The sequence below is a fragment of the Clostridium sp. AF32-7AC genome (assembly GCF_003477925.1).
Lineage (GTDB): Bacteria > Bacillota > Clostridia > Lachnospirales > Lachnospiraceae > Otoolea > Otoolea fessa.
On the sequence record NZ_QUEG01000001.1, the window covers coordinates 201,219 to 316,561 of the forward strand.

96 protein-coding genes, 2 tRNA genes, 3 pseudogenes, 1 CRISPR repeat array and 2 riboswitches (2 of these 104 cut by a window edge) are annotated in these 115,343 nt (G+C 46.4%); of the genes and pseudogenes, 68 read left to right on the forward strand and 33 right to left on the reverse strand.

The genetic code is table 11. The features are described 5' to 3' along the window. The 6 genes from DWZ45_RS01085 to DWZ45_RS01110 all read left to right on the forward strand — a co-directional run. A protein-coding gene (locus DWZ45_RS01085) for a helix-turn-helix transcriptional regulator (RefSeq protein WP_055166464.1) crosses the window boundary here: on the forward strand, window positions 1–105 show its 3' end. 111 nt of this gene lie to the left of the window's left edge; only the last 105 of its 216 coding nucleotides appear in the window; the start codon falls outside the window, past its left edge; it ends in the stop codon at window positions 103–105. A gap of 3 nt (window positions 106–108) precedes the next feature. Beyond that, window positions 109–282: a DUF262 domain-containing protein gene (locus tag DWZ45_RS01090; RefSeq protein ID WP_227589609.1), complete on the forward strand. Its 174-nt coding sequence runs from the start codon at window positions 109–111 to the stop codon at window positions 280–282. 240 nt (window positions 283–522) lie between these two features. Further along, entirely contained in the window at window positions 523–1,212 is a 690-nt protein-coding gene (locus tag DWZ45_RS01095; protein ID WP_008120506.1) for a response regulator transcription factor, read from the forward strand. Continuing rightward, complete coding sequence (locus tag DWZ45_RS01100; protein WP_118467151.1) at window positions 1,188–2,453, forward strand: HAMP domain-containing sensor histidine kinase; 1,266 nt, start codon at window positions 1,188–1,190, stop codon at window positions 2,451–2,453. Before DWZ45_RS01095 ends, DWZ45_RS01100 begins: the two co-directional genes overlap by 25 nt. Before the next feature lie 113 nt (window positions 2,454–2,566). Next, complete coding sequence (locus DWZ45_RS01105) at window positions 2,567–3,241, forward strand: ABC transporter ATP-binding protein (RefSeq protein ID WP_107001136.1); 675 nt, start codon at window positions 2,567–2,569, stop codon at window positions 3,239–3,241. After that, window positions 3,238–5,682: an FtsX-like permease family protein gene (locus DWZ45_RS01110; RefSeq protein WP_118467153.1), complete on the forward strand. Its 2,445-nt coding sequence runs from the start codon at window positions 3,238–3,240 to the stop codon at window positions 5,680–5,682. The genes DWZ45_RS01105 and DWZ45_RS01110 overlap by 4 nt, the downstream gene beginning before the upstream one ends. Before the next feature lie 301 nt (window positions 5,683–5,983). Here the strand turns inward: DWZ45_RS01110 and DWZ45_RS01115 are convergent, their stop codons facing one another. From DWZ45_RS01115 to DWZ45_RS14420, 5 genes and pseudogenes are all read right to left on the reverse strand, one after another. Next, entirely contained in the window at window positions 5,984–6,427 is a 444-nt protein-coding gene (locus DWZ45_RS01115; RefSeq protein ID WP_118467155.1) for a GNAT family N-acetyltransferase, read from the reverse strand. Window positions 6,428–6,506: 79 nt separating this feature from the next. Next, a complete protein-coding gene (locus tag DWZ45_RS01120; protein WP_107001131.1) occupies window positions 6,507–7,043 on the reverse strand; it encodes a TIGR00730 family Rossman fold protein in 537 nt (178 codons plus the stop codon). A gap of 34 nt (window positions 7,044–7,077) precedes the next feature. Next, window positions 7,078–7,359, reverse strand: a pseudogene (locus tag DWZ45_RS01125) (type II toxin-antitoxin system YafQ family toxin). Beyond that, complete coding sequence (locus DWZ45_RS01130) at window positions 7,356–7,628, reverse strand: type II toxin-antitoxin system RelB/DinJ family antitoxin (protein WP_118467157.1); 273 nt, start codon at window positions 7,626–7,628, stop codon at window positions 7,356–7,358. The pseudogene DWZ45_RS01125 and the gene DWZ45_RS01130 overlap by 4 nt, the downstream one beginning before the upstream one ends. A gap of 85 nt (window positions 7,629–7,713) precedes the next feature. Next, on the reverse strand, window positions 7,714–7,932 hold the full coding sequence (locus DWZ45_RS14420; RefSeq protein ID WP_147353087.1) for a hypothetical protein: 219 nt from the start codon (window positions 7,930–7,932) through the stop codon (window positions 7,714–7,716). 4 nt (window positions 7,933–7,936) lie between these two features. Here DWZ45_RS14420 and rhuM point away from each other — a divergent pair. After that, window positions 7,937–8,140, forward strand: a pseudogene (gene rhuM / locus DWZ45_RS01135) (RhuM family protein); the annotation flags it as partial. A 46-nt stretch (window positions 8,141–8,186) separates the two neighbouring features. On the opposite strand, the gene DWZ45_RS01140 reads toward rhuM, so the two are convergent. Together DWZ45_RS01140 and DWZ45_RS01145 are read right to left on the reverse strand one after the other, a co-directional pair. Next, the gene (locus tag DWZ45_RS01140; protein WP_118467158.1) at window positions 8,187–9,158 is read right to left on the reverse strand and encodes an alpha/beta hydrolase; all 972 of its coding nucleotides are present in this window, start codon (window positions 9,156–9,158) and stop codon (window positions 8,187–8,189) included. A gap of 15 nt (window positions 9,159–9,173) precedes the next feature. Beyond that, window positions 9,174–9,884, reverse strand: a complete 711-nt coding sequence (locus DWZ45_RS01145; RefSeq protein ID WP_118467160.1) for a flavodoxin — start codon at window positions 9,882–9,884, stop codon at window positions 9,174–9,176. A gap of 119 nt (window positions 9,885–10,003) precedes the next feature. Here DWZ45_RS01145 and DWZ45_RS01150 point away from each other — a divergent pair, with 119 nt between their 5' ends. Further along, a complete protein-coding gene (locus tag DWZ45_RS01150) occupies window positions 10,004–10,444 on the forward strand; it encodes a MerR family transcriptional regulator (protein ID WP_118467162.1) in 441 nt (146 codons plus the stop codon). Window positions 10,445–10,595: 151 nt separating this feature from the next. Here DWZ45_RS01150 and DWZ45_RS14605 read toward each other — a convergent pair whose 3' ends face one another. Both DWZ45_RS14605 and DWZ45_RS01155 read right to left on the reverse strand, forming a co-directional pair. After that, window positions 10,596–10,823 carry a response regulator gene (locus DWZ45_RS14605; protein WP_227589577.1) on the reverse strand — a complete coding sequence of 76 codons (228 nt, stop codon included), beginning with the start codon at window positions 10,821–10,823 and terminating at the stop codon, window positions 10,596–10,598. Between the two features lie 12 nt (window positions 10,824–10,835). Continuing rightward, on the reverse strand, window positions 10,836–12,530 hold the full coding sequence (locus tag DWZ45_RS01155) for an ATP-binding protein (RefSeq protein WP_243015292.1): 1,695 nt from the start codon (window positions 12,528–12,530) through the stop codon (window positions 10,836–10,838). A 585-nt stretch (window positions 12,531–13,115) separates the two neighbouring features. Between DWZ45_RS01155 and DWZ45_RS01160 the strand changes: the two genes are divergently transcribed. The 5 genes from DWZ45_RS01160 (at window position 13,116) to DWZ45_RS01180 (ending at window position 21,198) form a co-directional block, all read left to right on the forward strand. Next, window positions 13,116–13,448, forward strand: a complete 333-nt coding sequence (locus DWZ45_RS01160; protein WP_181986209.1) for a helix-turn-helix transcriptional regulator — start codon at window positions 13,116–13,118, stop codon at window positions 13,446–13,448. 134 nt (window positions 13,449–13,582) lie between these two features. Further along, window positions 13,583–13,658: riboswitch (cyclic di-GMP riboswitch) on the forward strand. A 100-nt stretch (window positions 13,659–13,758) separates the two neighbouring features. Then, on the forward strand, window positions 13,759–15,603 hold the full coding sequence (locus DWZ45_RS01165; protein WP_118467164.1) for an ABC transporter substrate-binding protein: 1,845 nt from the start codon (window positions 13,759–13,761) through the stop codon (window positions 15,601–15,603). 146 nt (window positions 15,604–15,749) lie between these two features. Beyond that, a complete protein-coding gene (locus DWZ45_RS01170) occupies window positions 15,750–17,915 on the forward strand; it encodes an ATP-binding protein (protein WP_243015293.1) in 2,166 nt (721 codons plus the stop codon). 49 nt (window positions 17,916–17,964) lie between these two features. After that, window positions 17,965–20,793 carry a transporter substrate-binding domain-containing protein gene (locus tag DWZ45_RS01175; protein ID WP_118467166.1) on the forward strand — a complete coding sequence of 943 codons (2,829 nt, stop codon included), beginning with the start codon at window positions 17,965–17,967 and terminating at the stop codon, window positions 20,791–20,793. 51 nt (window positions 20,794–20,844) lie between these two features. Continuing rightward, a complete protein-coding gene (locus DWZ45_RS01180) occupies window positions 20,845–21,198 on the forward strand; it encodes an Hpt domain-containing protein (RefSeq protein ID WP_118467168.1) in 354 nt (117 codons plus the stop codon). A gap of 50 nt (window positions 21,199–21,248) precedes the next feature. On the opposite strand, the gene DWZ45_RS01185 is transcribed toward DWZ45_RS01180, so the two are convergent. The 17 genes and pseudogenes from DWZ45_RS01185 to DWZ45_RS01280 form a co-directional block, all read right to left on the reverse strand. Then, window positions 21,249–21,533 (reverse strand): ABC transporter ATP-binding protein, encoded by a 285-nt coding sequence (locus DWZ45_RS01185; protein ID WP_147352785.1) that lies wholly within the window; start codon window positions 21,531–21,533, stop codon window positions 21,249–21,251. 182 nt (window positions 21,534–21,715) lie between these two features. Then, entirely contained in the window at window positions 21,716–22,090 is a 375-nt protein-coding gene (locus DWZ45_RS01190) for a desulfoferrodoxin family protein (protein WP_117795958.1), read from the reverse strand. 21 nt (window positions 22,091–22,111) lie between these two features. Then, entirely contained in the window at window positions 22,112–22,630 is a 519-nt protein-coding gene (locus tag DWZ45_RS01195; protein ID WP_276530431.1) for a rubredoxin-like domain-containing protein, read from the reverse strand. A gap of 86 nt (window positions 22,631–22,716) precedes the next feature. Further along, on the reverse strand, window positions 22,717–22,962 hold the full coding sequence (locus tag DWZ45_RS14770) for a NifB/NifX family molybdenum-iron cluster-binding protein (RefSeq protein ID WP_347475375.1): 246 nt from the start codon (window positions 22,960–22,962) through the stop codon (window positions 22,717–22,719). Next, window positions 22,962–24,819, reverse strand: a pseudogene (locus tag DWZ45_RS01200) (recombinase family protein). The gene DWZ45_RS14770 and the pseudogene DWZ45_RS01200 overlap by 1 nt, the downstream one beginning before the upstream one ends. 54 nt (window positions 24,820–24,873) lie before the next feature. After that, the gene (locus DWZ45_RS01205; RefSeq protein WP_002596259.1) at window positions 24,874–25,065 is read right to left on the reverse strand and encodes a hypothetical protein; all 192 of its coding nucleotides are present in this window, start codon (window positions 25,063–25,065) and stop codon (window positions 24,874–24,876) included. 70 nt (window positions 25,066–25,135) lie between these two features. After that, complete coding sequence (locus DWZ45_RS01210; RefSeq protein WP_002596258.1) at window positions 25,136–25,366, reverse strand: PC4/YdbC family ssDNA-binding protein; 231 nt, start codon at window positions 25,364–25,366, stop codon at window positions 25,136–25,138. Window positions 25,367–25,411: 45 nt separating this feature from the next. Continuing rightward, the gene (locus DWZ45_RS01215; RefSeq protein WP_002596257.1) at window positions 25,412–26,266 is read right to left on the reverse strand and encodes a ParB/RepB/Spo0J family partition protein; all 855 of its coding nucleotides are present in this window, start codon (window positions 26,264–26,266) and stop codon (window positions 25,412–25,414) included. Window positions 26,267–26,274: 8 nt separating this feature from the next. Next, a complete protein-coding gene (gene mobV / locus DWZ45_RS01220; RefSeq protein WP_002596256.1) occupies window positions 26,275–27,240 on the reverse strand; it encodes a MobV family relaxase in 966 nt (321 codons plus the stop codon). Window positions 27,241–27,756: 516 nt separating this feature from the next. Continuing rightward, complete coding sequence (locus DWZ45_RS01235; protein ID WP_002596255.1) at window positions 27,757–28,788, reverse strand: AAA family ATPase; 1,032 nt, start codon at window positions 28,786–28,788, stop codon at window positions 27,757–27,759. 155 nt (window positions 28,789–28,943) lie between these two features. Further along, window positions 28,944–29,417, reverse strand: a complete 474-nt coding sequence (locus DWZ45_RS01240) for a sigma-70 family RNA polymerase sigma factor (RefSeq protein WP_002596254.1) — start codon at window positions 29,415–29,417, stop codon at window positions 28,944–28,946. A gap of 76 nt (window positions 29,418–29,493) precedes the next feature. Then, window positions 29,494–29,925, reverse strand: coding sequence for a sigma-70 family RNA polymerase sigma factor (locus DWZ45_RS01245; RefSeq protein WP_002596253.1), 432 nt, complete (start codon window positions 29,923–29,925; stop codon window positions 29,494–29,496). A 95-nt stretch (window positions 29,926–30,020) separates the two neighbouring features. After that, window positions 30,021–30,530, reverse strand: coding sequence for a sigma-70 family RNA polymerase sigma factor (locus DWZ45_RS01250; RefSeq protein ID WP_002596252.1), 510 nt, complete (start codon window positions 30,528–30,530; stop codon window positions 30,021–30,023). A gap of 490 nt (window positions 30,531–31,020) precedes the next feature. Continuing rightward, complete coding sequence (locus tag DWZ45_RS01265; protein ID WP_008724758.1) at window positions 31,021–31,194, reverse strand: cysteine-rich KTR domain-containing protein; 174 nt, start codon at window positions 31,192–31,194, stop codon at window positions 31,021–31,023. 51 nt (window positions 31,195–31,245) lie between these two features. Beyond that, entirely contained in the window at window positions 31,246–33,165 is a 1,920-nt protein-coding gene (gene tet(O), locus DWZ45_RS01270; protein ID WP_002596250.1) for a tetracycline resistance ribosomal protection protein Tet(O), read from the reverse strand. Window positions 33,166–33,531: 366 nt separating this feature from the next. Next, a complete protein-coding gene (locus tag DWZ45_RS01275; RefSeq protein ID WP_001129922.1) occupies window positions 33,532–33,906 on the reverse strand; it encodes a TnpV protein in 375 nt (124 codons plus the stop codon). A 51-nt stretch (window positions 33,907–33,957) separates the two neighbouring features. Next, entirely contained in the window at window positions 33,958–34,497 is a 540-nt protein-coding gene (locus DWZ45_RS01280) for a DUF134 domain-containing protein (RefSeq protein WP_182426605.1), read from the reverse strand. On the opposite strand from DWZ45_RS01280, the gene DWZ45_RS14775 reads away from it, so the two are divergent. Next, window positions 34,496–34,729, forward strand: a complete 234-nt coding sequence (locus DWZ45_RS14775) for a hypothetical protein (protein ID WP_347475371.1) — start codon at window positions 34,496–34,498, stop codon at window positions 34,727–34,729. The genes DWZ45_RS01280 and DWZ45_RS14775 overlap by 2 nt on opposite strands. A gap of 44 nt (window positions 34,730–34,773) precedes the next feature. Here DWZ45_RS14775 and DWZ45_RS01290 read toward each other — a convergent pair whose 3' ends face one another. Then, complete coding sequence (locus tag DWZ45_RS01290) at window positions 34,774–35,673, reverse strand: AraC family transcriptional regulator (RefSeq protein ID WP_118467174.1); 900 nt, start codon at window positions 35,671–35,673, stop codon at window positions 34,774–34,776. Between the two features lie 111 nt (window positions 35,674–35,784). On the opposite strand from DWZ45_RS01290, the gene DWZ45_RS01295 reads away from it, so the two are divergent. The 13 genes from DWZ45_RS01295 (at window position 35,785) to proC (ending at window position 54,019) form a co-directional block, all read left to right on the forward strand. Beyond that, a complete protein-coding gene (locus DWZ45_RS01295; RefSeq protein WP_347475372.1) occupies window positions 35,785–36,969 on the forward strand; it encodes an MFS transporter in 1,185 nt (394 codons plus the stop codon). A 248-nt stretch (window positions 36,970–37,217) separates the two neighbouring features. Next, complete coding sequence (locus tag DWZ45_RS01300) at window positions 37,218–39,170, forward strand: oleate hydratase (protein ID WP_118467757.1); 1,953 nt, start codon at window positions 37,218–37,220, stop codon at window positions 39,168–39,170. 288 nt (window positions 39,171–39,458) lie between these two features. Next, window positions 39,459–40,421, forward strand: a complete 963-nt coding sequence (locus DWZ45_RS14610; protein ID WP_243015294.1) for a hypothetical protein — start codon at window positions 39,459–39,461, stop codon at window positions 40,419–40,421. Window positions 40,422–40,638: 217 nt separating this feature from the next. Further along, on the forward strand, window positions 40,639–43,254 hold the full coding sequence (locus DWZ45_RS01310) for a cation-translocating P-type ATPase (RefSeq protein ID WP_118467177.1): 2,616 nt from the start codon (window positions 40,639–40,641) through the stop codon (window positions 43,252–43,254). A 283-nt stretch (window positions 43,255–43,537) separates the two neighbouring features. Further along, complete coding sequence (locus DWZ45_RS01315) at window positions 43,538–46,114, forward strand: transglycosylase domain-containing protein (RefSeq protein ID WP_242995738.1); 2,577 nt, start codon at window positions 43,538–43,540, stop codon at window positions 46,112–46,114. Window positions 46,115–46,495: 381 nt separating this feature from the next. Next, a complete protein-coding gene (locus DWZ45_RS01320; protein ID WP_118467179.1) occupies window positions 46,496–47,575 on the forward strand; it encodes a Gfo/Idh/MocA family oxidoreductase in 1,080 nt (359 codons plus the stop codon). 16 nt (window positions 47,576–47,591) lie between these two features. Next, on the forward strand, window positions 47,592–48,308 hold the full coding sequence (locus tag DWZ45_RS01325) for a hypothetical protein (protein ID WP_107001111.1): 717 nt from the start codon (window positions 47,592–47,594) through the stop codon (window positions 48,306–48,308). 68 nt (window positions 48,309–48,376) lie between these two features. Continuing rightward, window positions 48,377–48,886, forward strand: a complete 510-nt coding sequence (locus DWZ45_RS01330) for a TRAP transporter small permease (RefSeq protein ID WP_118467181.1) — start codon at window positions 48,377–48,379, stop codon at window positions 48,884–48,886. A gap of 16 nt (window positions 48,887–48,902) precedes the next feature. Next, window positions 48,903–50,183 (forward strand): TRAP transporter large permease, encoded by a 1,281-nt coding sequence (locus tag DWZ45_RS01335; RefSeq protein WP_118467183.1) that lies wholly within the window; start codon window positions 48,903–48,905, stop codon window positions 50,181–50,183. Window positions 50,184–50,213: 30 nt separating this feature from the next. Beyond that, window positions 50,214–51,272, forward strand: coding sequence for a TRAP transporter substrate-binding protein (locus DWZ45_RS01340; protein ID WP_182426606.1), 1,059 nt, complete (start codon window positions 50,214–50,216; stop codon window positions 51,270–51,272). Between the two features lie 35 nt (window positions 51,273–51,307). After that, the gene (locus DWZ45_RS01345) at window positions 51,308–52,279 is read left to right on the forward strand and encodes a hypothetical protein (protein WP_107001107.1); all 972 of its coding nucleotides are present in this window, start codon (window positions 51,308–51,310) and stop codon (window positions 52,277–52,279) included. A 189-nt stretch (window positions 52,280–52,468) separates the two neighbouring features. Beyond that, window positions 52,469–53,083, forward strand: coding sequence for a GntR family transcriptional regulator (locus DWZ45_RS01350; protein WP_181357223.1), 615 nt, complete (start codon window positions 52,469–52,471; stop codon window positions 53,081–53,083). 105 nt (window positions 53,084–53,188) lie between these two features. Continuing rightward, entirely contained in the window at window positions 53,189–54,019 is an 831-nt protein-coding gene (gene proC, locus DWZ45_RS01355; protein ID WP_107001105.1) for a pyrroline-5-carboxylate reductase, read from the forward strand. Window positions 54,020–54,115: 96 nt separating this feature from the next. On the opposite strand, the gene DWZ45_RS01360 is transcribed toward proC, so the two are convergent. Beyond that, a complete protein-coding gene (locus tag DWZ45_RS01360) occupies window positions 54,116–55,024 on the reverse strand; it encodes an AraC family transcriptional regulator (protein WP_118467187.1) in 909 nt (302 codons plus the stop codon). Window positions 55,025–55,202: 178 nt separating this feature from the next. Between DWZ45_RS01360 and DWZ45_RS01365 the strand changes: the two genes are divergently transcribed. The 4 genes from DWZ45_RS01365 to DWZ45_RS01380 all read left to right on the forward strand — a co-directional run bounded on the left by DWZ45_RS01365 (window position 55,203) and on the right by DWZ45_RS01380 (window position 59,845). Then, window positions 55,203–57,590, forward strand: a complete 2,388-nt coding sequence (locus tag DWZ45_RS01365; RefSeq protein WP_118467189.1) for a formate C-acetyltransferase/glycerol dehydratase family glycyl radical enzyme — start codon at window positions 55,203–55,205, stop codon at window positions 57,588–57,590. Window positions 57,591–57,707: 117 nt separating this feature from the next. Next, window positions 57,708–58,694: a glycyl-radical enzyme activating protein gene (locus tag DWZ45_RS01370; RefSeq protein ID WP_118467190.1), complete on the forward strand. Its 987-nt coding sequence runs from the start codon at window positions 57,708–57,710 to the stop codon at window positions 58,692–58,694. 211 nt (window positions 58,695–58,905) lie between these two features. Further along, window positions 58,906–59,193, forward strand: a complete 288-nt coding sequence (locus DWZ45_RS01375; RefSeq protein WP_022358490.1) for a DUF2325 domain-containing protein — start codon at window positions 58,906–58,908, stop codon at window positions 59,191–59,193. A gap of 241 nt (window positions 59,194–59,434) precedes the next feature. Next, window positions 59,435–59,845 (forward strand): metal-dependent transcriptional regulator, encoded by a 411-nt coding sequence (locus DWZ45_RS01380; RefSeq protein ID WP_107001101.1) that lies wholly within the window; start codon window positions 59,435–59,437, stop codon window positions 59,843–59,845. 185 nt (window positions 59,846–60,030) lie between these two features. Here the strand turns inward: DWZ45_RS01380 and DWZ45_RS01385 are convergent, their stop codons facing one another. The 3 genes from DWZ45_RS01385 to DWZ45_RS01395 form a co-directional block, all read right to left on the reverse strand. Further along, a complete protein-coding gene (locus DWZ45_RS01385; protein ID WP_107001100.1) occupies window positions 60,031–60,660 on the reverse strand; it encodes a DUF4397 domain-containing protein in 630 nt (209 codons plus the stop codon). Between the two features lie 240 nt (window positions 60,661–60,900). Further along, a tRNA-Glu gene (locus DWZ45_RS01390) sits at window positions 60,901–60,972 on the reverse strand. A gap of 18 nt (window positions 60,973–60,990) precedes the next feature. Beyond that, window positions 60,991–61,064: transfer RNA gene (locus DWZ45_RS01395), tRNA-Pro, on the reverse strand. A 318-nt stretch (window positions 61,065–61,382) separates the two neighbouring features. Between DWZ45_RS01395 and DWZ45_RS14470 the strand changes: the two genes are divergently transcribed. Further along, window positions 61,383–61,526 (forward strand): hypothetical protein, encoded by a 144-nt coding sequence (locus tag DWZ45_RS14470; RefSeq protein ID WP_022358601.1) that lies wholly within the window; start codon window positions 61,383–61,385, stop codon window positions 61,524–61,526. A gap of 225 nt (window positions 61,527–61,751) precedes the next feature. Here DWZ45_RS14470 and DWZ45_RS01400 read toward each other — a convergent pair whose 3' ends face one another. Beyond that, the gene (locus DWZ45_RS01400; RefSeq protein ID WP_182426607.1) at window positions 61,752–62,435 is read right to left on the reverse strand and encodes a 3D domain-containing protein; all 684 of its coding nucleotides are present in this window, start codon (window positions 62,433–62,435) and stop codon (window positions 61,752–61,754) included. 470 nt (window positions 62,436–62,905) lie between these two features. Here DWZ45_RS01400 and hrcA point away from each other — a divergent pair, with 470 nt between their 5' ends. The 25 genes from hrcA (at window position 62,906) to DWZ45_RS01525 (ending at window position 99,833) form a co-directional block, all read left to right on the forward strand. Further along, window positions 62,906–63,949 (forward strand): heat-inducible transcriptional repressor HrcA, encoded by a 1,044-nt coding sequence (hrcA, locus tag DWZ45_RS01405; RefSeq protein ID WP_107001098.1) that lies wholly within the window; start codon window positions 62,906–62,908, stop codon window positions 63,947–63,949. Window positions 63,950–63,980: 31 nt separating this feature from the next. Beyond that, window positions 63,981–64,592, forward strand: coding sequence for a nucleotide exchange factor GrpE (gene grpE / locus DWZ45_RS01410; RefSeq protein WP_118467194.1), 612 nt, complete (start codon window positions 63,981–63,983; stop codon window positions 64,590–64,592). 144 nt (window positions 64,593–64,736) lie between these two features. Then, window positions 64,737–66,605, forward strand: coding sequence for a molecular chaperone DnaK (gene dnaK / locus DWZ45_RS01415; RefSeq protein ID WP_022359496.1), 1,869 nt, complete (start codon window positions 64,737–64,739; stop codon window positions 66,603–66,605). Window positions 66,606–66,990: 385 nt separating this feature from the next. Beyond that, on the forward strand, window positions 66,991–68,145 hold the full coding sequence (dnaJ, locus tag DWZ45_RS01420) for a molecular chaperone DnaJ (RefSeq protein WP_118467196.1): 1,155 nt from the start codon (window positions 66,991–66,993) through the stop codon (window positions 68,143–68,145). Window positions 68,146–68,604: 459 nt separating this feature from the next. Continuing rightward, window positions 68,605–70,713: a L,D-transpeptidase family protein gene (locus tag DWZ45_RS01425; protein ID WP_118467198.1), complete on the forward strand. Its 2,109-nt coding sequence runs from the start codon at window positions 68,605–68,607 to the stop codon at window positions 70,711–70,713. A gap of 166 nt (window positions 70,714–70,879) precedes the next feature. After that, window positions 70,880–71,146: a 30S ribosomal protein S15 gene (gene rpsO, locus DWZ45_RS01430; RefSeq protein ID WP_022358577.1), complete on the forward strand. Its 267-nt coding sequence runs from the start codon at window positions 70,880–70,882 to the stop codon at window positions 71,144–71,146. Between the two features lie 216 nt (window positions 71,147–71,362). Continuing rightward, a complete protein-coding gene (locus DWZ45_RS01435; protein ID WP_107001095.1) occupies window positions 71,363–73,462 on the forward strand; it encodes a polyribonucleotide nucleotidyltransferase in 2,100 nt (699 codons plus the stop codon). A 165-nt stretch (window positions 73,463–73,627) separates the two neighbouring features. Beyond that, a complete protein-coding gene (locus DWZ45_RS01440) occupies window positions 73,628–74,299 on the forward strand; it encodes an ABC transporter ATP-binding protein (protein ID WP_118467200.1) in 672 nt (223 codons plus the stop codon). 65 nt (window positions 74,300–74,364) lie between these two features. Beyond that, entirely contained in the window at window positions 74,365–76,170 is a 1,806-nt protein-coding gene (locus DWZ45_RS01445) for a zinc ribbon domain-containing protein (protein WP_118467202.1), read from the forward strand. A 10-nt stretch (window positions 76,171–76,180) separates the two neighbouring features. After that, a complete protein-coding gene (locus DWZ45_RS01450; RefSeq protein WP_118467204.1) occupies window positions 76,181–77,374 on the forward strand; it encodes an ABC transporter permease in 1,194 nt (397 codons plus the stop codon). A 3-nt stretch (window positions 77,375–77,377) separates the two neighbouring features. Next, window positions 77,378–78,487 (forward strand): hypothetical protein, encoded by a 1,110-nt coding sequence (locus tag DWZ45_RS01455; RefSeq protein ID WP_118467206.1) that lies wholly within the window; start codon window positions 77,378–77,380, stop codon window positions 78,485–78,487. Between the two features lie 371 nt (window positions 78,488–78,858). Continuing rightward, window positions 78,859–80,214, forward strand: coding sequence for a magnesium transporter (gene mgtE / locus DWZ45_RS01460; RefSeq protein WP_118467208.1), 1,356 nt, complete (start codon window positions 78,859–78,861; stop codon window positions 80,212–80,214). 162 nt (window positions 80,215–80,376) lie between these two features. Beyond that, window positions 80,377–81,834: a glutamate--tRNA ligase gene (gene gltX, locus DWZ45_RS01465; protein WP_118467759.1), complete on the forward strand. Its 1,458-nt coding sequence runs from the start codon at window positions 80,377–80,379 to the stop codon at window positions 81,832–81,834. A gap of 281 nt (window positions 81,835–82,115) precedes the next feature. Beyond that, window positions 82,116–83,948 (forward strand): ATP-dependent helicase, encoded by a 1,833-nt coding sequence (locus tag DWZ45_RS01470; protein ID WP_118467210.1) that lies wholly within the window; start codon window positions 82,116–82,118, stop codon window positions 83,946–83,948. A gap of 155 nt (window positions 83,949–84,103) precedes the next feature. Further along, complete coding sequence (locus DWZ45_RS01475) at window positions 84,104–84,313, forward strand: hypothetical protein (protein WP_118467212.1); 210 nt, start codon at window positions 84,104–84,106, stop codon at window positions 84,311–84,313. A 455-nt stretch (window positions 84,314–84,768) separates the two neighbouring features. Then, a complete protein-coding gene (gene cas3 / locus DWZ45_RS01480; protein WP_182426608.1) occupies window positions 84,769–87,438 on the forward strand; it encodes a CRISPR-associated helicase Cas3' in 2,670 nt (889 codons plus the stop codon). Beyond that, window positions 87,431–89,044, forward strand: a complete 1,614-nt coding sequence (casA, locus tag DWZ45_RS01485; protein ID WP_118467216.1) for a type I-E CRISPR-associated protein Cse1/CasA — start codon at window positions 87,431–87,433, stop codon at window positions 89,042–89,044. The genes cas3 and casA overlap by 8 nt, the downstream gene beginning before the upstream one ends. 32 nt (window positions 89,045–89,076) lie before the next feature. Further along, window positions 89,077–89,658, forward strand: a complete 582-nt coding sequence (casB, locus tag DWZ45_RS01490; RefSeq protein WP_182426609.1) for a type I-E CRISPR-associated protein Cse2/CasB — start codon at window positions 89,077–89,079, stop codon at window positions 89,656–89,658. After that, window positions 89,651–90,736 (forward strand): type I-E CRISPR-associated protein Cas7/Cse4/CasC, encoded by a 1,086-nt coding sequence (cas7e, locus tag DWZ45_RS01495; protein WP_118467220.1) that lies wholly within the window; start codon window positions 89,651–89,653, stop codon window positions 90,734–90,736. The genes casB and cas7e overlap by 8 nt, the downstream gene beginning before the upstream one ends. Continuing rightward, window positions 90,736–91,392 carry a type I-E CRISPR-associated protein Cas5/CasD gene (gene cas5e, locus DWZ45_RS01500; protein ID WP_118467222.1) on the forward strand — a complete coding sequence of 219 codons (657 nt, stop codon included), beginning with the start codon at window positions 90,736–90,738 and terminating at the stop codon, window positions 91,390–91,392. The genes cas7e and cas5e overlap by 1 nt, the downstream gene beginning before the upstream one ends. Continuing rightward, complete coding sequence (cas6e, locus tag DWZ45_RS01505) at window positions 91,389–92,048, forward strand: type I-E CRISPR-associated protein Cas6/Cse3/CasE (RefSeq protein WP_118467224.1); 660 nt, start codon at window positions 91,389–91,391, stop codon at window positions 92,046–92,048. The genes cas5e and cas6e overlap by 4 nt, the downstream gene beginning before the upstream one ends. After that, on the forward strand, window positions 92,045–92,992 hold the full coding sequence (gene cas1e / locus DWZ45_RS01510; protein WP_118467226.1) for a type I-E CRISPR-associated endonuclease Cas1e: 948 nt from the start codon (window positions 92,045–92,047) through the stop codon (window positions 92,990–92,992). The genes cas6e and cas1e overlap by 4 nt, the downstream gene beginning before the upstream one ends. After that, window positions 92,992–93,858, forward strand: a complete 867-nt coding sequence (gene cas2e, locus DWZ45_RS01515) for a type I-E CRISPR-associated endoribonuclease Cas2e (protein WP_118467228.1) — start codon at window positions 92,992–92,994, stop codon at window positions 93,856–93,858. The genes cas1e and cas2e overlap by 1 nt, the downstream gene beginning before the upstream one ends. 44 nt (window positions 93,859–93,902) lie before the next feature. Beyond that, window positions 93,903–96,492: direct repeats of the CRISPR family, unit length 28 nt; unit sequence GTATTCCCCGCGCAAGCGGGGGTGATCC. Window positions 96,493–96,831: 339 nt separating this feature from the next. After that, window positions 96,832–98,127 (forward strand): 2-hydroxyacyl-CoA dehydratase family protein, encoded by a 1,296-nt coding sequence (locus tag DWZ45_RS01520; protein ID WP_227589603.1) that lies wholly within the window; start codon window positions 96,832–96,834, stop codon window positions 98,125–98,127. Then, entirely contained in the window at window positions 98,124–99,833 is a 1,710-nt protein-coding gene (locus DWZ45_RS01525; RefSeq protein ID WP_118467232.1) for an acyl-CoA dehydratase activase, read from the forward strand. Before DWZ45_RS01520 ends, DWZ45_RS01525 begins: the two co-directional genes overlap by 4 nt. A gap of 10 nt (window positions 99,834–99,843) precedes the next feature. On the opposite strand, the gene DWZ45_RS01530 is transcribed toward DWZ45_RS01525, so the two are convergent. Next, complete coding sequence (locus DWZ45_RS01530; RefSeq protein WP_118467234.1) at window positions 99,844–100,719, reverse strand: MerR family transcriptional regulator; 876 nt, start codon at window positions 100,717–100,719, stop codon at window positions 99,844–99,846. Window positions 100,720–100,832: 113 nt separating this feature from the next. Here DWZ45_RS01530 and DWZ45_RS01535 point away from each other — a divergent pair, with 113 nt between their 5' ends. From DWZ45_RS01535 to ribD, 11 genes are all read left to right on the forward strand, one after another. After that, complete coding sequence (locus tag DWZ45_RS01535) at window positions 100,833–102,008, forward strand: aminotransferase class I/II-fold pyridoxal phosphate-dependent enzyme (protein WP_118467236.1); 1,176 nt, start codon at window positions 100,833–100,835, stop codon at window positions 102,006–102,008. A gap of 1 nt (window position 102,009) precedes the next feature. Then, window positions 102,010–103,086 carry an iron-containing alcohol dehydrogenase family protein gene (locus DWZ45_RS01540; RefSeq protein ID WP_118467238.1) on the forward strand — a complete coding sequence of 359 codons (1,077 nt, stop codon included), beginning with the start codon at window positions 102,010–102,012 and terminating at the stop codon, window positions 103,084–103,086. A 103-nt stretch (window positions 103,087–103,189) separates the two neighbouring features. Next, the gene (locus tag DWZ45_RS01545; protein ID WP_147353088.1) at window positions 103,190–104,536 is read left to right on the forward strand and encodes a YjiH family protein; all 1,347 of its coding nucleotides are present in this window, start codon (window positions 103,190–103,192) and stop codon (window positions 104,534–104,536) included. Window positions 104,537–105,047: 511 nt separating this feature from the next. Beyond that, window positions 105,048–106,361 carry an ATP-binding protein gene (locus tag DWZ45_RS01550; RefSeq protein ID WP_118467242.1) on the forward strand — a complete coding sequence of 438 codons (1,314 nt, stop codon included), beginning with the start codon at window positions 105,048–105,050 and terminating at the stop codon, window positions 106,359–106,361. A gap of 82 nt (window positions 106,362–106,443) precedes the next feature. Beyond that, on the forward strand, window positions 106,444–106,767 hold the full coding sequence (locus tag DWZ45_RS01555; RefSeq protein ID WP_118467244.1) for a pyridoxamine 5'-phosphate oxidase family protein: 324 nt from the start codon (window positions 106,444–106,446) through the stop codon (window positions 106,765–106,767). A gap of 294 nt (window positions 106,768–107,061) precedes the next feature. Further along, window positions 107,062–108,930, forward strand: a complete 1,869-nt coding sequence (locus DWZ45_RS01560) for a TIGR03960 family B12-binding radical SAM protein (protein WP_118467761.1) — start codon at window positions 107,062–107,064, stop codon at window positions 108,928–108,930. A 13-nt stretch (window positions 108,931–108,943) separates the two neighbouring features. Then, window positions 108,944–109,750: a TIGR03936 family radical SAM-associated protein gene (locus tag DWZ45_RS01565; RefSeq protein WP_118467246.1), complete on the forward strand. Its 807-nt coding sequence runs from the start codon at window positions 108,944–108,946 to the stop codon at window positions 109,748–109,750. Window positions 109,751–109,854: 104 nt separating this feature from the next. Beyond that, complete coding sequence (locus tag DWZ45_RS01570) at window positions 109,855–111,132, forward strand: ribonuclease E/G (protein ID WP_118467248.1); 1,278 nt, start codon at window positions 109,855–109,857, stop codon at window positions 111,130–111,132. A 40-nt stretch (window positions 111,133–111,172) separates the two neighbouring features. Next, window positions 111,173–112,534 carry an NCS2 family permease gene (locus tag DWZ45_RS01575; protein ID WP_118467250.1) on the forward strand — a complete coding sequence of 454 codons (1,362 nt, stop codon included), beginning with the start codon at window positions 111,173–111,175 and terminating at the stop codon, window positions 112,532–112,534. Between the two features lie 662 nt (window positions 112,535–113,196). After that, window positions 113,197–114,588 (forward strand): MATE family efflux transporter, encoded by a 1,392-nt coding sequence (locus tag DWZ45_RS01580; protein ID WP_118467252.1) that lies wholly within the window; start codon window positions 113,197–113,199, stop codon window positions 114,586–114,588. Between the two features lie 134 nt (window positions 114,589–114,722). Further along, window positions 114,723–114,838, forward strand: a riboswitch (FMN riboswitch). A gap of 365 nt (window positions 114,839–115,203) precedes the next feature. Beyond that, window positions 115,204–115,343, forward strand: partial view of a bifunctional diaminohydroxyphosphoribosylaminopyrimidine deaminase/5-amino-6-(5-phosphoribosylamino)uracil reductase RibD gene (ribD, locus tag DWZ45_RS01585; RefSeq protein WP_118467254.1) — the 5' portion only. 1,003 nt of this gene lie beyond the right edge of the window; 140 of the gene's 1,143 nt are visible here — the first part of the coding sequence; its start codon is at window positions 115,204–115,206; its stop codon lies beyond the right edge, outside the window.

A 115,343-nucleotide genomic window follows, 5' to 3' on the forward strand; every position in this document is an offset into this window, starting at 1 on the left:
ATCATCAAAAAGGGCGATGGCGTTATTAATAAAACTTTTGTAGAGATGCTGGATGCTCTCGGTTATGATATTCAGCTCACATATGTAAAAAAGGAGGAGGCATAATCAATGGCATATGAGTCACCATTAACGATAGCAGAAGTCGTGAAGGATATTTGTGCTAATAAATATGTTCTCCCGTCAATTCAAAGAGAATTTGTATGGAGTACCGCACAAATTGAGAGACTTTTTGACAGTGTAATGCAAGACTATTGTTTTATCTTTTGGAGATACAAACGATGAGAGAATTGAAGAAGCAGTACTCTGATATTAATTCAAGAATGCCTCGGCATTCTTGCTGCGAGGTGCGCGTCATGCAATTGCATGACATACTTCTACTGCGCACCTCTGCAATCCTGCCGGAGGCTATATCAGCTGGGGGATTGACTCCCCCACTGATACAAGCTTGTTTCTCACCACCTATAGAGGTGGGAGTCATCTCCCAGCTGATATATATAGTTAATAAAGAGAGGTGCATATGCTATGCCAGGTATACTCGTGGTTGAAGATGATGAAAATTTAAATCGTGGAATTACATTTTCACTGAAAAAATCCGGATATGAGGTTTTTTCAGCAGAATCAGTGAAAAAAGCGAAAAGAATTGCAAGTGATAATAATGTGGATGTTACCATTTGTGATGTGAATCTTCCGGATGGGAATGGACTGGAATTTGTAAGGTGGATGAGATGCAATTATAATACATACATTATTTGTCTTACAGCACTAGATCAGGAGATGGATCAGGTCATGGGATATGAAGCAGGGGCAGATGATTATATTACAAAGCCGTTTAGTCTTTCGGTACTTCTTTTGAAAATAGAAGCACATTTCCGCCGAAGACAGGAGAAAACGGAAGCCGGAAAGATGATTTCGGGAGATATCGTATTTATCGCAGGAGAAATGAAAGTCCTGATAAAGAGTCGTGAAATCAGTCTGACAAAAACGGAGTTGAAAATGCTGACTTTTTTTCTTCAGAATCCGAAACAGATTCTTTCAAAAACACAAATATTGGAAAATGTGTTTGATCTGGAAGGGGATTTTGTGGATGAAAATACAATCGCTGTCAATATCAGAAGACTCCGTGAGAAAATCGAAGACAATCCGGCTGCACCGGTCTATATAAAGAATATCAGAGGTCTTGGGTATATATGGAATCAGGAGGTAAGGCAGTGACAAAGAGATATCGCAAGAAAATTACAGTAGTGCTCTCCTTGGTATTACCTGTCATAGTATTGTTTGCAATATTAAATTGCTTTACCACGTATGTGTTTTATGAAGATTATAAATATAAAATGAATCTTATGACAGAGATTGCTGCAAAGGAAAAATTTTCCGGGCTGGATGCTGTTTCGGAATTGCTTAAGGATAAGGATATTGAAACCAACGAACAGGGAAGGCGATTATTGGAGCAATATGGATACTGGGGGAATAAAGGGAATGCATTTTATTCGCAATTCCGGCATCAGGTTATGGTGACCGGTGCTGTAAGCACTGTGATATGCGTGCTTCTTTTGATTATTTTATTTTATTGGAAGAAGACAGAAGATGCGTGTCATCAGAAAATATTAGACCAGTTGGAAGAAATTCTGATCAGATTCCGTGAAAATAAATTTGATGATTTACTGAAAACGGAAAATCATGCAGAACTGGAAAAATTGAATGACCAGCTTGAAGCAATCGGACATCATATTCAGTTGATAAAGGAAGAAGCAAGGGCAGAAAAGGAGAACACGAAAGAAATGGTTTCTGATATTTCTCACCAGTTAAAAACACCGGTTGCAGCTTTGGATACATGTTTTAGTGTGCTGATGCAGAATGACTTAAGTGCCACAGAACAGGAGGAGTTTCGTATCCGTTGTCGGAGTGCTCTGGATGGACTGGAGACATTATTGCAGTCGCTTCTTGAAATATCCAAGATGGAAACTGGACTGATTCAGATTAATAAGAAAAAACTTCCGCTTATGGATACTGTCATATCTGCTGTGAACCGCACTTATCCTAAAGCGGATGAGAAAGAAATTGAATTCGTTTTTGACTATGAAAAAGAGCTGGAAACATGCACGATTATGCAGGATAAAAGGTGGCTTGGTGAAGCTGTGATCAACGTTCTGGATAATGCGGTCAAGTACAGTCCGTGTGGTTCAAAAATATTTATCCGGTTACAAAAAAGAAACGATCTTGTAAGAATGGAAATTGAGGATCAGGGAATTGGTATTCCGCAGAATGAGTATCACAAAATTTTTCAACGATTTTACAGAGGAAGTTCCAAGGAGGTCATGGAAAAGAGTGGTACAGGAATCGGACTTTTTCTATCGAGAGAAATTATCGAAAAACACGCAGGTACGATTACGGTAACCTCCGGCAAAAAGAAAAAAGGAAGCATGTTTGTGATTCAATTACCATATGTTGGTTAAATTTTAAGTGAGCAGAAATCTTACAATTCTGTAAGACTTCTGCTCGTTTTTTGAAAGTGAAATGAAAGATTGCCCTGATACAATTTGGATGTAAGATGAAAAGGAGGCAACACATGAGTGTGATATTAGAAACCAAGCAGCTTTGTAAGTTTTATGGCGCAGGTGAGAATCAGGTCAAAGCGGTCAATCAGGTGGACATTCAGATTGAGCGGGGAGAATTTGTCGCAATTGTTGGAAAGTCAGGTTCCGGTAAAAGTACATTACTTCATATGCTTGGAGGGCTTGATACCCCGACAAAAGGCAGTGTTACTTTAGCAGGGAAAGATTTATACAGGATGAAAGAAGATGCTCTTGCTGTTTTCCGCAGAAGAAAAATCGGATTTGTTTTTCAGGCATTTAATCTGGTTTCATCTGTTAATGTATGGGAAAATATTGTACTGCCACTGGGGCTGGATGGAAGAAAAGTGGATGAAGCGTATGTAAATGATATTATTGCAACTCTGGGGATTGAAAAGAGGATTTACAATCTGCCAAATCAGTTATCCGGAGGACAGCAGCAGAGAGTAGCGATTGCAAGAGCACTGGTGAATCGTCCGGAAATTATATTTGCAGATGAGCCGACAGGCAATCTTGATTCTAAGACCAGTGATGAGGTGATTGCACTGCTTAAAATGACAGCAAAAAAATATGGTCAGACGATTGTAATGATTACCCATGATGACGAAATCGCACAGGTCGCTGATCGCATTCTGGTGATTGAGGATGGACAGGTGGTGGATTTCAGATGAAGACAATAAGCAGGATTGCACATAGCAATGACAAAAAGAACAAGACAAGAAGTATACTGATCATGATGTCCATATGTCTGACCACGATGCTGCTTGTTATCATCAGTACTGTGGGAAATGGGGTAATTCATTTACAGAAAAGTCAGGCGGCAGGCTCATATGGAAGCAATTATGGTCTGTTTGTTTCCGCAGACGGATCGCAGTTAAAAGAAGTAAACCGCCGTGCGGAAATAGATGCTACAGGCACTATGTGCACCGAAGGTGTCATAAAAGGCAATGAAAAAGGCGGGTTTGTCTGCATGGATGAGACTGTAAAAAAAATGCTTCCCTATAATAAAGAATATGAGTTAAAGGAAGGAAAGTATCCGGAAAAAATGCAGGAAATTGCCGCAGGAAGAGCATTTTTCCGTGCAATGGGGTATGGTGATGTAAAAGTCGGGGATACGGTGACATTGGATTACCGCGCAGGGATGCAGTCAGAATATAAGCCGGAAGAATTTGTTGTCAGTGGAATCCTATATGATCGGGATGAGTATACCATCGAGGCATCTTATGTTGCTTTCGGGTCACAGGAGTTTTATGATGAGCACGTCGCAGAGAATGACAGACAGTATAATATTTATTTTACTTTAAATGATTCTGCAAATGTATCTATGAATAATATTGATTCGGTTATAAAGCAGTTTGCAGCAGCCTGTGGGATCGAAGAAAAAAACGTTATAGTCAATGATCTCTATTTGCAATGGGTCTTGCAGCCGAGTTATGAAATGATTGTGGTTTGTGGAACCCTGATCCTCGGAATCGTGCTGTTTTCCGTTGGGGTCATTTATAATATCTTCCAGGTCGGGATCGCCCAGAAGGTTCAGGAGTACGGAAAAATCAAGGCGCTGGGTGCAACCAGAAAGCAGATGAAGCAGTTGATCTTTCGTGAGGGCATTCTTCTGGCGGTTCCTTCGATACCGCTGGGGCTGCTGTTTGGCTTTCTGATTGCAAAATGCGGTTTTAACTGGCTGGTAGAACAGGGGAACCTTGTATCAACCGGAACTGGCTCTATGGGAGTTCAAAATCAGCAGGTGCCTCTGTTTTCCCTGCCTGTTATGTTTCTCTGTATTTTCGTATCATTTCTTACCGTTGCTTTGGCACTGCGTAAACCAATGAAAATTGTTTCATGGATTTCACCTATCGAAGCAACACGGTATTTAGAAAATGCAGAAACACAAAAAAAAGGAAAACGAAATGGCAGAAAAAATGTCACCGTGTTTTCTATGGCAATGGCAAATGTAACGGGTAATCCCAAAAGAACTATTGGTACTATCCTCACAATGGGTTTTTCTTGCGTATTGTTTGTGATTATCTCTAATTATGTGGGAAATATTGACACGGAGCATGAAGCACGTCTTTCCGTTAATCATGGACAATTTGAACTGCAGCTTGACTATTCTGCTGAGTATGATGAAAGATATCCGGAGAATAATCTGGATACGATTCTGACGGATGATCCATTGAATGATTCGCTGATTGAAGAAATCAAAAGCATTCCGGGAGTGACAGATGTCATGACGAGAGAGATAGTCTCTGTAAATCTGAACGGAACAAGATTTCCGGCTGATATTGTGAGTAAAAATGATTTTGATTTTATGCGCCAGGACGGGGATATTGGCTCTATGGACTATGATCAGGCGGTAAAGAATGGTGATATTTTCTTTGGCTGGTCAACGTGGATGGAACAAGATGGATATGCTCCGGGTGAATCCATTGTATTTGACTTTGAGAATGGAAGTGAAACCTATACCTATCAGGGAAAGATTGCAGGATCCTTTGTAAGCGCGGACACTTATCTTGTCATTCCAGAAGGTGTATACCGTTCCATGAATCCGAGAGGAACAGCCTATGGCTATCTGTGGGTGGACTGTGACAAAAAAGATGTGGCATCTGTGGAGCAAAATCTGAATACATTGATTTCTAATACTTCGCATATAAAAATGGGTACTTATCATGCGCAGTTACAATCTGCAGAATTCTCAGCTCGCACGATGAAGCTTGGCTGTTATCTGTTTATGGCGGTTGTAGGATTCATCGGTTTTATGAATATGGCAAACACCATGATCATGAATATTACGACAAAAAAGCAGGAATATGGTGTATTACAGGCTGTGGGTATGACAAATAAACAATTAAATTTATGTCTGCAGTTACAGGGACTGATTTTTACGGTTGGCACCATATGTGTAGCACTTGTCGTTGGTCTGCCACTTGGCTACGTGCTCTTTGCCTATGCAAAGCATAATGGAATATTTGGAATGAATATCTATCATGTTCCAATCGTACCAATTTTTATTATGATTTTTTTGGTCGGTCTGTTGCAGATTGTGCTTTCCCTCGTTTTAAGCAGTAATCTGAAAAAGGAAACGTTGGTTGAAAGAATAAGGTATCAGGGATAGCAAGTAACCAGGCTGTCACTCGGACAATGAGTGACAGCTTTGTTTGCGAGTATACGTCAAAAGATTCTGTGCCCTTGTATTTTCCCTTATCAGAGTTCGTAAACTTATATGGGAATATATAACACAAGGGAAAAAATAAGGGAAAGCTCACCTGCGACAAATCCAGTGTTTTCAAGGGTTTGCGGAGAATTTAATAAGAAAATATAACAGTTATTAAATCTCTTAAAACAGGTGAAATCTCAATCGGAATTTGATGAGGTGATAATATGAGCAAAAGTAAGAAGTTGACAAATACTGGAAGTTATAAACATCTTTGCAAATATATCATATCTATCAACTGTACACCGCCCTCATAAATTGGGTGGTCATAATTGTCAGTAAAGAAATGGGGAATCTTGTGAGAACGAACAAACCCACATTTTTCATAAAATGGTATCGTCAATGGACTGTCACCTGTTCCAACTTGCAAAACAGAATATTCATCTGCATATTTACTGGCAAGAAAATCAATTAGTGCTTTGCCATAGCCCTTTCCCTGATTTTCCGGATCGACTGCGATATTCTTGATTTCAAGTATTCCATTACCTTCATCGGTAACAACACATTCTGCTTTTTCATCATTGTCTTCAAGCACATACATAGTACCTTTTTCAAGATAGCGCTCAACCATGCTCTCCTGTTCATCAGCTAATAACAATAATGATATAAATTGCTTTTTATTTTCGTTCACTTCTCGGATTTTCATATCCATTACTCCGTCAAATTGGAATTGATCGTGCTCTGTCTTTCGCTAATGCAACTCCATTTTACTGTGCAAACATAAGTTATGCCCGTCTCAAGATTCGCTTTATATCATCCAGATTTTCAACAAAAAAGATTCCCTCCTGTCGCTCGTTAGAAGATAATCCTTTTTCAATCATATGATTTAGAAGTGCTTTCAAATCATCGTAGTAACCGTTCAGGTTGTAGAGAATGCAGGGTGCCTCCAGATGTTTCAAAGACACCTTCGACATTACCTCTGCAATTTCCTCCAATGTTCCCGTGCCGCCCGGGAAGGCAATAAAGGCTTCTCCTAACTCAATCATTTTGTTTTTTCTCTCAGACATATCCTTAGTCACAATCAGTTTTGTCAGTCCATCATGTTGAAACTCATTTTCAATAAAAAAATTCGGCTCAACACCCGTAACATCACCGCCTGCCTTCAATACACTGTCTGCCAATGCTCCCATTAAACCACCTTTAGAACCGCCGTAAACAAGTGCATTTCCACTGTTTCCAATCCATGCCCCCAATTCCTCAACTGCTTTTCGTAAGCATGGGTCATTTCCTTCATTTGCCCCAAGATAAACCGTTATATTCATTAAAAATTTCCTCCTACAACTTCCGATTTTGGGATTATTTCTTAAACAGCTCAGAATGTGAACCAAGGCGATAAAGCATCAAAAGAAGAACTTCTCCACGAATCTCATAAATAAGCAGCCGGTCTGGTTCGATGTGACATTCACGCGTGCCTTTATAGTTGCCTGTAAGATCATGATCTCTGTATTTTGCTTCCAGCATACCGCCATTCGCCAGAATATCGATTACCTCAAACAGCTTATCAAGATTTTTATTTTGCTTTTTGGCAAGCTTCAAATCCTTTTTAAACTGATTGGTAAACTAAATGTCGTATTTCATACATCGAGAGCTGCCTTAAGCGCATCCATACTGGAATAATGCGGAGTAGAAGGATCCTTCATCATTTTTCTGCCTTCCTCAATGGCAGCGGCTGTGGTATCATTCGGTACTTCCAGTTTTAATTCAAAAGGAATACCATGCTCACGGATAGCGGTTCTCAGGAATATATTTACAGCAGTTGTCATATTCAGACCAAGCTCATTGAAGATTTCCTCCGCCTGATCCTTGATTGCCTTGTCTGTACGAATATTTAAATTAGTTGTTGCCATACAGAACACCTCCATTCAAGTATAGTATATGCAGAAATTCGGGTGATATCAACACAATGTCATTATACAAGCTGCGAATTTTCTGTTAAAATGCATCAAAGTCCTTCTGCGTAGCAATCTGCGAATAGACTTTGTACTCATCATTGCTGCTTTCCGCGTACATGTCGTTCACCATTCCGATTGTGAGTAAGTCAAGATCCCGGATGGAGATGCCGAGCTGTACGCAGCGAAGCAGAAACAATGGTGTGGTCATCGGGCGGTCAGTTGCGTGAAGTTTTTTTAGACTCCATATCCGTCTGGACATTCAGGTCACACGCGATACCAAACACTATAACCTTCAAATGATCATTGCCGTAGGCTTCAAGGTCAATTCCGAGCGTGCCGTACAGTTTTGTAAATGGGTAAACCAGATCGCCAAGGACTACACCATCAAAGGCTGGGTGATGGATGATGAACGGCTGAAACGAGGAACCTATCTGACAGAGAAGTATTTCGACGAGCAGTTAGAGCGTATTCCATGTTCCATTCCTCCTATCCTATACACTGATTTTTCTATCCTTATTTAAGATACATATTAAAAAAGCTGTTCAGCTTTTCAAAAGGAATGACATCTAAATTGTCATAAAGATCAACATGGTTCGCTCCCGGAATGATAAGCAGCTCTTTATTATCTCCGGTCATTTTTTCATAAGCTCCCTCACTGAAGTAACGGGAATGCGCTTTTTCTCCATGTACCAGTAGAACCGCAGACCGAATTTCAGCGGCATACTGCAAAATTGGCATATTCATAAAGGACAGAGGAGAGGTCACATTCCATCCGTTGTTGGAATTAAGAGAACGAGGATGATAACCACGCTCGGTTTTATAGTAAGCATAATAATCTTTTACAAACTGTGGGGCATTGTCCGGCAAAGGATCGATGACACCGCCTGCAAGGGCATAACTGCCATTTTTATAATCCTCAGTACGCTGGGTATTCATTGCCAGTTTTTTGGCGAAACGAGCCTCGGGTGTGTTTTCATTGTCAAAATAACTGTTGGCATTTACACGGGTCATATCGTACATGGTCATTGCCGCAGTTGCTTTGATACGGGTGTCCTGTGCAGCAGCGTTGATTGCCATACCGCCCCAGCCGCAGATACCGATGATACCAATTCTGTCTGTGTCAACATTCTCCTGTACGGACAAAAAATCCACAGCCGCACAGAAATCTTCCGTATTGATGTCCGGAGAAGCCACATAACGAGGACTACCACCGCTTTCGCCTGTAAAGGACGGGTCAAAAGCAACGGTCAAAAATCCGTACTCTGCCATTTTTTGAGCATATAGACCGGAGGATTGCTCCTTGACCGCACCGAACGGACCGCTGACGGCAATAGCGGGAAGCTTGCCCACCACACTTTTTGGCGTGTACATATCCGCCGCCAGTGTGATGCCGTAGCGGTTATGGAAAGTCACTTTTTTGTGATCCACCTTGTCGCTTTTCGGGAACACCTTGTCCCATTCTTGTGTTAAATTTAATTTTTCCATGATGGTAATATCTCCTTAGTTCTCGTCTAAAATTTCAATTTTATCAAGCCAGTCTGTAACTGCTGTTAATGCTTCATCCTGCGAATTTTGTGCCACAGAACCTCTTATTTCTAATCCATCCAAAACATCTGCACCTGTGCAGATTTCAGCAATGCTGCTGTCGGTGGAAGAAAGACCACTGCCTTCGTGGGTACAGAACGGAATGATTGTCTTTCCCGAAAAATCATAACTCTCAAGAAATGTGTAGACTGCCATCGGCATGTCGCTCCACCAAATCGGGTAACCGAGAAAGATAACATCATAATCTTCCATGCTTTCCACGGTAGCTGACAGTTCGGGACGAGCATCTTCTTCCTGCTCCTGCCTTGCGGTTTCTGTACAAGCTTCGTATTCATCGGGATATGGCACAACGGTGCTGATTTCGAATAGGTCAGCATCGACCTGTTCTGCAATCATATCTGCTATTATGTGAGTGTTTCCTTTTTCAATATGCCCGACACCATAATTTTCACCAGTGCGGGAAAAGTATGCTACTAGAACTTTCATAGTCTCTGTATCTCCATTCTCATCTTGTTGTGTGCTGCTACTTTCTTCTTTTGCGGCATTACTTTCTTCTGAAACGGTATACCCGGTAGTTTCTGTTGTTTCGGCATTTTGACTGCTATTGCAGGCAGATAAGGCAAAACACATGAAAAGTATGAGTAACAACGATATAACTTTTTTCATAATCCATGTTAGCCATTGCAATCTTTCTGTATAACTGCTATACTAATGATAAAACCTAAACCTAACTTTAGGTCAAGAGGTTTGCAAAATAAATTTGTTAACTTTTTGTGGAGGCATACATGTATACGATTGGACAGGTTTCGGAAATGTTTGGACTTCCGATTTCAACTTTGCGCTATTATGACAAGCAGGGGCTTTTTCCGGGAATGGAAAGAATTTCCGGCATCCGTAAATTCAGTGAGAAAGAGATTGAAACATTACGTGTAATTGAGTGCCTGAAACGCTCCGGTCTGGAAATCAAGGATATTAAACAGTTTATGGACTGGTGTGTGGAGGGAGCAGCTACTTATCCTCAACGAAAAGAACTGTTTGAGAAGCAAAAGAAAACAGTGGAAGCTGAAATTGAACATTTAAGTCGTGTGTTGGATATGATTAAATTCAAGCGCTGGTATTATGAACAAGCCATGCAGGATGGCAACGAAGATCGGGTACATAGTATGATACCGGATAAGTTGCCGGAGGATATTCAAAAGATGTACGATCACGCACATAAAGAATAAAGAAATGCTGCATATTTGCCCTTTAGAGACAAATATACGGCATTAGTAGTATTCAAATGGAATGAAGGTTTAGTTTGTGGGTATAGAAAAAGCACCGTCCAAATAAACCTTGAACGATGCTCTGATAGTTAGCGGATTGTTGCTCAATCTTCTATCTCTTTATATTTTGTTTTATTGCAGTGGTCACTGCATCTATATTGAATGGCTTTGAAATGTGTCCGTTCATTCCAGAATCCAAGGATGCCTGTACATCTTCCTTGAAAGCATTTGCAGATTGTGCGATGATTGGAATTTTCGCAGCGTCTGGGCGCTCCTTGCTCATTGCACGAATTGCCCTTGCTGCCTGATGCCCATTCATTTTAGGCATCAGGACATCCATTAGAATCACATCCTATGTGTCTGCTGGATTGTTGGCAAAACAAGCAACTGCGTCCTGTCCGTCTACTGCACGAGTTACATGCATACCTGCTTCTTCGAGCAGCGTGATTGCCAATTCCGCATTCAGCTCATTATCTTCTGCGAGAAGAACCTTTACTCCATTAAGGCTGACATCCTGTATCAGATTCAGCTCAGGTATTTGTTTTGGGTCTGCAAGTTCCATAGGAATTTCTACTGTAAAAGACGAACCACACCCTTTCTTGCTGTGAACCGTAATTGTACCGTCCATCAGTTCTACATATTGCTTGGAAATTGCCATTCCAAGCCCCGTTCCGGCATAATGTGTTCGTGCGCCGTTATCCTCCTGTGAAAAGGGTTCAAACAGCCTTTTCTGAAATCCTTCACTCATACCAATGCCATTGTCTTTTACCGCATAACTGCTTACAATATGCCGTTCGTCTATGCCCGGTTTGATACTAATTTCAAAAGTAATCGTTCCGCCATCTTTTGTGAACTTGACCGAATTACTCAGAAGATTCGTCAATATCTCACGAATTTTTGTTGCATCCGTCAGAACATAAAGTTCTTTGGGGATGCTGCGATGTATCTCAAATGTTAAATCCCGATTCAGTAGGAGTCCATCCACGATAGCAATCACATTATCTATTAGGACAGGCAAATTCTCCGGCTCAGGTGAGAAGCTTACCTTTCCGTTCTCGATACGGCTAAGATCCAGTACATTATTCAATAACAACAGCAGATGCTCTGAACTTATTTTTACCTTTTGCAGACTATCGTGAATTTCAGATACATTTGTCTGGTTCAGTGCAATGTCCGTAAATCCGATAATAGCATTCATAGGTGATCGAATATCATGTGACATGTTAAGTAAGAAGGATGATTTTGCTCTGTTTGCGGTCTCTGCTTTTTCCGCAGCCTCGCGCAACAAAAGCGTCTGTTCAATTTCATTTTCTCTTTTTCTTTTGTAGCCGATAAAGCAGACAGCACAAAGCAAAAACAGCACACATCCTGCCATAGCTCCAACATAAACGGATGCTCTTCTTGTTCGCTTTACCAGCCCATTCACAGACTGCATATCCATTTCAATGCATAAAGCACCAACTATTTCATCCGAATCACCCGTTAAATCGCCCGTTATAGGATAACAGGCTGTGAAAATAGGACCCCATGTCGTATCAACAATGTTCTGCGAATACACCGTTTCTCCTGAAAGAGCCTTGTTAATATACGGAATCATTTCATCCTCAATATAGTCTCCCGGATGTCTGACATCTCCTGCGTTGGGATCCAGACCGTCCACCACATAGATCAGCCTGTTTTCTTCATTTCGGGTGGCGGTGTATAAATATCTGGTTGAATTCAGCGTTCGAATTTCATTTAGAAACGAGGAAATCTCGTGATACATTTCTGTATTTTCATCAGATTGATGGCGGAGCGTGGCAAATTCTTCTCTTCCGATTTTTTTATTTACCAATTTATGAATTGCATCTGCATTTTCCATATCACGTTTGAGTTCCGTTTCAAGGGCGATATCTGTATACGATTTTTGCAGAATATATGTATATGCTGATGCCAACAATGTGATTGAAAGCGTCAAAATTGCAAATAAACCTATGGAAAACTTGGTAAATCTCTGCTTTAACTCTTGGATGTCTTTGACTGACTTCTTGTCTGCTTGTGTTTTCATTCAATTTGACTCCACTTTTTATTTCATAGAAATATGTGGAAGGGGCTGATGTAAATACCGCATCTGCAGAGCGTGCATTTTTCCATCAGCTGATTCGCTTTTCAGATTTATCCTTTAATTGTTTCCTTATCCGTTCGGATGTTCAGATTTGTTGCTGACATACGCACAACCTCCACATGGCTTACAGTATACTCACATACTCGTGTCACGTCAATATAGTGTCATTATATGAGCTGTGAACTTTCTGTGAAAAGGCATCCATGTCAGATTGCGTAGCCATCTGCGAATAGCCTTTATATTCATCAGAAGGGTGATCCCTCTGGGATGGGGATTTATCCGTGGATATGCGGCTTTGCGGTATGAGAAGGTTTATTTTTTTGTTTGGGGTTTCAAACTTTTATGTGACAAACATAACTGTCTGTGTTATTATAAAAATGATATAAGCGAAAATGACTTTTGCGGAAACGAAAGTATCTTTATATTTTTTTATCCGTATACTTCCCATGATGGGGATAAATACTTGCAAAGTTGATTACTAATATTTTTTCATTATTACAGGTACAATAAGAACATGTAATAGCGGAAATGAGGTATAGTTACTTGCAGGTAGAGAAGTATATTGCGGATAAAATAACATCTTTATGTGAAAAGCGTGATATCAGTAAATACAGATTATCGCAGCTGTCGGGAATTTCCCAGTCGTCACTGGGAAGGATCATGGCGCAGGAAAACCTGCCGTCGCTGATCACACTTGAAAAAATATGTGCAGCTTTGGGCGTGACATTATCGCAGTTTTTTCAGGAAGGTAATTCAGAGAATCTGACAGAAAAACAGAAAGAAGTTCTAGGGATATGGAACGATCTGAATGCAAATGAGCAGGAAACAGTAATGTCAATGCTTCGTGGACTTCGGAAGTAGAAGAACAGTTCGAGTATATATATCGGCTGTTCTTTTTTTGTTTTCAGGCGTTAAAACGGTAATGTTTTTCTTGTGTACAGTAGAGCGCTATAGTATAATAAAACCAGTTTTTTGCATAAGTTTAAAAGCTATAATAAGGAAATCGGCAAACCAGATGAAAGTCTGGGACGCAAAACTACAGGGCCTGTAAAATGGCAGCCAGTTGCATAAAATGAGGTGCACTGTCTGTCTGACAGTGCTTTTTTGTGGTGTTATTTCATAGACGTAACAATAATGACTTTATATAGGAAAGAATGAGGAAAATGAAAGTATGAAAAAGGCAAAACGTTGTCTGATAGCGGTGGTGTCAGGTGTACTTGTAGCAGCTGCTGTCTTGTCTGGATGTGGACAGTCAAAGAAAGAAGTATCTAAAAATGATGATCATCTTACCGTTTATCTGTGGGAAAATCGTTTGATGAAAAATATTGCACCCTATATCCATGAACAGTTTCCTGATCAGGATATCGAATTTATTATTGGTAACAATGATACCGATTTATACAGTTATTTTAAAGAACATGATGAATTACCGGATATCATAACAGTACGTCGATTTTCTGGAACAGATGCACAGGACTTACAGCCTTATCTTATGGATTTTGCTTCTTATGATGTTGTTTCTAAGTATTATTCCTATGCGGTGCAATATTATAAGAATGAGGAGGATGAAATCCAGTGGCTGCCAATCTGTGGTATTCCGCAGACGATCATTGCCAACAAAACACTGTTTGATCAGTATGGCATAAAGATTCCAGAAAATTATGAGGAATATGTACAGGCCTGTCAGCAGTTTTATGATAATGGCATAAAACCGTATTCCATGGATCTTGGTGAAGACTGGTCTAATAATGAAATCATCCAGGCAGCGGCAATCGGTGAGTTTACAAGCCTGGATGGTATTGAATGGCGAAACGGTGCAGAGACTGCAGCGGATGAAGTAAAGTTTGATGATACATTATGGAAACGTATTTTTTCAGAAACCAGTCAGTTTCTTAAGGACTCGCATTTTGGCAAAGAAGATATCAATATTGACATCAATACAGGAACCCAGATGTTTGTCGAGGGAAAATCAGCAATGTTTCATGGACATCCGACGGTTATGCAGCAGCTGCAGAAACAGATGGATGCGGAGCTGATCCGTATTCCTTACTTTTCACAGACATCGGATGAATCCTATGTGTATATGACTCCGTCATTAAACATTGCATTTAACAAAAACCTGGAAAAAGACCGGGAGAAACTGGATACTGCACTGGATGTGCTGGATTGTATGATTTCAGAAGAGGGGCAAAAGCTGATTGCGGATGGAAGCGGTGTTATTTCATTGAATACAGATGTTCCAACCATGATGCAGGATGTACCTGGACTGGAAGAGGAAATTAAAAATAATGCTGTTTATATCCGATATTCCGCTCAAAAATCATTTGATGCAAGTCTTGAGGCTGTTCACGGATTACTGTCAGGGGAAATGGATGAAACACAGGCTTATGATACTTTGCGCAGTGTAATGAATCGTAAAGTTCCGGAAGAAAAAGCAACGGTGAATTTTGAAAATGAATATTCCATTTCACTGAACGATAGAAATGGCCGTGATTCAGCATCTTCCATTTTAACTACGATCAGAGAAGAAAATGATGCACAGCTGGCTCTGGCACCATATTATTATTTCACTTCTTCTATGTATAAAGGAGAATGCACCAATAGCCGGGTTGGCATGATGACAGCAAAGAGTTCAGATACAGCATTATATTTTACAAAAATTAGTGGTAAACAGGTTTGTGAACTCGTGGAAAATTATTTCGCCGATGCGGATGAGAATTTTTATGTAACCAATAAATACGAATTACCAATTGCATCCGGTATGAAAATTATCGTCAATCAAGCGGAAAGTGGATTTTCATTAAAGGACTTGACAGTTAATGATAAGAAAATAGACAAAGAAAAGGAATACTCTATTCTTCTTACAGACACCACAATGTCTGTTTTGAAAAAAATAAATCCGAAATGTGAGATTGAGCAGCTTAAAGATACAACATTATCAAGTGCATGGATCGAAGCAATGTCAAAAGGACAGCAGCCGTCAGCACCGGAAGATTATATAGAGGTTGAACAGTAAAAGTGGAGATAGAACAAACGGTAAATAAAAGAAAAAAAATAACAAGGCTGTTGCTTATACTACTTATTATTCTTTTAAGCGTAGTTTGTATAAAGTATCTTATAAGTAAGTCTAGCAAGTATATCAGTGAAAATGGAAAAAGCAGTATGGGAGCTGTTGTTGAGCAGATGCAGCAGACCTATGATCTTCAAGTGAGTGGGTACTACAGCCAGCTGCAGTTGGTTAAGGAATTTTTACTTCATGAGAGGGAGCTGTCTCTTGAAACGGATATGAACAAAAGTTTCTTTGAAGCATGGGAAAAAGAATCGGAAAGTACACTTATATTCCTTCGGGAAAATGGTCAGGCAATATCAGCAGGTGGAACAAAAATGCGGATTGATATGCCAAGTAAATTTCTGCTGGACTTAAAGAATGGATACAATATTGGAAAACTGGTGCGTGTTGATTATGATCAGAAGAAAAAAGACGGTTATCTGGTTGCGATTCCATGTCAGGAATATACTATCAATGGGGAAATTTATACGGCAATTGGAAGCGTGTATGATCATTCGAAACTGGATTCCATGTTAAAACTGAAAGGTTATGACGGGAAAGCATATTTGTTCATTCTGGATAATGACGGAAATATTACGTATACGAACCAGAGTGGTGATAAATACCTGCGTAATTATTCCCTGTTAAAACATTTAAAAGGAGAACAGGCTATTACAGAAGAAGAGGCTGATTTGTTCAAAAAGAAGTTTAATAACAGAGAATCCGGAGTTGCACTTTTGGGAAAACAGAACCCCTATTATCTGGGGTATTGCCCGATAGAAAGCAACAACACCATTTTGGTATGTATTGTGGAAAGGGGAGTTGTTGACAATGTGCTGAGGGATTACCAGAAAACGGTGTTGTTTACAACAATACTCATGGCAGGTTATATATTTTTACTTTTTGCCGGATTATTCTACAGTATTTCCAGACTTAGTCTTGCAGATCAAAAAGCAGAATATGAAAAAAGAAATAATGAACTTCATTTACAAACAATGAAGGAAATGGAAGTAGTCAATCAAAAACTGAAAAAGGCAAAGAACGTTGCAACAGAGGCTTTGCAGACAGCTGAAAATGCAAATAAGGCGAAAACGGATTTCCTGTCTAATATGTCACATGATATTCGTACACCTATGAATGCAATCATTGGTATCACATCTTTGATCAGACATGATGCAGGTAATAAAGCAAAAGTTATAGAGTATGCAGAAAAAATAGACATTTCATCACAGCACCTGTTAGGAATTATCAATGATGTTCTGGATATGAGCAAGATTGAGGCAGGAAAAACAGTCTTCAAGTATTCTGACTTTTCTATTCTGGATCTTGTACAGGAACTTGACACTATATTTCATACTCAAATATATGAAAAGCAGCAGACCCTTACAATCATAAAAGAAAATATTCAGCATGAGTGGGTGAATGCGGATCAGGTTCACCTGATGCAGATTTTCAGCAACCTGCTTTCCAATGCAGTGAAGTATACCCAGGAAGGTGGGGGAATTCAGTTCTTTGTAGAAGAATGTGAGACAAAGTCATCTGTCTATGCAAAGTACCGTTTCTTAGTTAGCGATAATGGTATGGGAATGTCGGCAGATTTCAAGGATACAATTTTTGATGCGTTTACCCGTGCGGAAAGTTCCCTTACAAATAAAATACAGGGAACCGGACTTGGAATGGCGATTACTAAGAATCTGGTTGAGGCAATGGGAGGTACCATTGATGTGGAGAGTGAATTGGGACAGGGAAGCTGTTTTGAGGTTCTCTTGGATCTGAAAATTGCAGAGGATAGAACGGTTGCTCTGGCGGCACAAGAAGAAACAGATGAGCAGGATGGAAATATTCTGCAGGGAATGAAATTCCTGTGTGCAGAGGATAATGAGTTGAACGCGGAGATCCTGATAGAACTGTTAAAGATTGAAGGTGCGGAATGTACCATTTGTGAAAATGGCGAAGAGATTTTGGAAGCATTTGAACAGTCTGCTCCAGGTGATTATGACATGATTCTGATGGATGTGCAGATGCCTGTTATGAATGGTTATGATGCAACGAAGGCAATCCGCAGAAGCTCCCATGAAGTAGCAAAGAAAATTCCAATCATTGCAATGTCTGCCAATGCATTCTCGGAGGACGTTCAGCATTCTCTGGCAGCTGGTATGAATGCACATATTTCAAAACCGGTTGAGATGAAGGTGCTGGAAAAGACGATCAGAAGCATAAAATCTGGTGGGGGGGGGGTACCGAACCGCAGGTCACTGAACAGTAACAAATGGATTTGATGCGGCAGTGCAATTTTATTAAACCAGGAGGTTGACAAGGAGATTTAATATGATTTCGAGAGCAAAGAAATATGTGGCAGTGTTACTGGCTTTTGTATGCGTGTGTATGATATTTTCTCCCCAGACCGCATATGCAGCCGAGGACAGTTCGCAGCATGAAACTGTCAAAGTCGGTTTCTTTGCCATGGATGGTTATCATGTGATGGATGAAGAAGGCAACCGCAGCGGGTATGGCTATGATTTTCTTCGGCTGATGGCCCGTTATTGGGATGTAGATTACGAATATGTCGGATATGATAAGAGCTGGGATGATATGCAGCAGATGCTTGAAGATGGCGAGATTGACATGGTAACATCTGCCCGCAAAACACCGGACAGAGAAGAAAAGTTTGATTTTTCACGTCCAATCGGAACCAATTATGGGATGCTGACCGTCCGCAGTGACAACAGCACGATTGTGGACGGCAATTACAGCACTTACAACGGTATGCGTGTGGCGCTTTTGAACGGAAACACCCGGAATGAAGAGTTTGCGGATTTTGCAGACAACAAAGGATTTACATATGTTCCATCTTATTTTGATACGACCACAGAAATGGATGAAGCCCTTCAGAGCGAAAAAGTTGATGCGATTGTTACCAGTTCTCTGAGAAAAACAAACAATGAGCGAATCGTGGAGAAATTTGGCAGCAGCGATTTCTATGTCATTGTTAAAAAGGGCAATACAGAATTGCTGAATGAGATCAATTATGCGATCGATCAGATGAATGCGGTTGAGGGTGACTGGAAAACGACGCTTTACAATAAAAATTATGAAAGCATAGAAACTAAGAATCTGGAATATACGGAGAAAGAAAAAAGTATTATTTCACAGTATTCCAAGGACAACCCGCTTCATGTTCTGTGTGATCCGACCCGTTATCCATATTCTTATAATGAAAATGGTGAGATGAAGGGTATTATCCCGGATTACTTCCGGAAAATTGCAGACTATGCCGGGATTTCCTATGAGTTTCTTACACCTGTCACCAGAGATGAGTATATTGCTTATCAGAAAAATAAGGAAACCACAGATATGAGCATCGATGCACGCCTGGAAACAGATAACTATGCTGAGACGAAAAAATGGGGGATTACTGCACCTTTCATTACGATGCAGCTGGCAAGGGTGACACGGCGTGACTTTGATGGGAAAATTAATGTTGTTACTACTGTTGACCAGACAGTATCAAATTCAATTGAAGATGCAATGGCACCCGGTGCAGAAAAACTGATGTGCAGTACCCGACAGGAAATGATGGAAGCTGTCCGTAAGGGTAAAGCAGATGCTGCCTTCGTCTACTATTACATGGCACAGGCGTTTGTGAACAGTGACACTACAGGCACCATGACATATACTCTGCTGGAACAGCCTACATTCACCTACCGCATGGTAATTTCATCAACTGAGAACCATGCGCTGGCTGGTATTCTGACGAAAGCAATGTATGCCATGCCCCAAAATCTTGTTGAAGATCTTGCAGCACAGTATACCACATACAAAGCAACAGAGCTGACATTTGTTGACTGGATCCGTCTGCATCCTGTTGTTACTGTTTTGGTTCTTCTTATTTTTGGATGGCTGCTGACTGCTATGGCTGTGACAATGGTGCGTCTCAGTGCAAGAAAAAAAGCTCAGAAGGCGGCCCAGGAGAAAGCTGAGGAAATGGCGGAACTGGCAGAGCAGGCACAGGCTGCAAACAAGGCAAAAACAGCATTTCTGTCACATATGTCCCATGATATGAGGACACCGATGAATGCAATCATAGGATTTACCGGTATTGCAATGAAAAATAATCCGTCAGACGAAGTGAAAAATTGTCTGGAAAAGATTGACGAAAGCTCAGAGCATTTACTGTCGCTGATCAATGATATATTAGATCTGACCCGCATCGAAAGTGGAAAAGTGAATTACAATCCGGTACCGGCGGATGTGAAAAACATTACAGATTCTGCATTGGATATTACAAAAGGTTTTCTTACGAACAGGGATATCAACTTTAAGATTCGGCGTGAAGAAGCAAAGATTCCAAATGTGCTTGCGGATCCTGCACGCCTGCGTGATGTGCTGGTCAATATTCTGAGCAATGCCGTAAAATTCACTCCGGATGGAGGGACGATTACATTTGAAGCCCGGTGTCAGGAAAAGGGCGGGGATGGATATATAAATATGCGTTATCGCATTTCGGATACTGGTATTGGCATGAGTGAGGAATTTACAAAAGAAGTTTTTGAGGAATTTGCGCAGGAAGATTCCGATGTGAGAACGCAGTACCATGGAGTTGGACTGGGGATGGCTATCGTAAAGAAGTATGTAGATATGATGGGTGGAACTATTTCCGTGCAGAGTAAAAAGCATGAGGGAACCACATTTACTGTGGATATTCCTTTGGAAATTACAGATAAGGAATGTAATAAGTCAGACACAGGTTTTTCTGAAAAGGTAAATCTTACAGGTGTGAATGTCCTTCTTGTAGAGGATAATGAACTGAATGCAGAGATTGCTACCGTGCAGTTGGAAGAGTTCGGGATGAATGTAGAAAGAGCTGTGGATGGAAAGAATGCTGTTGAGATTTTCAGAAATCATCCGGAAGGCACATTTGATGTAATCCTGATGGATATCATGATGCATGAAATGAATGGTTATGAAGCAGCAAAAGCAATCAGGGCAATGAATGACAGACCGGATGGAAAAAACATTCCTATTATAGCAATGACAGCTAATTCATTTGCAGAAGATGTTCAGGCATCACTGGATGCAGGAATGAACGCACATTTGTCAAAGCCGATTGTGATTGATGAAGTTATAAAAACGATTTTAAGGTATGTATATAATTGATTCGCAGAGGTTCATGAATTAGTGGAATACAATTGACAGGAGGACTAAAATATGACAATGCAAGAGTGTTACGAAGCTATTGGAGGAAACTATGAAGCTGTCTTGGGACGCCTTCACAGCGAAGCACTGATTCGGAGATTTGCATTAAAGTTCCTTGAAGATCAGAGTTATATACAGTTAAAACAGGCATTGGAAAATAAAAATTATGAAGATGCTTTCCGCGGTGCACACACACTGAAAGGGGTGTGTCAGAATCTTTCTTTTGACCGTCTGTATGAGGTTAGTCATGAGTTGATAGAACTTTTGAGAGATGGAACCGGAGAGCAGCCGGGGATATCGGAAGCAATGGAAAAAGTAACAGAAGTATATGAGATGACAATTGAAGAAATAAAGAAGGGGCTGTAGTATTAAGTAATGCGACATGACTTTCTGCCTTGAATCAAGTGCTTGGAACATCATAAAAATGAGTGGATAAAGGAAACAAAATGTCGATTCACCAATAATTGGCCAAAGCGAACGTGGGAAAACTCCACCGCTCCCAGCGCATGGCCGATTCGCTTCGGTGCTTCCGGCTCTGCTTCCATCTCCGGCTCATCCAGCAGCTCATATACCCGCTCCATGGAGGCCAGCGCCGATTGCAGAGAGTTTGTCATATAGGAAAGCTCTGTGATCGGTTCGCTGGACATGTTCATGTACTGGAAAAAGGCCTGGAACGTGCCGGGGGTCAGGCTGCCTTTCATAAGCATCCCACCGCCGAGGATCGCAATCCATGTGTCTGCCCTCCACGGCAATGTTGATCTTGTCGGCGGTGATGGTAGGGATCAGCAAAGCGCCTGCCGCATTCGCCAGCGTGACAAGTAGGATGAATACACACTTGCCGCGATAGGGGTTGAGAAATGGCAACAGATTTTTGAAAGATGAATCACGCTTTCCACAGACTATGGAGGTTGCAATAAGCGTAGACCGCTTCGACTTCATCGCCCTCGCAGAGAGCGAAGCAGACCTCCGGATTTTCGCCGGGATGCAGTTCCTTGCGCTGATTGCCTTGCTTGGTCTGGAGAGATACCCATTCGATGTAGTGCTCCGGCAGCATAGGATGCTCCAAGGAGCCGACCTTGACATGGACGATGCCGTTTTCTACCGTCCAGACGGGAACATGCTTCTCCACGGCGGCGTCGGTGGTGCCGGGAACGATCTCGCTCATCGGCTCGCCGCAGCAGATGACGGGAACGCCCGTGTCCTTGACCTTGGCAATGATGTTACCGCAATGCTTGCAAATGTAAAACTTCTGCTCCATGATGATTCTCCTTTTCTTTCTTTAATAATTTTCCGCGTGGATCTCAAAATAGCTCTGGGGATGATTGCAGGCAGGGCAGACTTCCGGCGCTTTCTCACCGATCACAATGTGGCCGCAGTTGCGGCACTCCCATACCTTGACCTCACTCTTTGCAAAGACCTCCGCCATCTCCACATTGTGCAGCAGGGCACGGTAGCGCTCCTCATGGTGCTTTTCAATAGCGGCAACCAGACGGAAGCGCTGCGCCAGTTCATGAAAGCCTTCTTCATCGGCGGTTTTGGCAAAGCCGTCGTACATATCCGTCCACTCGTAGTTCTCGCCCTCAGCGGCAGAGAGAAGATTTTCAGAGGTATCGCCAATGCCGTTCAGTTCTTTGAACCACAGCTTAGCATGTTCCTTTTCGTTGTCAGCGGTTTTAAGGAACAACGCCGCGATCTGCTCATGGGTCATGTGTATCGTGTCGGAGTCAGTACGTTCCGCTTCGGCAAGGAGAAACTCTGCCAGCCGCCGATCCAATCCCTTGAACATGATCTGCTGCATCGCCCACATCACATCAGAAAAGCGTTTCCATTTCGTGTTCGGTCAAGGATGACCAGAACGGAAGCTGTGTCAGTGTTCGTTCCATATCAATGGCAGCTATGCTTGCCGCAGCCGTGGTTACCGCAGGTGTGACCAGACTCGCCGTGCTCATGGTCATGGTGATCACAATGAACATTGGGGTCATAGCCCAGATTTCCGCTGAGCAATGCGCTCACTGCTGCGTCAGCGTCCCCACTGACACCGCCGTAGAGCTTGATGCCCGCTTCGGCCAGAGCTGCCTGGGCACCGCCGCCGATGCCCCCGCAAATCAAAGTGTCCACGCCGTTCTGCATCAGTCGGTCATTTTTTGCGGACAGTTCAATACATGCCTGTCTGTTTCGCTCCCTGCTCCTGCGTTTGCTCTCGTTTGATTTCTCCCTCTGTATCTTCTTGGCACAAGCAGGACAATACTTCGATATGCCAGAGCGGGGAACATATTCAACACCGCACACCGTACAATTCTTAGGCTTTAACGCAGTCCACCGCTTTGTCGGTGTGATATGTAATTCACCGACAAAGCCGATGAATTTATAATAAATCTTGATTTCCTGCCGCACCATTCCGTCTGTAAGTTTCTCACGTTCCGAAACAAGTATCTTGTCTATAAGTGCGTTTATGATGGTTGCGTCCAGTTCCTTAATGCCTTGATAGTTGCGGATTAGGGAGAGGAAATCACGGACACCCTGCGTCTTCTCATAGCTGTCGCTGAGCGTTTCCGTTACCTCTTTCAGCCTTGCTTCAATTTCAAGCTGTTCTTTCTGGTATTTTCCCGACATCATCTCAAAATTCCGCTCGGTAATACGCTCCATCACCTTATCTTCATAGAGTGAGGAAAACAGCCTGTCCAGTTCTGCAAGGCGTTTGTTCAGTTTTCTTTGCTCCTTTTCCAGTGCCTTTGCCTTGCTCTGGTCTGTTTCCGTGAGCCGCTTTTCAATCGCCCTCACTGCCTTTTCATCATTGACTGCCATATCCGCAAATCGGTTGATGTCGGTGAGGACAGCGTTGAACAAGTCCCTCGCTTCAATGCTGTGTGCGGTACACATGATATTACCGTATCTGCCATAATTATTGCAGGAATATTGTACGCAGTCGATGATGTCGGGGCGTTTCCTCCTGTTGGCACTCATAGCCCGCATCGCATAGCCGCAGTCCGCACACTTAATAACGCCTGCAAAGATGTTCTCAAAGCCGCCCTTGTTTTCTGGTAATCTGCGGCTTGTAATAAGCTGCTGTACGGTATCAAATTCCTCCTGCGTGACTATCCCCTCATGGGTGTCTGGTATCACTTCCCATTCTTCGGGCAGCTTAGAGGGGCGTTTCTTGCTTTTCATGTTGGCGGCAATCCGCTTGTAGCCTGCAAGGTTTCCCGCATATATCGGGCTTCTTAAAATGCCCCTTACGCTGTTCTCGCTCCAAATATAACGGTTCTCCTCATTCTCCTCAAAATACCTCTCATAGCCTGTTGCCCCCTGCTCCGCCGCATAAGCGGCGGGGCGTAAGATATGCTGTTTGTTGATGTGCTTGCGGATTTTGGCGATTCCGTTGCCCGCTAACGCAAGGTCAAATATTTCCCTTACCACATGGGCAACTTTGTCATCTATCAGCAGATGGTTGTGGTCGGCGGGGTCTTTGACGTAACCGTATGGTGCTGTCGTCCCCATGAATTTCCCCTGCTGAAACCTCGCTCGGTACGCCGATTTTATCTTGACCGACACATCGGCGGAATACATTTCGTTTAGGATGTTGCGGAAAGGCGTGATGTCCATAGCGGATTTATTGAGCGTGTCCACGCCGTCATTGACCGCTATATACCTCACATTATGCTCTGGGAAAAACACTTCCAGATACAGTCCGCAATCAAGATAGTTCCTCCCCAGACGAGATAAATCTTTCGTGATAACGCAGTTTATCAGACCGCTTTCAATGTCCTTAATCATGTTCTGGAAACTTGGTCTTTGGAAATTTGTACCAGAGTAACCGTCGTCCACATACGTTTTTGCTAAGTGCCATCCCTGCTTTTTCACATAATCCGTGAGGATGGATTTCTGTGTCGCAATGCTCGCACTCTCGTTATCCGTGCCATCGTCTTTTGACAAGCGGCAGTACATGCCGACTTCATAAATCTTGTTCTCCATTCTTATTCCTGCCATACTGTAAAACCTCCATATCTGTCCTATCTGTTTTCATGTTCCATTGCGTACATTCTAAGCGGACAGCCCCTCATTGTCGAAGGTGTCGCCCTCGGCAATCTTCTTCCGAATATCCTCGGAAATAATCGGGATAAACGCTTCTGTGACTGTCTGCGTGCCGACATATTCACGGCTGATTATCATCTGAACTGGTGCTTTCGGCACGATACGCTTTCTCTTTTTATCTGCTTTCTTATCCTCGCCCATACTTAAATCTTCCTTTCCAGACAGGGCAGGAGAACGTCTGGAAACGCCCCGCCCTGTCAATCAGATACCATCAATCCCCGCTGTTTACTTCTTTCTGTAATGCTTCAAGGAGTGCTGCTGCTTCATCAGCGTTCAACGTGATACCCTTTCCGCACTTCTCACGGTTCGGGGAAAAGCTGCGGATGTCATATTTCGGCTCTCTTCCGTTCCATGAGATAAGATTGATTTCTTTTGTGTAGCCGCTGTCGCCCTTAGACAATACGGCGATTTCCTTTACAATCTCATACTGGATTTCTTTCATTCTTCATACCTCAATTTTCTGCATTTACCTCCCGAAAAGAGAAGATTAGCGGCTGTCCCTGCCCCGTTTCCTCTGCAATTCACGCTCCAAAAGTTTAATGATGGTTTCCTCCATCTGCTTCGGCGTTGTGTTCTTCGGAAAATACTTTTTCAGCTTGCTTGTGTTGATTTTCAAGGTTTCTTTCTGGTTTCCCTTTTCCTCCGTCATAATTGCAAATATCGTATCCATGTCAAGCCGCCCGCTCTGGCTTAGGCTTTTCATCCGCTGTGCCTGTGAGAGTGAGGGCGTTGCTTCTTCGCTCTCCATCGTGGCAAAGAGGTTTTCCTGCTCGTCTTTCTTCAAAAAGGACAGTTCCACCGCAGGCGTGAGGGCGATTTTCCCCTCGTCCACCATCCGCAAAATCGGCGGTATCAGTTCCGTCAAACGGATAAATCTTTGTACGGTCATCCTGCCTACGCCGAAGCCCTGTGCCACCTTGTCGTCCGTCCGCAACTTCGTCACAACTTGTGACGAGGTTAAGTCTGTGCGGAAACCCTGCCGCTTCATGGCTTCGGATTTCATCTTGTAGGCAAACGCCCGCTCTGATGGCAGGATATTCTCACGCTGTAAATTACTGTCTACAAGGGTGATGATGGCTCGGTCACGGTCTAAGGGCAGGACAAACGCAGGCACGGTATTTATCCCTGCAAGTTCAGACGCACGGACACGCCGCTGCCCTGCAATCACTTCATAGCCGTTCCCGTCCTCTTTCGGGCGTGTGATTATCGGCGTGACAATGCCAAATTCCTTGATGCTTTCCGCTAATTCTGACAGCGTTTCATCCTCTGCCACATGAAACGGATTGTCGGGAAACGGGTACAAGTCTTTGGTCTTTAACACCTTAAAATCCTGTTTCTTCATTCACATATCTACCTTTCTTTCGCTCTGCTTTTATGGTTTTTCTGCAATTCTTCCAACACTTCGGGCGGTATCTTTGAGAGCAGCCGCCCCATCTGCTCGTTGGTTCTCTGCAACTCAAATATCTTCTGGTTCGCTTTCTGCACCTTTAGTTCCTGCTCATACTTTTCATCACGCATACGCCCCGCATAGTCTGATTCCTGCCCGATTTGCTCCTTTAGGCTATTGATATAGGCACTCTGCTTACTGATTTCCTTTGAGAATTTCTCCACGTCTGGGAGCCATGCCGCAATCAGTTCCAGAGCCTTGTCACGCTTCTTCCCTGCATTAAAGGCGTTGATGTCGGACAGTGCAGACACAATTTCCTCATACTGTTTATCAAGCCTGCCGCCCAACTTATAGAGCCATGTGGGGACATGTTTCCGCTTCGTTTCCATTGAGGACTGACCTCTTTCAAGCTGATTCCACCGTGAGGACATCCGCTCATGGTAGGCGGTCTGCCATTCGGACAGGCTCTTTTGATTGCCTAAAATTGTTTTGGCAGACAGCTTATTGTCTGGTGTAATCGGCACAAAACAGAGGTGCATATGCGGCGTTCTCTCGTCCATGTGGACGACTGCGGAGAGGATATTTTTCTCCCCGACACGCTCTGAAATGAAATCCAGAGCCATCGTAAAATACGCTTTCTGTTCTTTGGGCGGCAGGCTGTTCATAAATTCTGGCGAAGCCGTGATAAGCGTTTCCACCATCATCACGCTATCTTTCCTCGTCCTGCACCCTGCTTCGGCTACCATGCGGTTAATCTCTTTCTTGTAGGTGTACCTCGGCGGATTCACAAGATGGTAGTTATCTTTCGAGCGTTCCATATCTATATCTGGATTGCTTTTATAGGCTTCTTTTTTACGCTCGTTGTGGCGTTCGCAAGCCGCAACGCCGCCCGCTTTGCGTTTCTGGAAACGCAGGATTGCATAGGGCATAATTCATCATCTTCCTTTCTTCGGCGGGTAAACTGCCCTTTGGGTGACAGCGGTGACGGCGGTGACAGCAGTTTTGGGATACCCCCTACCGACTGCCTCAACTGTCACCCTTATTCCCTGCATGACGGTCATGTCGATGATGACGGTGTTTTTGGAATACCCCCTCGCAAGAGCCGTCACCGTCATGCTGCCATTCTTTTATCCGAAGCGTGGAGCGTAGGATAAGCAGGGCGTAAGACCTGCCATAAGGGAGTCCAGAGGGAACGTCTGGCACACGACTTTGCAGGGCAAAGTGTAGTGTGTTACACCCTGTAAACGCAGTCGGAAAAATCGGAAGGATTTTTCTGACCGCAGGGGTGGTTTTACACGCCGAAAAGGGCGGGTAAATCCTACGCCTGCACTTTGCGTTTACGGGGTGTTCTCCCGCAGGGATGACAGCGGCAGGGTATCCTAAAATCACTGTCACCGCCGTCACCGCTGTCACCCGCAGGGCAGAGTCGCCAGCTTTACACGGCTTTAAGCGTCAATGACAGTAACAGGGGGTATCCCAATATCGCTGTCACCACCGTCACCGCTGTCACCCGCCCGCTTTGCAAGCGAAATCTGCCTGCCGTGTTTTTTGCGGCTGTACTGATAAACGATATGGTTCTCATTTAAAAATGTGGTGCGGTATTCATTGAGCCATTTCGTAATCACCGTGGGTATGGTTTCCGTTTCCCTCATAGCGGCTAACAGCTCCGTTGCCGTGCCTGCCCATTCTTCCTTATCCCTCATAAAATCCACCAACCGAAAAAGGACGTCTGGTATCGTTTCTTTCGCAAGCTGCTCCTGCGTTTTTCTCTCCACAAGTTCCCAACTGCAATCACGGAAACGCAGCGTGTATTCCTGATAGGGCGTGTCCCTGCCCGTCACATACAGCTTGGCGGTGTCGGATGCCCGTTTCTCCTTTTCCAGAACAAAGGTAGCGTCCGCACTCCCCGTTAAGCCTGTCGTCCCAGACACCTTGTTGAACACATCGCTGTCATTCTGCTTTCGGATGTGGTGTACGACAATGACCGCCAATGAATGCCTGTCGGCAAAGTCTTTGATTAGTGAGATGTCCCCATAGTCGCTTGCGTAGGCATTGTCTTTTGAAGCTGTACGGACTTTCTGCAAAGTGTCAATGACAATAAGCCTGCTGTTTGGGTAATCTTTCAGATAATCTTCAAGCTGCACGATAAGACCGTCTGACAGCTTGCAGCTTGCCACGGCAAAGTGAAGCCGCCTGCTCGCTTCGTTCGTCAATCGGAACAGCCTGTCCTGTATACGGCAGAACGTGTCCTCAAGGCAGAGGTAAAGCACGTCGCCCTCCATTGTCGGCATATCCCACAAGGGAAGTCCCTGCGACACGCATAAACATAGCTTCAGCATGAGCCAGCTCTTTCCTATCTTCTGTGAGCCGCAGAACAGCGACAAGCCTGTGGGGATAAGGCTGTCCACCACAAAGGACGGCTTCTCAAGCGGTTCATAAAGGAGCGTTTCGGCGTTGACTGTCTGTAACTTCTGCATGGCTTTCCTCCTTTCGGGCGGTGTTTTTGTTTTCGTTGCACATAGGCGTTGACCTCCTTAAAAATAGATTTACTCCCACGAAGAAAAAGTGAGAGTATGTAATGCCGCCAATCCCACACAAATAAAAAACAGATTTCTTTTTCGGGCGGTGTCGGTCACGGTTGGAGATACTTCCTCATTTCCGCCTTTACTTTCTCCTTTGCAATCGCAACAGATTTCTGTATTGCCGAAGCGGTGCAATGCTCCATAGCGGCGATTTGGTAAAAATTGAACTCATACTCGTAGTAGAGCAGGAAACGCCGCCTTTGTATCTCTGGCAGTCCGTCAACCGCCTTACAGAGCAGTTCTGCCCGTTCTGCCTCAATCATTTGTTCCTCTATGCTCTTAGGCAGCTTCAACGCCCGCCTGTTCAGCGTTTCGTCCCATACTTCCGAAAACTCCCTGTGCCGCTCGTCCCATTGGAGGAGATTCCTGTTCCTGCGTTCCATCTGCCGAAACTCCATAAAGAACTGTTCCGACACTTCCAACTCGTGGGATTTGCCCTGCCCGTCCTTAAAGCTGATAAAATACCTTGTGCCGCTTTCCGTGGATTCCTCCCGAAGCGTGTACGCCTTAACTCTGTATGCCATCCCGCTTGCCTCCTGCAAAAAATAAGTGAGGGGATTTCCATCCCTCACCCAGTAGCCCGCAGGACGGCAGGCTGTTTTAGACGCTATAAAATTTTCGTAGCTTCTTCCGCAGATGGTCTAACCTCGCATAGATGGCACCAGTCGTCAAATGCACGAGCGGGGCAATCTCCTTTGTGGAATACCCCTGCATTTTCAGCAGGACGATTTTCAAGGTACGCCCGTCCACCGCGACTAATACTTGATAGAGATTTTCGCTCTCAATCTCGTCCAGTAACTCCGCAACCGTACCCACTTCCGTCTGCCGCTCCCTGTCTGCCATGTCCTCAAGGTATTCCGCAATGTCATTCGTCCATCGGTAAAACCGCCTGTTGGAATTGAAGTCTGCCCTGTCCGCAATGCGTATCTGCTCAATGGTCGCTTCATCAACGCCGCACTCACGCAGCAGCTTTTCCTCCGCTTCTTTCCAGATACGCCATTTCCTGTCCTCCCGTCCGTGGTTATATGCCATGCTTCTTTTCCTCCAATCAGAATTGATTGAGAGGGCAGAGAAAAACCCCCTCATTTTCCCAAAGGAAAAAACAAGGGGGCTGAACGCCTTAAATTTTAATTTTCTATTATCTTTCTTAGTTTTCTTAGGATTCTGGCTTTGCGTTTGTTCACAACGCTCTGGGTTATGCCGAACCTCGCCCCGACTTCACGCTCAGAAAGTCCGTCAAAAAAGATTGCCTGTATCAATTCCTGTTCACTATCCGACAGCAAAGGCAGGGCGGCTTTCAGCCTGTCCACCATAACCGCATTGACAACGGTTTCCGCAATGTCTGCCGCTTCATCAGCGATAAAGTCTAAAGGCTTCCCCTCGCTGTCCGTAAATCCATCCAGAGAAAGCAGGCTGTTCTTCGTATCTAATTTTTTCAGATAACGCCACCGTTCCTTATCTCGGTAGAAGTCCGTGTATTGCTCCCTCACGACTTCAAGCAGACAGCCTTGAATGGGGATAAACAGCTTGTCCATATAGGTCTGGTCGGATTCCCTGCGGCGGCAGAAATCCGTATAGGACAGTTCCACATATCTGCCGCTTTCCTTGATATATACCTTTCTCGGTGCGTATTTCACTGTAAGTACCTCCCATCTGAATTTTTGAAATGTTCAAAATCCAGATGGAGAGGTGGCGAACGACACCTAACACCACTAATAGCCCTATGGCACTTTCCAACAAAAATCGACAAAAGAAAAACCGCAAAGGCTCTATGACCTTTACGGTTATGGGAAATATTAATTCTGTTGTATGGAGATTGTACTTCTACATTCAAGGCAGGAAGTGCCGTTGCATAGGCAGAAATTTTTTTAACTGGTTTCCTGCCGTTCTCTGATATGCTATGTATTGATAAATTTTGCTTCGTATGAGCAGATAGATAACTGCCCGAAAAAAGGACATAAAAAAATCCCTCCAAATTTAAAAACAAATTCAGAGGGTAATTTAGGGTATAACAAAATAACCCACCCGAATATCGTTTTTTTTATTTGGTGAGTTTGTTCTTTCAAATACGAAACAAAAAGAGCCGATGATTCGTGAATTGTTCCACAATTTCATCGGCTCTGCGTCTTAAGCGTCTGGCTCTTTGATGACAGTTATCTTCAAGTTGTCAACTTTAATCAATCTTTCTTGTCTGCATTTTGGACAATAAAGGGGATAATTCTCCAAAACAGTGTCCTTCCTAATTTTATTACGGGTTTTGTTCCCACAAACAGGACACAATATCCATTCGCATTTCATCATAATTAGTCTCTAATCCTTTCAAATCTCATTTTATATGACTTTTGCAAGCTGTTAAGCTAACTTGTGGAACATATGCCGAACCTTATCTATACGGCTATTCGGGCGGCGGGGTTGGCAAATAAATTTACCAATAGCTGGCTGGTATCCTTTTAACTCTGTCAAGCAGACTCCCTGCCCATTTGTGAAATAAGTTAAATCGTTCCTGTATTCTTGAATACATCTAGCAGGGATTTCTCCTTTCAGAATGACCTCGTCATTCTTTATCTGAGTACTTACAATATCTGCACAATACCTTGGAGCATCATGATACGCCCGTGAGAGATATTCCTGCGGTGCATAAATTTCAAAGTGGAGATATGGCTCTAATAGTTCTGTCCCTGCTTTTTTTAAAGCCTGCTCCAATACGATAGGGGAAAGCAGCCGAAAGTCTGCGGGGGTACTTACAGGACTATAATACAATCCATATTCAAAACAGATTTTACAGTCTGTCACTTTCCATCCATACAGCCCCTGCTCGCAGCCATAAAGAACCCCCTCCATAACCGCATTTTGGAACGATTGATTTAAATATCCAAGTGAAACTCTGCTTTCATACTGCACTCCGCTTCCAATAGGGAGCGGCTCTATGGACAACCCGACAGAAGCCCAGAAAGGATTTGGCGGGACTTCTATGTGGATGGTATATTCTGCTTTTCTAAGCGGTCTTTCCATATATATAACAGTAGGCTCTTTTATTTCTGCCTCCACATGATATTTTTCCTCAAGGATGGCACAAATGACTTCCATCTGCACTTTCCCCAAAAAAGAAAGTATAATCTCATGCGTTGTAGTATCCACATAATATTTTAAAAGAGGGTCGCCATCTGAAATTTCTGTAAGTGCCCCAAGCAATATTTCCCGCTGTTCAGATTTCTTTACTGCAATCGTTGTTTGGAGCATAGGGAGAGGATTTTCAATAAATTTTCTCTGCGGCAACAGTATTCCGTTCCCCAAAATACTGTTTAGCTGCAAAACATCATTTGGTAAAATTACAATATCACCAGAGCAGGCTGTATCGGATGAATATAATTCACCGTTTGTCGGAACACACATCTCTGTGATTTTTATTTTCTCTTTTTCAGATATTCTAATAACATCCCTCAAATGCAATGTTCCGCTATATATACGCACATAAACAAAACGCCGCCTTTTCTCTGAATATTCAATCTTAAAAACCTGCCCGCATAGTTCAGATTGACCTTCAGGCGTTGATGAATAAAATTTACTGGCAATCACTTCTATAAGCTGCCGAATCCCCAGATTGTTTTTAGCGCTTCCGTGATAAACGGGAAATAACGTTCCGTTTTGGAATCTCCTGTTTTCTTCCTGTTCCAGTTCTGACATTTTAAACGGTTTCCCTGACATATATTTCTCTAATAGTTCATCGTTTCCCATAATTACCGCATCCCACTGTTCCATATCGTCATTGTCCGTTACATTTATATGGGGATGCTGCCCAACCTTTTGCTTCACTATAATTTCCGAAGAAAGCTTTGCTTTCATTTCTCGATATACCATTGGCAAATCAATCCCCTCTTGGTCAATTTTATTGATGAAAAAAATTGTCGGAATCTTCATTGTCTGTAGTGCATGAAACAGTATACGGGTCTGTGCCTGTATGCCATCCTTTGCAGAAACTAATAATACTGCTCCGTCTAATACGGATAAAGAACGGTATACTTCCGCCAAAAAATCCATATGGCCTGGCGTATCTATAATGTTGACTTTTACATCCTCCCACTGAAAAGATGTCACTGCTGTCTGGATAGTGATTCCCCTTTGACGCTCCAAATTCATTGTATCTGTCCTTGTTGTGCCTTCATCTACGCTCCCTAGTTCTGCAATTGCACCACTGGTATACAATAAACTTTCCGTTAATGTTGTCTTTCCTGCGTCAACGTGAGCCAGAATGCCTAAGTTAATTATTTTCATGTGATTTTCCTCCTATCAACACCCAAAAAAGGGCATAAAAATACCCAGTGATAAATACTCCTATCACTGGGTAAATAACTCCAATAGCCCCAAAACACTTATATGTTTTCGGGCATATAAAATTACATGATAAAAGTATTCTTAAACTGGGTACAAAAAACTAAGCCCCATATTAAAAGTGAAACGAGACTGCTACTTTTTGTTCCCACTATCAAATTGACAGTTTATTTAAGAATACCTTGCCGCATATTTATTAACTCCTTGTATAATACTGAATCTAATTATATTCCTTAACCCTTTATTTGTCAAGCTGACAAACTAAAGCAGAAAAAGCGGCAGGATTTCCCCCTGCCACTAATCATCTGTTTATGCAAAAATAATTTCCTTTTCCACAATCTCCCTCGCACAAGCCCTTATGTTATTGAGGCATCCTGTCCATTCTAAGGCGTTTTCTGCCTTTAGCTGTTCCGTTATGCCCTGTGCCTGTTTCATACCCTCTATGAGCCTTTCAAAGCGTTCCTGTGCCTGTCTGTTGATGTCGGCAAGGTAGGCGTTTAGCCTGCCGCTTGTAAGAAGATTGGTGTATGTAACTTTACGGTACTGTTTTAGATAATCTAAATGCCGTTGCCCCCAGATGCCTATTGCCTGTTCTTCTTCGGCGGGTACAGTTAAGCACGGTATCAAATAATCCCCTTGCCTTTCGTATTTGCCGCCCAGTTCCTCAAATAATGATTTTGCCATTGTCTGTTACCTCCACATTCTTTTTTATTTTGAATGTCCGCAAAATCCGTCCTACATCAGGAAGCCTGCCAGTGCGCCGTGACCGCTGCCGTTGGTATCAACAACTTCCGCATGAGTGATTTTGCCGTCTGTAGCTTCATAAAGCTTGAACTGTTCGGTATGGCCGAAATGCTGAAAAATTTGACCGTTTTCATAGGTAACTGCAATTTTCATAATGGAATCTCCTTTGCATTTTTTGTTGGATTTTTCTGTGTTGGCTCTCTGCATCCGGCACCAACGGCCGCAGTGGGCTGCCTCCTGTCCTCCGCAGATGCGGTAGTTTCCCCCGGTGATGTGCAGCGGTTTCCCGTGGACAAGACACGCTGCGATCTTGCGCCGTGCGACTTCGTAAATCTCCTGCACGGTAGAGCGTGAAATGTCCATTTGCGCGGCACACTGTTCGTGGGTTTGCTGCTCCAAGTCAACCAGACGAATGACCTCGTATTCGTCCAGCGTCAGCAGGATCGGCTTGGTATTCTCGCACCCATTGGGGCAGAAGGTATCAATTTGTGGTGCGCCACAAATCCGGCGGCACCGTGGCGGTCTTGGCATGGACGATTTCCTCCTTTTGTTTTCGGTATATACCGATTATAACATCTCACGCAGAAAAATCAATACAGATTTTTTAAAAGCCGCTGTAATGCTTATCTCCGAGCTGTGTGTCGGCTGCATGAGTTTCGGCAAGGCAGGGACCATGCACGACTGGACGCTGGATGAAACAGAGAAAGTGGTCAAACACGCACTTGACACCCTATCTTCCTCACCGCGTTGTGGGAGGCATTGACCAGAATCCCGCGGATGGCAGCCGGAAATGCAGCGCCGTCCCAATCAGCGGCTTTTCTGTTTCCGGTATTCCGTTGGGGTTAATTGGTAGCGTTTTTTGAATAATCTGCAAAAATAGTCAACGTTATGAAAACCTGTCTCAGAAGAAATGAGACTGACTTTTTTCTCGGTTTTTGAAAGCAACTGACCGGCCTGTTTTAAACGGTAGTTAATGAGATAGTTAACCGGCGTTATATGTAAATATTTCCGAAACAGATTCAAAGCGGTACTTTTACTGACCATTGCCTGTTCTGCAATGTCATCCAATGAGATACTCCGTGAGTAATTTAGATGGATAAATTGCAGCATGAGCTGTAACCGGGCTTGAGAAGCGGTTGAATGATCCTTGTGTTCTTCCTGATATGAAATGTCTGTGTTTTCAAATATTTCCAGCCAGAGATTCTGAAGGAGAGAACTGGTAAGGAGTTCTTTGGATAAAACGGAATCCTGTGCAGAAATAATTTGCCGCATGATAGATAAAACCTTTGCTTGCCAGCATACTTTTTTATGAAATACGAGAAATGGCAATGAGGAAGAAATGATCGGCAGAATATATTTCTGATAAATCAGGCTGTCGCAAGGGGCAATAAAAGAAGGCATAAATACAAAATTGGGAATGAGGGCTTTTGAGGGAGAATAAAGGCGATGGAGTACCTTTGTATTAATGAATACGCCATTTCCTTCGGTTAAATGAAATTGGTCTTCTCCAATCCACAAAGTAACGGTTCCGGATTCAATATAAATAAACTCCAATTCAGTATGCCAGTGCCATTCGATACAGTTGAAATCGAAAACGGACAGATCTTCATAATAAAACTGGAAAGGATAGAGAGTGCTTCCGTGCTGAGCTGTCTCCATCAAATCTTCACCTGTAATGATTTTGGTATAGGTTGTATTTATATTCATAGAAACCCCACTCTTTGAAACATACTTTACGATATTATACAATAAATTTCGGAAATAAATCAATGAAAATAAAGATGTTATGTTATATAATTCAATAAAAAACGAGGAGTGATGGCCATGCCAAATTACCGGAAAACAAAAATAGCCTGTTATATGGGATTTATTACACAGGCAATTGCAGCTAATTTTGCCCCATTGTTATTTTTGAAATTTCATAATGATTATCAGATTGCACTTGGAAAAATCGCATTGATTTCTACCTGCTTTTTCCTTACACAGTTGTTGGTAGACCTGTTTTGTGCAAAGTTTGTGGACAAAATAGGGTATCGCATCTGTATTGTTACTTCTGAGGTATGTTCCGCAGCAGGATTGGTTGGTCTGGCTTTTTTGCCAGAGCTTTTGCCGGAACCGCTTGTTGGAATTATCCTGAGTGTGATTGTATATGCAGTCGGAAGTGGTCTGATTGAAGTGCTTTGCAGCCCGATCGTGGAGGCGTGTCCATTTGATAACAAAGAGGCAACGATGAGTCTGCTTCACTCTTTTTATTGTTGGGGAGCAGTGGGAACGATTGTGATCTCTACACTGTTTTTTGCGGTGTTTGGCATGGACAGCTGGAAATGGCTGGCTGTCTTATGGGCGCTTGTTCCGGCCATAAATATCTATAATTTTGCAACCTGTCCGATCGAGCATTTGGTAGATGAGGGGGAAGGAATGGGAATAAAAGAACTGTTTCGAAAACCTCTTTTCTGGCTTTCCATATGCTTGATGATTTGCTCCGGTGCATCAGAACTGGCTATGGCACAATGGGCATCTGCTTATGCGGAAGCTGCTCTGGGGCTGTCAAAGACAGTTGGTGACCTGGCCGGTCCCTGCATGTTTGCTGTTACAATGGGGATCAGTCGTATAATTTTCGGAAAATATGGTGATAAAATGGATCTGATGAAATTTATGATCGGATCTGGAATTTTATGTGTGATATGCTACCTGCTTGCTTCTGTATCGTTGAATCCGATATCAGGTTTGATTGGATGTATTATCTGTGGCTTTTCTGTTGGGATTATGTGGCCCGGCACAATCAGTATTTCATCAGAAAGATTTCCGGCAGGTGGAACGGCTATGTTTGCTTTGCTTGCTATGGCGGGGGACCTGGGTGGAAGCATAGGTCCGGGGATTGTTGGACGTGTTACACAAAGTGCAGGAGACAATATTCGTGCAGGTATGGGAGTTGGGCTATTGTTCCCGGTTATTTTATTAATCGTGCTTTTTATTTTTGCAAGGCAAAAAAATAATAAATGAAAGCTTTTTTACAATCAATTCAAAGCCAAGAAGTATAAAGCCAAAGCTCATGAAAAGTCAGTACAAAAGGTAGTAAGAAAATGGAATGACCAAAGGCAAGCGGGAAGTGCCAGAAGATGATGCCCTTGACTTTTCTTCAAAAAAGTTTTACTATCAAATCATTATTAGATAGTATTAAAAACTAGATATCGGGGTAATGTAAAAAAGAAGTGGTTTGAAAGTTGAAGAAAGGCAGGGGCGATCAGGACATGAATAAGAAAGCATGGAAAGCGGGTGCGGTATCGGCACTGGCAGTTGGAGCGGGGCTGGCGGCAGCGGCGTCGAAGCGGAAAAAGGCAGGAAAAGTGGTTAAGTCGGCTTCGGATTACCGGAATACGGAACGCGGCAGCCAGGAGAAAAACAGCAAGGGAATTTATTATTCAAAGGGAAATTATGAGGCATTTGCACGTCCGGAGAAACCGGCGGGAATCGAGGGCAAATCGGCTTATATCGTCGGAAGTGGATTGGCTTCTCTGGCGGCGGCGTGTTTTCTAGTGAGAGACGCACAGATGCCGGGAGAAAATATCCATATTCTGGAGGCGATGGAGGTAGCAGGTGGTGCATGTGACGGTATTCAGGATCCGACCCGTGGATATGTGATGCGCGGCGGCCGCGAGATGGAGGATCATTTTGAGTGCCTGTGGGATCTGTTCCGCAGCATCCCGTCCCTGGAGGTGCCGGGGGCATCAGTTCTCGATGAATATTACTGGCTGAATAAACACGATCCGAACTACTCGCTCTGCCGTGCGACGGTCAACCGAGGCGAGGATGCACACACGGACGGCAAATTCCGCTTGAGCCAGAAAGGCAGCATGGAGATCATGAAGCTGTTCTTCACGAAGGATGAGGATCTGTATGACAAATCCATTGAGGATGTGTTTGATAATGAGGTGTTTGATTCGGATTTCTGGCTGTACTGGAGAACAATGTTTGCGTTTGAAAATTGGCACAGTGCATTAGAGATGAAACGCTATTTTCAGCGTTTTATCCACCACATTGGCGGACTTCCGGATTTCTCGGCACTTAAATTTACGCGTTACAACCAGTATGAGTCGCTGATTCTGCCGATGCAGAAATATCTGGAGACGGCAGGCGTCCAGATCCAGTTTGGCACCGAGGTTACGAATGTGCGGTTTGACATCCAGGGTGAGAAAAAGGTTGCGAAGGCGATCGAGTACGTGAAGGGCGGCGAGAAGAAGGAAATCGCGTTGACTGAGGATGATTTTGTCTTTATTACGAACGGAAGCTGTACTGAGGGAACGATCTACGGTGACCAGAATCAGGCACCGGTAGAAGGTGCGGAAGTGCGTACCAGCGGCTGCTGGAGTCTGTGGCGTCAGATTGCTGCGCAGGATCCGGCATTTGGACATCCGGAGAAATTCTGCTCGGATATCCAGAAGACGAACTGGGAGTCTGCGACGGTCACGACTTCGGATGAGACAATCATTTCCCAGATCCGCAAGATTTGCCGCAGGGATCCGAGAAGTGGACGCGTCGTAACAGGCGGTATCGTGAGCTGCCGTGATTCAAGCTGGCTGCTCAGCTGGACGATCAACCGTCAGGGACAGTTCAAAGCGCAGGATAAGGACGAGATCTGCGTCTGGGTATACAGTTTATTTACGGATGTACCGGGCGATTATGTGAAGAAGCCGATGCGCGCCTGCACGGGCAAGGAGATCACAGAAGAATGGCTGTACCATCTCGGAATCCCGGAGGATCAGATCGAGGAACTGGCTGAGAACCATGCGAACTGTACGCCGACGATGATGCCGTATATTACAGCATTCTTTATGCCGCGGCGTGCCGGAGACCGCCCGGACGTTATCCCGGATGGATGTGTCAATGCGGCATTTCTGGGGCAGTTTGCGGAGACCCCGCGTGATACTATTTTCACGACCGAGTATTCCGTCCGCACCGCGATGGAAGCGGTGTATGGCTTGTGCGGCGTAGACCGCGGCGTACCGGAGGTATGGGGAAGTGTCTACGATATCCGCGAGCTTCTGGACAGCACGGTCAAGCTGATGGACGGCAGATCGCCGCTGGAAATGAAGCTGCCGATGCCGTTTGAAGCACTCAAAAAGCCGATTCTCCGGAAGATTGACAAGACGGTGATTGGAAAGCTGCTGCGCGATCACGGCGTGCTGAAAGACTGGATGGTGTAAGAGACTGAGGAACGCAGGTGTTACTGTTCACAGTAACACGCAGGTAAATATGGCTGCGTTAGATAAAGGAAAACAGGCTGTCACAAACAGAAGGCCCCGGACGGAAAACGTTCGTTTGGCATTCGTGTGGCAGCCTTTTTTGTGTAACAGGAAATTGTCGTGAGGCACATTCTTTTTCACTTGCCCGTTTTTCTCTGACATGATACAATAAAGATTGGCGTAAATGTAGAAAATTTGAGAAGAAAACGATTTTGAAAAGGATCGTTTGATAGATGTGAGGGAAAATAGATGGATTATTTACTTTGTATCCCGGCGCGGGAGACAAATACGAGAGAGAATTGTGAGAAAATACATAATGTTCTGGCGCGCATGTCCGATACCTACAAACTGCGGATTGTACCGGAACCGGTTAAGAATAAGCAGTTTCCATGTCCGCCGTATTACAAGAAATACCGGATCTACAAGCCGGTAAAGGAACGCGATACGAACGGAGAGGCATATCTGGAAAAAGAAGAGGAAGAGATGCTCTTGAGTTCCTGCAAGACGGAGGAAGAGCAGGAACTGATGAAAAGCTGTATCTATGCGTACCAGTATTCGGCGGCGATCGTACTTAAAAGCTTCCGGGAGAAGGAAAAGAAAAATAAGATGCAGGTTCGACCTCTTTCGGAGCGGACACAGGCGCCAAGAGGCGTAAGTGGTCCGAATAGGGGAACACGTCTGGAAACACCGGAAAAAGCCGAAAAGCCGGAACAGGAGCGCAGCGCACAAGAACGTCCGTCTGGCAGTGACAGACCGGAACGATCGGAGAGAAGCTATCGGAACCGTACAGCGGATCGTGCTGCTGAGGGGAATACTGAGCGCACGCAGGGCAGAGAAAGAGCTTGCTCAGAGAGAGAGAGGGCAGCGCGTGTTTCGGGAGCCGAGAGAGCAGCGGACAGACGTAGCGGAAACCGCGCGGTGCCGGAAAATGAGAAACGGGAAGACCGCCCGGCTTCTGGAAGGCGGGAGCGGTTTGAGCGCCGTCCATCGCGCAGAGGAGAACGGCCAGAAGTGGAGAAAAATGAGGCCGTGAAAGACCCAGTGCAGGGCGAACTTCCGTTCCGCGCTTACATGGAGACAGGCAGCCTCCCGGCGTTCCGGGATACGGCAGCAACGGTGACTGTACAGCCGATACAGCGGAAGAAAGAAGGTTATATGCCGATGGAGCGCAAACCGGCCGCGCAGACGCAGGAGCCGGAACCACAGGTGTAAGGTATGTGACAGAAACAGAACGATAAAATTAAATCACAGAATTTATAGAATGGCATCGAAACAATAAGAGTTCCGATGCCATTTGAGCATCAAACAGGACTATGCTTTCCATTTCTTTATTCTAACCATTCAGTTCTAATCCCCCCTATTTTCCGCATATGAATAAATGCAGTCTGTGAAAAGTACAGAACAGGGACAGAAAAAGGGGGAAATGCGCATGTATGAGAACCGGACGGTGGAAGAGGTGTGCAGGGAGTTTTCGGTCGATTTGCGGACAGGCTTATCGGCAGCGGAAGTGGAGGTGCGGCAGCGCCATTATGGGGAAAATGAGCTGCGGGAAGCACCACCGCGGAGTCTGATTGTGCGCATCGGGGCACAGCTTTGCGACTCCCTGATTTTTGTGTTGTTTGCGGCAGCCGGGATCTCCCTGCTTTTGGGCGAGTACGGCGATGCGGGGGTAATTCTGGCGGTTGTCGTATTAAATGCCACGGTGGGCGTGATTCAGGAGGGGAAGGCGGAGAAAGCGCTCGAATCCTTAAAACGGATGACGCAGCTGGAGGCGGTTGTGATCCGGGAAGGAAAAGGGCGGGAGATTGCCGCGCGGGAGCTGGTGCCGGGGGATCTGGTCGTGCTCGATGCCGGGCGGCAGGTTCCAGCCGACCTGCGTCTTACCGAGACAGCTGAAATGCGGGCAGAAGAATCAGCGCTGACCGGCGAATCGCGGGCGGTTGAGAAAAACAGCCATTTTTTAGCCGCCGGTGCGCTTCCGGTGGCAGAGCGTAAAAATGAGACATTTATGACTTCTTATGTGACGGCAGGGCGGGGAAAGGGAATTGTCATCGCCACCGGCATGAATACGGAGGTAGGGCGGATTGCCTCTCTGATCCGCGAGGCGCCGGAGGAGGAGACACCGTTGCAAAAAAGGCTGTCGGATCTGGGGAAACTATTGAGTATTCTTACGATCGGGCTGTGCGTTTTATTATTTGCCCTCGCCGTCTGGCAGAAGCGCGACGTGATGGAAATGCTGCTCACTGCGATTTCCCTGGCGGTAGCTGCCGTGCCGGAGGGGCTTCCGACGACGGTGACGATTGTGCTGGCGCTGGGAGTGACGAAAATGGCGCGGGCTGGCACGATCGTGCGCCGTCTTCCGTCCGTGGAAACACTGGGGGCAGTCAGCGTGGTCTGCTCAGATAAAACGGGGACGCTGACGAAAAATGAGATGACGGTGACGACATGTTATGTAAATCGACAGGAGTATACGGAACAGGAATTGGCGCGCTCTAAGGAAAGAGAAGTGGGAAAACGGCTTCTGGAGGTATTTGCGCTGTGCAGCGATGCCGGGGAGACGGTGGGGGATGCCACCGAGCGGGCGCTGTACGGATTTTGTGAAAATTGTGGTGTTTCTCCGGAGCATCTGCGTCGGAGATATCCGCGGAAAGGGGAGATTCCCTTTGATTCGGATCGGAAGAGAATGACGACGGTGCATGAGCAGGGAGAAAACTGGATTTCTTGTGTAAAAGGGGCGCCGGATGTGATTCTTAAAAGGTGTCGTTATGAGATGGAAGAGGACAAAATTGTGCCGCTGACCAGGGAGAGGCGGACAGAGATTGAGGCGGAGATCACGCGTATGTCCGCGCGTGCCCTGCGAGTACTCGCGGGGGCGTATAGGGAGCTTCAAACAGGAAAAATGCCGGATGGAAAGAGGGAGAAACAGGTGGGACAGCTGGAGCAGAACCTGATATTTCTGGGTCTGGCAGGCATGATGGATCCGCCGAGGGAGGCAGCAGCCGGGGCAGTTGAGGCATTTCGCAGGGCATCTGTGCGGACGGTCATGATCACTGGAGATCATGCAGACACGGCGCTTGCGATCGCCAGGCAGCTGGGGATTGCCAAACGGCGGGAAGAATGCATGACGGGGGCGCAGCTGGAAACGCTGGATGAGGGAGCTCTGGAGGAACGAATCGGTTCTGTATCAGTCTTTGCACGGGTGTCGCCGGAACATAAAGTCCGGATTGTGCGGGCTTTAAAACGCGCCGGGTGCGTGACGGCGATGACCGGGGACGGCGTAAATGATGCGCCGGCGCTTAAATCAGCCGATATCGGGATCGCGATGGGAAAGAGTGGCACCGATGTGGCGCGGCAGGCGGCGGATATGGTTTTGACGGATGATAATTTTGCGACGATCGAGAGGGCAATTGAGGAAGGGCGCGGCATCTATGAAAATATACGAAAATCTATACTGTTTCTGCTTTCCTCCAATCTGGGGGAGATTTTAACCATGTTTGCCGCCGTTGCTATCGGAATACCGGCGCCGCTGGGAGCCGGGCACATCCTTTGGATCAATCTGATTACGGATTCGCTTCCGGCGCTGGCACTCGGCATGGATGGAAACGACCGGGAGAACTTGATGCGTCAGCCGCCGCGCCGGACGGGCGAGTCGCTGTTTGCCGGAGGAGGGTGGTTCTGCATGGTATTTTACGGGTCTCTGATTGCAGCAGTCACGCTGGGGGCATTTTTCAGCAGACAGGAGCTTTTGCGGGCGCAGACGTATGCATTTACCGTTCTGGGGCTGTCGGAGCTCTTTCATGCGGTCGGCATGCGCTCGCTTACGGGCTCGGCATTTTCACGCAGTCTTGGAAAAAATCCGCTGATGCTTGCGGCATTCCTTGTGGGGATTCTGATGCAGGTTGCGGTGACGGAGATTCCTTTTTTGATGAAACTCCTTCACACGGTGCGGCTGCACCCGGCAGAGTGGCTGGCGCTTCTCCTGTTATCCGCCACGCCGCTGTTAGTGCATGAACTTTTAGCATTTCTTTTTCGGAAACGGCGTTGATACAGCGAAAATGCAGTTTACAGATAGGTATTTTTGAAGCCCCGGCAAATTCCGTTACTGGGCACGTATGCGCGAACAGTAACACGCGGCAGGAGATTGAGCAGATTTCGAAAACAGGCTTGTTCTTTTGGACAAAAAAACTTATAATAAAAGGGAGTCCAAGCTGATTTTGTCAGAAAAGTATAAAAAGTTGCTGTCCGCAGACAGGCATTTTTGAAGTCTAAGGTGCCGCATGAAAATAGAATGGAAGCAACCATAGATACATAGGAAGATGAGGGAAGAGATGAGGGAGAAACAGACGAGAGAGGACGCCTCCGGCGTTCGAAAGAAGCCGGCAGCTTCATCCGCACGATCTTCGGGCAGGCGGGGCACCGCAAAGAAAAGCGGGAAAATTGATGTCGGCAAGCAAAAGAAAGCGGGCAAAAATAACAGCCGGAGCGGTGGGCAGATCGTGTTCCATGCGATGGCAAGGATCTTTGGAACCATGTTCAAGACGCTTCTGGTGTGTCTGGTACTGCTGGTGATTGGCGGTGCCGGATTTGGCGCATATAAGCTGATTCCGCTCTATGAGGACTATAAAAGCCAGATAGAGGGAGTGGTGGAAAACAGTACGCTGGATACGTTCCGTTTGCAGGAGGCAAGTTATATTTATGATTCCAACGGTAATGTGCTGGCGAAGCTGACGGGAGACGAGGATTCCAGTTATTTGACGTATGACCAGATACCGCAGAATGCAGTCAACGCATTTGTGGCGATCGAGGATCGGACGTTCTGGGAAAATCCAGGCATTGATATAAAAGGTATTTTCCGTGTCGCAATCAATTACTTTTTGACTGAGGGAGCAGAAAAGCACGGCGCGAGTACGATCACCCAGCAGTTAGCGAGAAACCGTTTTCTGACCCGCGAGGTGTCGATGGAGCGGAAGATCAAGGAGATGCTGATTTCCTTAGATCTGACGAAGAAATACACCAAAGAGCAGATTATGGAGTTCTATATCAATGATATCAGCTTCGCGAACACGTACTACGGGCTTCAGGCGGCTGCAAGAGGTTATTTTGGCAAGGATGCGGATGAACTGTCCTTGAGCCAGACGGCATATTTGTGTGCGATTCCGAACTCGCCGACGTATTACAACCCGTACCGTCATCCGGAAAATGCGCTGACACGCCGCGATAAGATTCTGGAAGATATGCTGAGTATGGGATTTATTACGGAGAAAGCGTGCAAAGAGGCAAAGGCGGAGGAGATCACGGTCAACCGTCAGAGAGTGCCGCTGCACAACTATGAGACGACGTATGCGATCGACTGTGCGATTCGCTATCTGATGCGCCGTGACGGTTTTGAATTCCAGTATGGATTCCGCAGCGACGAGGCTTACAAAGAGTACAATGCCAATTACAACGAGGTGTACAACCAGGAGCGCGATGCGCTCTATACGGGCGGCTATAACCTTTATACCTCGTTGGATCCGGACAAGCAGACGATCCTGCAGGATGCATTAGATGGAGTTCTGTCCTTTGATGGCAATACATCCGAAAACGGCGTTTACAAGCTGCAAGGCGCGTCCACCGTTATTGACAACAAGACGAACCGCGTCGTGGCGATTGTGGGTGGACGCAGTCAGGAGACGGATACCTACACATTAAACCGTGCGTTCCAGAGCCCGAGACAGCCGGGAAGTTCTATCAAACCGTTGATTGTGTATACACCGGCACTGGAAAATGGTTACACATCGGAAACAAGGATTCCGAATATCGATATTGACGCGGCGAAGCAGAAGGGCGTGGATGTGAAGTCCCTTTCCGGCGAGAGGCTGGAGCTTCGAAATGCGGTCGAGCGAAGTAAAAATGGTGTGGCATGGTATATCTATGATGATATCACACCGGATGTCGGCATGGCATATTTAACCCAGATGCGCTTCGCGAGTGTGCAAGCGGCGGACTATTATCCGGCGACCTCCCTGGGCGGCTTTACCACCGGTATGACGACCGAGGAGATGGCGGGCGCTTATGCGGCGCTGTCAGACCGGGGACAGTACCGCGAACCGACCTGTATTATCAAGATGATCAATAACCAGGGCGAAGATATTTTTGAAGATTATGAATCGGTTCAGGTTTACCAGGAGAGCAGCGCCGTGCTGATGACCGATATTTTAAAGGGAGTTGTCACAAAAGGTACGGCGGCGTCGATGGGGTGGAGCGGCAATATAGAGGCGGCCGGAAAGACCGGTACGACCAACGGCAGCCGTGACGGCTGGTTCTGCGGCATGACGCCATATTATACGATGACGGTCTGGGTTGGCTACGACCAGCAGAAGACACTTTCCAGCCTGTACGGCGGCACGTATCCGGCGAAGATCTGGAAAAATGCGATGGAAAAGATGGTAGAGGGGCTTCCGGCGGCGTCCTTTGATACCCCGGAGACGGACAATGGACGCGGAGAAGGAACCTATCTGGCAGGTCATCCGGATGCATTTGAAATCACAACCAGCGGATATACCGCGGCGAATTTCAGAAGGGATCATTTGCTCTCGGATGAGGCGGCGAAGCTTCTGGAGTCTGCAAAGAGCGGCGATTCCGGCCGCAGCAGCAAGGAGTTAAAAGAAGACGCCAGCGCCAAGATCGAGCAGATCAAGAGCGAATCCATCAAAGAGCGGATGCAGCGGATCCACAAGACGGGTACGGCAGGAAAACGGTATTCAGCCCCGGCGGTGGTGCCGGAAACACCTGCCGAGACAGTTGAAGATCCGGCAGAATCTAGCACGACGATCGTGCCGGCAGGACCGGGCAGCGACATCGGACCAGGACACGGTCCGGCGCAGGAACCGGCAGTGGGTCCGGCGGCGGAGATTGGGCAGTAAAGAATTGAAAATGAGAAGAGTCATTTGATGCAGAGACATTAAATGGCTCTTCTTTGTTTTGTAGAAAAGAATTGTTCTATGAAATCTGTTCAAGATTTATGTGGAATCAATGGCGGAAGAATATTTGAATGAGAATAAAATTGACCGATTGTTTATGCAATAAGGGAAATATGGGGGAAAATGGATTGGAAATGTACAATACAATGAAATAAAACATGATAAAAGATCAATACGATTTAAAGTTCGTCAAATAAAATCAGAAAACGACTTGAAAATGAAAAAATAAAGTGCTAATATATCAGTAAGATATCTGAGATATATTAAAGAAAACAAAGTGCATGTACTAATAAAAGATTAAAAAAGAAAGGAAGGAAAAAGAGTATGGGCGACAAAATCAGATTTGGTATTATCGGCGGCGGTATGGCAGGTCCGTTAAATGCAGGAGCACTTCGGGATATCCCGGAAGCAGAGGTTGTTTCATTCTGTGACGTGAAAGAGGATGTGGCAAAGGAATTCAGCAAAGAGTACAATATTCCGTCTTATTACACGGATTATAAAGAGATGCTGAAACGAGATGATATCGATGCTGTCTGTGTAGTAACACCTCCATTCCTGCATGAGCAGATGGTTGTGGACTGTGCGAAGGCTGGCAAACACGTAATGTGTGAGAAACCAATTTCTGTCGATTGTAATGCAGCTGACAGGATGATTGCAGCATGTAAAGAAGCGGGCGTTAAATTTGGTGTTATCTTTATGTACCGTTTCATGGATCAGGCTCAGCTGATCAAGAAAGCGCTGGATGAAGGCAAGCTTGGTAAACTTCTTTCGGTTGATTGTTCTGGAAAATGCTTCCGAAGCGATGAATACTATGCTTCCGGTGCATGGAGAGGTACATGGAAAGGTGAGGGCGGCGGTTCCCTGATTAGCCAGACCGTTCATTTTATTGACTTAATGCTTTATTTAGTCGGCGATGTAGAGAGACTGACTGGTAATTATATGACAACCCTGCATCCGGATATTGAAGTAGATGACGTAGCCAACGCAATATTCAAATTTAAGAATGGGGCGTTGGGAAGCCTGGTAAGTAGTAGTGCAGTCCGTCCGGGTTATCCGCGTCACATCGAAATCCATGGTGAAAAAGGTACGATCAAGATTGTGGAAGAAGAGATCGTAGAATGGAAAGTAGAAGGCATGAACGAGGATGATTACCTGACCAAGGTAAAAGTTGACTCTGGTGATACAGCAACGGGTGCTGGCTATGTGGCAACCGAAAATCACAGAAGACAGCTTACTGATTTCATCCATGCGATCAAAGAAGATCGTGAGCCGATGGTAGACGGCGTAGAGGGAAGAAGAACACTTGAATTTATCCGTGCGATTTATCAGTCGAGCGACCTTGGTAAAGAAGTGCATTTCCCGATCCAGGAAGATGAAAAATACGGAAAGAAGACAGCTTGGTAATAAGGAGGTATAGATTATGGAAAAGAAGATGTATACAGAGACGTTGGAAAAGGTTCGCAATGATTATGCGGTTCGCAATATTGATAAATTAGAGGCAGCGATCAAAGCCGGTGATATGGAAAAAGCGCTGGAGCTGCACAAATTAAATGTAGAGAAAAAGACAGGATTTCACCATTTCGCAGTCCGCTGGGTAAATCAGACATTACGCAATTTCAAGAAATGGGCACCGGATGAGGCGATCTTTGAATGTATGGAAGACTATGCATTATGGTGCTATCCGCCATGTCTGCAGGACTGGATGGAGAAATATAAAGCGGGTCAGGCTACATATAAAGATTTCCCAATGGAAGATTTCCTGGAGAACCGTGCAGTATTATGGTCTGCTCTTCATGATAACGGCGATCAGATTTGGGAAGAGGATGAGGAGAAGATTACCTTTACACTTCCGCGTTGTAACAGCGGCGGCTGGCTGGTAACCGAATGTCAAGACAAGGTACAGACTTTAGATAAACCGGATCCAAGAGCTTATAATAAGGAAGGATTCCAGTGCTACTGCCTGAACTGTACAACCATGTGGGAGTTTGGTTGGTACAAATGGTTTGGATGGCCATTATTCATCATGGATGTGCCGACTATCGGCAGCGACGGTAAGTGTGTGATGGTTATGTACAAAGATCCGAAAGATATCCCGGATTCTTATTATGAGAAACGCGGCTTGGAGAGAAAGATCTAATGAAAAACCGGCGGCAGTTTCACAGGCTGCCGCCTTTGTAAAAACTATCCAGGAAAGGGGGATACGTTATGAAAGAAAAGGGGAACCCACTTCTCCAGATAATTCGAAATGTAAATGATGCGGTAGTAGTTGTTCTTTTTCTTGCGATGACAATTACGGTTATTATTCAGGTTTTTTTCCGTTTTGTAATACAGAGTCCTCTTAGATGGACCGAAGAATTAGCGAGATATCTGATGATATGGCTGGTATTGATGGCATCGGCGATTGCGATGAGAAATCGTTCTCACCTTCAGGTAGATGTTCTGACATCTGCACTTCCGCAAAAGCCGAAACGCATTTTGACCGCGATTGTAGATCTTTTAACGATTGTTTTCTTATGTATTATGACATATTTCGGGTTCAAAGTAGTACAGTCTACGACGGCTCAGACGTCTCCGGCGATGCAGATTCCGATGGCTTTGATTTACGCGGCATTCCCAACCGGTGGAGCTTTGATGATTATGGAACAGCTCCTTACCTTTATCGAACGCTTAAAAAACAAGAATGCACCGGAAGAACCGAGAGAATTTATAGATTAGTAAAGGAGGCTGCGATATGTTAGGATTTTTATTTATCTGTATTTTGTGTCTGTTTCTAATCGGAGCCCCTATTTTTGTTGCACTCGGAATGGGAACGACACTTTCGATTATGCTTGAGGGAAATTTCCCATTGGTTCTGGTACCACAGAGAATGTTTGCGGGTCTTGACAGCTGGCCGATCATGGCGATTCCGATGTTCATGCTGGCAGGAAATCTGATGGATCAGGGCGGTATGTCCAAACGGATTGTAGATTTTGCAAGTGCGTCGATCGGCTTTGTAAAAGGAAGTCTGGCGATGGTAGCCGTACTGGCATCCATGATTTTCGCGGCAATTTCCGGTTCAGCAACGGCTGGAACAGCAGCAATCGGTTCGATCATGACGCCTGCATTTAAAGAAAAAGGCTATAACATGAGTTTCGTAACGGTTCTGCTCTCAGCAGCAGGAAGTATCGGACCGATTATTCCGCCAAGTATCTTAATGGTTCTGATTGGATATTCCACAGGTGCATCTGTTGGTCAGTTATTCCTCGGAGGCGCTATTCCTGGAGTTATGATTGGTGTGGCACTGATGGTCTACTCCTATATTCACGCTTCCAGGGGCGGAGATGCATATATCCAGACAACCAAGTTTGATCCGAAAGAAGTACGGAGAACGATGTTTTCTGCACTTCCTGGTTTAGGACTTCCGATTATCATTATCGGTGGTATCATCAGCGGTATCTTTTCTGCAACTGAAGCAGCGGCTGTGGCGGTTGTCTATGGCTTCCTGGTAGGTATGTTTATTTACAAAGAAATTACATTGAAAGATTTACCTGGTATTTTTGTTAAGTCCGCGCAGACGGCGGCTGGCATCATGATTATCACAGGCTGCGCTTATATCTTTGCATGGTTTATCACAGCAAAACAGCTGCCGCAGCTCTTAATCCAGGTTATGAATACATTCATCACAAGTAAGACTGCATTCCTTATTTTCTTAAATATTGCGCTGTTCTTAGTTGGAATGTTTATGGAAAGTTTCTCTGCAATTATCGTTTTAATGCCGATCTTATTCCCGGTAGCAACCGCTTATGGAATCGACCCGATTCACTTTGGTGTTATTGTCTGCATCAACCTGGCGATTGGATACGTAACACCGCCTTATGGAGCAACTTTATTCGTTGCCTGTGGATTGACCGGCAAGAGTGTAAGAGAGGTATTCCCGTTTGTAATTCCTACGATTCTTGCAATGTTAGTTGTACTGATTATTGTTACATATTTCCCGCAGACCTATTTATGGCTGCCGCAGTTAATGGGATAAAAAGATGAAATGAAAGGAGGATTTATTGTTATGAAGAAAAATGTGAAACGGTTTGTAAGCATGACGATGGCGATGCTGGTGGCAGCTGGTTCTCTGGCAGGATGTGGAGGAGGCGGCAGCGCTTCCACAGGAGAGTCCGCAAAGGCAGCGGCTAATACAGGCGGTTCATCCGGTGGTGCGGTGACCGTAAAGGTTTCCTTATCACAGGCAGCAACCGAACCTCCGGTAAAAGCAGCGGAGTATTTTAAAGAGATTGTGGAAGAGCGCTCCAATGGCGAAATTAAAGTAGAAGTATATCCGGATAACCAGCTTGGCAACGAGCGAGATGTCATTGAGGGTATGCAGCTTGGCACTGTAGAGATGGCGATGACGTCGGTAGCGCCGTTCTCCAGCTTTGTTCCATCTGTTAATATATTCTGCCTTCCGTTCCTCTGGAGAGATAAGGAACATATGTATTCCGTTCTGGACTCTGACGAGATTGGAATGTCCTATAGCGGTGACTGTGAGGAGAAAGGCTTCCATCTGATGGGCTTCCTGGATTTGGGAACCAGACATATCATGACAACGCAGAAGACGATCAACAGTATCGAGGATTTAAAGAACCTCAAGATCCGGACCATGGAAAATCAGGTACAGCTGGATTCCTTTACCGCATTCGGCGCAAGCCCGCTGCCGATGGCATACGGCGAATTATACACAGCGCTGCAGCAGAACATTATTGACGGTGCAGAAGCGGCCAATACAAACTATTATTCCAAGAAGTTTTATGAGGCAGCGCCGCACTGGGCAATGGTTGGATGGACCAACGACTTAGGTATCTGCGTAGTTGCTAAGAATTTCTATGATTCTCTTTCGGACGAGCACAAACAGATTATCGATGAGTGCACCAAAGAAATGATCGATAAAGAGAGAGAACTTTATACAGCATCTGAGGATGAGTGCTTGGAACTGTTAAAGGGAGAGGGCATCGAAATCACAGAGCCGGATCGCGAACCATTTATCGAGGCAGCCCAGAGCGTATATGATCAGTGGGGCGATAAAGTAGGCGGAAGAGATAAAATTGACGCAATCGTTAATTTTGGAAAATAAAATGTGTTCAGTGACAGAGAAAGGCAAAGGTGTATATGGGATTTGATTATCAAAGTTTTTTGAATGACAAGATTTTTGAAGAATTAAACAAGATAAAAGCCTTTTCTCCGGAGGTTATTGAGCAGGAAGCGGCGGCGCGAAAAAAACCGGGATTTCCGCATGATAAGCTGGTATTTGCGGCAGCGGATCACAATGCCAGAATGATCAATGAGTACAAAGGAAATCCGATTGGTTTAAGTAATAGGCGGGAGTATTTATCCCGCCTGGTGCGGATGCTGCAGAGTGATCAGATTGATGGAATCGAGGCGACACCGGATATTATTGAAGATTTATTTATCCTCAATAAGTTGCAGCGGGAACGTGGAGAAAAGGCGTTTCTGGATGGGAAGATGCTGGTTGGCACTGTGAACCGGGGCGGTTTGAAAAATACGGTATGGGAGATGGACGATATGCCGTCCTGTTATACAGTCGATCGCCTAGTGAAACTTCGGATGGACGGTGTAAAGTTTATGATCCGTCTGAATCCGATGGATGAGCGAAGCAAATATACGGTTCGGTACTGTGCAGAAGCTGTCAATGCAGCAGAGTCAGCTGGTCTTCCAATTTTTATCGAGGCGCTGTATGTAGAAACGACGGAAACGGGGTTTACGATGAAGACGGATTCAGAGAGTCTGTGTAAGGTAGTCGGCGTGGTAGGCGCTCTTGGCTGCCGTGCATCCGGCAAATGGATTGAAGTTCCGCTGAATCATGAATATGCAGTTCCGACGGCGGCGACCACCTGTCCGGTGCTGGTAGTTCCAGACGAGGTAAAGAGTGAGCCGATTGAGGTTGTAGAAGAGTACACGAAAGAGATCGGAATCAGCAGCAATATCCGCGGAATCTTGCTGGGACGAAATGTTATGTACAATGAATCGGATCCGCTTCCAATCGCGGAAGCGATCGCGGATATCTGGCATAAGGGCGGCAACGCGGAAGAAAATTACAAGCGATGCGTCGAAAAATTATAAAAAAAATAGGGCATATCAGGTTACTGGGCATGTATGCGTGAACAGTAACTATATCAGAAACGGGGTATATACAAAAGTCTAATTGAATTTGATCCTTATTTGCGCTATTATAAAAATAAGCATTCCTGTAGACTAAAAGAAGTTGGATGCAAATCACAGATTTGTTCTACAAGAAAGATGAGGGAAACAATGCGAGTTAGTGATGTGGCATACGAGAAGATTAAGATGATGATTATTACAGCCAGACTTCGCCCCGGACAGACATTAGTAGAGGCTGAATTGATGGAAGAGCTGGGGATGGGACGAACTCCCATCCGTGAGGCACTGAATCGACTGGCATGGGAAAACTTTGTGAAAATTGTCCCGAGACAATGTATTATGGTAAATGAGATTTCCTTATATGAAGTGGAATCGATTTATCAGATGAGATTTGCTCTGTCTCCACTTGAATCAGAGCTTGCTGCTATGAATCGGACGGAAGAAGATTTAAAGCGGCTGAAAGACAGCCTGGAAGTCCTGAGAGAGGAGACAGATGCGGAAGAAAGAGTTCTTTTGGATCGAGCATTTCATAGAATTATTTCTTCTATGACTAGGAATCCGTTTCTTGAGCGGGAGATGAATAATTACCAGGATTTGAGTATTCGTCTTCTGTTTTTAAACCGGATTAATTTATCTTCGATTGATGATATGGATATTGGACATCATGAGGAAATTTATCGTTGTCTTCAGGAGAGAGATGTAGATAAATTGATATCGGTTCAGAAAGCGCATGTTCAGGCATTTAAAGAAAAATTTATCCGCTGAGAGCGGGAACTTCCCTTCGCTGAAAGGCGAAGGGAAATATAAGCCACATAAGATATATTTGAAGTATATTACTAACTCGGACTTTAAGTTGAAAGGAGACCAGCTATGAAAAAAATTGCTTTTATTGGAAGTGGAACTATGGGTACAGCTCTTGCAACGGCAGCCTGCAAGGGAATTGATCCATCGGAAGTTGTGATTACAGATGTGGTTACAGAAAAAGGACAGAAATTAGCGGACGAGCTGGGATGCAACTTTGTTGAGACCAATGGAGAAGCGATCAAGGCAGCTCATTATGTTGTGTTCTGTGTAAAACCGCAGTTTTTAAAGAGTGTTCTGGAAGAGGTGAAACCGGTCTTTGCGGCATGTGCAGAAGAAGGGCAGGAAAAAATTATCGTTTCGATTGTAGCGGGTGTTGAGGTTTCAACCTATATGAAAGAATTAGAGTTAGAAGGAAAGAATGTTCCGGTTATCCGTATTCTCCCGAATACAGCCTGCTTGATTGGAAAAGGTTTTATCCTGATCGAACAGGGCGACAGCTACACGAAGGAACAGGAGGACGAATTCCGGTATATTCTACGTGAAGCCGGTGGATTTGACAGCCTTCCGGCCTCCCAGTTTGTGGCAGGCACAGTATTAACATCTACATCCCCGGCGTTTATCGCAATGTTTGCTAATTCTCTGGCAGACGGCGGCGTTTACAATGGTCTTTTACGTTATCAGGCGAGAAGATATGCACTGGAAGGAATCCTTGGAACCGTGCAGCTGTTTTTACAGAGCGAAAAGCATCTTGAGAATTTAAAAGATGATGTGTGTTCTCCGGCTGGTCCGGCGATGATCGGTGTGAAGACACTGGAAGACCGTGGATTCCGCAGCAGCGTGATCAATGCAGTTGTCGATGCTTATAAACGATTTGATGAAATTGGAAAATTAAAATAATCGTTGCATCATCCTGAAAAAGCCCCCCTTTATATTTTTATACCACCTTAGCAGCCGGTCGGTTTCCCTGATGAAGAGAAGCCGACCGGTTTCCCATTAACTGCTTGGGATATCTGGTTTTGATAAGTGCTGTTTCCGGTACTGTGCCGGTGTGCAGCCAATGATCCGTTTGAATGTGGCGATGTAATTGCTGACCTGGTTGTATCCGACCAGTCCGGCAATCTGTGAGATGGGCAGATCGCGGTGAAGGAGGGAAACACTGGTCTGGATGCGGTAATTAGTTAAATATCCATAAGGAGTTGTGTGAAGAATATTTTGAAAAATCCGGCAGCATTCTCCGACGCTGATATTGGCTGATGCAGCCAGGTCTGAGAGCTGTAAATCATCTGCGTAATGTGCATAGATGAACAGGAGAATGGATTGTAGGCGCTGCTGGCGCAGGAGGTTAATAGAGGTAGAATTCCCACTGCTGTGAAAATTGGAAATCAACAGATTCCACATCGAGGCAATCTTAATGCAAATAGAATATTCATTGCCTTTAACCTGATTGGAAAGAAATAAATCGGTTATTTTTTTGTGCAGTCCGATCAACTCTTTTTGCCATTCGGATTCCGGGTGAATAGAGAAAGCGGAGAATTTCCCGCCGGCGGTATAGGGCAGGACGTAGTCCTGATCCATGCGGCTTCCAGGAAAAAAGGCAAGAAGGCGGTAAGGAAAATTGAGGCTTGCATAGGAGCCGTCTTCCGACATCTGTGTGACGGCATGAATCAAGGAGGTGTTGACGAAAATCAGATCTCCAGCCTGTCCGGGCAGAGAAAGATTATCTGCCTGCATTGTCAATGTTCCGCTTAGTACGAGGGTAAACTGCAGCTCATCATGCCAGTGGAAGTCGCGCAGCCAGCGTCCCGGCGGCTGCATGGAATGAATATCAGAATAGTAGACATTGACCGGAAAATCTTGATCTTGATAGTGGTTGATTTCCTGTAACTGGGAAGTAGATTTCAAAGGATCCCTTCTTTCTATAAAAATTCAATATGTTAAGATTTTGGTATTTTTAGTTATTGATATTGTACCATTTCCACATAAGAATTGCTATACTTTTAAACGAAAAGAGATTTATAGCAGGTGCTAAAAAATAAATCCCACAGAATGGGAATGTGAGTAAAAAATAGGAGGAAATCAGATGGCAGCAATCGAAAGAAAACCATACATGGATCGGATTGATCGATTAAAACAGAGAGTATTAAAGACCAAGCCAGAGATGGATCTGGAAAATGCAATTATCCTGACAAAGGGTTTCCAGGAATCAGAGGGGCAGCCGCTGTGCATCCGGAAAGCATATGCATTTAAGAAACAGTGCCTGGAGAAAACTGTAAAAATCTGGGGGGATGAGCTGATTGTCGGCAATGCCGGAAGCAAGCAGCGCGGCGGTATTTTAAGTGTCGATACCTGCTGGTCGGTTCTGGATGAGGAGCTGGATACCATCAGTACCCGTCCATATGACCCATTCTATCTGCGCCCAGAGGATCGGAAGGCATTTGAGGAGATCATCCGCCCGTACTGGAAGGGACGTTCCACATATGAGCAGTGGCTGGTACAATGCCCGGATTTTGCGGCAACCTTACGTGACTGCGGCGCTCTTTACATCAACCGTAAATCGGTTCGTGGCTGGGGCGAGACGACTGCGGGTTATTCCAGAGTCATTAAAGAAGGCATGGAGGGAATCAAGGTGCATATCCATAAAGTGCTTGATACACTTGATATTACCCGTCCGGGTGACTATGAGAAGATTGAATACCTGAAAGCGATGGAGCTGGCAGCTGACGGTATCTCCGCATTGGGACACCGCTATGCGGCAGAGGCGAGAAAGCTGGCAGAGGCAGAGCCGGATGAGAAGCGCAGAAAAGAACTGTTACAGATTGCAGGGACCTGCGATCAGGTTCCGGAAAAACCGGCGCGTACCTTCCGCGAGGCGATTCAGTCGATGTATATTTACCAGACCTGTATTTTCATGGAGCAGAATGCAGCAAGCTACAACCCGGGACGTATGGATCAGTATCTTTACCCATTTTATAAGGCAGATATCGAGGCTGGCCGTTTGACAGAGGAAGAGGCGCAGGAACTTTTGGACTGCTTATGGGTTAAATTCTCTGAGCAGTGCCTGTTCCAGGATCAGGTAACCGCACAGTTTTCCGCCGGTTACCCAATGTTCCAGAACGTATGCTGTGGCGGTGTGGATGAGCGCGGCATGGACGCAGTCAATGACGTGTCGTACCTGATTTTGCAGGCAACCGCAGAAGTACAGTTATATCAGCCGTCCCTGTCTGTCCGCTACAATATGGCGAAGAATCCGAGCAGCTTCTTAAAGAAGATTGCAGAGGTTATCAAGCTTGGAACCGGTTTCCCGGCATTCCACAACGATGAAGTTGGTATCGAGATGCTCCTGAACAAGGGAATCCCGTTAAAAGAAGCATATAACTGGAATCCATGCGGCTGTGTAGAGACGAACCTGGAAGGAAAACAGAGATGCTACACCGCATATGCAGACTTTAACTTAGGTTCTGCGGTTGAATTTGCCCTGTTAAACGGCAAGAGCCGTAAATATGGCATTCAGGCATCTGAGACGACCGGCGATCCGACTGCCTTTAATACCTACGAAGAGTTTGAAGAGGCAGTCAAAGAGCAGATCCGCTATGAACTTCGCGGAACCGTGGCTTCCAGCCATGTATGCGATGACATTGGCTTCCAGAGGGTCGTTCCGGCACTTTCCCTTTCCTTCTATGAGTGCGTAGAGAATGCGAAAGATTACGCATGGGGCGGTGCGAAATATAACCTTGGAAATGGTATTGATGCGATCGGCGTAGCAGACCTGATCAACAGCCTGATTGCAGTAAAGAAACTTGTATTTGATGAGAAAAAAGTAACGATGCAGCGTCTTCTGGATGCACTGGATGCAAACTTTGTGGGTTATGAGGATGTCAAGAAGATGTGTGATGAAGCTCCGAAGTACGGCAATGATGACGACGAAGTAAACGAGCTGACCGGTGATATGTTCTGTTTTATCGCGGACTATATCGAGTCGTTCCACAGCAAATTCGGCAAGATGACGCCAGGTATTCTTCCGGTATCTGGAAATACTCCGTTTGGTCTGGAGGTCGGTGCACTTCCGTCCGGACGTCTGGCTTGGAAACCGTTAGCAGACGGCGTATCTCCGAACCAGGGAACCGATACCGAGGGCATGGGCGCTGTATTGAAATCCATTTCCCACATTCCGCATGGCCGTTTCAATCAGGGAACCCTGCTGAATGTAAAGATGGATACGGTATTTCGCGACAGCCCGAACTCGACAAAAGAACTGATGAACTACCTGCGGAGTCTCTGCTCCCTGGGCGTATTCCACACACAGTTCAATGTCATTGATACGGAGACCTTAAAAGAAGCACAGAAGCATCCGGAGGATTACAACGGACTGCTGGTACGTGTAGCTGGTTATACAGCATATTTTACAGAGCTTGGAAAAGAAGTACAGGACGATATCATTTCCAGAACTTCACATTCCAATATCTGCTAGGAAAAAGAGTGAAATCTGCCGTGTTTCATAAAAAATACGGCAAATCAGCTACCGGGGATGTGCATCATGCGCGGTGGCGGGCAGCAGGCAAGGTGTACTTGACAGGAGGAACAGCGTATGGAATTAAAAGCAAATATTCTTCGGATTGAGCGGTTATCCCTCTCCGATGGGAAGGGAATGCGGACGGTTGTATTTTTTAAGGGCTGTCCCCTGCGCTGTGCCTGGTGTTCGACACCGGAGTCACAGTCGGGGCAGCGGGAAGTCTACTATATGAAAGAGCGCTGCACCGGATGCGGCGCCTGCATCCAGGTCTGTTCGGAACAGGCACTTCGCCGGAGCGAAAAAACGGGAGAGATCGTGAGGGATTACAGCCGCTGTAAACAGTGCTTTCAGTGTGTGGATGCCTGCAATTACCGGGCACAGCAGATCTATGGCAAGGAGATGACCGTAAAAGAGGTAATGCGCGAGATCCAGAAGGATGAGATGTTTTTCTTCTATTCTGGTGGTGGCGTGACACTTTCAGGAGGTGATCTGTTCTGTCAGACGGATTTTGCGGAAGCACTGCTGGAGGCCTGTGATGATGCCTGTATCAATGCGGCGGCAGAGTTAGATATGTTTACTTCGTTTGAAAATGTGAAACGGATCGTGCCGCATCTGCAGATGTTTTATGTGGATGTGAAAACCATGGATCCGGAAAAGCATAAGAAATGGACGGGGCAGGACAATGCCTGTATTCTGGAAAATATCCGCAAAGCCGATGCGATCTGCGCGCCGCATTCGATTCATGTCCGTGTGCCGCTGGTAGAAGGAGTCAATGATGATGTGGAAAATATTCGGAAAACGGCGCAGTTATGCCAGGAACTTAAAAATTGTCAGGAATTGGAATTTCTGCCATATCATAGACTGGGGCTTCATGCATACCGGCAGCTGGGAAGAAACTATCAATTAGAAGAACATGCGTCGATGAGCCGTTGGGATGTGTATCAGAAAATGGGATTTCTGTGCGAAATGGATTGGATGTTTGATATAGCGATATCAGGATTGGAGGTGTATAAAGCTGGAATAGGAAAAACGGGAGTAACAGAGGAGGTGTTAAAAGCGTAAAATACGATAAAAATTAGTATTGGATAAAAATGGATAATGGGAAAATGCGTACCGTGTAAGATAAGGTTGGTTGGTGAAAAATAGTCTTGCACGGTACGTTTATTTCTATGAATTTTCTATGAATTTCAATTTTCCTCTGGACAAACAAGATAAGTTAGTGTATACTAACTTCATCAGCAGTTAGACAGAACTAACTTTCGGAGGATAAAATATGAGTGTTGTAATTGTAGGTGGTCATGACCGCATGGTCAGCCAGTACGTGAAAATCTGCAAATCATTTAACTGTAAGGCAAAGGTATTTACACAGATGACGGCGGATTTCGGCAAACAGATCGGAGCGCCGGATCTGCTTGTACTCTTTACAAGCACCGTTTCCCATAAAATGATTCGGACGGCGGTTGATGGTGCAAAGGGAAGCCGGACAGAAGTTGTCCGCTGCCACACCAGCAGCAAAACCGCGTTGGAAGAAATTTTGCAGGAACACTGTGCAGCTTGCTGACGTATTTAAAGGCGAAGCCACGGCAAGTTCCGTTACTGGGCACGTATGCGTGAACAGTAACTCCGTCGGTTTCTGGAAACGATAGATTGATTTCGATATGGTTTGAAATATTCTTCCAAATATGGTATTCTAGTATATAGTATTATGGTAACTGGTCGGCAGCTTGGGAAGACTATTCTGCGGGAGACGGGAAGGCACGAAGCCAGGCCGGTTATGTGTTAGAAGTTTGGAGGGAATCACTTTGAAAATACAGCAGTCAGCAGAGGATTATCTGGAAACGATTCTTATGTTAAGCTATCGCAAGCCGATGATCCGTTCGATCGATGTAGTCAATGAGCTGGGGTATTCAAAACCAAGCGTCAGCGTTGCGATGAAGAATCTTCGTGAAAACGGTTATATTTCGATGGATCATGAGGGATATATCACTCTGGAGCCGTCGGGACGGAAGATCGCGGAGATGATTTATGAGCGTCATACATTACTGACAAAGCTTTTAGTAGCGTTGGATGTGCCAAGAGAGGTGGCAGTGGAAGATGCCTGCCGCATTGAACATGTGATCAGCCCGCAGAGTTTTGAGGCAATCAAAGAATTTGCAGCCGCGCATCTGGCAAAGCTCGAGAAAGCAAACCGGACAGATGAGCCGGAAAAATAGATGGCTGTTTAAGATTCGGACAGTTATATTCTCATCATAAATTTATAATTGCAGAGGACACGGAAGAGAGACCGCACGCGTGAACGTGGCGGTCTCTTTTTTCATAGGAAATTACGTCCTATGAAACAAAAAACGCTTCGCGGGATTTGCACTCGCGTGAAGAAGCTTTTCTCAAATAAAAGCGATCAGGCGTTGAGCATCTGTACCGAAAAATCATTAAAAGTACCCAGAACCGCCAGCGTGTAGCTGTAACCGCTGCGAAGCCGGATATTCGTGTTGACGATGGCGAAGCCCGGATTGGTCCGGCGGTAGACGGTCAGCTGGTAGATGCCGGGGATGATGTGCATGTAGCGCGTATAATTCATGTAATCCAGATCGGATACGACCAGACGTCCGTTCAGGTATATATCGATCGGTTCGCGGATGGAGGCGGCATTGTAAAAACGCAGGTGCGCGATCTCCGATGAGGTGGAAAAGAACGGCGAGAGAATGCCCCAGGTCCAGAGCGCGCCATTTGGAGATGGCTTCCAGTTGGAACCGCCGCAGTTTATGCAGCCACCGGTGTTCGGGCTGCCATGATTATTGGACGGCAGGGTGGGCATCACATCCCCGTATGGTCCGAAGCCCGGAGATACCTGAAGATCATTGGATGAGCTGTCCGGATATGTTAAGATAACAGGAGGCTGAGAACTAAATCCAGACTGTGCCGTATCACTGGTTCCAGCTGCTGCCGCATCCGTCTCCGGTGCCGCCGCCGGAGTCGTGTCAGCATCCCCCTCAGGCACTGCTGCTGCATCGTAGTTGTATGTTTCCATAAAAAGATACCTCTTTTCATATTGGCTATATTGCAGTATATGAAGAAGAAAAAAGGAGAGTTACTATTTGCAGGCAGGAATTTTCTGGACTGAAAATCCTGTTCGATACTGTAGAAAAGTGTATTTTGCCGATCTGGAATGCGGAGCATCGGCAAAATTCAGTTATAGTTTACATGATTTGGTGAAAGATCAAGAATGAAGAAAATAAAAAAGAGACTCGAATCTCGAATCTCTTTTCAGTGACCTGTCCGGGAATCGAACCCGGGTTTACGCCGTGAGAGGGCGTCGTCTTGACCGCTTGACCAACAGGCCATATTTAATTTTATTCAATCGAGGCGACGTGATTCGAACACGCGACCTCTGCGTCCCGAACGCAGCGCTCTACCAAACTGAGCCACGCCTCGATATGATTTTCTCGCTTTTGAAGCGGTGCTCATCAGCGACTCCTATATACTATCACGCCTTCCCAAAAAATGCAAGCGTTTTTTTTGAAAAAAATTGAAAAAGTTTTAAAAAATTGAAAAAACCCTTTAAAATCAATATTTTCACGCTTTTAACTTATATTTCGAAATTATTATGAATAACGTAAGAAAGCGAAAGGATGATTAAAGTCTTGCTAAGGATGCGCCGAAACTCTTTTCATTTTGGATAAAAAGAATAAAATGGGGAACAAAGCATAGTGAGCTTGCATTGAAAAATGAATGAGTCAGGAGGAATTAAGTATGAACATCATCGCAGCCATCTTATTTGGAATATATGGAGTGATCGGAGGCGTGAGTACCGTCGTATGTACCGTGAGCATTCCGGGTATCATTATTTGGAAAATTTACCGGAAAACGAAATATCATAAGGCGCTGACGGATTAAGTAAAATAAGGGTAACTGTTCAGTAGGTCTGTGCATTTACTGCGCTGACCGTACGAAAACATGGGCTAGCAGGCAAAAATCCCATTGCCGTAGGCAATTTTTAATGGATTTTTGCGCGTGACTGTGAAGGTACTGAACAGTTACAAATAAGAATTATAAAAAAAGGGCCTTGCAGATGAAAGATTTTCTATCTGCAAGACCCTTTTTTGCTTAAAATCAATGTAATTATCGGACAATATAGACATCGGCGCTTCTCTTTCCATACTGTAGTGCCTGACTGTGGGAGTTGAAGAAGATGTCCAGTTTGTTTCCGCGGATGCCGCTGCCGCTGTCTTCGACGGTATAGACAACGCCGTTGATGCGGAGTTTGGTTCCGAGCGGGAATACGCGCAAGTCAGCGGAAATGGTATGTCCTGCCTGCGGAATGGTGCCGGATTTAGTGCGGTTCTTTCCGCCACGGCAGCATCTGCGGCAGCTGCAGTAAGCAGTTGTCGTAAAACGTCCGGCGTAGATTTCAGCAGGTGCCTCTGCTTCCTGTGCCTCGGCAGCAGCATTTGTGTCAGTATTTTCAGTCATTGCAGCTTCGTCAGCGTTCTCTGCCTCCACCTGTGCAGACTCATTTGAAAATGCAGCGACTTCTGCCTCGGAAGCGTTCGTGTCAGCCGCTTCTTCCGCAGCAGCGTTTGTCTGCTTTCTAATCAGCTCCGGATCGGAAGCCGGACCAGATGGTGTCTGGGCTGCTTCGGTGGAAGTGCCGTTTGTTTCTTCACCGGCTGCCGCATCTATTTGGGAGACAAGCTCGGTTCCGGCATCTGTGGCTGCCAGTGTATTCATGGTGCCTGCCATGAGACAGACCAGGCTCATTGCCGTTGTGGCAAGTCCGCGCCGCATGGTGTTCATCATATTCATCAAATAAAAACCTCTCATTTCAATTTAGATTCATTTGTCTCACCGCAACGATTGTGTATCTCACAAATATTGCAATGCGTTTACAAATGTTATAATTTGTTACTATTATATTACAAAAATGTTAAATGTCAAGCCGGAGAGCCGGAAATAGGGCTTTGGGAGCGGTCGGAGGTTCGACAAGTCGAAAACTTGTTCGAGCGCAAACAGGAAAGCGGGTGAGTGAGTTTCTACCTATAGAAAGTGTGAAAATCAGCGTGCCTAAAAACAGGGTATGCAGAATGAAAAATTTTATTCGAAAAAAGAAGAAAAAATTTTTTTTAAAAACCGAAAAAAATCATTGACAAATACTTGCGTAAGTAATATAGTATGAACTGTAGATATTAGCACTCTGATAGATTGAGTGCTAACAGAAAACTTCCAGAGCGGGTTTAAGAGACCGGCGGAAGCGGATGCACGGAAGGAGAGATTGGATGGAACTGGATGAGAGAAAAGAAAAGATTTTGAAAGCGATTATCCAGAACTATCTGGAGACCGGAGAGCCGGTTGGTTCCAGAACGATCTCCAAGTATTCCGATTTGAAACTCAGTTCGGCGACGATTCGAAATGAGATGTCGGATCTGGAAGAACTGGGATATATCATTCAGCCGCACACATCGGCAGGCCGGATTCCTTCAGATAAAGGATATCGTTTCTATGTGGATCAGTTGATTCATGAGAAAGAGACGGAGGTCACGCAAGTGCGTGATATGGTCATCCAGAGAGTGGATCGGGTGGAGCTTCTGTTAAAGCAGATGGCAAAGCTTTTGGCAAGCAATACGAATTATGCGACGCTGATCAGCGGACCGCAGTATCACCAGACGAAGATCAAGTTTATACAGCTTTCCAGAGTGGAAGCCGGGAAACTCCTGATTGTCACTGTTTTAGAAGGCAACATTATCAAGAACTCGATTGTGGCACTCGATGCGGAGCTGACCGATGAGGACATCCTGAATCTGAATATTCTTTTAAATAGCGGTCTCAACGGATTGACGATGGAGCAGATTAATCTGGATGTCATTACCCGGATGAAAGGGCAGGCAGGCGAGCGCAGCCACATCGTGGATGTGGTACTAAGCGAGGTGGCCGAGGCGATTCGTTCCGGCGAGGAAGATTTACAGATTTACACCGAAGGTACGACGAACATTTTCAAATATCCAGAACTGAGCGATGGCGCGAAAGCCAGCCAGCTCATCGGGACACTGGAGCAGAAAGACCTCTGGAGAGAGATTCTTACCGAGGACGATGCGGACAGCGATAAGAAAAATGAGATTCAGGTCTACATCGGAAGTGAGACACAGGTGCAGTCGATGAAGGACTGCAGTATCGTTACTGCCAATTATGAATTGGGGGACGGACTTCGGGGAACGATAGGAATCGTTGGACCGAAACGAATGGATTATGACAAAGTTGTATCGACCCTGCGCTCATTAAAGAGCCAGCTCGATCAGACATTCAATCATAAAGATACCGAGTAGCACGGATGTGCAAAATAAAGAGGTGAGAGACATGGCAAAGACAGAGATAGATTCCAAAGCAGCCGAGGCGGCAAATGAGGAGCAGGTAAAAGAAACAGAAACCCAGGCAGAAGCTGAGGCAGTGAAGGAAAAGGAAGCTTCTTCGGAAGACGCACAAGCGCCGGAGATAGAAAAAGAGAAAAAAGGATTTTTCTCCAAGAAGAAGGATAAGAAAGATGAGCAGATCGAGGAGCTGACGGATCGCCTGAAGCGCACGATGGCTGAATTTGACAATTTCCGGAAACGAACGGAGAAAGAAAAATCAGCGATGTATGAGATTGGCGCAAAGGACATCATCGAGAAGATTCTCCCGGTGGTGGACAATTTCGAGCGTGGTCTGGCGACCATCCCGGAGGGCGAAGAAAAAAGTGCTTTCGCCGAGGGCATGGATAAGGTTTACAAGCAGCTCGTAAAAACACTGGGTGATGCAGGTGTAAAGCCAATCGAAGCGGTTGGTCAGCCATTTGATCCGAACTTCCACAATGCAGTGATGCATATTGAGGATGAAAACCTGGGTGAGAATGTGGTAGCCGAGGAGTTCCAGAAAGGCTATGTATACCGCGACAGCGTGGTTCGCCACAGCATGGTAAAAGTGGCAAATTAAAATAGGTAACACGTAGACAGCTGGCACCCAGAATTCGGTGCTGGTGGTTGATTTGATATAATATAGACAGACAGGCGGCAGAATTTAGCTCCCATGAGGAGAAAGAGAACTGCCAGAAAAAGATAATTTCAGGAGGAAATAACTATGAGCAAGATTATCGGTATTGACTTAGGTACAACAAACAGTTGTGTAGCCGTTATGGAAGGTGGTAAACCGGTTGTTATCGCAAATACAGAAGGTATCCGTACCACACCGTCCGTTGTGGCATTTACAAAGACAGGCGAGAGACTGGTCGGCGAGCCGGCAAAGCGTCAGGCAGTTACCAACGCTGAGAAGACCATTTCTTCTATCAAGAGACACATGGGCAGCGACTACAAAGTAACCATTGATGACAAGAAATATACGCCGCAGGAGATTTCCGCGATGATTCTTCAGAAGCTGAAAGCAGATGCAGAGAGCTACTTGGGCGAGAAGGTAAACGAGGCAGTTATTACTGTTCCGGCTTACTTCAACGACGCACAGCGTCAGGCAACCAAGGATGCAGGTAAGATCGCTGGTCTGGATGTAAAGAGAATTATCAACGAGCCGACGGCAGCAGCGCTTGCGTATGGCCTTGATAATGAGAAAGAGCAGAAGATCATGGTATATGACTTAGGTGGCGGTACATTCGATGTTTCCATCATCGAGATCGGTGACGGCGTTATCGAGGTTCTGGCAACCAACGGCGATACACATCTGGGCGGCGATGATTTCGATAACCGTATTACCCAGTGGATGATCGACGAGTTCAAGAAAGCAGAGGGTGTAGACCTTTCCGCTGATAAGATGGCGCTTCAGAGACTGAAAGAAGCAGCTGAGAAAGCGAAAAAAGAGCTTTCTTCCGCAACTACAACCAATATCAACCTTCCGTTCATCACTGCAACCAGCGAGGGACCGAAGCATCTGGATATGAACCTGACCAGAGCTAAATTTGATGAGCTGACCAGAGACTTAATCGAGAGAACCGCAATTCCGGTACAGAACGCACTGAAAGATGCTGGTATCACTGCTTCTGAGTTAAGCAAAGTACTTCTGGTAGGTGGTTCCACACGTATGCTGGCAGCACAGGAAGAAGTAAAACGTCTGACTGGTAAAGAGCCGAGCAAATCCTTAAACCCGGATGAGTGCGTAGCAATCGGTGCAGCTATCCAGGGTGGTAAGCTGGCTGGCGATGCCGGTGCCGGTGATATCCTTCTTCTGGATGTAACTCCGCTGTCCCTGTCCATCGAGACTATGGGTGGTGTAGCAACCAGACTGATTGAGAGAAATACCACAATCCCGACCAAGAAGAGCCAGATCTTCTCTACCGCAGCCGATAACCAGACCGCTGTTGATATCCACGTTGTACAGGGCGAGAGACAGTTCGCAAAGGACAACAAGACACTGGGAACCTTCCGTCTGGATGGCATTCTTCCGGCAAGAAGAGGTGTTCCGCAGATTGAGGTTACCTTCGATATTGATGCAAACGGTATCGTAAATGTATCTGCAAAAGACCTTGGTACAGGTAAAGAGCAGCACATCACGATTACCTCTGGTTCCAATATGTCCGATTCCGATATCGATAAGGCAGTCAAAGAGGCAGCTGAGTACGAGGCACAGGATAAGAAGAGAAAAGAGGGCATCGATGCAAGAAATGAAGCTGACTCCATGGTATTCCAGACCGAGAAAGCTCTGCAGGATGTAGGCGATAAGATCGATGCAAACGATAAAGCAGCCGTAGAAGCTGACTTAAATGCACTGAAAGAGGCTATCAACAAAGCTCCGATCGACCAGATGACCGATGCACAGATTGATGAAATCAAGGCTGGCAAGGAAAAACTGATGAACAGCGCACAGGCACTCTTCAGCAAGGTTTACGAGCAGGCACAGGCAGCTGGCGCAGCAGGAGCACAGGGCGGTGCTCAGGGTGCAGCTGATGCAGGAAGTGCACCGCACGACGATAATGTAGTTGACGGCGACTTTAAAGAGGTATAATATAATAAGCAGCCATTTTTCAAAGAAAAATGAGCGGATTACGAATGCTTTTGAGGATTGCGGGAGCACGCAGTGCGGAGCAATCCGGGGCATCGGGGTATCAATAGAAAAACGCAGTGAGGGGCTGTCGCAGGAATCTGCGGCAGACCCCCATTTGTAGGTTGTGGGGTAACTGTTCAGTAGGTCTGCGCATTTACTGCGCTGACCGTACGAAAACATGGGTCAGCAGGCAAAAATCCCATTGCCGTAGGCAATTTTTAATGGATTTTTGCGCGTGACTGTGAAGGTACTGAACAGTTACGTTGTGGGAAGATAAATAGATACGATAGAAACTCTGCCGGATGCGGTCAAATGTACCGGCGGATTTTGGGAAGGAAGAGCTGAAATGGCAGAGAGTAAGAGAGATTACTATGAGGTCTTAGGCGTCCCGAAAGATGCGGACGATGCGACACTCAAAAAAGCATACAGAACCCTGGCCAAAAAATATCATCCGGATGCAAATCCGGGCGATCAGGCGGCAGCCGATAAATTTAAGGAGGCATCGGAGGCCTACAGCGTACTGAGTGATCCGGAGAAGAGACGTCAGTATGATCAGTTCGGCCATGCGGCTTTTGACGGCGGTGCAGGCGGCGCTGGCGGATTCGGTGGTTTTGATTTCAACGGCGGCGATATGGGAGACATTTTCGGAGATATCTTCGGAGATATTTTTGGCGGCGGACGCAGCCGCGGCGGCAGAAGCAACGGACCGATGCGCGGCGCGGATGTGCGTACCAGTGTGCGGATTACTTTTGAAGAAGCGATCTTCGGCTGTGAAAAAGAGCTGGAGTTAAACTTAAAGGAAACCTGTGAGAAATGCCATGGAACGGGTGCAAAACCGGGAACCCAGCCGCAGACCTGTCCGAAATGTAACGGTAAAGGCAAGATCATGTACACGCAGCAGTCGTTCTTTGGTCAGATTCAGAATGTACAGACCTGTCCGGATTGCAACGGAACCGGAAAGATCATCAAGGATAAATGCCCGGATTGCTACGGAACCGGCTATGTAGCGAAGAGAAAGAAGATCAAAGTGACGATCCCGGCAGGTATTGACAACGGTCAGATGCTGCGTGACCGCGGCAATGGCGAACCGGGTACCAACGGCGGTCCGCGCGGAGATCTACTGGTAGAAGTAGTGGTATCCCAGCACCCGGTCTTCAAGCGTCAGGATACAACAATCTACTCAACTGTGCCGATTTCCTTCGTGAAAGCAGCACTCGGCGGTCCGATCCGCATCAAGACGGTGGACGGCGAGGTAGAGTATGAGGTCAAACCGGGAACCCAGACAGATACGAGAGTCCGTCTGAAAGGAAAAGGTGTTCCGTCCCTGCGTAACCGCAACGTGCGCGGCGACCATTTCGTGACGCTGGTGGTACAGGTTCCGGAGCGCATGACCGAGGCACAGAAGGAAGCGCTTCGCAAGTTTGACGATGCCATGAACGGAATTGCACCGGAGGGCGAGAAACATAAGAAGAAAGGACTGTTCGGAAAGCTGGAGAAATAGAATACGGACAGGACAAAAATAGAAAAGAGCTGTCGGGCTGACATAAAAATGCGGCGCGGCAGCTCTTTGTTTCTGTTTCATAGAAAATTACGTCCCATTACGCGTTCTGTAACAGAATATAGTTACTGTTCACGCATACGTGACCAGTAACGGAATTTGCCGTGGCTTCGCATTTAAATACGGCAAATTCCTGCTGCCACCACGTTTTCTTACGGCACTTTCGGTTCCAAAAGTGCCTACCCGTGAACAGAAACGTAACAGAATATACCAGAAAATGACAGAGTTTTGTAAGTTGACTTCCGTTTAAAACTTATATACAATAGGACGATGGAGGACCAGCAACACAGATAGCATGGATTTTTGTCAGAAAAATATGCCAAATGATAAAATCATTACTTGAATGGCAGGTCCTTCCGGGAATAGGAACCCGTATTGGATTTTTAAAGGGAGAATAGGAAGATGACAGATAGAAACGGGAATTTGAATAAAAATTCACGTTCCGGCAGCCGCGAAGATGGGCGGGAGCCGGTGAGACGAAATACGGCGATGAACAGCCGGGAGATTATGCTGGAAGATGAAGATTATCTGGATGAGCCGGATGAGGGCTATTTGGATGATGATTATTTCGACCGGGATATGGAAGAACGGATCCTAAGGGAAGCAGAGCTGGACATGGAAAACATACACCAGCCAGAGCGTCAGGATCAGAACCGGTGGGAAGAGCCGGAACGCCTGCCGGAGAAAGAGCCGGAGGAGACAGCCAGTCGAAAGCGCAGCCGCGCCCGTGGAAATCAGAGCGCGGGTACAGGGCGGGAGGCAGCCCATGCGGCGCCGCAGCGGGGACAGGATTCCGGAAAGACGGCATCCTGGACGGAAGCCACCCCGGAAAAGGCAGCTCTGAAAGCTGAGCATAGAAAAAACGGTAAAAAGGCGGCGTGGATCGCTGCCTGTACGGCGGGCATTCTGCTCGTGGCAGCCGGAGGCGTCTATGTGGGAATGTCCCAGAAATATAAGACCCGGTTCTTTCCGAATACGCAGATCAACGGTGTTGACGCGTCCGGAAAGACAGCGGCAGAGGTGCAGGAACTGATTGCGGAAGGTGTGAATGGTTATACACTGACGATCGATGAGAGAAATAATCAGACAGAAACCATCGCCGGAACCGATATCAAGCTGCATGCGGAGTTTGACGGCAGCCTGGAAAAGATGGTAGCGGCGCAGAACCCGTTCGCATGGCTGTGGCATATGAAACAGGAAGAATATACGATCGGAACGATGGTGGCGTATGACGATGCGGCGCTGGAAAGTCAGATCCGGAATTTATCGTGTTTAGACCCGGAGAAAGCGGTAGAACCGGTCAATGCAAAGATTTCTGAGTATGTGTCCGGACAGGGATATTCGATTGAGCCCGAACAGGAAGGAACGGCAGTCGAGGCGGAGAAGCTGACACAGGCGGTAACGGGTGCGATCGAGAATCTGCAGGATCATTTATCGCTGGAGGAAGCAGATGTCTATAAGAAGCCGACGGTATTGAAAGACGATGCATCTCTGGCAGAACAGCTGGATAAGATGAATAAATACGCGAAAATGAGCGTGACATACCAGTTTGGCGATTCGACGGAGACCTTAAATGGAGATCAGATTCATGCGTGGCTGATTGCCAATGCAGACGGAAGTGTTTCGGTAGATTCCTCCAAGGTGTCGGAGTACGTGTCTGAGATGGCGAAAGCACACAATACTTCAAACAAAGCGAAAACATTGAAAACATCGTATGGTTCCACGATTCAGGTAAGCGGCGGAACGTATGGCTGGAAGATCAACCAGGCGGCAGAGACGGAAGCGCTGGCAGCGATAATTGCCTCCGGCGAGAGTACGACGCGTGAGCCGGAGTATTCCCAGAAGGCGGCGAGCCATGGGGCAAATGACTACGGCGATACTTACGTGGAGATCAACCTGACCGGACAGCACCTTTTCTTCTATAAAGAAGGAAAGCTGGTGGTAGAGTCGGATTTCGTATCTGGAAACCTGGCGAAAGGCTGGGGAACCCCGGCAGGCTCGTATCCGCTGGCATATAAGCAGAAAAATGCGGTCCTGAAGGGTGAAAATTACCGGACGCCGGTTAATTACTGGATGCCGTTCAATAATGGTATCGGTATGCATGATGCGAAGTGGAGAAGCAGTTTTGGCGGTACGATTTACAAGACGGGCGGTTCCCACGGCTGTATCAACCTGCCGCCGAGTGTTGCAAAGACGATCTTTGACAATATTTCGGCAGGAACTCCGGTGATCTGCTACAATCTGCCTGGTACGGAGAAGAGTACGACGAGCGGTACGGCAAAACCGGCGGAGACGAAGCCGGCAGAGACGCAGGCGCCAGCAGAAACAGCAGCTCCGCCAGAGACGCAGGCGCCAGCACCGGCAGAAACACAGGCACCGGGTCCGGCACCGACCACAGCGCCGACGCAGGCGGAGACGAAAGCGCCGGAGACTGCGGCACCGACCCAGGCAGGACCGGGAGGTCCTTCGGGGGATAATGGTGGAAATATTGCAGTGGGACCAGGAGCATAGGAAGAAACGGGAATAAAATCGAGAAAAAACCTGCATAAAATGATTTACACCGAAAACATATTGTGTTATACTAACTAGGTATGAGTCCGCCGGTGCTCAGTTTTTTGACGACTCCGACATAAACTTAGCATACGGTAAGAATAATTATTTTAAGGAGGAAATCACAATGATTTCAAAGGAAAAGAAAGCAGCTATTATCGAACAGTACGGAAGAAAAGCAGGCGATACAGGTTCACCGGAGGTTCAGATCGCAATTCTGACCGCTAGAATCGCTGAGCTTACAGAGCATTTAAAATCCAATCAGAAGGATCATCATTCCCGCCGCGGACTTCTGAAGATGGTAGGACAGAGACGTGGTCTTCTGGATTACTTAAAGAAATCCGATCTGGAAGGATACCGTGCACTGATCGAGAAGTTAGGCATCAGAAAGTAATTAAGATTAAAACGTATAGGGTGGAGCAATCCACCCTAGTTGTTTATGTAGAAGAAAAGTCCGAGACCGCTGCTGTACCCGTAAAGCAGAAAAACATATTTGCGGGCAGAGCAGTAGTTTCGGTATTACTTTTCACAGAAAGGCACTTTTGGAACCGAAAGCGGCGTATGAGAATGTGAAGGTTCTTCTGCAAAACAAGATGAAAGGAGATATGAGATGTACAAGAGTTTTTCGATGGAACTGGCTGGCAGAACTTTAACAGTGGATGTTGGCCGTGTAGCAGCTCAGGCAAATGGTGCTGCATTTATGCATTATGGAGATACAACCGTATTATCAACCGCGACAGCTTCTGACAAGCCGCGTGACGGTATTGATTTCTTCCCGTTAAGCGTTGAGTTTGAGGAGAAGATGTATTCGGTCGGAAAGATTCCGGGCGGATTTAACAAGAGAGAGGGAAAGGCATCTGAGAACGCAGTTCTGACGGCACGTGTTATCGACCGTCCGATGCGTCCGCTGTTCCCGAAGGATTACCGCAACGATGTTACCTTAAATAACCTCGTATTATCCGTTGACCAGGACTGCAGCCCGGAGTATACCGCGATGTTAGGTTCTGCAATCGCAACCTGCATTTCCGATATCCCGTTTGATGGTCCGTGTGCGACCACCCAGATCGGCATGATCGACGGCGAGTTTATCGTAAACCCGACTAACGCACAGAAGAAAGTATCTGATATGGCTCTGACCGTTGCTTCCACCCGCGAGAAGGTTATCATGATCGAGGCTGGCGCAAAGGAAGTTCCGGAGAACATCATGATCGATGCGATCTTCAAGGCACACGAAGTAAACCAGGAGATCATCAAATTCATCGACACCATCGTAGCAGAGTGCGGCAAGCCGAAACATTCCTACGAGAGCTGTGCAGTTCCGGAAGAGCTGTTTGCAGCGATTCGTGAGCTGGTTCCGCAGGAAGAGATGGAAGAGGCTGTATTTACAGACGAGAAACAGAAGAGAGAAGAGAATATCCGCGCAATCACTGAGCGCCTGGAAGAGGCATTCGCTGATAACGAGGAGTGGCTGGCTGTTCTGGGTGAGGCTGTATATCAGTACCAGAAGAAGACTGTCCGCAAGATGATCCTCAAAGATCACAAGCGTCCGGATGGCCGCGGTATTACCGAGATCCGTCCGCTGGCAGCAGAGATCGACATTCTGCCGCGTGTACACGGTTCCGGTATGTTCACCCGTGGACAGACACAGATTTTAAATATCTGTACACTGGCTCCGCTGTCCGAGGCACAGAAGATCGACGGACTGGATGAGAACGAGACATCCAAGAGATATATGCACCATTACAACTTCCCGTCCTACTCCGTAGGCGAAACCAAACCGTCCAGAGGACCGGGACGCCGTGAGATCGGTCATGGTGCGTTGGCGGAGCGTGCGCTTGTGCCGGTACTTCCGACTGCGGAAGAGTTCCCGTATGCAATCCGTACCGTATCTGAGACGATGGAATCCAATGGTTCTACCTCCCAGGCAAGTATCTGTGCATCCACTCTGTCCCTGATGGCAGCAGGTGTACCGATCAAAGCTCCGGTAGCTGGTATTTCCTGCGGTCTGGTAACAGGCGACACCGATGATGATTACATCGTTCTGACCGATATCCAGGGTCTGGAAGACTTCTTCGGCGATATGGACTTCAAGGTAGGCGGCACTCACAAGGGTATTACTTCCATCCAGATGGATATCAAGATCCACGGTCTGACCCGCCCGATCATCGAGGAGGCAATCGCTAAGACGAGAGAGGCAAGACTCTACATTCTGGATGAAGTTATGGCTCCGGTTATCTCCGAGCCGAGAAAGACCGTCAGCCAGTATGCTCCGAAGATCGTTCAGATCTCCATCGATCCGCAGAAGATCGGCGATGTAGTCGGCAAACAGGGCAAGGTAATCAACAAGATCATCGAGCAGACCGGCGTTAAGATCGATATCGAGGACGATGGCAGCGTATCTGTATGCGGCACCGATCAGGCAATGATCGACAAGGCAGTTTCCATCATCAAGGGCATCGTGACCGACATCGAGCCGGGTCAGATTCTGACAGGTACCGTTGTCCGTATCATGAATTTTGGTGCATTCGTAGAGCTGGCTCCGAACAAGGATGGTATGGTTCATATTTCCAAGCTTTCGGACAAGCGCGTAGCGAAGGTAGAGGATGTTGTCAACATCGGCGATGAAGTTACTGTAAAGGTAATCGAGGTCGATAAGATGGGGCGTATCAACCTGAGCATGAAACCAGGCGATCTGGCTGAAAATAAATAATAAATAGATTGCAAATGCACACGATGTGCTGCAATCATCCATCATAAAATCAATGTGCCTGCATCACTGCGGCGCAGACCAGATAAAGTAAGGAATGCTGCAAGGCAGAGAAGCGGTTCGCTTCTGCTTTGCGGTGTTCCTTTTTACTTTACAAAGAGGAAAAATATGTTAGAGGTAACAGGGATAGAAAAACGGTACCGCGGAAGGACGATCCTAAAAAATGTCTCTTTTCGGGCAAATCCAGGGGAATGCATCGGGATTGTCGGCGGAAATGGATGCGGCAAGACGACGCTGCTCTCGATCCTCGCGGGGATCCGCAAGCCGGATCGGGGGAGTATTCGGATTGACGGGCAGGAGGCGCTTGGAAGACATCGTCTATTAGAAGAAAAAATCGCCTATGTGCCTCAGGAAAATCCATTGATCCCGGAGCTGACGGCATTTGATAATTACCGTCTCTGGTTCCGGGGGAAACGGCGGGAGATGGAGCGGGATCTGGAATGCGGCGTCGGTCATGTGCTGGGCGTGGACCGATTCTTGAAAACGCAGGCGGGACGGCTTTCAGGCGGAGAGAAAAAGAGGCTGAGCATCGCGGCGGCACTCTCCGGACGCGCGGATATCCTGATTCTCGATGAACCGGGGGCAGCGCTTGACCTGGAGGCCAAGGAGCAGATCCTGACTTATATCAGGAGCTATGTGAAAGCAGGGGGGACAGTTCTTTTAACATCCCATGAGATGGGAGAGATAGGGGCGTGTACAACCCTTTATGTATTAAAGGACGGTGTGCTGGTTCCGACGGAGGCAGGGCTTTCGGCGCGGGAGCTGATACAGAGGTTTTAAGGTTACTGGGCACGTATGCGTGAACAGTAACGTTTTAAGAGTGAGAAAACAGGAGGAGGTACAAGGTGAAAGAGGGAAACAACACAAACAACACAAACAATGCAAACAATACAAACATGTCAAACAATTCAACCCCACTAAACCCGGCAGAGGCAGCGGCGCAGGCGCTTACGGCCGCATCTAACACAGCGGATGGAACCGGTGCAGGCGGAACAGCTGGCGCTGAAATCGGTGGAAATGCTGCAGGTGGCAGAACGGGCGGAAATGGTTCCAGCAGGAAGAAATGGCTCATTCCAGCCGGAGCAGCCGCAGCGGTGGCCGTGATCGGCGGCGGTGTGATGCTCAGCCATCAGGCAGATCCGAAGGACACAGTGATCGATGCGTTCAAGAGCATCACGGCGGAAGGGCAGTTAAATCCGTCTGAGGAGATCTTTGGGACGAAAGAGCTGGAAGACCTTTTACAGAAGGGATCCGCGCAGACGGGGATGGAGTTAAGTATGACAGGTATTTCCGATGAATCCCTGAACCAGATGAGCGGTGCGGGCATCGGTCTGGATGTGAAGCGCGATGTGGACAGCGGACGGCAGCTGCTAAATCTTTCCTTGCAGTATGGCGGAGGAGAATTGGCGGACGCACAGCTTTACATGGATGATACACAGATCATGGCGGCGATTCCGGTACTTTCCAGCCGTATGTTTACCCTTGACTATGCCAATGATCTGGAAGGACAGCTCATTAATTCTCCGTATGCGGCGCAGAAGCTCGAAGAGCAGGGGATTGATATTGAGGGGCTGGCAAATTATCTGGGACAGTACAAGGAAGCGCTTTCGGACGAGGAGCCGATGCTGGATCTGAAAGCACTCTGGAACCGCTACAAAGAGGGAAGCAAGGCGATTGATGACCTCAAAGCGGCTATGACCGTCACTAAGAATGACAAAAAAGAGTTTACGATCGACGGACAGAGCGAGAACTGCCGCGGTTACCATGTGACTCTGCCGAAGGATGCGCTGATCAGCTTTGCAAAGACGACGAGAGAATTTTTCCTGAACGATGAGACGCTCAAGCAGGATGTGGTGCGCTATCTGGAACTGGCAGGCGGCGCAAGCGGCATCTATGCAGCGGACGGGGACGGAGAGAGCGTGGATCCGGAGGAACAGCAGAAGGAACTCTGGGCCCAGGCGGAAGCGGTGCTGGACAATCTGGTAGAGGAAATGGAAAATACCATCGGGGATGTGACGATGGATGTCTATGTGAGAAAAGACGGCAAAATGGCTGGATTTTCCTATGAGACGGATGCAACGGTTGAGGAAGAAAATGTCCGTTTTTACGGCGATGTTTCCTTTGGCGGCGGTTACAACATGCTGTCGAATGTGAATGGGGCGTTAAATATTGAGGATTCGGACGGTCAGATTATCACGGTTTCCCTGGATAAAACAGGCGCTTACGAGGCTGGAAAGAGCTGGAGTGGTCAGGTAATTGCGACCCTGCAAGGCGACGAAGAGAAATACCAGTTTATCCTGGATGGCGACTATCAGATCGCGGACGGCAGCTATGAGGTAAAGCTGGATCTGCAGAGTAATGGTGCGTCTCAGGCGTCGCTCACGGCGAATGGCGCGGTCAGCGAGCTTTCGAAGGGCGAGAGCGTCCATATCGATATGGATTCCCTGCGTCTGGAAACGACATTGTTAAATGGAAGCAGTTCTTATGTTGAATTTGCCGGTTCCTATTATGTCAACCCGCTGGAGGATGAGATCGCGCAGCCGGACGGCGTTCCATTTGATGTGCTGGCTTCCTCCGAGGAGGATTATAACCAGGTCACAACGGAGATAACAGGCAACCTGTTCGCAATTCTCCTGAAAGTCATGTCATAGGCGGCGGAAAATGCGAACATATATGATATATCTGCTGCTGACCGGAAAGCGCCTGCTCCGCCAGCTGCCGTATTTTCTGGCAGGGCTGGCGGTGATGGTGCTGCTCGTCGGCATGGCGGCATTTTCGGCGTCTAAGGTTTTATATGGGGAAACATCTTTAAAGAAAATCGAGGTGGGCGTGGTGCTTCCGGAGGACGATGCGCTTTCGGAAAAGATAACCAAAATGATTGCCTCGCTGGACAGCGTGGAAAGTCTCTGCGACTTTTCGTATCTGGAACACGATGAAGCGTTTCAAAAGATGAAAAGCGGGGAGCTTCAAGCGGTTTTCGAGGTGCCGTCCGGCATGGCGCGCGGCATTTTGGACGGTACGAACCAGCCAGCCACGATCTGGTTTCCGGATGAGAGCGGGCTGGAAGGCGCTGTTTTCCGGGAACTGGCAGAGTCGGGCAGTTCGATGCTTGGCACTTCGCAGGCGGCGATCTACGCGGCAAATGAATGTTTAAATATCCAGGGAGTGCCGGAACAGATTTCGGTGTCTGAACAGGATTTGAACCGTATCTTTTTAAAATATGCGATGAACCGCGAGGCACTTTTCCGGAAGAAAACGGTCAGCGCTGCAGGGAATGTATCGACGGCGGTCTTTTATGGAATTTCGGGGATTGTATTTCTGATGATTCTTACCGGAATCCCGGCAGCACCGTTTCTGGCTCCCCAGACGGAGGCGCTGGAACAGGGGCTTCGGCGCATCGGGATCCGGCGGTGGTATCCGCTTTTCTGCAAATGCTTGTGCATGACGCTTCTTCTGATGGCAGTCACAGCGGGCGGCTATGGCTGGGCGGTGCAGAAGGGATATGCGCTGGCGGGGCGGGAAGAACTGGCGGCGTGGGGGCTGACCTGCGCGGCAGTTTCGGCGTGGATTCTGCTGTTTTATGAGGTGTGCAGAAGTTCGGCAGCGGCGATTTTGACGTTGTTTGCGGTCAGTGTGGTATTTCTCTTTCTGGCGGGCGGCATCATCCCGTCCGTCTTTCTGCCGGAACTGGTTCAGAAAGTCGGAAATATGACGGTGACGGCGCTCTGGATGGATGGAATCCGCTTTATTGCTTCGGGCGAGGAGACAGGGGCGGTTTCGGTGCTGTGGAAACTGGCAGCGGCTGCATTGGCATGCTTTGCAATGGCGCTTGCCGCCGGAAAAAGGAGGGATTGACGGATGCGGAAGCTGGCGTGGTGGTTCTGTATGTTTGGAATGACGCTGCGGCGGGCTCTTTACCGCCCGGTGTTCCTCCTATTTCTTCTGATTTTTCCATTGGGAATGGGCGTGCTCCATCAGGTGGAAAAACGGGATTCCGGGCGGATCGCGGTGGCGCTCTGTCCGGGAACGGATGCATGGAATCAGGCGCTTGCAGAAAGACTGGAATCGGAAGAGAGCCGTTCATTTTTCTTTTATCCGTGCGGGACGGAGGAAGAGGCAAAGAAGGCGGTTATGACCGGACGGGCGGAGTGCGCCTACCTGTTTCCAGAGAGATTAAAAGAACGGCTGGACGAGGGGCATTATACCCGTGCGGTCCGCGTGCTGGTGTCGCCGTCCACGGTGGCAGAGAAAATTATATCAGAAAAGATATTTTCTGAACTGTTCGAGGTGTACGGGCGGGAACTGCTGGCAGATTATGGGAAAAATGGAGCGGCATTCCAGACGGTGATGGCGCGCTGCCAGACGACGGAGGCGCGGGAAAAGGCGTGCGGCGTGCTGATGAAACTCTATGAAAAATACCGCAGCAACGGAAGCACCTTTACCTTTGATTATCAGACCTTACAGGGAGGAACGGCACTGCAGACAGGGGCGATGAAGGTGGTCTTTCCGGTGCGCGGGCTGACGGCGGTTTTCCTTTTTATCATGGGGCTGGCGGCAGCTGTCATGGCGGGCGAGGATGCAGAGCGCGGGCTTTATGCGGCGGTCCGGAGCCGGGAGCGGTGGCTGCTGCAGACGGCGGAGATCGCGGCATTTGTCTTTTTAGCATCCATTTCGGCCTATGCGGCGCTTCTGGCGTCGGGAAATGGGGCAGAGCCGCTTTTAGAGGCGGGAAAGCTGCTTTTTTATCTCTTCTTCGTGACCATGTATGCCTTTGGATGCCTGGCAGTCTGCCGGAAGCCGGGATTTCTGGCGGCGCTGATTCCGGTGTTTATCCTTGCGAGCCTCCTGCTCTGTCCGATCTTTTTTGACGCTTCGCTCTTTTTGCCGGGAGCCGCGGGTGTGCGAAAGCTGCTGCCGCCGTGGTGGTATCTGAGCGGCATTTTTGGTTCCCAAAGTGTCTACCCGTGAACAATTACTTTTTTACAACGTTTTTTTGGATAACTTCGATAAAAAGATTGCTATTTTTTCATTCAATTATTATAATAAAAAGAGACATCCGGTATCGAGCATCAATCTGCCGGATGTTTTCATGCGAGAAAATCAGGAGAGGAGTGAACACAATGGAAAGCCGGAGTCATAAGGCGGAATCAGACGGCAGCTACCCAGAACCGAAGGCAGCGTACACATGCATTTGCAGGAATGACAGCTGCAAACAGCGGATTCCTTGTGTACACTGCCGCATCTGTGGATAAGTTTCCGGCATTCTGCCTGTGTGCAGGAGCAGGAAAGGAGCAGCCTGTCCGATTTCCAAAATGACAATATTTTGGAAGGAGACGGGAATGTTAGAAGAAGAGAAGAAAGAAGAGCTGCTGGCTCTGCTGTCCGGGAAGAAGTATCGGGAGCTGAAAAGCCAGCTGGTCGAGATGAATGAGGTGGATATTGCCTCATTTATCGAAGAATTGGATTCAGAAAAGACGGTCGTTGTATTCCGTATGCTGCCGAAAGAGCTGGCATCGGAGGTATTTGCCTGTCTGGAAGTCGAACAGCAGCAGCACATCATTACCAGTATTACGGATAATGAGCTGCGTGCCATCATTGACGACCTGTATGTCGATGATGCGGTCGATATGCTGGAGGAGCTGCCGGCGACGATCGTGCGGCGCGTACTTCAGAACTCCAGCCCGGATACGAGAAAACTGATCAACCAGTTCCTCAATTACCCGGAAAACAGTGCCGGAAGCGTTATGACGGCGGAGTACGTGGGACTCAAGAAAAATATGACGGTGGAGCAGGCATTTGATTATATCCGGAAATATGGCGTGGACAAGGAGACGATTTACACCTGCTACGTCATGGATGAAAAACGCCGCTTAGAGGGCGTTGTGACGGTCAAGGATCTTCTGATGAATGATTATGCGGCGCTCATGGGCGATATCATGGATCCGCATGTGATCAAGGCGTATACGACGGAAGACCAGGAAAAGGTTGTGGAGACGTTCAATGAGTACAACCTCTTGAGTTTACCGGTTGTGGACGGTGAAGACCGTCTGGTCGGCATCATCACGGTCGATGATGTCATGGATGTCATGGAGCAGGAGGCGACGGAGGACTTCGAGAAGATGGCGGCGATGCTGCCGAGTGAGAAGCCGTACCTGAAGACGGGCGTGTTCCAGCTCGCGAGAAACCGTATTCCGTGGCTGATGATCCTGATGTTGAGCAGTATGGTGACCGGCGGTATTTTGTTAAAATATGAGAATGCCTTTTCGGTAATTCCGCTTTTGGTTACGTTTATTCCGATGCTGATGGATACGGGCGGAAACTCCGGCAGCCAGGCGAGCACGATGATAATCCGTGGTATGGCGGTCGGCGAGGTAGAACCGGCGGATATTCTGAAAGTTATGTGGAAAGAAATCCGCGTGGGAATGCTCTGTGGACTTTCTCTGGCGCTTGTCAATTTCGTGCGCCTGATGATCCAGTATCCGGGGCAGGTACTCATCTGCCTGACGGTAGTTATCAGCCTGTTCTGCACGGTTATCATCGCGAAGACGATCGGATGTGTGCTTCCGATTGCGGCGAAGACGATCCACCTCGACCCGGCGATCATGGCGTCGCCGATGATCACGACGATCGTGGATGCGTGCAGCCTGATGATTTATTTCCAGCTGGCGTGCCATCTGCTGAATATGAAGGCGTGATATAAATTACCTGCCTGCTGGCCCATGTTTTCGTATGGTCAGCGCAGTAAATGCGCAGACTTACGGAACAGTTACTTTATTTTATAATTCCAATATTTTAATTATTTCTAGGAAAGGAAAAACTGTTTGGAACATAAGCTTCCAGACAGCCGTGTGAAAAGTATGACAAAGATCAGAACCAGATACGCACCGAGCCCGACAGGCAAAATGCATGTAGGAAACTTAAGAACTGCATTATACGCATACCTGATTGCAAAACATGAGGGCGGCGATTTTATCCTGCGAATCGAGGATACCGATCAGGAGCGTTTCGTTGAAGGCGCGACCGAGATCATTTACAATACGATGCGCGATACCGGACTGAAGCATGACGAAGGTCCGGACATCGGAGGTCCGGTTGGCCCGTATGTACAGAGCGACCGTCAGAAACAGGGCATCTACATGGAATATGCGAAGAAGCTGATTGATAAAGGCGAAGCTTATTACTGTTTCTGCGATCAGGAACGCTTAAACAGCTTAAAGAGAGAAGTAAACGGCGAAGAGATCATGACCTATGATAAGCACTGCCTGCACCTTTCCAAGGAAGAGGTAGAGGCAAACTTAAAGGCAGGAAAGCCGTTTGTCATCCGTCAGAACAATCCGACCGAGGGAAAGACTACCTTCCACGATGAGATTTACGGGGATATTTCCGTAGATAACTCCGAGCTGGACGATATGGTTTTAATCAAATCGGATGGATTCCCGACCTACAACTTCGCAAATGTGGTGGACGATCATTTACAGCAGATCACCCATGTAGTCCGCGGTAACGAGTACCTGTCTTCTTCACCGAAGTACAACCGTCTGTACGACGCATTCGGATGGAAGGTTCCGGTTTATGTGCACTGCCCGACCATCACGAACGAGGAGCACAAGAAGCTGAGCAAGCGAAGCGGTCATTCTTCCTATCAGGATCTGATCGATCAGGGCTTCGTTTCCGAGGCAGTTGTCAACTTCGTTGCCCTGCTTGGCTGGTCACCGGAAAATAATCAGGAGATTTTCTCCTTAGACGAGCTGGTAAAAGAGTTCAACTACAAGAATATCAGCAAATCTCCGGCTGTTTTCGATATGGTAAAACTGAAATGGATGAACGGCGAGTACATCAAGGCGATGGATTTTGATAAGTTCTATGAAATGGCAGAGCCGTACATCAAAAAAGTAATCACCAAGGATCTGGATCTGAAGAAGATCGCGGCGATGGTGAAGACGAGAATCGAGATTTTCCCGGATATCGAGGGACACATCGATTTCTTTGAGACACTGCCGGAGTATGATCCGCAGATGTATGTTCACAAGAAGATGAAGACCAATCTGGAGACATCCTTAAAGGTATTAAAAGATGTTCTGCCGATTCTGGAAGCACAGGAAGATTACTCCAACGACGCCCTGTACGCGGCGCTGTCCGAGTATGTATCCAAAGAGGGCGTTAAGACCGGCTTTGTAATGTGGCCGATCCGTACCGCTGTATCCGGCAAGCAGATGACGCCGGCAGGCGCGACCGAGATCATGGAAGTGCTTGGCAAGGAAGAGTCGATCAGCCGTATCAAGAAGGGGATTGAACTTCTGGAGGCACAGCAGTAGGCTGTCGTAACCGTCGATGTTCGACTTGAAGCAAGTTTGGCTTCGCAGATTAAATCAGTAGGTAGTAAATAAATAACTGCTTTTTCATGTATCGTAGATGCATGAAAAGCAGTGAAAAGGTGCGCTTTGTGAGAAATACATTCCAAGGCGCACTTTTCTTACATTTGTACTTGACAGATTTGCTTCAGATGCGCGGCAGAAGGATGTCTTGCACGTCAAAATGCGAATTTCGAAGCAAATATGCCGAGATATTCTTGAATTGTGGAGTAAGGAAACAGGAAATGGCATTCAGTAAAGCACAGACACAGGCAATCATGCATAAAGATGGTCCCATGATGGTTCTGGCGGGACCGGGATCAGGGAAAACAACGGTGATCACCCATCGGGTCCAGTATCTGACGAAGGAGTACGGAATCGATCCGGGGGATATTCTGGTAATCACCTTTACCCGGGCAGCAGCCGAGGAGATGCGGGAGCGGTATGAAGCATTGACCGGCGGCGGATCCAGAGTCACCTTCGGTACTTTTCATTCGATCTTTTTTAGGATCTTAAAGCTGGCATACCGATATACCGCTGACAATATTGTCCGGGAAGAGCAGCAGATGCAGTTTGTCCGGGAGCTGGCTCAGGCCGGAGGTCTGGAGCCGGAGGATGAAAATGAGTTTGCAGCCTCCATTTTAAGTGAGATAAGCTCTGTCAAGGGAGAGAGGATTGCACTGGAACATTACTATTCCAAAAACTGTCCGGATGCAGTTTTCCGTCAGCTCTATGCAGGCTATGAAGAGAAAATGCGCCGAGCCGGACTCATCGATTTCGATGACATGATGGTGCTGTGTCTGGAACTTTTTACGGAAAGAAAAGATATCCTGTCTGCCTGGCAGAGAAGGTATCGGTACATCCTGATTGATGAGTTTCAGGACATCAATCGGCTTCAATATGAGATCGTGCGGATGTTAGCCAAGCCGGAAGATAATCTTTTTATCGTGGGCGATGATGATCAGTCGATTTACCGGTTTCGTGGGGCCAAACCGGAGATTATGCTGGGGTTTGAGCGGGATTATCCGGGGGCTGGACGGATTCTTCTGGATGTGAATTACCGCAGTACCGAGGAGATCGTGGCACCGGCATTGCGGCTGATCGGAGAAAACCAGAAACGTTTTTCAAAGGCCATCCATACAACGGGACGTCATGGGAAGAACGTGATCACGAAGCTCTGGCAGGATCCGGGGGAAGAAAATCTGGCCATTGCCAGGGAGATACAGCTGTATCTGCAGTCGGGAGTGCGGCCGGGGGATATCGCAGTTTTATACCGGACCAATGCTGGTCCTCGTTTTCTGATGGAAAAGCTGATGGAATACAATCTGCCGTTCCGGACACGGGACACGGTGCCGAACCTCTATGAACACTGGATTTCGCGAAATATCCTGACCTATATCCGGATCGCCATGGGAAGCCGGGCGCGGGAAGATATTTTGCAGGTCATCAACCGTCCGAAGCGTTATATCAGCCGGGATGCGATGCCGGATGAGACGGTTTCGTTCGAGAAGATGAAGGCATTCTATGCGGAGAAAGACTGGATTGCCGAGCGGATCGAGAATCTGGAAGGCGATCTGCGGGCCATCGCCCGGATGTCACCTCTGGCAGCCGTCAATTATATCCGCCAGGGCATGGGATACGACGAATATCTGATCGAGTATGCGGCATTCCGGCGGATGCGGCCGGAGGAACTTTTAGAGACTGCCGATGAGTTAAAAGAAAGTGCGGCGGGTTTCAAGACCTTTGACGAGTGGTTTGCACACATCGACGCGTACAAGGAGGAACTGCTCCGGCAGGCGGTGCAGCGGCGGACGGAGACGGACGCGATCACGCTCGCGACGATGCACAGTGCCAAGGGGCTGGAATTTCCCATTGTCTATATTCTCGATGCCAATGAAGGCATCACACCGCACAGCCGCGCGATGCTGGACGAGGATATGGAGGAAGAACGACGTCTGTTCTATGTGGCAATGACGCGTGCAAAGACCCGGCTGCATGTATATGCGGTGCGGGAGAGGTACCATAAAAAGGCGGAAGTATCGCGGTTTGTGTGGGAGTATCTGGGGCGGGAGTCATAGAGAAAAATTCGGAAAACGGGAGAATAATAAGATTTACAAATGGCAGAAAAATAGCTATACTATCGTCAGTCAGAGATGCACTCTGGCATATGTTTATCGTGAAGCATAACGTAAGGTGAAAAAGAAAATAGGTAGGAGGCGGTTGTACGCCGATTTTGTTTGCAATTATATTTTTAGTAGTCGTTTTTAAGGTGGTCGGTCTGCTTTTAAGTGTCTGCGGAAGACTCCTTGGAGCTGTTCTGAGTCTGGCTGGATTTATCATTTCACTGGCAGTTGGAACACTGGTGTTTGGACTGTCGGCGGCATTTTCGGTGGTGCTTTTGGGAATTGCCGGAGTTTGGCTGATAGCAAAATTGGTATTGTAAAAAATTACTATGCAGAAGAAAGATGGAAAAAGTCAACGGCAGCTGGGATGAAGAAGCAGGAAGATAATAGGTAAAAGAATTATTTAAAGCGGTTGAGCGGGGGGCAGCCGCTTTTCTTTTTTGGAAAAGAGTATCACTGTATGGATGATTTTATGTGGGCTATATATACGACATCTGTCGGATTGGCGGTTACTATATATGGGAAAGTATGATATGATTGATTTATGGAAGTTCAGATGATTTTGCAAAAAACTATCTCACTGTGAAGATTGATAATCTGTAGATGGCAAAACGGATAGGAACGTGAAGAACAGAGAAGTGAGCATATTTATGCAAAAAGGAAAAACAAATAGTAGTTTGCAAAATATAAATAATGATTTATAAATGATGGTCAGAGTGCTAATATATAATAAGAATGGTTAATTTAAAAATGTATGTTGGTGAGGAGGGAATATATGATTCCTGAAATTCGCTTGCTTGCAGCAAAAGCCAGCAAAGAGAATGATAATTTGTGGCTTCCGCTGTTAGACCACTTAAAAGACACAGCTGGAGTTATAGAATACCTGGCGAGCAGATGGCTGCCGGGGTCTGTGTATGATGAGATGGAGATCTCGAGAAAAGAGGGAATACGATTAGCAAAACTGCTCGCATTGCTGCATGATATAGGGAAAGGTATTCCGGCATTCCAGACAAGAATATTGGAACAGCTTCCAGACATCAGGTGTTTTCAAGAATCGGCCGGAATTGAAACAAACTTGAATAAAACACAGATGGATATTAAACATGCACATGCAGGGGCTGTTCTTCTTCGAGCAATGGGATATCCGGAATCAGTGGCAGCAATTGTAGGTGCACACCATGGATCTCCCGAACCCAATAATATGGATGATGACGCAATCGATGAATTAACATTAGAGCGAAAAAAATACGGAGATAAAAAATCTATATGGCGGAAAATGCAAGAGGAACTCTTGAAATGGGCATTAGAAGAGGCGGGATATTCGGAAAAGGAAGAAATTCCAGGTATTTCGGAAGCAGCTCAGATGCTTTTTTGTGGACTTTTGATTATGGCAGACTGGATTGCAAGCAACAGCTATTATTTTCCGTTGTTATCTGTAACAGATGATCCAGAACCATATGATAATAATCGGTCAAGGAATGCAATGAGACATCTTAACCTATCGGATGGATGTTTGATGGGTTCTGCGTGGAAACAGGAGGATTTTTTTGAAGAGAGGTTCCATTTTACTGCAAATCGAGTACAGAAGGAAATGTATGGTGTTGCAGCCAGAATGAAAAAACCAGGATTGATCATTCTGGAGGCACCAATGGGAGAAGGAAAAACGGAGGCGGCTCTGGCAGCAGCTGAGATTCTTATGAATCGTTTCGATTTAAAAGGAATTGCCTTTTTTCTCCCATCACAGGCAACAACAAATGCCATGTTTACAAGAATCAGTTCCTGGCTAACAGGTCAGTCAGATGTTAATCAGGTTTCGATCCAGCTTTATCATTCCAATGCGGAATTAAATGAAGATTTTAGAAAACTGGAATATGGGGATGTCTGCATAGAAGACGATGATCAGGATGCTTTGATAGTTCATAGCTTTTTTAGAGGAAAGAAAACAAGAATGTTATCCGATATTGTGGTTGGCACAATCGATCAGCTTCTGATGGCAGCATTGATGCAGAAACATGTGATGCTTCGTCATCTGGGGCTTGCAGGAAAAGTTGCAGTGATTGATGAGTGCCATTCATTTGATCCTTATATGAATACATATTTGGAACGTATTTTGCAGTGGCTGGGGATTTATCATATTCCGGTAATTCTTTTGTCAGCTACGCTCCCTGGGGATAAACGATTGGCTTTGATGCAGGCATATGCCGGAAAGAAAAAATGTAAAAATGTCTTGATTAAGGAAACAACTTCATACCCGTTGATTTCATGGTCAGATCACGAACGAGTACAATTAATACCAATTCCTTATGATAAAAAAGACAGGGTTGTTCAGATTGTTAGAGAGAATGAAGAACAACTGGAAGAAGAAGTCCGCAATGTATTGAAACATGGCGGGTGTATGGGAATTATATTAAATACTGTTTCAAGAGTGCAGAAAATTGCAAAATTCATACAGGATAAATTTCCGGAAGCAAAAGTATTGATTGATCATTCGCAGTTTATACTTCCGGATCGACTTGAACATGAGAAAGAAATTTTGAACTGTGTTGGAAAACATTCGGCGAATGAGCAGAGAAGAGAGGTGATTGTAGTTGGAAGTCAGGTGTTGGAGCAATCATTGGATCTTGATTTTGATGTACTGATAACAGATTTATGCCCAATGGATCTTTTATTGCAAAGAATTGGTCGTCTTCATCGTCATGAGAGGAAAAGACCAGAAATGTTTGAAAGTGCCAGATGCATAGTATTGAATTCAGAGTTAGACAATCTGGAAAAGGGAGCGACAGAGGTTTATGGAGAATATCTGCTGCTGCAGACATCAGCACTTCTTCCGGAAAAGATTATGATTCCATCGGATATCTGCTCATTGGTACAGAAGACTTATTGCGAAACAGATGATAATCAACGCTTTCAGAATGCATATGAAGATTATAAGAAGAAGTGCATGCTTAGGAAACAGAATGCGAAACCATATTGTCTGGAGAAACCAGAGATAGGAAAATGTGGAGGGACTTTAGTAGGGCTTCTGGATAAGTCGGTTGGCTTAGACGATATAAAAGCACAGGCAGCAGTGAGGGATGGAAATCCATCAATAGAAGTGATAGTTGTAAAAGAAGCAGAATCTGGTTTTGCATCTATAATTGCTGGGAAATCAAAGGGGAAAAAATACAATCTCAAGGAAACTTTATCGATAGAGGAAGCCAGAGAAATATCAGAGCAAAAACTCCGCCTTCCTCAAAGATTTGCGCAATCATGGTGCGTGGGACGTGTGATAGAACAATTACGGATAGATATGGAACGGCATACAGAAGAGTGGAAAAACAGTCCCATGCTGGAAGGTGAGTTAATATTATTTTTAGATACGACAAATCACGTGAGTTTAGATGAAATCCAGCTGTTTTACGATGAAAAGAAGGGTCTAGAATGGGAGGTTGAGAAACGTGGATGATAAAAAATTCAATCTTTTAGAAGAACCATGGGTTTGTGTTATGCAGGAAAATGGAGAAGTAAAGGAACTATCATTGATAGATGCACTGATCCATGCACACCAGTATCGAGGATTATCTGGAGAGTTGCCAACGCAGGATGTTGCAGTATTAAGATTACTTCTGGCAGTATTGCAAACAGTTGTTTATCGATATGATGCAGATGGAAATGAAGACGAACTTGTAGAAACAGAGGATGCATATGAACGGTGGGAAGAAATTTGGAATGAAGGAAAACTTCCGGAGAAACCGATTCGGGAATATTTAGCAAAGTGGAAGGAACGCTTTTATCTATACGATAGTAACAGACCCTTTTATCAGGTACCGAAGGCTGCTATTGGAACAGAATGTAAAGCAGCAAAGCTAAATGGTGAAATCTCAGAGAGCAGTAATAAACTGCGCTTATTTTCAAATCGTGCAGGAAAAGAAAAGAAATTTTTAAGTGATTCAGAAGCAGCTAGATGGCTGTTGTATCTGAATGGATATGATGATACATCTGCAAAGCCAAAGCAAAAGGGTCTTCCATCACCCGGAACCGGATGGCTTGGAAAACTGGGATTAATTTATGCAGATGGAAGCAATTTATTTGAAACCTTGATGTTGAACCTTGTAGTGGTCAATATTTCAGATAAAGAATGTTGGGACAGTCCAAAACCTGTGTGGGAAGCAGAAACAGTTAAGAGTGCGGAGAGAACCGAAATTGTGGTCCCATCAAATCAGGCAGAGCTACTGACAGTACAATCCAGAAGAATTCTTCTAAAAAAAGAGGTGCAAGGGGTCAGTGGTTATTATGTGTTGGGAGGTGATTTTTTTCCAAAAGAAGCAGCATATATGGAACAAATGACTGTATGGAAAAAATATGAACCGAAAGGAAATGCCGTTCCGTATTATCAGCCAAGAAGGCATTTGCCAGAAAAACAGATGTGGCGCGACTTTTCAAACCTTGTTATGTCAGATCAGGAAAACAGAACACCGGGTGTGCTTAGGTGGGTCGCTTGGCTGAAAGATAAGAAAATGATTGATAAAAAGAATATCATTTGCTTTAAGACAGCCTCGGTACAATATGGGGACAAAGACTTTTTTGTAAAAGATGTTCTTGGCGATTACCTGGAATTTCATACAGAATTATTAACTGCAAATGGAAAAATATTGGTAAGAATCATACGAGAAGAGATTGAAAAATGTGAAAAAGCAGCAAATATAGTTAATCATTTAACAGAAGACTTAAAGAAGGCTGCAGGAGATTGTTCAGGTGAAAAAACTCAATATGGAAAAGAAGAGTACTTTTACCAGATAGATATACCATTCCGCAAATGGTTAAAGGAGTTGGATCCGATAGGTGAGAGTGATTCTGAATATTATGAGAACATTCGAAACGACTGGAGAGTTCAGGCATATCGGATAGCGGAAAAGCTTGGGATGAACTATGTTGAACAAGCAGGAGATAAGGCTTTTGTTGGGCGGGAAATACAAGAAAAAAAGGATGGAGTTGAAAGAAAAGTTTATTATTCATCTTCAAGTGCTTTTAATATATTTAAGGTGTCATTGAAAAAATGCTTTGAGCAGTAGCAAGGAGGGATTGTATGGGAAACCAGGGACAGATGGTCAGAAAGTATATGGCCATGCGTCTGAAACAATGGGAGAATGAGCCAAATGATGCACGCGTCAAAGGAGAATTGGCACAGCTTCGTCATGGAATCGGGAAAAAGCCCGGAGAGGTTCCAGAAATGTGGGAACTTTTATTTAACAGATTTCCGGAAGAATTGATGAGCAGAAATGGAGAACCTAGTTGGGCTGAGTGGGCGGTATCTCTTTCGTTATGTATGTATGCTCTGCATCAGCAGGGAAGTGATATTCACAAAAAAAACATGCATAGCGAACAGCAACCATTAGGAAAGGCAGTTAGAAAATTGGCGGCTTTGCAGGATGAATCAGAACTGACACGAATTCGAAAACGATTTACCGTTTTTGCAACATCGGCAGATATGGAAGAATGTGCGTATTATCTTCGAGGATTAGTGCAGCTTCTGCGGGCAAAGGGAGTGCCGATGGATTATATTCAGCTAGCATATGACCTATATCAATTTCAAACGGAGAATGGTGCCCAGAAGGTTAAGCTTCGCTGGGGACAGGATTTTTATCGAGTAGTAAAACAGGAAGAGGAGGAAAAAGAAAATGAGTAAAAATTTGTATATTGATCTTCATGTGATTCAAACACTTCCGCCGAGCTGCGTAAATCGTGATGATACAGGCAGCCCCAAGACAGCGATTTATGGTGGTGTAACCAGAGCGAGGGTTTCAAGTCAGTCCTGGAAACGTGCAATGCGCCTTATGTTTGCTGATATGTATACAGAAGAAGAAAAAGGAATTCGAACAAAGAAAATTGTAGACCTGCTTGCAAAGAAAATATCTGAGTTGGATTCGGAGATTCAGAGTGCTGAAAAATTGGCAAAAAAGGTATTAGAAGCAGCAGGAATTAAATTAACAGAGAAAAATGGAAAAGCAGAAACAGGAGCTCTGTTTTTTATTAGTGCAAAACAAATTGAAAAATTGGCAGAAAAGGCAATGGCTCATCCAGATGGGAAATTTGAAAAAGAGGATAAAAAAGAATTGCAGGAGGCATTAAAAAACTACCCGTCAGTTGATCTTGCTTTGTTTGGCCGCATGGTGGCAGATGAACCTTCCTTGAATTACGACGCAACGGCACAAGTGGCCCATGCCATATCAACACATGCTGTACATAATGAGTATGATTACTTTACAGCTGTTGATGATTGTACATCGGAAGATAATTCTGGGGCAGGACATCTTGGTACAGTGGAGTATAGCTCATCTACCTTATATCGTTATGCGACTGTGAATGCGGCAGAACTTGCAAACTATCTGGGAGAAGATACTCCGAAAGCAGTTAGAAATTTTGCAGAGGCATTTATCACCAGTATGCCGACAGGAAAACAAAATACATTTGCAAACAGAACACGCCCGGATGCTGTTTATGTGACGGTTCGCAGAGATCAGCCGGTTAATATGGCCTGTGCTTTTGAAAAACCAATTACCACAAAGGGTGGATATGTGGAGCAGTCAATAAAGGCGTTGGTTGATTATGCAAAAGAATCTTATGAAGATTATGTAAATGAGCCGGAAGTGACATTTGCAGTGGGAAGAGAGTTGGAGCCGCTTGCGGCAACAATGAATCTAACAAAATTATTAGATGAACTGGAAAAACAGGTTTTTATTGATCTGGAAGAGGTGACGAAATAATGAGTACATTGCTGCTTCGGTTGGCAGCACCACTTCAATCATGGGGAATTGATTCGAAGTTTGATATTCGCCGGACAGGACGGGAACCTAGCAAAAGCGGGGTGATCGGGCTTATCTGCGCCGCCTTTGGAATCAAAAGAGATGATGATGAGATGGTGAGTCAATTAGCAACACTGCGATTTGGCGTGCGTGTAGATAAAGAGGGGCATTTCATGCGTGATTTTCACATAGCACGCTCAAAAAAAGGAGATTCATATGTCACAAATCGCTATTATCTTGCGGATGCAGAATTTCTGGTAGGCTTTGAAAGTGCGGATGAAGAACTTTTAAAAAGAATTGAATATGCATTATTGAATCCGGTGTTTCCATTATATCTGGGGCGGAGATCGTGTCCGCCTACTGGAAGATTATGCCTTGGTATTAGAAAACGAGAATTGGAAGACGCTTTGCTTGAAGAAGCATTTCGGAATGAATCAGTTGAAACAGTACGCATAATACTGGATGCAAAAGAAGGAGAAGACGGAAATATTGTTAAAGATCTTCCGATATCCTATAATCCAGAGAAGAGAAAACATGCGTTTCGAAAAGTGACGGAGAAATATCGGGCGGTACGAGAACCGCTTCAATGCCATGATCCAATGGCAGAATTGGGGTGATTGGTTTGTATTTAAGCAGAATGACATTGGATGTGACTAAAAGGAAAACATTGCGGGCATTGAGCTCGCCAAACCTGTTCCATGGAGCCGTTGAGGCTTCGTTTGATATGACAGAAGCAGTTCGTCATAGAAAGCTATGGAGAATCGATCGGCTTAATAGTAAGTATTATTTGCTTATTCTAAGCCGGGAAAAACCGGATCTCTCCGAAGCAGTAAGCCAATTTGCGCCAGAAGGTGAAGAATGGGTGACAAAAGAGTATGATCCTTTTCTGGAGAAAATCAAAGCTAATTCATGGTGGCATTTTCGTTTGACGGCAAATCCAACATACCAGAAAGCTGCAGGAAAGGATCAAAGAGGCAGAATTTGTGCACATACTACAGCAGATAATCAGCGAAAATGGCTTATAAAACAGGGTAAACTGCATGGTTTTGCAGTGAGTGAAGATTCTTTTGAGATTAGGGAATCTAAATGGTACCATTTTAATAAGGCTTCTGGAAAGAATCAGGTTAGTATGCTGTCTGTAACATATGAAGGTATTTTAAAAATAGTGGATGAAGAGAAAGTACGAAAAATGCTGATAGACGGTATTGGACGTGAAAAGGCATATGGAGTAGGTCTTATGACATTGGTACATATGGAGAAGGGAACAGTATGACAAATATTCCTGGAATGATACGGCCGGAAATCCAGATGCTGCCGCAGGTTGCAGATCGTCTGACGTTCCTTTATCTGGAAAGATGTGTCCTAAATCGACAGGATAGTGCAATTACAGTCGCAGATGATAGAGGAACCGTTTTTGTACCGGCAGCAGCAATCAGTGTGATTATGCTGGGACCTGGAACTAAGATTACACATCGGGCGATGGAATTAATTGGAGATGCCGGGGTAACAGTGATATGGGTGGGAGAACATGGTGTGCGTTATTATGCATCGGGTCGTCCGCTCACCCACCGGGCAGCTCTTTTGCAGAGACAAGCGGAATCAGTCAGCAATACGAGAATGCATTTAAATATTGTGAGACAGATGTATTCCATGCGATTTCCTAATGAAGATGTTTCACGCCTTACGCTTCAGCAATTGAGAGGACGGGAGGGAGCACGAATTCGTGCAGTATATAAAAGAGTATCAAAAGAGTGGAATGTACCTTGGAATGGGCGTGAATACGATCCAGATGATTTTACAAGTGGAGATTCTGTTAACCAGGCATTATCTGCCGGCCATGCATGTCTTTATGGCTTGGCACATGCGGTAATTGCTGCGTTAGGGTGCTCTCCGGGATTGGGATTTGTACATGTTGGACATGAAAACTCATTTGTATATGATATTGCAGATTTATATAAGGCAGATATCACGATTCCGTTAGCGTTTGAGGTGGCTGCAACGATTTCCAAGGAAGAAATTCCGTCTGTAATGCGGAGAAAAACCAGAGATAAAATGGTAAAAATGAATATTCTGAAACAAATGGTGCATGATATCAAATCTTTGTTTGCCAAAGAAGGAGAAGCAGAGGATTCAGATGCAGTATATTTGTGGGATAACAAAGTCGGGGAAGTTGAGAATGGGCATTCGTATGGAGACGATCTTGAAGAAGGTGAATAATGGTAGTTGTAACGCTGACTGATTGCCCACCTAAATTGCGCGGAGATCTTACGAAGTGGCTTATGGAGATCAATACAGGAGTATACGTTGGAAAGGTGAGCGCAAGAATTCGGGAAATGCTTTGGACGCGAATCTGTGAGCACCTGTCTCAGGGACGGGCAACAATGGTATATAGTACTAATAATGAACAGGGAATGGAATTCTGTGTTCACAACTCATCCTGGAAACCTGTGGATTTTGATGGATTACAATTAGTTATGCGACCAGAACAGGCACGGCGCGAAACAAAAGCGCGTGCAAGTCGGGCAGAAGTTCAACAGATGTTGATTAAGAAAAAGCAATCTCAAACATATAAAGAACGACAAGAAGGTTATGTGGTGATAGATTTAGAAACAACAGGATTAAATAGTTCATCAGATGAGATTATTGAGTTGGCGGCGATCAGAATCATTAACCACAAAATAGCAGACCAATTGGAGATTCTAGTGAAAGCAGAAAAAGGTGTTCCAAAAGTAATTACTGAACTTACGGGGATTACAGAGGAGATTCTTGAGGAAAAGGGGATGGTTCTTTCTTCAGCGATAGAGAAGTTTTGTGAATTTATTGGACAAAGTACAATAGTGGGTCATAACATCGCATTTGATCGCAGCTTTTTAAAGGAAGCTTGTCGAAAGACCAATCGTATGAATCTAAAAAATCCGGCAAAAGATACATTAGATCTTGCGAGAAGACGAATCGATGATATTGATGATTATAAGCTGCATGCACTAGCAGACTATTTCCAGATAAAAGTTGAGGAGGAACATAGGGCATTAAGTGATTGCATCACAACATTTCAGGTGTTTGAGAAACTAAATGAAATTTAGAGATGGAGATCGGGAAAAGGTTGTAAATAAGGGATTTTTTTAGTGTATTCCCCGCGCAAGCGGGGGTGATCCCAAGAAGATGTTTCGTTTGTTCGTAACAACAATGTATTCCCCGCGCAAGCGGGGGTGATCCCTGATTCCAAGTTGGAGGGTTGCCTCCATAGTTGTATTCCCCGCGCAAGCGGGGGTGATCCCCATCTCTTTGTCCTCGTCTGACAGATATAATGGTATTCCCCGCGCAAGCGGGGGTGATCCCTGCTCTGTTGCCTTGTCAGTGTTCCAGTCATTGTATTCCCCGCGCAAGCGGGGGTGATCCCGTAAAACAATCTGGGTCACTGGTACAAATTTAGTATTCCCCGCGCAAGCGGGGGTGATCCTTGTTGTTCAGATTTATTTCCAATATCTAATAAGTATTCCCCGCGCAAGCGGGGGTGATCCCAGCGTTTACCAAGGCAGCGCTATGGGAGCAATGTATTCCCCGCGCAAGCGGGGGTGATCCCGTTGGAAATCGTTAGAATCCATGTAAACCAGCGTATTCCCCGCGCAAGCGGGGGTGATCCTATGCCTGTAACTTGCCGCGATAATGTTGTATAGTATTCCCCGCGCAAGCGGGGGTGATCCCGAACGCGTCATGCTATTCCAGACACGCTGTTGGTATTCCCCGCGCAAGCGGGGGTGATCCCCAGGTGCAGTGGGACAATGACGCTTTTTTATGGTATTCCCCGCGCAAGCGGGGGTGATCCCCAGGTGCAGTGGGACAATGACGCTTTTTTATGGTATTCCCCGCGCAAGCGGGGGTGATCCCCAGGTGCAGTGGGACAATGACGCTTTTTTATGGTATTCCCCGCGCAAGCGGGGGTGATCCCTAGCCGATTGTGTCGGGCGTTTAAAATCATACGTATTCCCCGCGCAAGCGGGGGTGATCCTTGAATTGTACGAACCGGATGGTTGGATAAACAGTATTCCCCGCGCAAGCGGGGGTGATCCTCGGTAGCAGCAACGTTCCCATCAGCAATTTTGGTATTCCCCGCGCAAGCGGGGGTGATCCCGTATCCGGAGACTATACTATTAATGCTGGAGAGTATTCCCCGCGCAAGCGGGGGTGATCCTAAAATCATGTCGGGCGTGGCGTTTAATGAAAAGTATTCCCCGCGCAAGCGGGGGTGATCCTTCGTCCGCAATGGATTTTTTAACAAATGTTTCGTATTCCCCGCGCAAGCGGGGGTGATCCTAGGTATGAGCGGATTGTATTCTTCGGTACAGCGTATTCCCCGCGCAAGCGGGGGTGATCCAGCGTCCCTGTCGTATAAGACCCCGACGACCTGGTATTCCCCGCGCAAGCGGGGGTGATCCTTTTATTATCTGATGAAAATTACTGGATGGTAATGTATTCCCCGCGCAAGCGGGGGTGATCCCCATATCTACATGATATGATACATATAAAGTTGGTATTCCCCGCGCAAGCGGGGGTGATCCCTATCAGTATCAGCAAATGCGAGCAAATTGAGGGTATTCCCCGCGCAAGCGGGGGTGATCCCGAACATCCTCAAACAACGTTACGGGACATTTGGTATTCCCCGCGCAAGCGGGGGTGATCCCTGTCTTCCTTGCCGCCACCTGCGAAGATAACAGTATTCCCCGCGCAAGCGGGGGTGATCCTGTATGAGGCATTGCGGAAAGTCCTTGGAAATGGTATTCCCCGCGCAAGCGGGGGTGATCCCCTCCGGCACTTTTGCCCCCTCAAATTTGACGGGTATTCCCCGCGCAAGCGGGGGTGATCCCTATTGCATTTAAAATGTCAATAGATTCATGATGTATTCCCCGCGCAAGCGGGGGTGATCCTTGAGAAGCGCCCCGAAATCATCGGACTTAAGGGTATTCCCCGCGCAAGCGGGGGTGATCCTTTCATCGGAGAAAAGAATTACATAGTAACCACGTATTCCCCGCGCAAGCGGGGGTGATCCTAATAATTCAGCTGAATTACTTATTGGATAACAGTATTCCCCGCGCAAGCGGGGGTGATCCCCTTATCTTTAACCTGTCCTGATTCAATGGCTTGTATTCCCCGCGCAAGCGGGGGTGATCCTCAAGGTATCCGGAGCAGTTTGACCTAGTGGGAGTATTCCCCGCGCAAGCGGGGGTGATCCTCACATCATCGCGAGTTATAATCCGTAGCGCATGTATTCCCCGCGCAAGCGGGGGTGATCCCGGTCGCGGAGGATGTTGGTTGGAAACGGGTTGGTATTCCCCGCGCAAGCGGGGGTGATCCTCTGGAGGAAGAGGCAGCAAAGAGGGCGCTGGAGTATTCCCCGCGCAAGCGGGGGTGATCCTCATCTGGCCGAGATGGAAAAGTACAGCTGGAAGTATTCCCCGCGCAAGCGGGGGTGATCCTCAACCCCTGCGCCAGGGAATCGGTTCTGCCAGTATTCCCCGCGCAAGCGGGGGTGATCCTTGTTGCTTTTACCATTGCATCCTCCTGTATCCGTATTCCCCGCGCAAGCGGGGGTGATCCTACCGGTACAATCAGCGGAACCGGAAGTCTGCCGTATTCCCCGCGCAAGCGGGGGTGATCCCGAAAAACCGGAATGGTTGACGATGGATCAGATGTATTCCCCGCGTAAGCGGGGGTGTTTTTCCTAAAATCTAAAGTTTGGGAAGATAAGAACAACCTTATGATTTCAACATATGAAGCCATAAGGTTGTTTTTTTCGTATAGAAAACTTCACTGCCGCATCTTGAAGGTCACCAGAATTTGTGGGAAATGATAGGTGGTTGTTTGCTCAGTTTTTTGGAATATAGATGATTTTGTCACAGGCGTAAAGTTCTTCTCCCTCTCTGTTTCGCATTTCATATCCGATATATTTACAATTCCCATCCAACTGACTATAATAAAGAATGTCCGTTTGCCTGCAAAGGCGCGGAACCATATCCATCTGCATCAGGGCGATATGACAGAAAAATGAATTTAAAAGAATGGAAGAAACAACAATGGATGTAATTGGAAAATTTGGAAATAGGGTGAGCAGCCAGGCGCTTAAGGATCCGGAAAAAGCGCGTCGGCTGCTTCTTGCGGGATACCGCCTGCAGGAAAAGAAGCTTCAGTTTTTGCCGGATCGGGGGCTGCCGTCGTCGGGACAGTATGTGGCGCGGGTGGTTATGAAAAATATCATTCAGTCGCTGTCGGAACCGGAGAATGCGGCGATGGTCAGCATATTTGTGCCGGGAGAGCTGGTGATGGCGGCAGGGCTGACGCCGTACTCAGTGGAGGCGATGTCCTGTTTTATGGCGGGAACGAAGTGTGAGCAGACGTTTCTTCGGAAAACGGAGGAAGAAGGATTTCCGGAGACGATGTGTTCGTACCACAGGGTGTTTCTGGGGGCGGCGCTGACGGGGATTCTGCCAAAACCGAACTGCATGATTTATACGAACCTTGCGTGTGATGGGAATATGATGACGTTTCCTTATTTAAAGGATAAATTTGAATGTCCAGGCTTTTATATTGATGTTCCGTATGAGAAAAACCGGGAATCGGTTCTGTATGTGGCGGATCAGCTGCGGAAATTGAAACGGTTTCTGGAGGAGACGACGGGCAGACGGATTTCGGAGGAAACAGTGCGGAGTGCGGTAGATAACAGCCGGAAAGCGGCAGCGAATTATAAAAAACAGCTTGCCCTGCGGTGTGCGCATGACCCGGTGACCTCTCTGACGAATGAATTGTATGCGCTTTTTATGTGCCATCTGATGGCTGGCTCAGAGACGGCGGTTACCTATACGGAAAAACTTCTGCGCGATGTGCGGATGTCACCGAGGGGAGATGGTCTTTCGGTAATCTGGATGCACATCATGCCATTTTTACAGGAGCCGGTTAAGGATATTTTTAATTATAGTAAGAAAATGCACATCCGCGCTTGTGATTTCATCGCAGATGGTTTTCAGGAGATGCATGCGGAAGACCCGTATGAGGCGATGGCAGAGAAAATGGTCTATTGCATTTACAATGGCAGTGTGAAACAGAGAGTTGAGGAAGCGGAACGGCTTGCCAGAATCACGGAAGTGGATGGTGCTGTTTTATTTGCCCACTGGGGCTGTAAGGGAACGATTGGTGCATCCAGCCTGATTAAGCAGTCCTTAGAAAAGACAGGACTTCCGACGATGATTCTCGATGGTGACGGCTGCAACCCTGCCAATACAAGCGACGGTCAGGTATCGACGCGGCTTCAGGCGTTTGTGGAAATGCTGGAAAAGGGCAAGGAGGAGAAACACGCATGATTTATTACGTCTGTAAGTACACCCCGATTGAGCTGTTCCGGGGGTTTGGAGAAGAATGTTCTGTTTTGGAGGAAATGCCGGAAAATTTCGAACAGTCGGATCAGATTGCACATGCAAATCTGTGCGGCTTTGGAAAATCGGTCATTCAGGCAGTGCTGGAAGGAAAGGTTGAACAGCTGGTGCTGGTAAACTGCTGCGATTCGATGCGGCGCGTTTACGATATCGTGGAGAGCACGGGAAAATGTAAGTTTTTATATATGCTGGATCTGCCGCATGATGATAATGAATGTGAAAAAGTGAAATTTGCGGGCACGATCCGGAGGCTTAAAAAGGCATATGAGGCATATTCCGGGAAAGTGTTTGATAAACGCGCTTTTATCAAGTCCTTTATTACGCCGGAAATGAACACGGAGCCGTACATTGGTGTGCTGGGCGTGCGGGTCAGCGGTATTCTGGAGGATATGATCCGGGACAATATCCAGATGGATGTGGAAAATCTGACCTGTACGGGTGGTCGGAAACTGTCGGTCGTACAGGATGAAATGTGGAATATGGAGGAAGAGGAGCTGTTTCTTTCTTATGCGGACGTCCTGCTGGGACAGATGCCGTGTTTCCGCATGAACCGTTCGATCCGCAGAAACCGTCTGTATCTGGATCCGAATTTAAAGGGAATTATTTATCACACGATCAAGTTCTGTGATTATTATGGATTTGAGTATGCGAGTATCAAGCGGGATATCAAGGTTCCGCTCCTTAAGATTGAGACTGATTTTACGAGCCAGAGCGCGGGGCAGCTTTTGACGCGCATTCAGGCATTTGAGGAGACGATCGAGGGATCAGAGGATATGGATCCGGGAAAAGGTATCAGTGAGGAGGCAAGAAAGAAGATGGAGTCGGGCATTTTTTATGTAGCGGGAATCGACAGCGGTTCGACAAGTACGGATGTGGTCATACTGGATCGGGATGGAAAAATTAAATCGACGATGATTATTCCGACCGGCGGCGGTGCGATGATGAGCGCCGAGAAGAGTCTGGATCTGGCGATTGAGAAAGCGGGAATTAAGAAAGAGGAGATCGTGCGGATCGATACGACCGGATATGGACGATCCTATATTGACAGCGGGGATGACAGCATCACGGAGATTACCTGCCATGCCAAGGGCGCAAATTATCTGAATCCGAATGTCCGCACTATCATCGACATTGGCGGGCAGGATATCAAGGCGATCAGCATCGACGGGCAGGGAGCCGTGAAAAATTTCCTGATGAATGACAAATGTGCCGCCGGAACGGGACGTTTTCTGGAAATGATGGCGAAAACGCTGGGACTTTCCCTGGAGGAAATGAGTGTGAAAGGACTGGAATGGAAGCATGATATCGTGATTTCCAGCATGTGTACGGTGTTTGCAGAGTCGGAGGTCGTGTCGCTGGTGGCACAGAATAAGGATGTGGCAGATATTATCCACGGTTTAAATGTGTCAGTTGCCTCAAAAGTCGGCGCGTTGGCAGCCCGCCTTGGAAAGGATCATCCAGGCGAATATATGATGACCGGCGGTGTGGCGAAGAACCAGGGTATCATCCAGGCATTGGAAGAGAAGCTTGGTGCTAAACTTTATATCTGTGATGAGGCGCAGCTCTGCGGTGCGCTGGGAGCGGCGCTATTTGCTTATGAGAAATGTAAAGGCAGTGCGGAGGAAACGCGATGAAGCGGCAGGGTTAAAACACTTGTATCGATATTTTCGTCAGATATTCACTGGGAGAGGCTGTGGCTAATTCGTCGATCACAGCCTCTTTATAAGAGTATTTGCCGGTTTTAAACTTGTGTTCATCGATCCAATCAAAGAGTTTTTCGTAGGTATCTTTCGAGTCATAGTAATTTCCCATTAAGTAAGCAACTGCATAGGTTCCGGTCGGTTTTAAGTGATAGGGGTAATTTTTCGGTTTTGTTATAACTTTTGTGAAAAAATAAGCATAGGTATCCAGATGATTTTTTCGTAAATCTGCCACATCAAGCATGGCACCATAGGGATGACCGGCATTTAGAGCGTGGGCATTGCAGTAACCGATGTGGCGGCAAAGAGCCTGGATGATTTTCTGATGGTCATCTGTATGAATCGGATCGCTGAGAATCAGATATTCTTCCGGTGTCGTCTCGAGAAAAATACGACCATTTTTATTTTCTGTATGGAAGAATAATTCATCTTCTGTGTATTCTGCCTGTTTCTGATTCAGTGATTCCTGGAGTGATACCAGGGATAATTTTGTTTCAACCACTTCTTTAATTTTGCGGAGGTGTTCTTCCTCCTTCTTAATCTTTTCACGTTGTTTCAAAAGAAGTGCTTTTAATGACTCCGGATTGCGCCGGTCTAAAAAAGCACCGATTTCTTTTAAAGGCATCCCAAGTTCTTTTAAACAGGTGATGGTAAAAAACACATCAAATTGGCTTTCACTATAATACCGATAGCCTTTTTCATCAATATAGGCGGGTTTAAAGAGCCCGATTTCATCATAATGAATCAGTGTGCGCTTGTTTGTGTTGCATAATTTTGCAAAATCGCCGGTTCGTATGCACGCATTTTTGAGTTTTTGCATAAATATTCATTTCCTTCTTGACTATACCGTAACGTTATACCATATTATATATTTGTTTTTAAAAGAAAGCAACTAAATAGAACATATATAACGAAAAAGGAGCGGTAGATAGTATGCCAAAATTAAGTGACCGAGTTAATACATTTACGGATTCCGTCATCCGGCGCATGACGAGAATCAGCGATGAGTACGGGGCAATCAACCTGTCCCAGGGATTTCCGGATTTTGATCCGCCAAAGGCGATCCTGGATCGCCTGGCTGAGGTGGCCTATGAGGGACCGCACCAGTATTCCGTTACCTTTGGAGCGGAAAATTTCCGCGAAGCGCTGGCGAAAAAGCAGGGAAAAGCGATCGGAAGAGAGATCAACCCGGAGACGGAGATTGTGGTTACCTGCGGCGGAACCGAGGCGATGATGAGTGCTATGATGACCATCTGCAATCCGGGCGACAAGGTAATGGTATTTTCCCCATTTTATGAAAATTACGGGGCAGACGCGATTCTGTCCGGAGCAGAGCCGATCTATATTCCGCTGGTGCCGCCGACGTATGAGTTTGATATCAATTTGGTAGAAGAGGGCTTTAAGGCAGGGGCGAAAGCGATCATCGTCTGCAACCCGTCCAACCCGTGCGGAAAGGTATTTACCAGAGAAGAGCTGACTCAGATCGGAGAGCTGGCAGTCAAATATGATGGATTTGTTGTGACGGATGAGGTTTATGAGCACATGGTATATGCGCCGAACGAGCATGTCTGCATGGCGTCCCTTCCGGGTATGTACGAGCACACGATTACCTGTAATTCTCTTTCCAAGACTTATTCCATCACTGGCTGGAGACTGGGCTATCTGATCGGACCGGAGGAAGTGATCGAGGGAGCGAAAAAGGTACATGATTTCCTGACCGTCGGAGCAGCCGCACCGCTGCAGGAGGCTGCCGTGGTGGGGCTGGAATTTCCAGAATCCTATTACAGCGACCTGTTGGCGCTCTATACAAAGAAGAGGGAGCATTTCTTAAAAGGTCTGGATGCGATCGGTCTGAAGCACAATGTGCCGCAGGGAACGTATTTTGTCATGATCGATATCCAGGAGTTCCTGGATCTGCCGCAGTTTGCCGGATATACCGATCTGGAGTTCTGCGAGTGGATGATCAAAAATATCGGCGTGGCAGCCGTTCCGGGTTCCAGCTTTTTCCGGGAAAATGTAAACAATCTGATCCGTCTGCATTTTGCACGGGAGGAGAAGACGATCGACAAGGCACTGGCACGTTTGAAGAAATTAAAGGAGTTGCTGTAAGATGACTTATTCGGTAAATTTTGCGAATTATACAATCGGAAAAGAAGCATATAAAAATGTAAATGAAGTGTGCCGCCAATACGGTACGAAAGCGCTGCTGATCGGTGGAAAACTGGCATTGGAGGCAGGAAAGGAAAAGCTTCTGCAAGCGCTTGCAGAAGGGGAAAATCCGGTCACGATCGTGGATACAGTCCTGTTTGGAGAGGACTGTACCTATGCCGGGATGGAAAAAATTGCTGCACACGTAAAAAAATGCGGTGCGGATATGATTTTTGGCATGGGAGGCGGCAAGGCGCTGGATACAGCGAAGGGAACGGCTGAAAAATGCGCCCTTCCGGTTTTTACCTTCCCGACGATCGCGGCAACCTGCGCGGCGACGACGGCCCTCTCGGTTGTCTATAAGGAGGACGGAAATTTTGACAGTTTCTACTTCTATGAGAAACCGGCGCGCCACAGCTTTATTGACACAGAGATTATTGCCGCTGCCCCGGAGTGCTACCTGCGGGCGGGAATCGGTGATACGCTGGGAAAATACTTTGAGTGCCATTTTTCCGCGAGAGGCGACCGGCTGACGCACAGTTCGGCGCTTGGACGTGAAATCAGCAATATGTGTTATCTGCCACTGCGGGAGTATGCAGAAAGTGCGCTGGAGGAATGCCGGAAACACCAGGCGGGCGAGGCGCTGGAGCAGGCGGTTCTTGCCAATATCGTGAGCACCGGATTGGTATCGCTTCTGGTTCTGGACGATTATAACGGTGCGATTGCCCATTCGGTCTACTATGGACTGGTGCTGCTGCCGGGGTTTGAGGAGAAAAATCTTCACGGCGATGTGGTAGCCTATGGTGTGCTGGTTCAGCTGATGATAGACGGCGAAGAAGAAAAAGCACGGGAAATGAAGGGATTTCTTGAAAAGCTTGGAATCCGCACCACCTTAGCCGAGATGGGGGCGCCTTTTGAGAGAGAAGCGCTTACGGCTGTATTAAAAGAGATTGTGACCGGTCCGGATATGGAGCATATTCCGTATGAGGTGACGGAAGACATGGTTTATGACGCCTTATGTAAGGTGGAAGAATTATAGTCAATAAAGGGTGCAGCTGAACAAAATTCCGTTGCTGGGCACGCATGCGCGAACAGTTACGGATGAAAGATTCTGGGAGAAAAGCAAAACGAGAGGAGACAATATGGAAAAATCATATGTGACAGCAAAGAATCTATGTAAATTTCTGTTTGGTTCAGCATTTGGTGTTTTGATGTTCCTTGTGCCGATTCCGCAGGGAGAATCATTTACAACACTGCTTGATTTTCTGAAAAGCTGGATTAAGGGACTATTTGGTGCGAGTTTGCCCTACATCATTATGGCGATTCTGGTGGTATCGGCCGTGGTCAGTTTGTATGACTACATCGTAAAGCCGGATTGGATTCGGAAGAATCATTATCTGTCCAGAGCTTTTTCGACCACACCGCTGTATCTTGTTTCTAAGATAATTGGTGCGGTATTTGCCGTTATGGTTGTATTTAAAATCGGACCGGAGCAGGTGATTTCCGCCGATACCGGAGCAACCATGGTGGATCTGTGCGGAACGCTGTTCAGCATCGTTATCGCCTTTAGTTTTATCATGCCGTTTCTGACTGACTGCGGAATTATGGAATTTCTGGGAGTGATCGCAAGACCGGTGGTTCGCCCGCTGTTTCATGTACCGGGAAGAGCTTCCATCGACCTGATTGCATCCTGGTTTGGTGCCTCCAATGCGGCGGTTATCCTGACCAGAGAGCAGTATATGAAGGGCTTTTACACCAGGAGAGAGGCTGGATATATCATGACGAACTTCTCTCTGGTATCCATTCCGTTCTGTCTGATGGTAGCAGATACCATGGGAATTTCCAATATTTTCCCTCCATTTTACCTGTGCATCTGTGTAGTGGGAATCATCCTGGCTGTCATCATAGCTAGAATTCCACCGATCTGTACCATTCCGAATACCTATAGAGAGGCAGTTGGAAAGCAGATTGATGAGGATATTCCACAGGAAAAAGGAATGTTTGCTTATGCTCTGGAGATGAGCTGCAAGCGTGCGGATAAATTTACTGCAAAAACAGTAGTCACAAGCGGTTTTGAGGTTCTGATGGGCATGTTTTTTGACCTGATTCCCATCGTAGTATCCTGGGGAACCATTGCCCTGATTATCGCGACCTACACTCCGTTCTTCAGCTGGATTTCTTATCCGATGGGAATGTATTTGCAGGCACTGGGAGTTCCGGAAAGCTTTGCAGCAGCACCGGCAACACTGGTTGGATTCACAGATATGTTTATTCCGGCGCTTCTGTCGGTGGGACTTACCTCCGTGAAGACAAAATTTGTGGTCGGTGTCTTATCTCTGGTTCAGATTATATATCTGACAGAGGTAGGAACCATTATCATCAAAAGTGAGATTCCGCTGAATTTCTGGAAACTGCTGGTTATCTTCTTGGAGAGAACACTGGTTGCGATTCCGTTGATTGTACTTTTTGCCAATATGATTGGACTGTAAAGTGAATAAAAATCCAAGAATGCATCTACATTCTGAAATCAGAAATCAAATTAAAACATTATAATCTTCGATGCCTCGTTGGGAAGCCAACGGGGTATTTTTTACCCAATCAGGCTGTATAGGACACCTCATTTTTGATGTCTTTGGACGGTGCGGGAAGCATTACTGATTGGAATCCTTATATCTATGGTATAGCTTTTTGCAATACAAAAAGACTTTACATATGGCTATAAAAATCAACTGTATTCCAAACGGAACCTTCCCCCATTTTCTGGAACACGAAAAAGAAGAAACGCTTTCGGTCTATCTGGAGGCCGTCAAATGGGCGCTTCTGGAAGAATGAATATGTCCGAAAAAATGTTGGAATTATAATAATATTAATCGAAAAAATGTGATTTATAATAAAATAATGTCCGCAAAAATGCTGTTTAGCAATGGAAATATGCCCTGAAAAGTGTTAAGATAGAATACAGATGCTTTTGGATGTATATGTTGCGCAGGAGGTTTCTTAATGGAAAGAGAGCTGTTTACGAAACTGGAACGATGGATGAATAAAAAGAACAGAAAGCCGCTGATCATACAAGGAGCGCGCCAGGTCGGAAAAACCTGGATTATGAAGGAATTTGGAGCCAGGTTCTATGAAAATACAGTCTATATCAATTTTGATAATAATAAAGCAATGAAGGATGTATTTGACCTAGACTTTGACTTAAAGCGGATCCTTTCTGCAATCAAAATTGAGTACGGAAAGAGTTTTCAGGCTGAAAATACATTGATTATTTTTGATGAGATCCAGGAAGCACCAAAGGCGCTGGCATCTTTAAAATATTTCTATGAGAATGCACCGCAGTATTCTATCATTGCAGCTGGTTCCCTGCTCGGTGTTGCATTACATCAGGGAACATCCTTTCCTGTTGGGAAAGTTGATTTTTTAAAATTATGCCCTATGAGCTTCAATGAATTCATTTTGGCAGTTGGTGAAAAGGGGTTGCATGAAGCGTTGAGGTCCCAAGATTATGAACTGATCAATGCATATGCCGGGAAATATACGGATTTGTTAAAAAAGTATTATTATGTGGGCGGAATGCCAGAAGTAGTCCAGACATATATTGATTCCGATGATCTATTTGAGGTACGTGAGATCCAAAACAATCTTCTGCAGTACTATGAAGAGGATTTTAGCAAACATGCGCCAAAGGAAGTTGTTCCGCGCATCATGATGGTCTGGAATTCGATTCCTTCCCAATTGGCTAAGGAAAATCGTAAGTTTATGTATGGAGCACTACGAGAGGGTGCACGGGCAAAAGATTTTGAACTTGCAATTCAGTGGTTGGAAGATGCAGGGTTAATCCTGAAAAGCTATAGAGTATCAAAGCCAGATATTCCACTGATTGCATACATGGAAATGAACAGTTTTAAAATGTTCATGTTCGATGTGGGATTGTTAACAGCAAAGGCCGGACTATCAGCAAGACTTCTATTGGAGGGAAGCCGGATCTTTGAAGAATTCAAGGGGGCACTTACGGAACAGTATGTTGCACAGGAGTTACACGCTGCAGGATATCCGCTTTATTATTTTGCAACAGCACGATCAACTGGAGAGATAGATTTTATGTTGCAGGGAGATTTAGACTGCGTTCCGATTGAGGTGAAGGCAGAACAGAATCTCCGTGCCAGGAGTTTGAGGGCATTTTGCGATAAATATAAGCCGGACATGGCGATTCGTAGCAGTATGTCAAATTATAAGCAGGAAGACTGGCTGACAAATGTTCCGTTATATATGCTTGCGGAATATTTGAAAAGAACAATATATGTGGTAAGCTGATAACAATTTACCTCAAAACCAACGGGGTATTTTTTGTTCTGAATCAGACAATACAGAAGTTCGCGCTAAGCGAACTAATGAAATGGAGGTTCTGGAGTCCCTTCACGGCAATGTAGTATGTGCATTAGCTGCCGGAATCGGTGACTATGTGCGATGTACTCTCTTGGAATATAGCTATCATGATGGCCAGTTTTGGATTTTTACAGAAGGCGGCGAGAAGTTCATAGGACTTGAGAGGAATAAAAATGTCAGTCTTGCTGTCTTTGAAAAGCCCCCGGACTTTGGTGCGCTGAAAAGCGTACTGGTCATGGGAACGGCAAAGCTCATCGAGCCGATGTTATTTGAGGTTCCTGGATTTGATGAATATTCGGAAAACTTGATAAAAAGTTCGATGATAGGAGTTTGAAAAATTTCTTTCGGGAAAGAATCTGTTGCGGAAACGCGGGAAATACCGTATAATAATGCGGTCTGATCTGCACATATGCAACAGATTTGTCCGTAAAAAAATGAAAAATCAGAATTGTGCGTATTTCAGAAACAATTTTTTGCTGTAAGAGTGAAAAAAGTTATGTAAACTGTCTGCAAAAAAATACTTGACAAGAATTTGTATTTTTACGCTTATGGAGAAAAACAAAAAAAGAACTAAAAAACAGCGATGAACACATCGCAAAAAATGAGAAATGTAGGTAAAAATAATTTTATGAGAAAATTAGCATTAAGTGATGAAATCCTTCTCAAGATCTCCCAGCCGGCGCGTTATATTGGCGGCGAGGTGAATATGGTGAAGAAGGATCCGTCGAAGGTAGCAGTCCGGTTTGCCATGTGCTTTCCGGACGTGTACGAGATCGGTATGTCCCATCTGGGCATCCAGATTCTTTATGATATGTTCAACCGCCGGGATGACGTTTACTGTGAGCGTGTTTATTCCCCGTGGATGGACTTAGATCCGATCATGCGGGAGCAGAAGATCCCGCTGTTTGCTGTTGAAAGCCAGGATCCGATCAAAAAATTTGACTTCCTTGGAATTACAATCCAGTACGAAATGTGCTACACCAATATTTTACAGGTGCTGGAATTATCACAGATTCCGCTCCATGCAGAAGATCGTACCGAGGAGGATCCGATCGTCATCGGCGGCGGTCCGTGTACCTACAATCCGGAGCCGATTGCACCATTTTTCGATCTCTTCTACATGGGCGAGGGCGAGGTGGTTTATTTTGACCTGATCGACCGCTACAAGGAGATCAAGGCGCGCGGCGGCAGCCGGAAGGAATTTCTGGAGCAGGCGGCGCAGATTCCGGGTATCTATGTGCCGGGATTTTATGATGTGACGTACAAAGAGGATGGCACGATCGAGGCGATGACGCCGAACAACCCGCACGCGCCGCAGACCGTTTCCAAGCAGCTTGTCATGGATATGAGCGATACCTGGTATCCGGAGAAGCCGGTGGTTCCGTATCTGCGCGCGACGCAGGATCGTGTGGTTCTCGAGATCATGCGCGGCTGTATCCGCGGATGCCGTTTCTGCCAGGCGGGCATGGTATACCGCCCGGTGCGCGAGCGCAGCCTGGAGGAACTGAAACGTCTGGCCCGGACGATGCTAAAGAGCACCGGACATGAGGAAATTTCGCTGAGTTCGTTGAGCTCCAGTGATTACACGAAGCTGGAGGGAATCGTCAATTTCCTGATTGACGAGTTTGACGGAAAGGGCGTCAATGTGTCCCTGCCGTCACTGCGTATTGACGCATTTTCCCTCGACGTCATGAGCAAGGTGCAGGACGTGAAGAAGAGCAGCCTGACCTTTGCACCGGAGGCGGGATCCCAGCGTCTGCGTAATGTTATCAACAAGGGTCTGACCGAGGAAAATATTTTAAATGGTTCCGCCGAGGCGTTCAAGGGCGGCTGGAACCGCGTAAAGCTCTACTTCATGCTGGGACTTCCGACCGAGACAGTGGAAGATATGCAGGGTATTGCCGAGCTTTCGGAGAAGGTAGCGGAAGTGTATTATGACACGGTTCCGAAGGAGCAGCGCCACGGCAAGGTGCAGGTAACCGCCAGCACCTCGTTCTTTGTGCCGAAGCCGTTTACCCCGTTCCAGTGGGCGCCGATGTGCACGAAAGAGCAGTTCTTAGAGCGTGCAAGCATCGTCAACCACCGCATGAAGGAGATGTTAAATAAGAAGAGTCTCCGCTATAACTGGCATGAGGCGGATGTGACTGTGCTGGAAGGTGTTCTGGCGCGCGGCGACCGCAAGGTGGCAACTGTGATCGAAGAGGCGTACCGTCAGGGTGCAATCTACGATTCCTGGTCAGAGTATTTCAACAATGATATCTGGATGAAGGCGTTTGAGACCTGTGGCGTGGACATTGATTTCTATACGACGCGTGAGCGAAGCCTTGATGAAGTGTTCCCGTGGGATTTCATCGACGCGGGTGTGACGAAGGATTTCTTAAAACGAGAGTGGGCGAACGCACAGGCGGAAACGGTAACGCCGAACTGCCGGATGCGCTGTTCGGGATGTGGTGTCCGTAAGTACGGCGGCGGAGTCTGTTTCGAAGAACGGGCATGAGGAAGGAGCGGTCATGAAAATACGAATTAAATTTCAAAAACAGGGAACGGTGCGTTTTATCGGTCATCTGGACGTCATGCGTTACTTCCAGAAGGTGATGCGCCGGGCGGAAGTGGATATCCGTTATAGCGAAGGATTCAGCCCGCACCAGATCATGTCGTTTGCGTCTCCGCTCAGCGTGGGGCTTATCAGCCATGCGGAGTATGTGGATATTGATGTCAATTCCAGCGGAAATTCGACCGGGATGGTGCGCCGCTTAAATGAGGTCAGCGCCGAGGGGCTGGAGGTGCTCAGCTACCGCGAGCTTCCGGAGACGGCAAAGAATGCGATGTCGCTGGTGGCAGCTGCTGATTACACATTCTGGTTTAAAGAGGGATTTGAACCGGAGGACGGCAGCAGTGTAGAAGAATTTTTCGGGAAATTCCTGACATTCTGCAAAAACGAGACAATTCCGTTTGTGAAGCAGACGAAAAAGGGCGAGAGAACCGTGGATCTGCGTCCGCTGATCTGTGAGGCGCGAATCGCGGAGCGGAAAGAGTATGTTCCGGCGATGGTCGCAGACTGGTATCCGGATCTGGAAAATGAGACGGTTGAGGAGGAAAAACAGGCAGAAGGAATCTGTGTCTTCCTGCGCCTCTTATCGGGCAGTGCGGCAAACGGAAAGCCGGAGCAGGTATTGCAGGCATTCTATGAGAGCCTGGGGCTGACCTATCGCCCGTTTGCCATTCAGGTCGAGCGCGAGGAGCTGTATGCGGACGAGGGCGCCGAGGGCACACCGGAGTATGTGCCGCTTGAGGCGTATGGAAGCGAGATTGTGTAAATGCTTCAATGTTCATTAAGAGATGAAATGCGAAGCGCCAGCAAAATCCGGCTGCAGGTAGCGCAAAGTGTGAACGGCAGTAAAAAAGAGAGGAGACGAAGAGTTTGGATCAGTTAATAGTGACAAAATGGAAGGATCGAAGCCTGACGGCGCTCCTCTCGGACGGGCACTGCCGGTCGCTGACGCTGGAATCTGGCTATGAAAGCCTGCTGGGGAATATTTACATCGGCAAGGTAAAAAATGTGGTAAAAAACATCAACGCCGCGTTTATTGACCTCGGCGGTGGAAAAACCGGATATTTCAGCCTGGCGGAAAACCTGGTTCCGCTTTATACAGACGAGCTGAACCAGCTATGTTCATTCGGATATTCTGGAAATTCTGAGAAGAAAGTAAGTCCACGGAAACTAAAAGCTGGAGACGAGCTTCTCGTCCAGGTGTCCCGCGACGCCCTGAAAACCAAGGATCCGTCCGTGACCTGCTGTCTGAATTTTCCGGGTACCTATATGGTTCTGACGGTTGGAAAACCGCAGATCGGATTTTCGGCAAAAATCAAGGATAATGCCTGGAAAGAGAAGGTGCGGGAGGAACTTCTGACACATAAGGATGAGCGGTTTGGACTGATTGTCCGGACGAACGGGGCGTCGGCTTCCATCGAAACACTCTGTGCCGAGACGGAGAAGCTGAAACAGCAGATGGAAGAACTTTTTGCCCGGGCAGCCTGCCGCACCTGTTACAGCCTTTTAGAGCAGGGTACGCCGCCCTATATCCAGAGTCTTAGGGATGCGAAGAAAGGAACCCTTTCGGAGATCATCACAGATGTGCCGGAGTATGCGAAGAAGATTGAGGCATGGCTGGAGGAAGAGAAGGAAGAGGACAAGGAACAAAAAGAAAATCAGACCCAGGCAGATAAAAATGAAAGCATAAAACAGGCGGTTCCGAAATTGTCCCTATATACAGATGAGAACCTTCCATTAATGAAGCTGTACCGCCTGGAATCGGTGCTTAAAAGTGCATCGGATCGCCGTGTCTGGATGAAATCCGGTGGATATCTTGTGATTGAACCTACGGAAGCGTTGACAGTTATCGATGTCAATACGGGGAAATACACCGGCAAGAAGACACCGGCGGAGACCATTCTTAAGATTAATCTGGAGGCGGCGCATGAGGTGGCGCGCCAGCTTTCTCTGCGGAATCTTTCCGGTATTATTATTGTGGATTTTATCGATATGGAATCGAAAGAAGATCAGGAGACGCTGATGCGGACGCTCGGGGAAGAGCTTTCCCGTGACCCGGTCAAAACGATCCTGGTGGATATGACGCGGCTTGGGCTGGTGGAGATCACCCGCAAAAAGGTGCGCCGTCCGCTTCATGAGATTTTGTAGCGGTTGAGTCATAGAATGAAAAACACAAGGAGAAGAAAAGATGTTTGAAAAAGTATTTAAGCTATCCGAGCATCAGACGACCGTAAAGACGGAAGTCATGGCTGGAATTACGACCTTTATGACGATGGCGTACATTCTGGCAGTTAATCCGAGCATCCTCGGATCGACCGGCATGGACCCGACTGCGGTGCTTCTGGCTACGGCTCTGGCATCATTCATCGGTACTGCCTGCATGGCATTTATGGCGAACCTGCCGTTCGTTCTGTCCGCAGGCATGGGGCTCAACGCGTATATGGCGTATACGGTGTGCGCGGGCTATGGCTATAGCTGGCATGTTGCACTGCTGGCTGTATTTGCAGAAGGTCTGATCTTCATCGTGCTGTCTCTGACAAACGTGCGCGAGGCGATCTTCAATGCGATTCCGTTGACTTTAAAGCGCGGTGTGTCCGTCGGTATCGGTCTGTTCATCGCATTTATCGGTCTTCAGAATGCGGGACTTTCAGTAGACTCTTCCACACTGGTAACGATCATCAGCTTCCCGGAAAATTTCCATACCGCAGGTATCTGCGCGCTGCTGGCGCTGATCGGTCTGTTTATCATGGCGGTTTTATACACCTACCGTGTGAAGGGCGCGATTCTGTACGGCATTCTGGGAACCTGGATTCTCGGTATGCTGTGCCAGGTAACCGGCATTTACACACCGGACGTAGAGAATGGTTTCTACACCCTGTTCCCGACCCTGGGAATCACCGATTTCTCCAAACTGGGAGAGACATTTGGTAAATGCTTTACCGTTGACTTCGATGCAGCTGGAATTATCAATTTTATCGTAGTTATTTTCTCATTCCTGTTTGTAGATATTTTTGATACACTTGGTACATTAATTGGTGTAGCAACCAAGGCAGACATGCTGGATGAGGAAGGACGTCTTCCGGGTATCCGTCCGGCGCTGATGGCAGATGCGATCGCAACTTCCTTTGGTGCGGTATTAGGTACTTCCACAACGACTACCTTCGTTGAGTCTGCATCGGGTGTTGCAGTCGGAGGACGTACCGGTCTGACTGCCCTGGTATCGGCACTCCTGTTCCTGCTTTCCACCCTGTTTGCACCGATTTTTACGGCGATCCCGTCCTTTGCGACGGCTCCGGCATTAATCATGGTTGGCTTCCTGATGGTGGGAACTGTAACCGAAATTCGTTTCGATGAGGACAATATCACCGAGGCAATCCCGGCATATCTGGCAATCATCGCCATGCCGTTGTTCTACAGCATTTCCGAGGGTATTTCCATGGGAATTATCTCTTATGTGCTTTTGAATGTGGCAGCAGGAAAAGCAAAGAAGATCACTCCGCTTATGTATGTGCTGGCGGTACTCTTCGTTCTCAAATACATTTTCCTGTAACAACTTGTAATAATTTAACCCCTGAAAACTTGACGAAAACAGGTTTTCATAATAAAATAGTCTATATCAAAAAAAGTTTTTAAAATTTTTTTGATTAACGTGCAATAAAATGCGTATGCAGCGCATTAACTTATTGAACGGATGAAAATCATTCCCGCGCGGAAGAACGCGGACAGAGACGAACAAAAACAAATCAAGTTACTCGAAATTCCTTGATGCATTACACTCCGTTACGAACTGTCCAAGATTTTCTGCTGGGATCTTTTCGGTATCGGTTGACAACCAGCAACCGATATTGGGTAAAAAGCGCCGGACCTGCTTGCAGTGCCGGCGCTTTTTACTGTACAAAAAAGGGGTAATTTTTATCAGGAATATCTCATTGACATTTTGGCGGGCAGACGGTATAAAGGACAGAGGGTAACTGTTCACAGGTAGGAATTTTCTGAACGGAAAATTCCGTACGATACAGTTCTGGCAGCAGATTTTGCCGATTTGGAATGCGTAGCATCGGCAAAATCCCGTTGCTGGGCACACGTGTGTGAACAGTAACGACAGAAGAGAGAGTAGACTCTGGCGATAGAAACACGCATGGAACCAGTTCTGGGAGGAAAAGTTAAGAAAATAAAACAGCAGGGCGGGTTTCATACGGAGGTGGGATACATATGAAGATAGAAAATGATTTGGGGCGGGACGATATCCGGCGGCTGGTGCTCCGTCTGGCGATTCCTTCGATGCTGGCGCAGTTTATCAATGTGCTCTACAGCGTGGTCGATCGAATCTATATTGGAAATATCCCGGTGATCGGGGAGACGGCGCTTGCGGGCGTCGGCGTCAGCGGACCGATTGTGACGCTGATCTCCGCGTTTGCCTATCTGGTCGGTCTGGGCGGCTCGCCGCTCATGAGCATCCGTATGGGCGAGGGGCAGGATGAGAAAGCGAAAAAGATTCTGGCAAACAGCTTCTGGATGATTGTCGGGCTGTCGGCGGTTCTGACGTTGGTTCTGTTTGTATTTAAACGAGAAATTTTGACGCGGTTTGGTGCGAGTGAGGCGATTCTGCCGTATGCGGAATCGTACTTTACGATCTATCTGCTGGGAACGGTCTTTGCGCTGCTTTCGATCGGAATGAACCAGTTTATTATCTGCCAGGGATTTGCACGGATCGGAATGATTTCGGTGGCGCTCGGTGCGGTAACGAATATTGTGCTGGATCCAGTGTTTATTTTTGTGTTTGACATGGGCGTGGCGGGGGCGGCGTTTGCCACGGTTCTGTCACAGTTTGCGTCGGCGGTCTTTGTCCTTCGTTTCCTGCGAGGAAACCGCGTGCTTCTGCGGCTTGAATTTGAATGTCCGCAGGTAAAGACAGTCTGTAAGATTGCGCTGATGGGACTGTCGCCATTTTTGATCATCGCATTTGATAATGTGCTGATCATTTCGCTCAATACGGTAATTCAGATGTATGGCGGCGCGGAGGCGGACATGCTTTTGACCTGTACGACAATCGTGCAGAGCTTTATGCTGATCGTGACGATGCCGCTCGGAGGCATTACATCGGGAACGGGGGCGATCCTGGGATTCAATTTCGGCGCGGGACGCCCGGATCGGATCCGGAGCGCACAGAAGTATATCACATTGCTGGCGGTGGTGCAGTGCAGCATCATGTTCCTGTTTTCCCGGACGCTGGCGCAATATTTTGTGTATCTCTTTACGCGCAATGAGTCCTATGTGGAACTGACTGTCTGGGCGATCCGGGTCTACACGATGGGGATTATTCCGCTGGCAGTCCAGTATGAGGTCGTAGATGGATTTACCGGAATGGGTGTGCCGTCGGTGGCGATCTCGCTGTCAATGTTCCGGAAGCTGCTGTACCTGGTCAGCGTGTTCCTGATTCCGGTGTTTGCGGGAGTTGAAAATGTTTTCTATGCAGAAGTGGTATCGGATTTCGGCGGAACGACGGTGTCGGTGATCGTGTATCTTCTTTTGATTGGGCGCATTATGGGGCGCTGTGTAGAGCGCGCGAAATTGAACGGGAAAGCAGTGGAAGCAGACACTTGAAGCGGCGCTTAAAATGGCTGAAAATGTGTGTCAGATAACGTTGTCATCAATCAATAAATGAAAAAAATAATGGATTGACAAACGGATTCTCTGGATCTATAATGCAATACAGATAATGAATGACAACAAAATAACGATATCTTCAGGGCAGGGTGTAATTCCCGACCGGCGGTAAAGTCCGCGAGCGCATGGCGCATGATTTGGTGCAATTCCAAAACCGACTGTATAGTCTGGATGAAAGAAGAGAAAACGTAAATAAAAACGGCGGTGCCGGGAAGCTTCCAGATACACTCCCCCGGATGATGGATATGGCGGATATATACCGCTATGGCAAAAGAGAGAGAAAAGTCATCGAGAATGGATGTAAAAAAATATTTACGATAATTAATATCATGAAAGATATTATAAAATAGAAATTATAAGCCCTGAGATGTGAAAATAAAAGTATTTCACATTTCAGGGCTTTTTTGTTTCAATAGAAAATTGTATCATATGAAACAAAAAACGCTCCGTGAGGATGCACACTTGCGCGAAGCAGAAATATGTCGCAGGCGACCGCATTCGGTGCGAGAATGTGCCTTGGCACATTCTTTTGATAGAAAGGTGGGGAAAAAGATGGAACGAATCCATGTAAAGGTTCCCGGTGAGCAGCTACAGGATCGGGAATATATGAAGCAGGCGTTAGCACTGGCAGAAAAAGGGCACGGATGGGTCAATCCGAATCCGATGGTCGGCGCGGTGCTGGTAAAGGATGG

Bases quoted from the DNA above. Each gene is read 5' to 3' on its own strand.
- cas1e (WP_118467226.1), top strand. From the start codon at position 92,045: ATGACAAATATTCCTGGAATGATACGGCCGGAAATCCAGATGCTGCCG.
- cas5e (WP_118467222.1), top strand. From the start codon at position 90,736: ATGAGTACATTGCTGCTTCGGTTGGCAGCACCACTTCAATCATGGGGA.
- rpsO (WP_022358577.1), top strand. From the start codon at position 70,880: ATGATTTCAAAGGAAAAGAAAGCAGCTATTATCGAACAGTACGGAAGA.
- DWZ45_RS01265 (WP_008724758.1), bottom strand. From the start codon at position 31,194: ATGATGAAATGCGAATGGATATTGTGTCCTGTTTGTGGGAACAAAACC.
- DWZ45_RS01240 (WP_002596254.1), bottom strand. From the start codon at position 29,417: ATGGCATACAGAGTTAAGGCGTACACGCTTCGGGAGGAATCCACGGAA.
- DWZ45_RS01295 (WP_347475372.1), top strand. From the start codon at position 35,785: ATGGCCATGCCAAATTACCGGAAAACAAAAATAGCCTGTTATATGGGA.
- DWZ45_RS14770 (WP_347475375.1), bottom strand. From the start codon at position 22,962: ATGCAGAACGGCGTGGACACTTTGATTTGCGGGGGCATCGGCGGCGGT.
- DWZ45_RS01130 (WP_118467157.1), bottom strand. From the start codon at position 7,628: ATGGCAACAACTAATTTAAATATTCGTACAGACAAGGCAATCAAGGAT.
- DWZ45_RS01315 (WP_242995738.1), top strand. From the start codon at position 43,538: ATGAGGGAGAAACAGACGAGAGAGGACGCCTCCGGCGTTCGAAAGAAG.
- DWZ45_RS01180 (WP_118467168.1), top strand. From the start codon at position 20,845: ATGACAATGCAAGAGTGTTACGAAGCTATTGGAGGAAACTATGAAGCT.
- DWZ45_RS14610 (WP_243015294.1), top strand. From the start codon at position 39,459: ATGGATTATTTACTTTGTATCCCGGCGCGGGAGACAAATACGAGAGAG.
- DWZ45_RS01470 (WP_118467210.1), top strand. From the start codon at position 82,116: ATGGCATTCAGTAAAGCACAGACACAGGCAATCATGCATAAAGATGGT.
- DWZ45_RS01520 (WP_227589603.1), top strand. From the start codon at position 96,832: ATGGAAGAAACAACAATGGATGTAATTGGAAAATTTGGAAATAGGGTG.
- DWZ45_RS01370 (WP_118467190.1), top strand. From the start codon at position 57,708: ATGGAATTAAAAGCAAATATTCTTCGGATTGAGCGGTTATCCCTCTCC.
- DWZ45_RS14470 (WP_022358601.1), top strand. From the start codon at position 61,383: ATGAACATCATCGCAGCCATCTTATTTGGAATATATGGAGTGATCGGA.
- DWZ45_RS01175 (WP_118467166.1), top strand. From the start codon at position 17,965: ATGATTTCGAGAGCAAAGAAATATGTGGCAGTGTTACTGGCTTTTGTA.
- DWZ45_RS01210 (WP_002596258.1), bottom strand. From the start codon at position 25,366: ATGAAAGAAATCCAGTATGAGATTGTAAAGGAAATCGCCGTATTGTCT.
- cas3 (WP_182426608.1), top strand. From the start codon at position 84,769: ATGATTCCTGAAATTCGCTTGCTTGCAGCAAAAGCCAGCAAAGAGAAT.
- DWZ45_RS01440 (WP_118467200.1), top strand. From the start codon at position 73,628: ATGTTAGAGGTAACAGGGATAGAAAAACGGTACCGCGGAAGGACGATC.
- DWZ45_RS01205 (WP_002596259.1), bottom strand. From the start codon at position 25,065: ATGGGCGAGGATAAGAAAGCAGATAAAAAGAGAAAGCGTATCGTGCCG.
- DWZ45_RS01195 (WP_276530431.1), bottom strand. From the start codon at position 22,630: ATGCAGCAGATCATGTTCAAGGGATTGGATCGGCGGCTGGCAGAGTTT.
- DWZ45_RS01335 (WP_118467183.1), top strand. From the start codon at position 48,903: ATGTTAGGATTTTTATTTATCTGTATTTTGTGTCTGTTTCTAATCGGA.
- DWZ45_RS01535 (WP_118467236.1), top strand. From the start codon at position 100,833: ATGCCAAAATTAAGTGACCGAGTTAATACATTTACGGATTCCGTCATC.
- mgtE (WP_118467208.1), top strand. From the start codon at position 78,859: ATGTTAGAAGAAGAGAAGAAAGAAGAGCTGCTGGCTCTGCTGTCCGGG.
- DWZ45_RS01235 (WP_002596255.1), bottom strand. From the start codon at position 28,788: ATGCAGAAGTTACAGACAGTCAACGCCGAAACGCTCCTTTATGAACCG.
- DWZ45_RS01345 (WP_107001107.1), top strand. From the start codon at position 51,308: ATGGGATTTGATTATCAAAGTTTTTTGAATGACAAGATTTTTGAAGAA.
- DWZ45_RS01330 (WP_118467181.1), top strand. From the start codon at position 48,377: ATGAAAGAAAAGGGGAACCCACTTCTCCAGATAATTCGAAATGTAAAT.
- DWZ45_RS01290 (WP_118467174.1), bottom strand. From the start codon at position 35,673: ATGAATATAAATACAACCTATACCAAAATCATTACAGGTGAAGATTTG.
- DWZ45_RS01280 (WP_182426605.1), bottom strand. From the start codon at position 34,497: ATGCCAAGACCGCCACGGTGCCGCCGGATTTGTGGCGCACCACAAATT.
- DWZ45_RS01435 (WP_107001095.1), top strand. From the start codon at position 71,363: ATGTACAAGAGTTTTTCGATGGAACTGGCTGGCAGAACTTTAACAGTG.
- DWZ45_RS01580 (WP_118467252.1), top strand. From the start codon at position 113,197: ATGAAGATAGAAAATGATTTGGGGCGGGACGATATCCGGCGGCTGGTG.
- DWZ45_RS01165 (WP_118467164.1), top strand. From the start codon at position 13,759: ATGAAAAAGGCAAAACGTTGTCTGATAGCGGTGGTGTCAGGTGTACTT.
- DWZ45_RS01365 (WP_118467189.1), top strand. From the start codon at position 55,203: ATGGCAGCAATCGAAAGAAAACCATACATGGATCGGATTGATCGATTA.
- DWZ45_RS01105 (WP_107001136.1), top strand. From the start codon at position 2,567: ATGAGTGTGATATTAGAAACCAAGCAGCTTTGTAAGTTTTATGGCGCA.
- DWZ45_RS01215 (WP_002596257.1), bottom strand. From the start codon at position 26,266: ATGAAGAAACAGGATTTTAAGGTGTTAAAGACCAAAGACTTGTACCCG.
- DWZ45_RS01100 (WP_118467151.1), top strand. From the start codon at position 1,188: ATGGAATCAGGAGGTAAGGCAGTGACAAAGAGATATCGCAAGAAAATT.
- DWZ45_RS01350 (WP_181357223.1), top strand. From the start codon at position 52,469: ATGCGAGTTAGTGATGTGGCATACGAGAAGATTAAGATGATGATTATT.
- DWZ45_RS01190 (WP_117795958.1), bottom strand. From the start codon at position 22,090: ATGGAGCAGAAGTTTTACATTTGCAAGCATTGCGGTAACATCATTGCC.
- DWZ45_RS01245 (WP_002596253.1), bottom strand. From the start codon at position 29,925: ATGGCATATAACCACGGACGGGAGGACAGGAAATGGCGTATCTGGAAA.
- DWZ45_RS01525 (WP_118467232.1), top strand. From the start codon at position 98,124: ATGATTTATTACGTCTGTAAGTACACCCCGATTGAGCTGTTCCGGGGG.
- DWZ45_RS01145 (WP_118467160.1), bottom strand. From the start codon at position 9,884: ATGAAAAAAGTTATATCGTTGTTACTCATACTTTTCATGTGTTTTGCC.
- DWZ45_RS01310 (WP_118467177.1), top strand. From the start codon at position 40,639: ATGTATGAGAACCGGACGGTGGAAGAGGTGTGCAGGGAGTTTTCGGTC.
- DWZ45_RS01150 (WP_118467162.1), top strand. From the start codon at position 10,004: ATGTATACGATTGGACAGGTTTCGGAAATGTTTGGACTTCCGATTTCA.
- DWZ45_RS01530 (WP_118467234.1), bottom strand. From the start codon at position 100,719: ATGCAAAAACTCAAAAATGCGTGCATACGAACCGGCGATTTTGCAAAA.
- gltX (WP_118467759.1), top strand. From the start codon at position 80,377: ATGACAAAGATCAGAACCAGATACGCACCGAGCCCGACAGGCAAAATG.
- DWZ45_RS14605 (WP_227589577.1), bottom strand. From the start codon at position 10,823: ATGGATGTCCTGATGCCTAAAATGAATGGGCATCAGGCAGCAAGGGCA.
- mobV (WP_002596256.1), bottom strand. From the start codon at position 27,240: ATGCCCTATGCAATCCTGCGTTTCCAGAAACGCAAAGCGGGCGGCGTT.
- DWZ45_RS01090 (WP_227589609.1), top strand. From the start codon at position 109: ATGGCATATGAGTCACCATTAACGATAGCAGAAGTCGTGAAGGATATT.
- dnaK (WP_022359496.1), top strand. From the start codon at position 64,737: ATGAGCAAGATTATCGGTATTGACTTAGGTACAACAAACAGTTGTGTA.
- DWZ45_RS01340 (WP_182426606.1), top strand. From the start codon at position 50,214: ATGAAGAAAAATGTGAAACGGTTTGTAAGCATGACGATGGCGATGCTG.
- DWZ45_RS01140 (WP_118467158.1), bottom strand. From the start codon at position 9,158: ATGGAAAAATTAAATTTAACACAAGAATGGGACAAGGTGTTCCCGAAA.
- DWZ45_RS01425 (WP_118467198.1), top strand. From the start codon at position 68,605: ATGACAGATAGAAACGGGAATTTGAATAAAAATTCACGTTCCGGCAGC.
- DWZ45_RS01110 (WP_118467153.1), top strand. From the start codon at position 3,238: ATGAAGACAATAAGCAGGATTGCACATAGCAATGACAAAAAGAACAAG.
- DWZ45_RS01575 (WP_118467250.1), top strand. From the start codon at position 111,173: ATGTTTGAAAAAGTATTTAAGCTATCCGAGCATCAGACGACCGTAAAG.
- DWZ45_RS01160 (WP_181986209.1), top strand. From the start codon at position 13,116: ATGAGGTATAGTTACTTGCAGGTAGAGAAGTATATTGCGGATAAAATA.
- DWZ45_RS01550 (WP_118467242.1), top strand. From the start codon at position 105,048: ATGGAAAGAGAGCTGTTTACGAAACTGGAACGATGGATGAATAAAAAG.
- dnaJ (WP_118467196.1), top strand. From the start codon at position 66,991: ATGGCAGAGAGTAAGAGAGATTACTATGAGGTCTTAGGCGTCCCGAAA.
- cas7e (WP_118467220.1), top strand. From the start codon at position 89,651: ATGAGTAAAAATTTGTATATTGATCTTCATGTGATTCAAACACTTCCG.
- DWZ45_RS01375 (WP_022358490.1), top strand. From the start codon at position 58,906: ATGAGTGTTGTAATTGTAGGTGGTCATGACCGCATGGTCAGCCAGTAC.
- DWZ45_RS01545 (WP_147353088.1), top strand. From the start codon at position 103,190: ATGGAAAAATCATATGTGACAGCAAAGAATCTATGTAAATTTCTGTTT.
- DWZ45_RS01095 (WP_008120506.1), top strand. From the start codon at position 523: ATGCCAGGTATACTCGTGGTTGAAGATGATGAAAATTTAAATCGTGGA.
- grpE (WP_118467194.1), top strand. From the start codon at position 63,981: ATGGCAAAGACAGAGATAGATTCCAAAGCAGCCGAGGCGGCAAATGAG.
- DWZ45_RS01400 (WP_182426607.1), bottom strand. From the start codon at position 62,435: ATGAATATGATGAACACCATGCGGCGCGGACTTGCCACAACGGCAATG.
- DWZ45_RS01115 (WP_118467155.1), bottom strand. From the start codon at position 6,427: ATGAAAATCCGAGAAGTGAACGAAAATAAAAAGCAATTTATATCATTA.
- DWZ45_RS01170 (WP_243015293.1), top strand. From the start codon at position 15,750: ATGGGAGCTGTTGTTGAGCAGATGCAGCAGACCTATGATCTTCAAGTG.
- DWZ45_RS01450 (WP_118467204.1), top strand. From the start codon at position 76,181: ATGCGAACATATATGATATATCTGCTGCTGACCGGAAAGCGCCTGCTC.
- DWZ45_RS14775 (WP_347475371.1), top strand. From the start codon at position 34,496: ATGGACGATTTCCTCCTTTTGTTTTCGGTATATACCGATTATAACATC.
- DWZ45_RS01155 (WP_243015292.1), bottom strand. From the start codon at position 12,530: ATGAAAACACAAGCAGACAAGAAGTCAGTCAAAGACATCCAAGAGTTA.
- DWZ45_RS01120 (WP_107001131.1), bottom strand. From the start codon at position 7,043: ATGAATATAACGGTTTATCTTGGGGCAAATGAAGGAAATGACCCATGC.
- casB (WP_182426609.1), top strand. From the start codon at position 89,077: ATGGTCAGAAAGTATATGGCCATGCGTCTGAAACAATGGGAGAATGAG.
- DWZ45_RS01455 (WP_118467206.1), top strand. From the start codon at position 77,378: ATGCGGAAGCTGGCGTGGTGGTTCTGTATGTTTGGAATGACGCTGCGG.
- DWZ45_RS01185 (WP_147352785.1), bottom strand. From the start codon at position 21,533: ATGAAAGGCAGCCTGACCCCCGGCACGTTCCAGGCCTTTTTCCAGTAC.
- DWZ45_RS01275 (WP_001129922.1), bottom strand. From the start codon at position 33,906: ATGGCAAAATCATTATTTGAGGAACTGGGCGGCAAATACGAAAGGCAA.
- DWZ45_RS01540 (WP_118467238.1), top strand. From the start codon at position 102,010: ATGACTTATTCGGTAAATTTTGCGAATTATACAATCGGAAAAGAAGCA.
- DWZ45_RS01320 (WP_118467179.1), top strand. From the start codon at position 46,496: ATGGGCGACAAAATCAGATTTGGTATTATCGGCGGCGGTATGGCAGGT.
- DWZ45_RS01300 (WP_118467757.1), top strand. From the start codon at position 37,218: ATGAATAAGAAAGCATGGAAAGCGGGTGCGGTATCGGCACTGGCAGTT.
- DWZ45_RS01325 (WP_107001111.1), top strand. From the start codon at position 47,592: ATGGAAAAGAAGATGTATACAGAGACGTTGGAAAAGGTTCGCAATGAT.
- DWZ45_RS01560 (WP_118467761.1), top strand. From the start codon at position 107,062: ATGAGAAAATTAGCATTAAGTGATGAAATCCTTCTCAAGATCTCCCAG.
- proC (WP_107001105.1), top strand. From the start codon at position 53,189: ATGAAAAAAATTGCTTTTATTGGAAGTGGAACTATGGGTACAGCTCTT.
- DWZ45_RS01565 (WP_118467246.1), top strand. From the start codon at position 108,944: ATGAAAATACGAATTAAATTTCAAAAACAGGGAACGGTGCGTTTTATC.
- hrcA (WP_107001098.1), top strand. From the start codon at position 62,906: ATGGAACTGGATGAGAGAAAAGAAAAGATTTTGAAAGCGATTATCCAG.
- DWZ45_RS01385 (WP_107001100.1), bottom strand. From the start codon at position 60,660: ATGGAAACATACAACTACGATGCAGCAGCAGTGCCTGAGGGGGATGCT.
- DWZ45_RS01555 (WP_118467244.1), top strand. From the start codon at position 106,444: ATGGAGGTTCTGGAGTCCCTTCACGGCAATGTAGTATGTGCATTAGCT.
- cas2e (WP_118467228.1), top strand. From the start codon at position 92,992: ATGGTAGTTGTAACGCTGACTGATTGCCCACCTAAATTGCGCGGAGAT.
- DWZ45_RS14420 (WP_147353087.1), bottom strand. From the start codon at position 7,932: ATGTCCAGACGGATATGGAGTCTAAAAAAACTTCACGCAACTGACCGC.